The organism is Nitrospira sp. T9 (genome assembly GCF_052156535.1).
Taxonomy (GTDB): Bacteria; Nitrospirota; Nitrospiria; order Nitrospirales; family UBA8639; genus Nitrospira_E.
The window spans coordinates 172192-283179 of record NZ_JBQKUP010000035.1 but is presented as its reverse complement, the minus strand read 5'-3'; the positions used below and the strand labels follow the sequence as shown (position 1 = coordinate 283179).

Sequence of the window (110988 nt, the reverse complement as noted above, 5' to 3'; positions counted from 1 at the left end):
GCCACGACACCGACGTTTGGCTCGATTGTCGTAAACGGATAGTTCGATGCGGCCGCGTTTCCAGAGGTCAACGCGTTAAAAATCGTAGATTTGCCGACGTTGGGTAGACCGACGATGCCAATTTCCATAGGAGATGCAAGGTATCAAATTTGAACCCTGCAGATCCTTGAGCCAAAAGGCCTATACGTACCCGCTCATGCTCTCGTCGTAAAATTTCTCGAAAGGTGAATAATTTTTCTGCCGTTTCTCCGTACCCTACCTTTAAGTTGAAACAGAAAACTGTATACCGATCAATTCAGGCATGAAGGAAGCGGGATTTTCCGTTGATTTCAGAATAGCAAATTTTGAATGTGATCACTCCACTGTGTCCGAGGGGATGAATGTGTGTAGCGTTTTTTAAAATCCACCCTTAGGAAGACCGTATGACAATGGAGCTTGCAACCAGAAGAACCATGGAAAGGGGGGCTTGTGCAAAGAGGGGATGGGGGTCCTTTATACGTGGTAAGCCAACCAACTATTGCCGTGCAGGTTTGGCCATGAAGGTTCAGGGCAAATCTGGATTCGAATGGGGGTGTCCCTCAACACGGGTAACTCTCGAAATTGATGAGGAATTCAGGATCGGATCTTGCGGGTTTTCTCCTTTCCGCAACCGGGTACCCAATCGCCTGTTTTTTCTTGACTTAATTCGGTGGTTGAAGAAAAATTGATTAAGCTGTGCAGTCGTAGCGTATTGAGATGTGAGCAGGAGAACGAATGTGGAAAAGCCGCGTGGCAACATTGATTCATCATCGTCATGCATCAGAGGTTCAATTGCATTCATTATGAAATCCTAATGGTCCTGATAATATTGTCAGCCTCAAGATTGTGTGGGTTTCGCTGACTGGGGTGAGACCCCAATATCCATCTCAGGGAGGAGAGTTCATGCAGGAGGACAAGAATCAGATTGTGTCAGGCATTCTCAAGGCCAGGGCAGAATTGGAGCAGGTGTTGTATGACCTGGAGAAATTGCCGGTCGTCAGTGAAAGTGCTGTCCATTTTGCCGCACATGCACTGAATAACTTTCTCACCGTAGTAGGGGGGACAGTCGAATTGCTTCTATTAATGCTGGCGAAACATCCGGACGACCAGGTTCGCACCGGGCTTGAAGCGTTGAAGCATGCTACTCACTTGATGACGCACACCGTAAGCCAAATGGTGAATGCCGAGACAGGACGGGATGCGACGCTGCGTTTCGAAAAGGTGGAACTGCCGATCATGGCCCAGCGGTTCCGCATCTTTTATCAACGCATTGCGGATCAAAAACAGATTCAGTGTCTCTCGGTTGCCCCTGCGGATGTTCCTTCGGTGTGGACGGATCGTGTGGCGACGGCCGCCGCGCTGGATAACTTATTCTCGAATGCAGTGAAGTACTCATTCCCTGGGAAGCGGATCTGGGTCGAAGTGGAGCCTGAGCAGGATTGGGTTGTTTGCCGTGTCCGCGATGAAGGCCCGGGTCTGAGTCCGGTAGACCAGGCCAAACTCTTCCAACCCGGGGCACTACTCACTCCGAGGCCTACGGCAGGAGAGCTTTCAACAGGGTACGGCTTAGCGGTGGCCAAGGAACTGATCGAGAGGGTGGGAGGGCAGATTTGGTGTGAGAGCGTGGTTGGCCAGGGGGCCTGTTTCTCTTTTCGTCTTCCACAATACCGGGAAACGGTGCATGGATCGGGGATGACCCAGTCAGATCCGCAAGAGGGAAAGGAACGCAGGGGTTGATCCGAATGCCGGAGCTGGTTGTGGCGCTCATAGCATGAGTTCACTTCACGGCTCCCGGTGGCGGCCCAGACAGGTGAAGGCTTGAGTTGGGAGTCAGCCTAGCTATGACATTTCGCAACAACGTCGCCGCGTTTCTTTGGGGCTTTTCGGCAATTTTCCTGGTGCTTGTTGCGGTTATGACATATGTGTTTATCCGCGGCGGGGCACCATTCGGCTATTCTCCCATCATTGTCACTGGGGCGATGGCGCTCTTGTGGATCGGTGCGGTGGGTTTCACCGTATATTCCACGAGCAAACATTGCCTTCGTGTCACCGTCCAATCAGATTCACATGTCTTCATTACATGGCGCTTCCCGTTCAGGAAGGAAGAAAGAATTGTGGCGTGTACCGACGTCGCTCCTGCAACAGTGGTCGAGTCAACTGACGATGAAGGTGCCCCATACTTCTACGCTCGCGTCCCGATTCAGGATGGAACGATGATAGATATCGCAGAGGGTCACCATCGGGCGTCCTGTGAAGCGACGTGTCTACGCTTTAACGCGATACTGGGGCAGCGCTCGACTGAAGCAACTGTGTGAGGGAATGGCGAGAAGGTCTTAAAGGTGTTCTCAGCAAGGCCCTAGAAGGAGAAAATCCTATGAAACCGAAACTATGCATCCTGTGTCCCCTTCTGACCCTAATCGCCTTGTCTCTTTGTTTGTCTCCCGCCTTTGCGGGTGTGGAAACGGCAAAGGCCGGACTCGGGCAATCGCAAGCGTCTGCCGTCAAATGGCAGGCGGACGCGGTTCTGGTCCAAATCATCACCGTCTCAGGAAATATGGACGGCACCGCGGAGAAATGGAGCTTTCTCTTCCATTCACCTCAGGCCAAAAAGAGTTACAAGGTAGACGTGAAGGGCAGCAAGATTGACCAAACGACTGAAGTGTCGCCGAGTTTCACCGATGCCGTGGCTGGAGACTTTATTGATAGTGTCCAGGCGATGGCAGAAGCGAAAAAGAAAGGACTCAAAGGGAAGCGCAGAGCCATGTTTACCCTCCATGTCATGCTTCAAGGCACCAAAAGCGAAGGCGCCTATTGGAATCTTGTTAGTGATCAGGCGGAAGGAAGAAGCACGCTCATCAACGCTAAAACAGGGAAGTTCTTCAGACACCAGCCACTGAAGTAGATGTGAATGAAGGCCTCAGGGCCTGACCATTTTTGGTTGTCGAGCAGATTGAAAGATCTCCAGATCCTTGCATTCCTAAAGCTAAAATTGGAAAAGGGATGGGTGAATTTTGATAAGGAATTTCGTTTTATCTCAGGATCGACTTTGAACTTGCCTCTGGCAAGATGTAAGAAAAGACATAGATGAGATGGAATTCAGCGTAGGTTTAATTTCTTGAGGTAGCTTCAAAAGCGATTGAATTTTTCGCTAGGATACTTGATCCTCTATACACCGTGCAGCTTCCCAAATAGCAGTTTTAAGTTCAATTAGCCACGTAATTCTTTCACCATCATTTTGAGGTTGATACTGTGTAATGATTTCCGCAAGATTTTTGCAGGCGGGATGGTTTTCTGCGAGCTTGCGGTGAACTTCAATACGCGTCTCCCGACGAATCCTGTTAACGCACCTAGCAAAGTCCTCCGGGTATTTGTTTTTTGTTGGGAAGTGTTGTTTATCAAGAAGGTCGTTAGCTTCATCAGCCAGGTCGCGGATGGGGCCAGAGACAGATAAAGGACGAAACTCTGACGGTATCATTGGTAGAGGAATGTTCCCAGGAGAAAAAACTGTTGCATGTTCAATGGACAACATTTGTTCCGAAAAACTTCCTTTGAGGACCCCTTTTTTCGAAATTGAGGCCCTACCCTCCCGAATATCTATCATTAAGTTGAGCGATCCTTTGGCAAACATCCAATCCCCGCGTGGTATATGAAGTTTGAGGCATTGTCCTTCAAGGGCATCCGCTTCATCCAACCACCTATAGCTTTCGTGGTAATGGGTCCCGTTACCTTCGCGCCCATGATAGTCGTAATAAGAGGCTATGGTTGCCCAGGAAATGTCGTTTTTTTTCATTAGACGATCCAATAAAATGAATCCGCGTGGCATCCTCCAGATCACCACTGGTTCATCGACTTTAAGAAATGGCATTTTCATCTCTAAGTCACTGCTGATTTTAGCCTGTCCCGAGTGACCAGCGAGATGTAGCACAGGACCTAAGGGGGGGTTAATTACGGCTGGTTGAGATGTAATGAACCGATAAAGTTCATTTTTCCCTTCAGGTGTCTCAACACAAAAACGGGTCGACCAACCCAGAAATTTAGGAACAAATTTGACATCAGATTCTGTGAAGGTAACCGGAATAAATTTAGAGTTCCGTCCACCATCATCAAAGATTTGTTGGGTGATCATTTGACCTTTCCAACTGACACCAAGTCCCCGCCCTGGAGATTCCTAACCAGTAGCTCGACGGTTGTATGTTTCCGTGCAAATGACAAGTACAAAGTCCGCACGCTCAATTTGGTTGTTCATCCAACGAGGCCATCCGTCTTCCGGGAATAATTCGTATTGGTCCAGATTGCAATCTACGCCGTTAGCTCGAAGATCATCTGAAAGTTGGAGGACACGCTTCTTATGTTCTGTCGAGTCGTGGCTATAGCTAATCAATACACGTGGTGAAACTGGCATCGGTTATACCGTGTGAAGGTTGTTAAGAAATGTTTTGGCGAAGATCATTTCAGCGAGGGAAAAATTGGTTCAAGTCTTACATTTAAATCATTGAAATGTTTCGTGGTCTATGGAAGCGAGTTGTTTTCGCGTCTTATATTTCAGTTCTAACGGTTTGCGGTTACGGCGAGACGGAATCCTAACGCATGCAAAAGTGCATCGAGGCTTCTGAATTCTGGATTGCCGCGTCCAGAGAGCATCTTATACAGGCTTTCACGATTGAGTTTGGACTTCTCGGCGAGTTTTGCCACGCCCCCTTGAGCTTCGGCTACATTCCTTAACGCCACTAAAAACAATTCAGGATCGTCTTCTTCCAGTGCCGCGTTCAAATATTCTTCGGCTTCACTCGCACCACGCAGGCTTTCAATCAGGCCTGGTTGATAGGCTTTGCTCTTTTTCATGGCCTCCTCCTGTATTCATTCCAATATCGCCTTGCGGTTTCGATGTCTTTGGCTTGGGTACTTTTGTCGGCACCACAGAGGAGCAAAACAATTGTGGCTTCTTCTTGTCCAAAGTAGACGCGATAGCCTGGGCCAAAATCGATACGCAGTTCTTTTACGCCTTCTCCTACTCCGTGACAGTCACCAAAATTTCCCGGGCTCATGCGGTCCAGGCGTACACGAGCTTTTGCCCGGGCCTTGATATCTCGAAGGGAACCAAGCCATTCATTGAATGGTTCTCGCCCCTCATCGGTGATAAAAATCCTAAGTTCTTTGGGTGTGGCATCCACAGGTTTAAATTGTAGCCTATAAGCTACAATTGGGCAAGTATTGGCTCGGGATGGAGGGGAAAAGTTCAATTGGTTATTGTCGGATAAACCAACCGTGACGCTTGATCCATTTTTCGAATTCAACGGCAAAAAACACGATTGTTGAAAGAATGATGCAGAGGCCTAATTGGTCCAGGGTTAAGGGCATCGTATGAAAGATGGGATTGAGGAAGGACACGTAGATCGTGGCCATCTGAAGGGCTCCCCGTTTGTCCCAATGCGATGCCGATGTTGGTCTGGTTCAACGCGGTGGCGTCATTCACCCCGTCGCCGGTCATCGCCACAAACTCTCCTCCGGCTTGCAGCGCTTTGACGATGGCAATTTTTTCGCGGGTGTAGTGCGGGTATAGAGGCGGGTATGCTCAAACAAGTGTGCCGCTTCTTCAGGGGAACGGTGTTCCAACTCCTGGCTGGTCAGCACTGTGGTGTCCTTATTGATAATGCCGACTCCTGACGCGTGGCATTGGCTTGTCCACATGAGAAGAAGATTGTAGGATGGTCTGAAATCTACCCTTGCGATATGGCGCAGGATTTTTCAAACTCAAGGCCGTCCATCGCTCCGGTTTATGGGGGGGGCATCTATGCACCCGGCACCCGAGGATCCTATTTCAGAAACACGAGAGGAGCCGCCCGCCGATATTCCCGGCAGCCGGCCACTCAGTCGTCGCGCCCTGCTGTGCCAAGCATTCACTGCCGGCGGACTGACGGCGGCTCAAGCTATCTTGAGCCCTTTGCGGGCAGAAGAGTCATCGGTGCCGACCGATCCGACCAGAGTACCCGGTACCCCGCCCACCCTGTACGGTCAGCGCTCGCCGTTCGAAAAGAGTGAGCGTGTGGTGAAGTCCTGGTGGGGGTCTTTTACCCCTCTGCAAGATCTTGAGGGCGTGGTCACTCCTGCTTCCTTACACTTCGAGCGTCACCACAATGGGGTGCCGTTGATCGATCCGTCGCATCATAAGCTCCTTGTTCATGGTCTGGTCGATCGGCCGTTGATTCTATCCATGGATGACCTGAAACGGTTTCCCTCCGTCTCGCGACTCGTTTTTATCGAATGTTCGGGAAATTCCGGACCTGAATGGCGGGCTCCGACCGGACAGACGGCCCAACAGACCCATGGGCTTACGAGTACAAGTGAATGGACGGGGGTGCGGCTGGAGACAGTCCTCAAAGAAGTCGGTATAAAACCGGAGGCGACCTGGATGTTGGCGGAAGGCAGTGACGCGGCGGTCATGACGCGTAGTCTGCCGGTGGCCGACATCGTGGAGGAGGGCCTTCTCTGTTATGCGCAAAACGGTGAGGCGCTTAGGCCGGAGCAAGGGTATCCGCTACGACTGGTCATTCCCGGTTGGGAAGGCAACACCTGTATTAAGTGGCTGCGTCGACTGAAGCTGGGAACGGCACCGTTCATGACAAGGGAGGAAACATCCCGGTATACCGATTTGATGCCCGACGGCAGCGCACGACAATTCACGATGGTCATGGAGGCCAAGTCCGTCATCACCACTCCTTCCGGTGGCCAAAAGGTCCGCCCCGGCTTTATTGAAGTGAGGGGTCTTGCTTGGAGTGGTCGCGGGTCGGTGATGAAGGCAGAGGTTAGCACGGACGGAGGACGTTCGTGGGAAGAGGCGCAGCTACAGGAACCGGTTCTTCCTAAATGTCACACCAGATTTCGGTTTTCCTGGCGCTGGGATGGAGAAGAGACAATCCTGCAAAGCCGCTGTATCGATGAAACCGGTTACGTGCAACCCGCACGTACAGCGTTGATCGCAGTCCGGGGAATGAACTCTGACTATCATAACAATGCGATTCAGAGCTGGAAGATCTCGCGGGAGGGGCACGTCACCAATGTTCAGGTTTAATTTAGTTGCGGCGGTTCTTGTGATCACGCTTGGCCTAGGATGGCAGAAGGGGTTGGCTACGGCCGCTGAAGCGCACTCGATCACGGGTTATGGATTCGGCCATGCGCCTTCCGACCGTGAACTGCAAGGCTGGAATATTGATGTCCGCCCGACCGGTGCCGGCCTTCCCGCCGGCCAGGGAACGGTGAGCCAGGGCGATACTGTGTTTGCCGGGAAGTGCGCATCCTGTCATGGGATGACCGGCCGGGAAGGGCCGATGGATCGCCTCGTCGGTGGACAGGGCACGCTTGCCAGTCGACAACCGATCAAGACGATCGGCAGTTATTGGCCCTATGCTACCACGCTCTATGACTATATTCGTCGCGCGATGCCGTTCAACGCGCCACAATCCCTCACGAATGACGAAGTGTATGCAGTCGTGGCCTGGTTGCTGTATCAAAACAACATCATCTCGACCGGGACGGTGTTGGATGCCGGGACACTGCCCGCTGTTCACATGCCGAACCGCAACGGGTTTGTGCCGGATCCCAGACCGGATGTGTCCAGGTAATCTTCGTTCGTAATCACTTCAGAACGTGTCCCGTGCATTCTGTCCATCGTCTTTGTTTGCAACGGCTCCGAAGAACAGCTGCGGCCCGTCCGGATGCCCACCTTCCTAAGCAGATACTTCATTAGAAAATTGATAATTTGGGTTAGCGGGTTGTTGGGCCAGCCAGCCGTGACGCCGGACCTATTTTTCGTGCTCAACGGAAAAAATGATGGTTGAAAGACCTATATGCAGTTTTGATGTCGAAAATGGGGTGTATCAGGATTCGAAGAGATTGCGGACCAGACCGCTCTGCCGGATGATGGAACGGAGCGTTCAAACTGCAAGTATTGGATGATCCGGAACCGGCACTGTGACTGTTCCTGCGTCAGTGCGGCACTGCATGATGATGTGGCTTCCCCGTCGGCGAACTTCCGCAAATCTTTGTTTTTCGAGTATTTTACTTCTTTCCCAGAGAGAACCCGCAGCTTACCCATGCGCGGCTTCGAATCGCGGTACATACACTTCGGTGTGAAGACGACGCCCGATCTCGTCAGGGTCCGCGCATTCGAGGAACATTTCTACTGCTTCCTTTAAATTGGCTGTCGCTTCTTCCACGGAGGTTCCTTGGCTGGCCACATCCAACTTAGGACAAAGCGCCACGTACAGATCGCCCTCTTTTTCGACAATCGCAGTATAGCTGCTTGTCCCCATTGATTGTCCTCCCCGTTATTTGAGACTAAATGACCACTAAAAATCTGGCCATCACGGTTTTATTATTTTTCGTATTTGGCCAGATCGTTCACATGGACGTGAATTTTCTCACAATAGACCACTACATTTCGCTTCTTAAATTTTTGATAGGAAAGTTGGTTAAGGCTAGGCCACGGATAAGACCATGTCAAGCGGAACTCATCCCCTATGCTCTTTTCAATGTGAACTAATGTACTGGTAGGATGACGAAACAAGTTCCAGGTTATGGCAAGGAGATCAAATCCGTCTAACCCATTTTTCGAGTTCCACGGCAAAAAACACGATTGTTGAAAGGATGAGGCAGAGGCCGAGTTGGTCCAGGGTTAAGGGCATGGTATGGAAGATGGGATTGAGGATAGGCACGTAGATGGTGGCCATCTGAAGGGCAAACGTGAGGAGGACGGCTCCCAATAACCAGAGATTGCTCAACGGCCCTCGCTGGAGAAATGAATCCTGCTCTGCTCGAATGGCTAGCACATGTCCCATCTGGGACAGGGTCAGTACGGTGAACACCATGGTTTGCCATTGTTCTTGATTAGCCTTATAGGCCCACATTTCGATGGCCAGCGACACGCCGCCCATGAGCAGGCCTACCCACAAGATATGTTGCCAGAGGCCACCGGCAAAGATGCTTTCATTCGGTGGGCGGGGTGGGCGCTGCATGATGTGGCGTTCTTCAGGTTCCATGGCGAGAGCGAGGCCTGGTAAGCCGTCGGTGACGAGATTGATCCATAAGATCTGGATCGGGAGCAGGGGAATCGGCAGGCCGAATAAGGGTGCCAGGAAAATCGTCCAGATTTCTCCGGAATTGCTTGTCATCGTATATTTCACAAATTTGCGGATGTTGTCATAAATCCGGCGTCCGTCCCGGACAGCGGTGACAATAGTCGCAAAGTTATCATCTAACAAAATCATGTCGGAGGCTTCCCGGGCCACGTCGGTGCCGGTTTTCCCCATCGCAATGCCGATGTTGGCCTGGTTCAATGCGGGGGCGTCATTCACCCCGTCACCGGTCATCGCGACAAACTCTCCTCTGTTTTGCAAGGCTTTGACGATGGCAATTTTTTGCGTGGGTGTAATGCGGGCATAGACCCGGGTATGCTCAACCAGTTGCGCCAGTTCTTTAGGAGAACGGTGTTCCAGTTCCTGGCCGGTCAGCACCTTGGTGTCCTTATTGATAATGCCAACGCGTGAGGCAATGGCTTGGGCGGTGCCGGGGTGATCGCCGGTGATCATGACGGGGGTGATACCTGCCGATTGGCAGAGGGCGACCGCCTTCGCGGCTTCTTCCCGTGGCGGATCCATCATGCCGGCAAATCCGAGGAAGATGAGTTCGCGTTCGACAGTCGAGGAAGTCATTTCCGTGGGTGCTTGATCCCATTGCCGATAGGCCACCCCCAACACCCGCAAGCCTTCATTGGCCATCTGTTCGGCCTGCTCTAATAGACTGCCGATGTCTAGTGACACAGGGTTGGTCTGTGTGAGCATGGATTGGCAAAGCGGAAGAAGTTTTTCCGGCGATCCTTTGGTAAAAGAGATGGTGCCCGTCGGCATGCGATGCATTGTCGTCATGCATTGGCGATCTGAGTCGAAGGGGATTTCTTCTATGCGGGGATTTGTGGCCTCTAATGTGCCTTTGTCGTACCCGGCCTCAACGGCCGCCAGATACAAGGCCACTTCCGTGGGATCACCCAAGGTCTGGCCTTCGGTCTGTGCGTTTGCATCGTTGTTGAGCGCCAACCCCAGAAAAAACAGATGAATGGGATTGTGGAGGTCGGCGTCGCTGTCGGGTTGTCTGCCCGCAGATGGGCGCAGGATGTTCCCGGCCACCGATATCTGCTCCACACGCATGGAGTTTTGTGTGAGCGTGCCTGTTTTATCGGAGCAAATATAGGTGACGGAGCCTAAGGTTTCCACAGCGGGCAGTCGCCGGATCAACGCCTGCTTTCGCGCCATTTTTCGTGCGCCCAAGGCCAGCGAAATGGTGACGACGGCTGGTAAGGCTTCAGGAATCGCGGCCACGGCCAGACTCACGGCCGTCAGGAACATGAGCACCGGCGGCTCACCCCGCCAGACGCCCACAGCAAATAACACGACACAGATTCCTAGAACGGCCATCGCCAAGCGTCGTCCAAACACCGCCAGGCGTTGTTGCAAGGGCGTTTTGATGTCTTCGTCCTTATGCAGGAGCGACGCGATTTGTCCTAGCTCGGTCTTGAGGCCGGTGCCAATGACGATCCCTGTGCCGCGCCCATATGTCAGGAGCGTGCCTTTATAGGCCATATTGCGCCGATCACCCAGGGGCAGCTTCAAGTCCTCAAGCGGGTCGGTCTGTTTGTCTACCGGAACGCTCTCGCCTGTGAGCGCGGATTCATCCGTTTTGAGTTGAACGGCTTCGACTAATCGAAGATCGGCAGGGATGAGATCTCCGGCTTCCAGCAGAACGATGTCGCCCGGTACTACATCGAGCGTGGAGAGCGAGGCGACCTGTTGCTCACGTCGAACGCGCGTGGTCGGTGTGGCGAGCTTTTTGATGGCTTGCATGGCGCGGTCCGCCCGATATTCCTGCACAAATCCAATGATACCGTTGAGCACCACGATGATGACAATCGCCAGTGCATCCAGTCGCTCCCCCAACATGCCCGAGACAATGGCGGCCCCAATAAGCACCAGGATCATAAAATCGGTGAATTGATCAACGAAGATTCGCGCGAGACTGCGCTGGCGGTGTTCGGGAATGGTGTTTTGGCCATGCTGTTGCAATCGGCGGCGGGCCTCCCCGGTATTCAGCCCGTTGTGAGGATCGACATCCAGCCGTTGACTCACATCCGGGAAAGAAAGAGTATGCCAGACCGTGTCGCTTGGCGATGCGCGAGGGGTCTCCGCTCTATTGTTGGGGGTGTTGGTCATCTTGGCTGGAATGTGTCTTCAGAAGTGTTTGGAACATTGGTGAGTATGTGCGGCGTCATAACTTTAATTTCATCAATTACAAATGGGACGAATAATTGACCAGATTAGTCGTGGTCATCCTGAGACCATGGCGAAGGATCTGTGTCCAGATTGACGATCCCATGCCTTTGCCAGATCCTTCGTTCCACTCAGGATGACATAGCCTTATAGGATGGGTGTTTCTTATTGATCATTCAGCGCATTTAGCAAGTCGTGCCTGGCCGGTGAAACTTATAAGTTATCCCTCTTTAATTTGATACATCTCGTGGCATGCCAGGCATCTGGTCGTGATAGTCGACAGGCGTTGAAGAATGTCCTGTGATGTCGTGTCCCCGGTGATCGCGTCCGCCAATTCGTCAAAATCACGATGTACGGACATTCCAAGCTGTTTGAGGGGAAGAGGAAGTTTAAGCATGAGCGAGGGATTGTCGTCTACGGCCATCTTCATTCCGGCCGAACGGGCAGCCGCTGCAGCCTGAGCATGTCCTTGGGTCTGGTCAGGATCGCTCAGGCCCGTCACGACGCCATGCACGGCCTGAAGGAGTTGCCGCATTTCCGTCAGGATAAAGTCACGTTCGGTTGGAGCAAGATGTACAACAGTTCGGCCATCGGCTGAAGGGGTGGTCGACCCTTGAATGAAAAACCAGCCCAGCAAGGCGGCGCTGACTATCCAGAGCATGAGAGTAATCCGGCAAAGATTTTTTGAGGAAAATGGTGAAGATGACAATTGGAGTCTCCTTAATTTTTCAATAACCTGTGGACATCTGCCTCGCTGCGTTCAGGAATGAATGGACTTCATTTAGGGAATCAACTGGGGCATTATTCTACATGACTAATGATTTTGACTGTACCTCTTTTCCCCAATGTTCCAGGTCACTGCTTTGGACCTGTTCAAGATTGTTGAGGTTTTGCTAGTTATATCTATCATTTCAAGTTCTCACAAAATAAGGCATATCTCTTGCCAAATGTATTATCAGTGAGTACTAGCGACAGGGATACATTCAGGCGAATTGATGGGAGGCCGATGATCCAAATCCGTATACATGGCAGAGGAGGGCAGGGCGTGGTGACTGCTGCGGAGCTGCTTGCGCTAGCGGCATTCCGGGATGGGAAGGAAGCTCAGGCCTTTCCCAGTTTTGGATCTGAACGGACCGGTGCGCCGGTAACCGCATTCTGCCGGATTGATTCTCACCCCATACGCAGTCGGGAGCCGGTCTATCATCCGGATGTCCTGCTCATACAGGACTCCACACTGCTGCATCAGGTGAATGTCTTTGCCGGGTTGGCGTTGTCAGCCTTTGTTCTCATTAATTCTACACGAGATGTCGACGCGCTTCATCTTACGGACTTTGTTGCCCAACATCCCGGAACGCAGATGCATACGCTTCCGGCATCCGATCTGGCCATGAAGCATCTGGGGCGACCGTTTGCCAATATCGGGATGGTGGCTGGTTATGCGGCCCTGACCGGGGAAGTCAGCAAAGCTTCCGTAAATCAGGCGATCACAGAAAAGTTTCCGGGAAGGATTGGAGAATTGAACGGGGCGGTGGCCGGAGAGGTGTATGATTATGTTGCGGCAAATCTGGCCAAGGTGTAATTCAATCGAGGAATCAACAGACGACCATGAAACATCATATTGAAGGATCTCAAGCCGTGGCCCATGCCGTCGCCTTATGTCGGCCTGAAGTGATGGCCTGTTATCCGATCTCTCCTCAAACCCATATTGTCGAAACCCTTTCACGTAAGGTGAAAGCCGGAGAAATCGGCAATTGCCAATTCCTGAATGTCGAATCGGAATTCGGCGCCTTAAGCGTGCTGATCGGCTCCTCGGCCATGGGCGCGCGAACCTACACCGCGACGACAAGCCAGGGTCTTTTGTTTATGGCCGAGGCCGTCTATAACGCGGCGGGATTGGGCCTTCCCATTGTCATGACCATTGCCAATCGCGCCCTCGGCGCGCCGATTAATATTTGGAACGATCATTCGGATAGCATGTCCATGCGGGATGCCGGCTGGATTCAATTGTTTGCGGAAGATAATCAAGAAGCCGTCGATCTTCATATTCAAGCGTTTCGCCTGGCTGAGGAACTCAGTTGTCCGGTGATGGTCTGCATGGATGGCTATATCCTCACCCATGCCTATGAGGTGGTGGACCTTCCCACGCAAGAGCAGGTGGATGCCTTCCTGCCGGCGTTTGAACCTGTTCAAGTGTTAGATCCGCAAGACCCGGTGTCCATTGGCGCAATGGTCGGACCGGAAGCCTATGCCGAGGTGCGTTATCTCGCGCATGACAAGCATTTGCGAGCGTTAGAGGCGATCCCACGACTCTCTCGGGCTTTTGAGGATATTTTTCAGCGTCGGTCTGGTGGACTGTTGAAGGCCTATCACACGGATGGGGCGGAAACCATTCTGGTGGCACTGGGATCGGTGAACGGTACCATTAAAGACGCGGTGGATGATTTGCGGAAAGAAGGATGGCCGGTCGGTTCTATTGCGCTCTGTGCATTTCGTCCCTTCCCCTCCCATGCTCTTCGCCACGTTGTTCAGGATGCCAAGCGGATCATTGTTTTTGAAAAAGACCTGGCGGTGGGAAAGGGTGGCATCGTGTCCAGCGATGTGAAGATGGCACTGCGGGGATTACCAACTATCGTGGATACCGTGATCGCCGGACTCGGAGGTCGCCCGATTCCGAAAGCCTCGGTCATCGATACGGTGAAGCAAGCATGCCTGGAGGGTTTGGAGGAACCGCATTTCCTCGATCTGAATTGGGACGCCATTAATCGGGAATTGACCAGACAGCAGGCGCAGCGGCGTTCGGGGCCCACCGCAGAAAATATTCTCCGGGAAATCGGTGTTCCCGGCGCATCGCCCATTTAATTTTTAGTCGTGAGGCCGGTATGTCTTATCAACGAGTGAAATTTTATCAAACGGGAACCTTCACGGTTGGCAACCGGTTACTGGATGAATCCGATCGCACGGTGCAAGCCGGGATGGATCGAACGAATTCACTCAATTCCGGCCATCGCGCCTGCCAGGGATGCGGTGAAGCGCTGGGCGCCCGCTATGCCCTTGATGCGGTAATGCGCGCCACGCATCAGCAGATGGTTGCGGTGAATGCCACCGGCTGTTTGGAGGTCTTTTCCAGTCCCTATCCGGAAAGTGCCTGGCAGATTCCCTGGCTGCATTCGTTGTTCGGGAATGCACCGGCGGTGGCGAGCGGCGTGGCGGCAGCCCTGCGGGCCAAAGGCAGGACGGATATCCGAGTCATCGCCCAGGGTGGAGATGGTGCGACGGTTGATATCGGGTTCGGGTGTTTGTCGGGAATGTTCGAACGCAATGATGACGTGTTGTATGTCTGTTACGACAACGAGGCCTACATGAACACGGGAGTGCAGCGTTCGGGATCCACCCCGCCACGAGCCTGGACCAATACCACGCAGGCCGTGGGAACCGACCCCGGCAACCCCATGGGCATTGGAAAAAACCTGCCACGCATTGCGATGGCCCACGGTATTCCCTATGTGGCCACGGCCTCGGTGGCCGATCTCCATGATCTGGAAGCCAAAGTGACGAAGGCGATGAACTTCAGGGGCGCACGGTATATTCATATCCATGTGCCCTGTCCGCTAGGCTGGAAGTCCGATCCTGCGCATACGATCAAGGTCGCCCGCCTGGCGGTGGAAAGTGGCCTTTTCCCCTTGATTGAAGCCGAAGGGGGAGAAGTGACCGATCGAACACCTATTAGAAAACAAGTCCCTGTCGAGCAATACCTCGAACTCCAAGGTCGGTTCAAACATCTTTTGCATCCACGGGACGAGTGTGCTCTTGACGCGATTCAGGCGATGGCGGATGCAAATATTCACCGGTATCAGCTACTTCCTGTAAAGGCATGATGATGGAACAGAAACCCTTTGCCATTACCTTGAACCCCGCTTCAAGTCTGGCCAATCATACGGGCAACTGGCGGACGATGCGTCCGATCTATGTTGATCACCTTCCGCCCTGCAATCAAGGCTGCCCGGCTGGCGAAAATATTCAAGGCTGGTTGTATGAGGCGGAGGAAGGGAAATATGAACAGGCCTGGCGAAAAATTATGGAAGAGAATCCTTTTCCGGCAATTCATGGTCGAGTGTGTTATCACCCGTGTGAAACCGCCTGTAATCGGGGCCAGCTCGATGAGCCCGTGAGCATTCATGCCGTTGAGCGATTTTTAGGCGATTACGCAATTGAGCAGGGTTGGCAGGTGGAGGCGGGCGTGGCAACCGGAAAGCGGGTCCTGGTAGTCGGCGCGGGCCCGAGCGGTCTTTCTGCTGCGTATCATCTCGCCCGTTTGGGACATGCTGTGACAATCATTGAAGCGGGGCCGAAGCCGGGAGGCATGATGCGGTTCGGGATTCCGCAATACCGTCTGCCACGGAATGTCCTTGACGCCGAAATTGCAAGAATTGTCGCCATGGGCGTTTCGATCCATCTGAATCAAAAAGTCGATCATTTAGAAACGACCATCAAAGAGGGCGGATTCGATGCCGTGTTTCTGGCCATTGGGGCTCATCTGAGTAAGCGGGTTGATATTCCCGGCCGGGATGCCGGCCGGATGATCGATGTCTTGGGATTTCTTAAAGGAATGGATGGCCAGACTGTTCCCAAGATCGGTCGGCGGGTCGTCGTCTATGGTGGAGGTGATACGGCTATTGATGCTGCGCGAACCGCCAAGCGCCTGGGTGCCGATGAAACGATCCTGATTTATCGGCGTGATCGCGGGCATATGCCCGCCCATGATTTTGAAGTGGAAGAAGCCTTGGAGGAGGGGGTGCTGACCCGATGGCTGCATACCATCAGACAAGTGGACAATACGACGTTGACCGTTGAAGAGATGACGCTGGATGAGCAGGGGCGCCCGCAACCCACCGGGCGGATTGAGACCTTGGAAGCCGACACGGTTATTTTGGCGGTGGGCCAGGAAGTGGATACCGGGTTTTTAGAGAATGTGCCGGGATTAAATATTTCGTCCGATGGGGTGATTCAAGTCGATGCCTCAATGATGACCGGGCGTGCGGGAGTGTTTGCCGGGGGAGATATGGTTCCTGCAGAGCGTACGGTGACGGTGGCCACGGGCCATGGGAAAAAAGCGGCACGGCATATTGATGCGTATCTCCGCGGAAGTGAGTACCGGAAATCATCGCCCAATACCGTTGCGACGTATGACCGGCTCAATACCTGGTATTACACCGATGCGGATAAGAATCGGCAGCCCTACCTGGATCTGGCCAGGCGTCGCGCCAGCTTTGAAGAAGTGGTTGGCGGGTTGGATACGGACACGGCGTTGCTCGAAGCCCGACGCTGTCTCTCTTGCGGAAATTGCTTTGAGTGCGATACCTGTTATGGCGTGTGTCCGGACAATGCCATTATCAAATTGGGTCCCGGTCAACGGTACGAAGTGAATTATGACTATTGCAAGGGATGTGGGGTGTGCGCGGAAGAATGTCCCTGCGGCGCCATTGATATGGTTAAGGAAGTCAGATAGGAACAGAATAATTGTGCACACACCGGAGTTTGATAGTTGGAACAGGTGTGAGGAGTTATTTGACAGCAATACACACGGCACAAAGGATGTGTCACACCCGGGAGACGATGTATGAAATACCTATTAGCAGTTGATGGATCGGATCAATCGGTCGATGCGATACGTGCGTTTGAAGCGCTGAGCCCGGCGGAGAGCCTGATGGTATTACATGTGGTGAATGTGCCGGGTATCCCCTATCCGTCCATCGGGGCGGGGATCGCGAAAGATTTGAGGTTGGCGGTGGACAAAGCGATGAGGGAAGAAGGAGAACGGATCATTGAGCAGGCATTGTCCCTCCTGCCTCTTCATCCGGGATCAGTCATGAGACGACTGGAAATGGGTACTCCTGCCGAGGTCATTCTTACCATGGTCAAGGAAAAGGGAATCGATCTCGTGGTATTGGGCGCCAGGGGTATTGGTCAGATTCGAGAGCAAATGTTGGGGAGCGTTTCGCATCGTGTGATGACGCATGCGTCGTGTTCGACTCTGATCATTAAGAAGCCCACTCGCAAGATCCAGCAAGTATTAATTCCTGTTGAAAGTCAGGAAGACGGCGAAATTGTCGTGCGGTTTTTGAAAAAGAAGCCCTTCCGGGAGCCGATCACTGCGACCGTTCTGCATGTCATTCCGTTTTCAGAACCGGTCTGGCCGGTGGGTGCGATGATTTCTCCGGAATTTCGAAAAGAGATGATCGCCTATGGGGAGAAATTTACGAACGGGCTCAGCGCGGAATTGAAGCAGATGGGGCATGAGGCCAAAGGGGTTGTCGTGGTCGGGGCACCCTCACCCACGATCATTGAGGAAGCGAACAAATATGCTGCTGATGTGATCCTGATGCGGACACATAGCCGATCCGGCGTGAGTCGCTTTCTTTTGGGAAGCGTCTCCCATTCCGTGGTGCATCACACTGAGTCTTCAATTTTGTTTGTGCGTGAATGATCCGGTTTACAGGATCAATCTGGACAAATAATCCGTTTCCGAGGTTGTATGCATAAAACCTGGTACCTTTTTGGTGCAATTGCGATAGGCGTGTTAGTTTTTCTCTATCTGGTGTTTTGGTGTCCCAGCCCCTGCCAGTAAGGGCAATCTCGATTTCATTCGCACGTCCTCCTGCATCCGCTGGCAACACATTTTTTGTCGATTGTGCAACCCTGTCCGGCTGCACTCCCTGAAGAGGTCGATCTGGTCCCTTTGGAATGGTAGACTGAAAACTGGCTCCCCGGTCCCGCCAAATTTTTCGGCCTGTTCAGGCCACATTCCTGAAGAATCTGCTGGGGATATTAAGTTCTTTTAAATATTTGTGTATTTGGGGTATTCCGGCCCAACATATGAGGGTGCTGGAGGAATATTAGAAGGCCGTATTAGTTGGTGGTGCCTTCGAGGCGCTCAGAAGCTGACAGGCGACAAAAAACTAGATTGTCCGTTATAATAGAATAAAGGTATAAAAAAGAGGGGTATTTCCTCTTTTGTTAAAAGGATATCAATATATGATTAATAAAACGGATAGGAAGAAGGTCTCACTGCTTCTGGGGTTAGTCTTGACCCTTAATGTGGTGTGTGCCAACAGTCTTGGGGCTAGTCCGTCTGTTCATCAGATTCCGCATCTGATCATTCCCATCCTGGGGACATCTCTCAACAAACAATTCAGGCCGGTGGGCATGGTGAGCCAGGTGGTGATTGATGTCTATGAGCGGCAGGATCATAACGGCCTTCAAATCCAATTCCATACCGAACCAGGAAATTTTTCCTTATTTGCCCGTCAGTCGATCCATGCGGCCATCACTCGGGCGCTGGCTGCTGCCCATCTTCCGTCTGAATCCTGGACTGTCCTCCTGAAATTTCCCTATACCGGTCTCACGGTATATGGGGAAAGCCTTTCGGCCATGGTGGGCCTGAGCGTGGTGTCCATGATCAAGGGAGATCATCTCCTGGAAGGTCGGGCCCTCACCGGAACGATCACGGAAAGAGGATCGATCGGAGCGGTGGGAGGGCTTCAACTCAAAATCCTAGCTGCCTACGAAAATCACTTTGAGCGTGTGTTGGTTCCCAGCGAGTATGATGTACGGGATGGAGATTGGCGTACCCCGTTTTTGATGCAGGTCTCCCCTGTTGGGACGGTCGATGAAGCCTACTTTGGGCTGACCGGGCATCATTTGGCGACCCTTCCTTAAGACCTCCCTTTCAGTTTTCCTGCAGTTGCCGGGTACGATGGATTCCGGCATCCTTCCCAGGTTCTTTGCGGCAAACCTCAAGGAAATACCCCCACAATTAAGGAAATATTCTTAAATTGCGCCAACAGGCCAAAACCCTATCGGTTGAATTGTTCCTTCCGCTTGCGAATTCCCTTCAGCAATTCTTTATGGGAATTATGACATCGCCGGAGGAAGGTTTTCTTTGGTCAGTGTTAAAAAATGTGTTGCGCAGGAGATGCAAGGATCATAACTGCGAATCAGTTCTTCGCATTTCATCGCGGTTTCCTGATCGTTGAGGTGAAGGATGCCTGGCAGGAGGTTTCGAAGATCGTCCTCCATGCGGCGTTGATTTTGGGAGGTTGGCGGCACAATCCTGGCGAGGTGAACGGTTCCATCAGCCTTGACCTCATAACGATGGTATAAAAGGCCTCGCGGGGCTTCGGTCGCGGCCATACCGGTTCCGGCGCGGAGTGTCACTGGAACGTCTGGAGCAGGTGGCCGCTCATACTGGTCAATGAGTCGAAGGGCTTCGTCAAAGGCATAGAGCACTTCCACCGATCGCGCCACGATACCCATGGACGCGCGGTTGAACGGGAGGACTAATCCCGTGCTCTGTAAGACGTCTTTGGCTAACAACGAAAGCTGGTGCTGGTTGAGAGCGAGCCGGGCTAACGGCCCTGTGAGATAAGATTGTCCATTCAACGTGCAGTGGAGGGCATTGGAATAGGGTACTTGTTCTTCATGGAAATGGTGTTCAAACTCCGATGCGGCCATGCGGTGCCCTCGATTGGTGACGACGTCGCCTTCATTCATCGGATATTCAGAAGGTCCCCGGAGGGCGAGGAAGGTATAGGCCTGTTCGGGATCTTGAAATTCAAACCCGCTCACCCACCGAAGCGTTTCCGTAGCGGCATCTCTGGCCCAAAGGAATTCGTCCTTCAGCCCATGTAAGGCATTCCTTGTCGGCACTTGAGAGAATCCGCCAATCTTCACCGAAACCGGATGCACCGATCGTCCCCCTAACAGCGTTAACAGATCATTGCCCGCCTTCTTCATTCGAAGCCCTCGCTTCACAAGATCGGGGTGTGAACGGGCCATCTCAAGCCCGCTGTCGAATCCTAAGAAATCCGGGCCCTGGAGCATATAAATGTGCAGAACATGACTTTCGATCCATTCCCCGCAATACAGGAGTCGACGTAAATCGCGAAGGCTTTGTGGCATCTCCACACCGAAGATTTGTTCCAGCGCATGGACCGCACTCATTTGATACGCCACAGGACAGATACCGCAAATACGGGCCACGATATCGGGCACTTCGGTGACGTGACGTCCCTGGAGGAAGGCTTCAAAAAAACGAGGAGGCTCAAAAATCCGGAGTTGCACATCCCGGACCTGACCATCCTGGACAGTGATATGAAGGGCTCCTTCCCCTTCTACCCTGGCCATCATGTCGATTTTGATGGTTCTTGATTTATCAGGATTCCCAGGCATCACTTTCCTTTTGGAACGGCTGAACCGATCCGTTGATTCCTCGAAAACGGCGAACCATGTCCAGAGGAATGAGTTGCAGGTGCTCATGAAATTGTTTGGCCAGAGATCCGGTGTTTGGGGGCACTCCGGGAATCACTGAATCCTGTTCGGCCGGGCCAAAGCACCCATAACACTCCCGGCCCATAGCGGGGCAGATGGCCCCGCACCCGGTACGCGTCACCGGTCCAAGGCAGGGCAGTCCCTTCGCGACCAGGACGCAGACATGTCCCTGGCGTTTACAGTCCAGGCATACACTGTGCGCGGGAATGCTGGGAGTGACGCCTCTCAGCAAATCGGTGAGCACTCGAAGGAGTTGTGGCTTATCAATCGGGCATCCCCACAATTCATAGTCCACCTTGACGTGTTCGGAAATAGGAGTCGATGTGCTTAGGCTGTGGATGTATTCTGGGCTGGGATATACCGTTCGCTTGAAGGCTTCCACATCGCCCCAGTTCCGAAGAGCCTGAATGCCGCCGGAAGTCGCACAGGCACCGATGGTGATCAAGGTGGTTGTCTGTTGCCGGAGATCGAGAACTCGAGAAAGATCTTCAGGACAGGTAATGGAGCCTTCAACGAAGGTAATATCATACGGGCCAGGCTGCATATTGCTGGAGGCTTCGGGAAAATAGGCGATGTCGAAGGCCTCTCCCAACGCCAGTAAATCGTCCTCCATATTCAGGATGCTTAACTGGCATCCGTCACAAGAAGCAAACTTCACCACCGCAATCCGGGGGCGAGGCCTGGTTGAAGGATGCTGAGTTGCGGCGGTTGTTTCGTTCATATTCATCACCGGCTATTAAACAGGCAAAATCCCATTTTTGAACACCCACAGCAGAGAAAGTTGTTTATTCTTTTTCTGCGTCATTCCAGACTTTTTTCATCGGGAATCCATTTATTCTCGTTCCCCTCCTTTGTAAGGAGGGGCGAGGGGAGGTAGAGTTTCCCAGGCTGAAAGATGTTCTCCTATTGCGACTGATTTTCCCTTTGACAATTCTACCTCACCTCAATCCTCCCCTTACAAAGGGGAGGAAATCTGGTTTTGAGTTTCTCCTACACACCTACTTTTCCGAAATACGGCACCACACGATCTAATCGCATCACGGGCCCGTCTTTACAGACAAAAAACGGCCCAAGCTGACAATGTCCGCAGAGTCCGATGCCGCATTCCATATGCCGCTCCAACGACACATACATGGTGTAAGGGCGCAGACCATGATGGGATAAAGTATTACAGGCAATCCGCATCATGATCTCCGGTCCACACATCATGACCAGTGTGTTGTCGGGATCCAACTGCAGTTGATCAAACAATTCGGTGACCACGCCCACATGACTATGCCAGGTCTTGCCGGGTTCATCGCTGGTGAGCAGCACCTGCGTGCGAGGCTCATGCCGCCAGGCATCGAAGCGTTCCCGGTAAAGCAAGTCGTGGGGGGTTTTTACCCCGTGGAGGATGGTCATGGCGCCATACTCCTCCCGCCTGCGGAACATATATTCAATGGCTCCGACAACTGGGGCGCACCCCAACCCGCCGGTGACGATAACCACGTCCTTGCCTTGCGCTTCCTTCATAGGCCATCCAATTCCGAAGGGCCCACGAACACCCACACTCTCACCCACTTGCATCGCGCCCAGTACCTGCGTGATCCGTCCCACCACACGAATGGTGTGGTCCAGAAATTCCGGCTCGCCAGGGTCTGAGACAATGGAAATGGCTACCTCGCCTACACCAAACACATAGAGCATGTTGAACTGCCCCGCCTCAAAGCGAAAAGACTCCCGATGAGCGGAATCTGTAAGTTGAAGGCGAAACGTCACGATATCCGTGGATTCCTGTTTTCTGTCCACGATCACAGCCGGATGAATGAGGTAGGGATTGTGTGGCATAGTAGACTTCAGCCCTCTTGAATAATCCTTCTTGGAAAAAGAGGGACTAAGGAAGATTTATCTGGTCTGGCCTGCTTTCATTTTAGGCCTTGTCATTCCTGACATCTGACATCACCCTTTTGGAAAAATAGCCAGAGGAAGCTTTTTCTCCGTCATTCCCGACATCTTTTATCGGGAATCCATCTCCCTTCCGTCATGCCCGACGTTTGTAATCGGGCATCTATCCTGGCTTCGTTTCCGATGGATCCCCGCTAACCACCTGCGGGGATGACAGAAGTATTTGGTATTCCAGATATCTTTTATCGTGAATCTCATTCCAGGAATATTTCATCATAACAAAATGAATCCATCGGATCTTCCCTCGTTTTGACCTTTTCCCAATAAAGGTAAAAATCAGTGTCGCCTTTCTCCTCAAAATGTGATGATGGGAGGCTCTATTTTTGTCAAAGCAAATTCAAAGCCAATGGGGAGGTCAATGTGATGGACAAAGTCAAAGGTTTTCCGATCAATTGAGCTGATTGCACCCTTGTCCTTGGTAAGCATCTCCTTGCTGAGTTTGACTTCATGACGGATTGAACAACGAATGTTTACGTTCAATCGATTCTATCTATAAAATCCCAAACAAATCCTGCACTGGAATTTGGCTTTCAAGGCGTTACGTATCATGGTGGCTTCCTCTTCATATCCTAAATTCATACACTGTCAGGGTTGATAGACGGTGGTATGCAAATTAATTTTAGGTAACTATCTCAAGCTATGCTAATCAAAGCCATATGGACTGCTCTTGAAAGATTTTATGCGCAGGATAGCGACCTCTTCAGAGGGAAGAAGGTAAGAGAGGAGTGCGTAAATCACAGGGTAGCTTTGCATATTCAGGAGGCACTCCTGATGAGCACCTGTGAAGCCCTCAATAATTTGAGACAGAAAATAAAATCGGGTCACGTAAAAGTAGACGTAGAGTATGATAAGGCGCTTGACGAAGAGAAAATCAACGATGGCAAACCATCACGTCCCGATCTGTTGATACATCATCGCGGCAATAATTTAGACAATTACGCATTTATCGAATTAAAAAAAAGTTATCGAACAAAGAGGGATATAGAAAAGTGTGAAGGCGCGAAAAAGTCTCCGTACGATTACAAAAATGTTCTGATAATTGATTTATTGGAAAAGTCGCCATGTGAAATGCGTATCATTGAAATACTGGCCGCAGGTGGAGAACCAAATAGGCATCCTTACCCTTCTAACGACGACCGAGAAAATACTGGTCGTTCTCACCAGCGTTGAAAAATATTCCAAACCTGAATCGGGCAACCGGGTTGTGGCTTGGAGAGGCCGTTCACTTTGTCAAAAAAGTCGAAGCGGCCGGCTATGAGGGTGATTTTGTCAGCCCCAAAGGGAGACTTTGGAGGCAAGACAATAGCCTCTCCCCTTTCTATTAAACGGATAACGTGATCCGTATCAAGCTGTGACCACCGATGGTTGCTCACTCCCCTCCTTCGCGACCACTCCGCGCAGTCGCCATCAATCGGGGATTGTAGCTGCACCTTACCATGGTGCCGGCCAACGTCTGTGACTTGTTGGCTTCATACGTATTGGGGTATTCTTCGGTCATGGCTATAACCTGGGAACAATTGGCCGAGCAGGCCATGAGTCTACCGACTGAATCGCGGGCGCGGTTAGCGGACCTTCTTGTGGAAAGCTTAGATGCCGATGAACTCGGGCAGATTGATCGCCTGTGGGTTGCAGAGGCAACGCGCAGGCGCGATGAAGTAAGAAGCGGGCACGTCGAGCCGATCCCTGGAGACGAAGCTCTTCAGAGGGTGCGAGACGACATTCCCCGATGAAATGGGATTTCCACCCCGAAGCCCTGGAGGAATATCGGGAGGCAGCTCTTTACTACGCCGAGCGTGATCCGGCGCTTGCTCTGAAATTCCTCGACACTGTTGAGGATGCAATTCGACGAATTATCGAATCTCCAGAACGGCATAGGATCCTCGATGAGGATGTCTGACGTTGTCTCACCCATGTCTTCCCCTATGCGGTTCTGTTTACCATAGAACCGGAGTCTATCCTCATTGTGGCTGCATGCTTTGTAGCCGCGAGCCGGGATACTAGAAGCGAAGAGTCCCGCCATCCTAACTAGCGACCGAACACTGATAATGCCTCCTGAAGTCAAGGAAAGAATGAACAGGGTGAGCGTTATGATCATTGGCAATTTTCGTTTCAAAGCGGTGCAGGTCCGAATGAACAAGTCATTTGGAGCAGACCCTGTCCAGCACAGAACATACAGATAACTTCATGCCCAAGAAAATACTGGTCGTTCTGACGAGTGTCGAAAAATCTCCTAATCTGAACCAGGCAATCGGGTTGTGGCTTGGAGAGTCGTGCGCTTTGTTAAAAAAGGCGAAGAGGCTGACTATGAGGTGGATTATGGCAGTCCCAAACGAGGCTATACGCCTAATGACCCACACAGTCTGGCGCAGGCAGATGCAACGATTGCCGGGGAAGGCAATGCAGTGAGCTGGTCATTGAATTGTTGATCTCTGACCAATTCTGAGATAGAGTTTTTCAATGACTCAATCACTTATTAGCTGTTCGCCTGATGTGATGGGGGGTACCCCGGTATTTGCTGGGACACGTGTACCCGTTCAAACTTTGCTGGACTATCTTGAAGCTGGCGAAACAATCAAGAACTTTCTTGAAGGATTTCCAACAGTTAGCCGAGTACAGGTCGTGGCCTTTCTTGAGGAGGCCAAAGATCGAATGGTTGCGGCTGTATTGTGAGGATACTCCTTGATGAATGTATTGACCGGCGATTGGCAAAAGATATTAAAGGGTATGAAGTTAAGACGGTCCCGCAAATGGGATGGGCGACTATCAAAAACGGTGAATTGCTGACTCTTGCCGAAGAAGAATTCGACGTCTTCCTACCGTAGATCGGAACCTTTCCTTTCAACAGAATCTTCCCCGTTTCAATCTGGCCGTCATGATCTTGCGGGCACGGAGTAACCGCTTAATGGACTTGCGTCCTTTGGTACCTAAGCTATTAGAATTATTGCCAATGGCAAAGAGGGGTGAAGTGCTTTGGGTCAGCAGTTAATTTTTTGTTGGCCAGGATAGTCACTCAAATTGCGTCCCTGGCTTGACCGTTTTGCTCAGAAGAAATTCCAATGAAATATTGCACCCCTAAGAAATTTGCTGTTCCTTTGAATCGTGCGGAGGTGGCTCAGTCGTGGAGTCAGCGGGGGTATTCGTGCGATGTGTTTGTCGATCCTCCCGGGCGGGAGTGGAATGATTTCGTTCATTCGACCAACGAGCTGGTCACCGTTGTGGAAGGAAAATTGCGAATGACCATTGAGGGTGAAGAGATTATCGCGGAACCCGGAGATGAGGTATTCATTCCGAAAGAAGCCTGTCATTCCGTAAAAAATATTTATCATGCGACGACCACATGGCTGTATGGATATGATTGAGAATTAAAATATGAGTTCCATCGGCTGAATACCGTTTGCGAGATGAGGCCCATCAATGAAAAGCACGCGACCAGGAAGGTGAGGACATTCTGCCGGGCACAGATCCTTCGCCGGCGGCTCAGGGTGACCATATGATTAAGGTTTACCCAAAACATTATTTGTTCGTCCAAGGTCTGTGGGGTGAAATTTAAGTTTTGACATTTCTCTCATATGTCTTGTTCCATGATCCGGCTTATCCGTCTGTCCGACTACACCTGGTGGATCTGAGTGTGTTCACTGGAAGTTCAAATCGGCAAGTCCGCAAAGGCCTGAGGAGGCAATCACCGATTGGTTAGGTATCGAGGAATTTTATAGGTGGATGGAGAAGCTCAGAGTGGGATATCGTATGTCGAATATGGGATTCCTTCTTTGTTCATTGGTGTTGATGAGGTTGGAATGATCCGGTGCTCGTCAACGTAGCCATCCTAAAGGCTGCATGAGCGGGCTGTGAAATGTAGAGATCATGGTCATCTCAAAAGGCTGGTGTCGGGAATCCCCTTTATTGGCAAAATGTTCAGGTCCCGATTTTGAGGGCTTTTTCCGGTTTGAGGTTTGGTCCGCAGGGAGTGTTGAATAATAATAATTTTCAAGGGCATATTAACCCACAGGCACGTTGCATATGAGAGGCCTCGGGGCTGTTCAAAAAAGTTGTCCAGCCCTGTACTGAGGCTTCTCGATGGGAAGGCCGCAGTCATTTTTGCGCGCAGAGCGTACTACTAGTACGTGAGCACGGAAAAATGGCGAGAACGCCGTTGGCGGCATTTTTCAACAGCCCCAAGCAGTATTCATTCATTTCACACAACAATAGGAGAAAAATATGGCGAGTGTCGGTTATCACGAACCCATTGAGGAATTATCCGATGAAACGCGCGACATGCATCGAGCCATCGTTTCGTTGATGGAAGAACTGGAGGCTGTTGATTGGTACAATCAGCGCGCGAATGCGTGCAAAGACGCGGACCTCAAAGCCATTCTTGCGCACAATCGAGACGAGGAGAAGGAGCATGCGGCGATGGTGCTTGAATGGATTCGACGCAAGGATCCTACATTTTCGAAGCATTTGAAGGACTTTCTGTTTACGGAGAAACCCATCGCGCATAAGTAGCCGAGCGATGTCGATTACACGGACCTCTGCCAGGGTTCAATGACGTTTGGCTTATTCGGTTGGCTGGCAGAGGGCGTGGACTTCTTCGGTGAGGTCAATGCCCACCGGACACCAGGTAATGCAGCGCCCGCAACCGACGCATCCCGACATGCCGAATTGGTCGATCCATGACCCTAATTTGTGAGTCAGCCACATGCGGTAGCGGTCTTTGGTGGTGGGCCGGAAGTTTTTCCCGTGGATGTAGCCGTGATCCGACGTGAAACACGAATCCCAGACTCGAGCATGTTCCGATTGTTGGTGGTCCAGGGACGGAGTTTCCTCTACCCCATGACAAAAACAGGTAGGACAAACCATCGTACAGTTGGTGCAGGCCAGGCATCGTGTGGCGACCTCGTCCCATCTGGGGTGATCGTGAGCCTCATATAAGCCATGTGGTAACGAAGCATGGGGAAGGGTTCTCGTCTGGCTGGCTGCGCAGGCGGCTATCCGTTCATCGTCCTGCTGAATCCGGGCTTCAGGCGCCACACTGCACGCAAGGTGTTCCAATACTTCCAGTCCTGCGGGGCTCCCGGCTTGAATCAGAAAGTCTTCATCCGCTTCGGTCAGGCTGAGATCGTACCCTTCTTGGGCTTTTGGTCCGGTCCCCATTGATGCACAAAAGCACGTTTCCAGCGCCCTCGTGCAGTTGACGGCGATGAGGAGGAGATTGTTTCGTCTCTGTTGGTAGTAGTGATCAGGATAGGAACCATTCAGGAAAATCTGATCTTGAATGCCGAGTCCTGCAAGATCGCACGCTCGTATTCCCAGCACGGCGGTTCGTGGTATCTCAGGAACGGTCTCTTTGACTGAAAATGTTTTTCCGTTGCGGTCCAGGACTAACAGGGTTTCTCGTGGAGTAAACACCAGTGGCTTGAGAGATTGTGGGCCGTGAACGATATTAAAATACCGGGGATTGGAGTCTGGTTCCAGTCGATACCTTCCTGGGCGTTGCTGGTCCTTCCACCCGATCGGGAGGTCTTCTCCACGGGTAATTTCGCCCCATTGAATCGAGCCGTTGGAGAGGACCGGCCCAAGGATCCGATAGCCAAGCTTCTGGAGAATGCGAATCAGATGAGAAAAATCCTGGCGGTGTAAGAGTCCTGGCGGAGAAGGTTTAAAAGATTCGTGGGTCATGATTGCCTTATAGCTTACAGACCAATGTGACCCCGGAGAATGTTGTAATCATACGCGGATTGGCCTGTGCGTCGCAGACCCGGATCATGTTGTTCCATTTGGTCAATGATGGCTGCAACCTCCTTTGTGTCCTGTTGCGCAGAGCAGAAATGCCGAGGACTTTGTCCTTTCAGACGCGGCGAAGGCTTTTCTGCCCATTCCAAATAGACGGTCTCAAGCCACGACGCGAGGATCTGTTGCTCTTCTTCTTTGGGGACAATGGTGGGGGGAGCGATGTAGCTGTCTGATAAGAGATCCACTTCAGGAGTCTGATGTTGAGGGGGAGAGGTGGTTTCCCCCTGGAAGTGCAGTAAGAAGCCAAAGGCTGCGGCCAGTTGGTGCTTGACGGTATCCAGCCGGTCTGCAGAATCGGTTTCGACAAATAATTGTGTGGGTGTCAATGTGAGGCGGGCGACGGGGGATGCTCCGGCACCGGATGGGTCCTGCGGTGGGAGCCATACCCACGTTAAGGTGTCGCTTTGTGAAGCCGTTGACGTCGGCTTGTCGGCGTTTTTTTGCAAAGGAGTGAATTGATCAATCCCACGAAGTCCGTTAGCCAGTGCGCGGAAGTCATGGTGTTCATACAGGGCGATGGCATAGAGAAATGTTTCGCCTTGGGTATTCTGATAGTCAATCTGTGAGTCAACGACCGTCCAGGCTCCCCGTCGCACTTTGGCGACACTCCACATGATCATATACCCGAAGTTCTTGGCGAATTCTGCCCATTCTGCAAGGGCAAAATTGCCCGTGCCAATCTCAATTTCCCGTCGCGTCTCATTGGTCAATTCGAAGACGGCTTTTCCCATGCTGGAGGAAAGGATGAGCGGGGGACCAGGCAGGCGAATGTCGGCCAATCCACGAAGAAGCCGGGTGAGCAGGACCTGTCCAACTTTGTAGGGTACCGGTCGAGTGTGGGGGAGAACATCAAATATCTGTTGGTCTCCCAACGATTGCAGACGGATTTGAGTAGCCTGATTCCCCTGATCCAGCGCTTGCACCTCGAGCAGATCCATATAGGAATGTCGCAAGGAATCCAGCCAGACTCGTTCCTCTTGCGGGACATGTTCCGTTACCAGGTCCCGAACCTGCTCGATGAGAGAAGCATGGCCGTCAGTCGGCAAATAATCGGCATAGATGAACCACCTGGCCAGTTCCTCTTCTTCCGGCAAGGGGGCCAATGGCGGAACCATGAGTGGATTGAAATAGGGCTGAAGGGCGTGGCTTAGGGCCAGTTGTCGCTGTATTTGAAAGTCCGGTTGGAGCGATTGTTGCTCCAATCGGGTTAACAGACTTCGAAGGCCTTCTTCCGATCCGGCTATAGGGTGGGAGTGATTGTCTGCCATCGTCACACGTTCAGGGTTTATGCTGGAGAAGATGTGGTCTTGTCATTGGCGAGCGATGGATGATGTCCTCCTTCGAATTTCGGACTTTTAATCGTGAGGACGGGATAGGGACTTTGTTCGAGTAACTTATAGGCTGTGCTGCCCAGGATCATCCGGGTCAGTCCTTTTCTGCCATGGCTCCCCATGATAATAAGATCTGCTTGCTGAATGGCACTGGTTTCCAGGATGCCATCCACGGTTGGCTTATCGAGTAACTCATATTGGGCGGATAGACCCTGTTCGGTCAGGACAGCGGTGAGGTCGGCCAAACGCTTTTCGACTTTATCCCGGTTGGTTTTTTCTTGAAGCGGATGAGTCAGGGTGAAGTCCAAACTGTAAGACAATGGTTCAATGGCATGGACCAGGGTTAGAGGCACATCAAACCATTTGGCGATTTGGACCGCGTATTCATAGGCATCCATGGAGCAATCGGAGAACTCTAAGGGCAGAACGATTTGGCGCGGGAGGATTTGCAAGGGATGCATCGCGGAGATATCCTCTGATTCCCGGTGAGGAATGGACAGAACCGGACATGGAGCTCGTTGAATCACCCGTTCCGCCACGCTCCCGAATAAAACTCGATTGAATCCCGTCCACCCGTGGGTTCCCATCATAATTAAATCGCATTTTTTCTCCCGTGCGACCTCGCAAATGCATTCAGAAGGGAGACCTGCCAGCAGTTCCATGGATGCTCTCGGAACCTGTTGCCGGGCCTCGGCCACGAGTGTGTCCAACTCTTCCCGAGCCACCTTGCGTTGTTCATCCAGGAATTGTTGGGCGACTCCGGCGTCGATATCCAGCCCCGGTTGCAGGGAATGGACATGAAGAATGGTCAGTTGCGCTTCAAAGACCTTTGCCCACTCCACCGCATATCGAAAGGCAGGAGTGGAACTTGGTGAAAAATCGGTAGGAAGCAGAATATGGGTGACGATCTTGACCATAACGGTATTAGCCTTTCGCCTTAGGGTGAAAGCCAGAGCGCACTCTCAGAAATTCTAATTGCTCGGGCACCCGACCACAACCCGTAGGGAATTCAGAGGTTGCCGCTTACACGGCGTCCACGGTCAGGAGGAGAATTTCCCCTTTCATCTCCTTATGGATCGAACATTGAAATTGGAATCGCCCCGAGTGGTTGAGCATCAAACGGATTGAGGCTTCCTGGCCGGGCTCAAGAAGGACGCCTTCTACGCCCTTTCCATAGGTGACGACGCCGTTGCTATCGACATGGGTCAGAGTATTCAGGAACATGTCGGATCCAAAATCATGGCGTACCGTATCTTTGTTTGTGATGTAGATAATTGTCTCTGTGTCCAGTTGAAGAGGCATTTGGGTGGTTTGAAACGTGTATCCCTCAATGGTCACGATCACTTCTTGTATGGGCTGCGCGCTGGGCGTGGACATACCTCCTAGGAGAAAGAATCCAATGGCCAGAACCCAAGCCCGGCGAAATAGGCATTTTCGAAGGTTGTGCATGTGTGGATGACCTCCCTTGCCTTGAAGTGACTGGTCTCACTCGACTTATTGCTACTGATCGTCTTGTCATTACAAAGTACCCGGGTTCCCCGCTTCAATTCAGAAGGGGGAACCCTCTTACTCATGAAACTTTTACAGCAATACTTTTCGGTTTTGCCCGGTCGCTTTTTGGTAAATGGACGTGCAACACCCCTTCCTTGAATTCCGCCGACACTTTCTCGGGATCGGCATCTTCGGGGATGGTGAAACTTCGGGAAAAACTCCCATAGGCCCGCTCGATCCGGTGATACTTTTTATCCTTCTCTTCCTTCTCATACTTTCGTTCACCGGAAAGGACTAACACATCGTTTTGTACACTGATTTTAATTTCATCCTTTTTGACCTCGGGAAGCTCGGCTTTGACCAGGTATTCTTTTGGGTCTTCCGTGATGTCTACCAGGGGAGCCCATTCGGCGACGCGCAACGCTTCTTGACGTTCCCCTTCTTTTCTGACCGGTGCCCGGCCAAACAAGGTTGAAAGCCGACCCTGTAACTCATCCAATTCTCGAAACGGATCCCAACGTGTGATGGCACTCATCTCATAACCTCCTTTTTACCCTGGAAGAAAAATATGGATCATACCTACATCTGATACACAGCAATGGGTATGCCAACAGTTTAAAAAGAAAGGCGGCGGAAATTTGAGAGAAAAGCTTCAAAAAACCCCTTGTTCTCTAGCCTTCGTGGCAAAGCGCCTCATTTAAAGCGATCAGATCTGTAGCAGATGTCATCAACAGGAAAGAGGAATCCGGTCCTTCTGCTCCTGAATGCTTACCGGACAATCAATACCGGACATGGGGTCTGGTGTAAGACGGAATGCGAAACGCTCCCCATCAAAAACCGGGAGAACCCTCCCCGGCTATGCATACCCATCATGATCAGGTCGGATTGGGAGGCGTGGCGTTGTTCCAGGATGGCATAGGCGGGATTGCCAATCCCGACATGCGCTTGACAGGCAAAGTTCATCCGGGTGAGCCGGTCCGTGATGGGTTTCATTCGTTCCCGGGCCTCCTCTATGGCATGGGCTTCCAGTCGGTCCGATTGTCCTACTGTGGTCGGCCATGACAATTGGGGTTGTGGCCAGACGGCAAACACCTCGACCTCTACCGGTTGTCGAAAAGGTTGGAGAGCCAAAAACTGTAACGCCGCGTCTGCGTCTTCTTGACCCTCAATGGGGAGAAGTATTTTTTTTAACTGAGTCATGGGAGTTTTGACGATCATGGTTGAACACGGCGCATGCATCAGGACCCCATGAGACACGCTCCCGAGAATCAGTTCTTTGACTGGGCCAAGACCCCTGGCTCCCAACACGATCAGGTTGCATTGTGCGGATCGTGCTGTTTCCACAATCACGTCGACCGGATGTCCAATTTGATGGACCCGCTGCACATGGGAGAAATCAGTAGGCAGGTGTTTCTGTGCCTCATCGAGAATTTTCTCCCCTTCTTTTCGCAATTGGTCTTTGATTTCTTCCTGGGCCTCGGTTCTGAGATCCGGCGTAATCATGGGGTAGTTGAAATCAGGAAGGTTGAGAGCATGAACCAGCGTCAATTCTTCAGGCGGCGTAAAATGTGCAAGAGTCTGAACAGAAGAGGTGGAACAGGATGAACCATCAACTGAAATCACAATTCTCATGGGATCTCCCTTTTCAATGTTGTTCTCCTTACGCTACCGCAATTGAAAGACAGCAAGAGGAATGCCACCGTGATACCCCGTAATCTTCATAGAGGCGTGCTTTTCCCTTATTTTCTCATGTGTAGTCTGGTACCAAGAGAAGGGATCGCGGTGATGAAAGTATTGAGGGTAGTAGGGCATCGCTGCTTTTCTAATGTGGCAACGTAGCATAGCTTGAGTTGGACCAGATGGTGCAAATTGCTACAGTAAAGATGCCTCTGATTGGTGAAAAAGGCTACAGATGGGGAACGGTTTTGGTCGCCTCTCGTCGTTATTCCGGTAGTGGATGGGGGTGCACACAGAAGGGAAGTATATCTAAACCAGGATGGGCTGAGGCTGTTATTTCTGATAAATCATGGTTTTCAGGTTACTGAGTTAAACAAGGAATATGGCAATGATCAACGATTCTCCAGCTGTCTTAGTCGTCGATGATGAACCCGAAATGCGGCAATTACTGCGGGATATTCTCGAGGAAGAGCACTATCGAGTTATGGTGGCTTCAGACGGTCACGACGCGCTTAACCGGATGGAAACGGAAAAATTTCCTGTGGTCGTCACGGATTTACGGATGAAAGGCATGGACGGGCTGGCATTGTTGGATCATGTCCTTCGAAAGCATCCGGAGTCCAATCTCATCATGATGACGGCATTTGGCACCGTTGAGTCAGCCGTTGATGCGATGAAGCAAGGGGCCTTCGACTATCTCACCAAACCCATCAAGAGCAATGAATTATCGGTGACGGTGGCGAAAGCCATGCGAGAGGCACTTCTTCGCCAGGAGGTCAAGCAATTACGGCAACAGGTCAGCCGGGAATTTTCCTTTGACCAGATTCTCGGGAAAAGTAAACCGATGAAAGAAATTTTTGATCTGATCCGGCGGGTGGCTGATTCACAGACGAATATTTTAATCACGGGAGAAAGTGGGACTGGAAAAGAACTTGTGGCTAAGGCCATTCATTTTAATAGTCAACGCAAGGCCGCGCCTTTTGTTCCGGTCAACTGTGCGGCAATTCCTGAACTGTTGTTGGAAAGCGAACTGTTTGGTCATGTGCGCGGCGCCTTTACGGATGCGAAGTCGGATAAACCCGGTTTATTTGAAGAGGCTCACAATGGCACGTTGTTTTTGGATGAAATCAGTGAAATGCCCATGATGCTTCAAGCCAAGTTGCTTCGTGCCGTGCAGGAGCGTGAAATCCGACGGGTAGGGGCCACTCGCTCCACGTCGATCAATGTCCGGTTGGTGGTCGCCACGAACGTGCATTTACGTGAGGAGGTGAAGGCCAAGCGGTTTCGGGAGGATTTGTATTATCGGTTGAATGTGATTGAACTCCACTTGCCTCCTCTTCGGGATCGCACAGAGGATCTGCCTATCCTGGTTCAGGGGTTGCTTCAAAAAAGTGGCACTGCGCAGCAAAAACACATTGAAAGTGTCGAAGAACCGGCCATGGCCCGGCTTATGGATTATCAGTGGCCGGGTAATGTGAGAGAGTTAGAAAATATTCTCGAGCGTGCGGCGACCCTGACGCAGGGGAAAAAGATTTGTTTGGATGATCTTCCCTCCAATATTCGGAGCATCCAAGGAGATGGACAACTCATCGGTGATGCTGCGGAGCGGTTACTTCCCCTTGAGCAATTAGAAAAGTCTTACATCCGGCGGGTGCTGGAAAAAATGGGTGGGAATAAATATCAAACGGCGCATGTGCTCGGCATTGATCGAAAGACGTTATATCGCAAGCTGGCTGAAATGGAGGAAGTCGTATGAAGTCACCAAGCGTCAGGATGATCGCGCTGAATGATGGTGCACTCCCCCATTCCGCTCCCGGAGGTCTCCCTCTTTCTCCGGGTTCAGCCTTGCGAGAGATGTTTCATGGGTCCTTCTCTCAACCATTCATTGAATCTTAGTCTCCTGTTTGTCAGATACACCCTTCCGGTCAATCGATGAGTCACGATCCACGAACCCCAGACCTTCATCAGGAAGTTTATGCACTCCGTCAGGAATTGGCAGAATTGCGAGCCGTCCAGGCCATGCATCAGGAAGCCAGTGACGGGTTGGAGGCGATTGAGCAGCAATTGGCAGGGATCATCCATTCGGCCATGGATGCCATTATCATCATCGATGACAATCAACGGATTGTCATCTTTAATGCGGCCGCTGAGGAAATTTTTCAGTGTTCGGCTCAAGAGGCACTGGGGAATACCCTCGACCGATTTATTCCGCCTCCGCTCCGGTCCGCCCATCGTGAACACATCCGCCGATTTGCTGAAACCGGAGCAACGTCCCGACGGATGGGGGCCAACATGGAAATTTCCGGACTGCGGGGGAATGGTGAGACTTTTCCTTTGGAAGCCTCGATTTCTCAAGCCGAACGAGGGGGGAAGCGATGGTTGACGGTGATTCTTCGGGATATTTCCCAGCGAAAGCAACATGAAGAGCGGTTATCCTACCTGGGGAGAATTCTTGAGGATTCTGTCAATGAGATCTATGTGTTTGATGACACGAGTCTGCGATTTACTCAAGTCAACAAAGGCGCGAGAGAAAATATCGGATACACTATGGAAGAATTGTGGGTCATGACACCGCTGGATTTGAAACCGGATCTGCCGAACGATCAGTTTCTTGAGCTGTTGGCCCTTCTTCGGACGGGCCAACGGGAACAAGTGGATTTTCGGACAACTCATCGGAGAAAAGATCGAACGACGTATCCGGTTGAAGTCCATCTTCAATATTTACGGGAGGAGAGGCGTCGGGTCTTCCTGGCGATTATCATGGATTTGACGGAACGAGTGGCGACCGAGCAGGAATTACAGGAGGCGCAACGGACCTTATCGACCCTCCTCACCAATCTGCCCGGCATGGTCTATCGATGTCAAAATGATCCAGGCTGGACCATGGAGTTCGTCAGCCCGAGTTGTCTAGACCTGACGGGATTTTCACCTGAACAATTTGTTGCCACCCGACAAATCTCGTATGGCGAACATGTCATGTTTCAAGAAGACCGTCAACTGGTGTGGCAGAATGTGCAGGAGGCGCTCATCAACCGTAAGCCGTTTCAGTTGAGTTATCGGATTCGCACACTGGATGGAACCGTCAAGTGGGTGTGGGAGCAGGGATGTGGGATCTTTTCAGAAACAGGCGAGATTGTCGGGATTGAAGGGTACGTAGTGGATATTACCCAACAACGCGCATTGGAGGATCAACTGCGAAAAACGGAACGATTGGCCGAGTTGGGCACGTTGGCATCGGGCATGGCCCATGAAATCGGGACGCCGATGAATGTGATATTAGGGAGAGCCGAGTTGTTAATGCGTAAAGCGCCGGATGAGCGTACCAAGCGGGGTTTGGAAACAATTGTGACTCAGGTGGAACGCATTACCAAAATTATGAATCAATTACTAAGCTTTGCCCGGAAACGTCCGGCTGTTCGGCAGCCTGTCAATTTAGAAACCGTGATGATCGATGTTCTGGATGTGCTGCAGGAGAGGTTGGGTAAACAGCATATTCAGGTGAGGAAAACCGTTGGCCCTCACTTGCCAAAGGTATTGGCGGATCCGGATCACATGAATCAGGTATTGTTAAATCTTATTTTGAATGCCTGCCAGGCGATGGCTGATGGAGGCACGCTGAGCTTGGCTCTTCACCCGACCGATGACACGGTGGATCTCACTGTGCAAGATACCGGCAGTGGGATTCCTCAGGAGCAGCTCGCCAAGATTTTCGATCCGTTTTTTTCCACCAAGGCCGTGGGGGAGGGGACCGGCTTGGGGCTCACCGTGGTCCATGGCATTCTCCAGGAGCATCAAGGTGCCATCCGTGTGACGAGTGTGCCAGGCCAAGGGACAACCTTTATCGTTTCCCTGCCCATTTATTCTGAAGAAGTCAGGCCTGAGGCGTAGGTCGACGAGGAATCGAAGATAATTTCTGCTGATTGCGCCAGTTTCCCTTTTCTCCTTGCTCCTGTCTTCTCATTCCTCACGATTCACCCTTCACAATTCCCATCACTTTCGTTCGTGTCCTTCCGGTTCGATGTGGACGACCACGTCCTCCAGCGATTCAAAATGATCAATGAGATGCTCTTCAATTCTGGTCGCGAGAGCATGGGCTTGTTCGACTGAGAGGGTTGGATCAACATGAACCGAGAGATCCATGAAGACATGATGGGTCAATCCGCGTGTTCTGATATCGTGACAATGCCGGACGCCTGGTACCGACATTACGGTTGTTTGGACTTCCTTTGGGTCCAATCGAACCGCGTCTGTGAACGAAGCCAGGACGTCTTTGAGCACGATGAACGCCGTCCAGGCGATCACGCCGGCAATCAAGACCGCAACCAAAGGATCAACGAAGGCATATCCGGCTTTCACAGCCAAGAGCCCTACCAATACTGAAAATGATGTCAGGACATCACTCGCCGTGTGATAGGAGTCCGCTGTGAGAATATCGCTTCTGAGTTCAGTGCCTTTCCGCCGTTCCCATTGAGCCACGAAGATATTGATCCCCATGGTCCCGATCATGATGAAAAAACTGATTCCGGTTACCTGAGGGTGCAGGTCCAAGGTCCATGACTGATAGGCTTTCCACAGGAGATAGAGACAGGTCATGACCAGAAAACCGCCAATGCTTCCGGCTGCCAGGGTTTCAAATTTTTTATGACCATAGGGATGATTGGCATCCGGAGGAGCCGTAGCCAGCCAGAGTCCAAGCAACCCAATCACATTCGAGAGACCATCAAAGGTGGAATGGAGGCCGTCAGCCTGCAGACCTAATGAATACGTCATCACGCCATAGCCCCACTTTGCGGCGGCGACAATTAGATTCAAAATGAGGATCCACCACAGGATCCGGCGAATTTCTCCAAGACGACTCATGTTTGGTGTAACAAAATCAAGAGGAAGTAGGCCTGAGTCTTCATGCGTGTGCGCGGGTTTTTCATTTACCCCGCTGGGCCGAAGAGTGTTCCGACTCCCGCGGTCAGCCCCATTGCCAGTGCACCCCAAAATGTGACGCGTAGGGCGCCCGTCATCACCGACGCACCGCCCGCGTGAGCGGCTAATCCTCCTAACCCCGCGAGAAACACCAGAGAGGTTCCAGTAACCACGGGAATCAAACTGGTTTCCGGGACGATGGTCGCGGTCACAAGAGGTAAGGCGGCTCCCATGGCAAAGCTTCCGGCAGATGCCAGGGCCGCCTGAATTGGACGTGCACTGAGATTTTCGGAAATGCCCAGTTCGTCGCGTGCATGCGCCCCGATGGCGTCGTGGGCCATGAGTTGTGTGGCGACCTGCCTTGCGAGTGCTGGATCGAGACCGCGCCCAACATAGAGAGCGGCGAGTTCCTTGTGTTCACCTGAAGGGTCCGAGAGAAGTTCCGTGTGCTCAAGAGCCAGATCGGCCTCTTCGGTATCTGCCTGTGATTGGACCGACACATACTCTCCGGCTGCCATTGACATGGCTCCCGCGACCAGGCCGGCTACCCCCGCGATCAAGACATCGCTATGAGTGGCATTTGCCGACGAAACTCCGAGTAGGAGGCTGGCTGTCGACACGATCCCGTCGTTGGCGCCTAAGACCGCTGCCCGGAGCCATCCGATGCGTTCAGTTCGGTGACGTTCCCTATGCCTTATTCGCATGTATCGAGTTTCCCATATACCCAGGGACTCACGGCCGAAGGGTTTCTTTGTAAAGGTTTTTCATCGCGGGAAACAAAAAGCTGAAAACCGCTCTTGGGCTCTCTATGCTGGAACTCCAGATGTTACTTCACCAAACGTTTACGGATTGACTGCAATTCTTTCTGGCGCGCTTTGGTCATGGTCGGGTAACTCATATTGAGACTCTTCAATGTTTCGACGATCACATGTGAAATGATAAGCCTGGCGTTCTTTTTGTCATCGGCAGGCACGACATACCAGGGCGCCATCTCTGTGCTTGTGGCACTTAAACAGGCCTCATAGGCCTGCATATACTCTTTCCAGTACTTTCGTTCCTTAATATCGGCCAGGCTGAACTTCCAGTTCTTTTCCGGTTCATCAATGCGTTGAAGGAACCGCTTTCGCTGCTCTTCCTCTGAAAGATGAAGGAAAAATTTTATGATTCGCGTGCCATTGCGGTAGAGATGGCTCTCCAGGTCTGCGATAGAACGATACCGATCTCGCCAAAGAGTCTTTTCATTAAGCAATTCGTCCGGCAGCCCCTGGCTCAACAGAATCTCCGGATGCACTCGCACGATGAGAACCTCCTCGTAATAGGAACGATTGAAGATACCGATGCGTCCGCGTTCAGGCAAAGATTGCGTGGTGCGCCACAGAAAATCGTGGTCCAGTTCCGTTGCGCTGGGGTGCTTGAAGCTGAACACCTGGCAACCTTGTGGATTCACTCCCGACATGACGTGCCGGATCGCGCCGTCCTTGCCTGCGGCGTCCATGGCCTGAAATATCAGCAGCAACGCATAGCGATTGTAGGCATAGTGGAGACGTTGAAGCGAGCTGAGTTCCTCCGTGTGTTCATTGAGTCGCTTCTTGTACTGGGACTTTGAAGTGTAAAGCTCCTTCACCCTGGTTGGCCACTTGGTGAGATTGACCGTTTTGCCTTCGGGCACCCGGAATTCTTTTGTATGTATGTTCATGGTGGTTCTTCCTTCATCGTTCGATGTGTGAGGTATCTGGCTGGCCTTCCCTGGCGGCTGGTGTGTCGGCCAGGGCCTCAAAACCGGAGATGACGTCGAACAGTTCCTCGTCGATGCTCCGCTGGCGCAACTGGTGAAAGCGTCGATTAAGGTCTGCCAGCAATTCGTCGATGTTCTTCTCGGCACGTTGCATGGCGGCCAGGCGGCTGGCGTTTTCGCCGGCCAGCGATTCGGCGCAGGCCCGGAAGAGTGAGATGAAGAGATATTCGTGGATGAGCGATCGCAGCGTGGCGGTTGCACTCCCGATGATTTCCGGTAGATTTCCGGTCGGCCAGGGGAGTGTGGCTAACTCGCTTCGCCAGGTTTCGTCCAACGGGAGTAGTCGTTGGGTGACCGGCGCATACCTCGTTCTTGACGTGGGGCTGTTGTAGAAGAGGTGGAGTTCGGCGGATTCCTCCAGATTCCCATGTGCTTCGCTTTCCAGGAGAATCTGTCCGACAAGCGGTGTGATGGCCTTGACTGAATTGGGGACGGGGAAAAATTCCACCAACTGCAGGCCTGCGTCTGTCAGACGCGCCTGCACACGTTCACCGACCGCCATGACTCTGGGTTGCCCGGGGAGAGCGGCCAATGTCTTGACGGCATAGTCCGCGATCACCTCGTTGAATTGGCCCACCAGTCCCTGATCCGACCCGAACACGACTGCCCCAAGCTGCCTTGCCGGAGTGTGCCTCTTGTGTGCTCCCATCAAGGGCATGGGCGGACCTTCCCGGAAACAGACGCGTAAGCCCAGCTCCACTGTGCGAGCGTAATCGGCCAATGCGTGCACCGATTGTTCATATTGTCCGATATTCGAGGCAGCCAGAGCCTTCATCGTGCGAACGACGGATTGCAGATCCCCGGCTCCGCGGATTTGCCGACGGAGGCTGACCATGGTGTCGCTCATGATTTCTCCTTGAATTCCGGCAGCAACTGAAAGCGCGTGAGGGTTTGGTGTGCGATGCGGATAATGGTTTCACGATCTTCATCCTGTAATTTTGCCGGGCCCTCCAAGCGTTTGCATACCTCAAAGGGAATATCCAGGGCTGCTTTGTGCAGGGCTTGTTCGGCTTTGGCCATGAGATCAAGCGGCACGCGATCAAAAAGATTTTCAGCCACGGCCAGGAGCAGGGTAATTTGGGCCGTGACGGACACCGGGACGAACTCCGGCTGTTTGAGGCAGGCGCGAATTCGCCTCCCGTGTTCAATGGTCCGGCGGGTATCGTCATCCAGTCTGGCCCCGAAGCGGGCGAAGGTTTCCAATTCTTCAAACTGTGCATAAGCCAACTTGAGATCGCCCGCCACGGCGCGATAGGCTGCCCGCTGGGCTTTGCCTCCCACCCGGGAAACGGATTTGCCGACATCGACGGCAGGCAATACCCCCAATTCGAACAGGGAGGGCGAGAGATAGATCTGCCCATCCGTGATGGAAATCAGGTTGGTTGGAATGTAGGCAGAAATGTTTTGTGCTTCGGTTTCGATGATGGGCAATGCTGTCAGGGAGCCGCCACCGAATTCTTGACGCACGTGTGTGGCGCGCTCCAGAAGCCGCGAGTGAATGTAAAAGATATCGCCCGGGAAGGCTTCCCGACCGGGCGGGCGGCGCAAGAGCAGGGACAGCTCCCGATATGCGCGCGCATGATGCGTCAGGTCATCATAGACAATCAGCACATCCCGACCCTGGTCCATGAAATATTCCGCAATGCTGGTTGCGGCATACGGGGCGATATAGGCCAGACCCGGGGGATCATTTCCTTCCGTTACGACGACGACGGTATACTCCATTGCGCCTTGTTCCCGCAGCGTGGCTACCACTTTCGCCACTCCTGACGCGCGTTGGCCGATGGCGCAATAGACGCACAACACATTCTGGTCGCGCTGGTTGAGAATGGTGTCGAGTGCAATCGCGGTCTTGCCCGTTTGACGGTCTCCGAGAATCAACTCCCGCTGACCCCTTCCAATGGGGATGAGGGCATCGATCACTTTGATGCCGGTTTGTAAGGGTACCGTGACGGGTGCGCGATTCATGATGGGCGGTGCCGGTCGTTCGATCGGGAGGCGTTCGCTGGAGATCACCGGCCCCTGATCATCCAGAGGCCGACCCAACGGATTGACGACCCGCCCAATCAATCCGTCGCACACCGGTACGTCCATGACGTGTCCCCTCCGCTCCACCTCATCTCCCGCTTGCAACTGCCAGTCTTCTCCCAGGAGCACGACGCCGATGTCGTCTTCATCGACGTTGAAGGCAATGCCATACACTTCGCCGGGAAACTTCAGTACCTCTTCAAAGCCCACGCCTGGAAGTCCGGACACTCTGGCAATGCCGGTGGAGACATTCATGATCCTGCCGACTTCATGTGCCGTCAGTCCTGGCGCGAAGCGTTCGCGAACCTCGCGCAATTCAGTAAACGTGGTATTCAGGAGACTGTGGAGATCTTCAGGTTCCATGGTGACGGGCTCAGGACTCAGAATGTGCAGTGGCCTTGATTGTCTGTTTTGGACGTGCCTTCAGAAGATCGTCGACGGTTTTTTTTAACGAGGAGAGATACTCTCCGATGCTCCAGGCCACCTTGTGACCGTTTGCCGTGAGCTCGATACCGCTTACCGTGTCCGGGGAGGTCTCAAATTGGACTTGGGGCTCACTGTCGAACACACTCGTGACCGCCCCTTCAATTGCGTGGCGCTGGGCCTCGGGCAGGTGGTACGTGCTGCGCACGATCGCTGAAGAGGTTCCGGTCCTGAAGGCCAGCTTCAGCGCATCTTTCTCGGAAGGATCCAAGTCCTGCAAACGGCGGATGAAGGCATCAGTCATTTGCTCTTCCAGGTTGATCGAAGCGAGGTCCGCTAATGCCTTTCGCGCGATGGCAAAGACTTCATCCCGTGTTCGGCGGGTGAGTTCTTCGCTCAGGTTCTGGTGCTCTCTTCCTAACGCTTCCTGCCACCTGATGCGCAAGGTGTCCGACTCGTTCCGTGCCCGGTCGATCAGTCGCTGACGCTCGGCTGTGGCCTCGTCGATCGCCCTGTCCAACAGGGCAACGCGCGCGCGCTCGAACTCCTCGTTCTTCCGTTTGAATTCGTCCTGTTCCTGACGGGCTTGGGCCTTTTTCGCGTCGGCGTCTGCAAGCTCAGTGGCGATCCGCTTCTCCCTTGCGTCAATGGCATCGAGGATGGGCTTGTACAGAAAACGCTTCAACAACCAGACCAGGATGAGAAAGTTGAGCGCCTGCGCGACAACGGTGAACCAGTCGATGGGCATCGTGTTACTTTCCCGCGGCCTGAGCGAGGACGTGGTTCCAGAAGGGATTGGCAAAAATCAGAATCATCGAAATGACGAAACAGTAAATGGCCGTGGACTCGATCATCGCCAGACCGACAAACAGCGTCCGGGTGATCGTGTTTGAGGCATCGGGCTGCTGAGCCAGGGAGGTCAACGCTGTGGAGACCGCCCGTCCTTCTCCCAGAGCCGGCCCAATGCAGCCGAGACCGGTGGTGATGCCGGCTGTGACAATCGATGCCACGGCGATAAGCGTCATGCTGTCCATAGTGTCTCCTTTGATGTTTGTGACTGAGGTGTCAATGTGCTGACCCGGGTTCAGGTGTCATCTGTCGTGTCCGTGTCGCGGCCGCAATATAGACCGTGGCCAGAATGCTGAAAATATAGGCTTGGACCATGCCGGTAAGCAGACCGAGCAGGCTCATGACGATCGGGAAGATGAAGGGCGTGATGGTCAGCAGAATGCCGACAATCATGGCTCCGCTCATCATGTTCCCGAACAGACGGATGGCCAGAGCCAGTGTGCGCGAGATTTCGCTGATCACGTTAAACGGCAGCATGATGAAGGTCGGTTGCAGGTATGACTTGAAATAACCGCCAAGGCCTTGCTCCCCGATGCCGAAAAGCGGGACAGCGACAAAGACACAGAGGGCAAGGGCCACCGTGGTCGAGAGGGAGCCCGTTGGCGCCTCGTAACCGGGAATGATGGTGCAGAGGTTGGCGGTGGCAACGAACAGAAAGATCGTTCCCAGAAAACTAAGATACTTGTGCGGGTGACTCAGCCCCACCTCTTCGATTTGTTTTTCGATGGCCGTGACGATGATTTCCAGAAGATTCTGCCAGCGGGAACGTTGCAAGCCGGTAGAAAGGTTGCGCGTAATCATTGTTGAGCCGACGGTCAACAAGAGCATCAATCCCCATGTCACCATAATGGTGGCATTCAGTTTGATGAACCCGTAGTGCCAGAAAATAATGTCGTCCGGGCTAAGGCGCATGGCCGGCCTCCCGTGGCAGAGATGGCGGGTCTTCCATTGAGCCGGTTATTCGGGTCACAATCGGACGCGCGATGGTAAATCCCACGAGGCCTGCCAGCAGCCTCTCCCAATGGCCATCCGAGACCACATACAAACCGGCCAGGGTGAGCCCGGTACGCAGCAACAGGCTGCCAAAGAACCAGAGGGCGGGCCGCGTGGATGTCACGCCTTTCCGAACCGTCCACCACAGGCCCCCGAAAAACATGGCTCCAAGCAAAAGGCCCGTTATCAGCGCCGAGGCTACACTGAAGATGTCATTCATCGTGATTCTCCTGTTCCGCTTGAATTTCCTTATCTTCCCTGGTGACCCAATGCCAGGCATTGACACAGCCGATGAACAGGCCGATAAAGAGCAATGTGAGCGTCCATGAATGCGGTCCGGGGTAATGTTTGTCCAGCCAGAGTCCGATGGCCGCGCCGAGCAAGGTCGGAATCGCGACGGACCAGCCCACCAGTCCCATCATGCCCAACCCAAACCAGACGGTTTGCGTTCGGTGGCGTTGTGCTTTGAGTTTGCGTGTCGCTTTTGTGCCAACCTTTCTGGCTAAGATCGTCTCCTCAGGTGAGAGTTTCTCAGACATGACGGAAATCCGCCAATCGGCGCATAAAGCTACTTTCCAACTTGACCATCACCGAGCGGAGGCTTTGCTCCTGTTCGTCCAGAGTCAGAAATTCACGTTCCACCGTCTCACGCAATTTCCGGAGGTCGGTTCCGGCAATCGCGTTGCGCACGGAGACCATCACATCAGGTCCGCTTTTGACCAGTACTCCTTCATCAATGGCAATGTATTGCTCATTTTCTGTGGCGGTCTCATAGGTCAGAATCCCCGGCTCGAGGGCCGCCACGCAGTCCAGCCGTTGCGGCAAAAGGCCAAACGAGCCTTCCCGTGTTTCCGCGACGAGACGTGCCACCGACTTTTGCACGGTGAAAATACGGAACGGCAGAAGAATTTTCAGGGTCATGAGCATCGGCGGCATATTCGAGTACTGGTTTCGGTCTCCCCGGTCATTTCGATGACCGGGGGGACTGTGTAGTGTTTGTGGCGACGGTGTCCGATTCCTGTTCGTCTGGAAATCCGGATTTTCCCGCCTTGGCTTTTTCCTTCGCTTCCTCAACCTCTCCAATCATGTACAGGGCATGTTCAGGATAATCCTTAAATTCGTCCTGCAGGATCCGTTCACAACCGTCCAGGGCATCTTTCCGGCTGACGAGTTTCCCCTTGAGTCCTGAAAATTGTTCCGTGGTAAAAAACGGCTGGGTGAGAAATCGCTCAAGCCGTCTGGCCCGCGCGACCACGTTGCGGTCCTCCGGGGATAATTGCTCCAGGCCAAGCATGGCGATGATATCCTTGAGTTCCGCATATTGTGCGAGCGTCCGCCGGACTTCCTGCGCGATGCGGTAATGCCGTTCCCCAATCGTGCCAGGGGTGGCCATTTTAGAACTGGACTGCAGGGGGTCAATGGCGGGGTAGAGTCCCTCACTGGCTCGTTTGCGCGAAAGCACGATGGATGCCGAAAGATGAGAGAACGTGTGTACCGCCGCCGGATCGGTAAAATCATCCGCGGGAACATAGACCGCTTGAATCGAGGTGATGGCGCCGGTATCGGTGTTAGCGATGCGTTCCTCCAATCGGGCCAGTTCGGTGCCCATTGTGGGCTGATAGCCAAGCCGGGAAGGCATCTGCCCCATCAATCCTGAAACCTCAGAGCCAGCCTGGATGAAACGGAAAATGTTATCGATGAGGAGGAGGACGTCCCGATGCTCGTCGTCACGGAAATACTCCGCCATGGTCAGTGCCGCGTGGCCTACTCGGAACCGGCTGCCCGGTGGTTCGTTCATCTGCCCGAACACCATGACCATATTCGGCAGCACACCGGCTTCCTTCATTTCGCGGTAGAGTTCTTCACCTTCCCGACAGCGTTCGCCTATCCCGCAAAAAATACTGACGCCCCGGTGTTGCCCGATCATGTTGTGAATCATCTCGGTGAGCAAAACGGTCTTTCCCACGCCTGCTCCGCCAAATAGACCGCCTTTGCCTCCGCGCTCAAGCGGCATCAGCACATCAATCACCTTAATGCCGGTCTCGAAGATCTCAGATTGGGTGGAGCGTCGCGCTAAGGCCGGCGGGGCTTGATGGACGGTGCGAAAATGGATCTCTGATGGTGCAAGCTTGCGGTCGATGACGTTGCCGAACACGTCGAACATGCGGGAGAGAATGCCCTTGCCGACCGGTGCCATGAGCGGCCCCCCGGTGTCTTCCACGGCCATGCCACGCGCGAGGCCTTGCGTGGGCGTGAGCGCAATACCGCGCACCCGATGGGTGTCGAGTTGAGCCAACACCTCGATGGCGATTCGGCCTTCCCGGCCCGCGCGCAATAACGAATAGATGGGTGGTAAATGGTGATCGAACCGGACATCCACGACACTGCCACGCACTGAGACGACTGTACCGGAGTTGGGGGGACTGGTCTTCATGTTCACCTCATGCCTCTTTGGATGTCCGGTAGCCCGGAGTCAGGGCGTCGGTTGAGCGGTCTTGTGTCGGTGATCAACCCGGGTTTCCTTTCTCTTGCAGAGGATGCCGGGCGGTGACATACGGCCTTTTATTCAACCTCTGCTCGCATGCATGAGTCAACGTCTCCGCTGATAGCCAAGTGAAAAGGATCCGGTTATCTACCAAATCCGCAGACAATGTTCAGTCATTGTACGATTGAAGAGAGCCTGGATCCACCATGCTCCCTACAATCATCCGGTTTCAGATTTCACCAAGCCGAATAGGGGCACCCCGATCATCCATTTCTGTTTGTCACGTCACCATCCTATGGTTTTTCTCCCCTTCGCCGGCTTTTATGAGGGCTTTTCGGGTCATGACCGGTCCGATAAATTCGAAGATGATCGTGGAGCCGATTGCAATCGGAAGAATCACTTCCTTGAGGTCGGGCAGGTGTTGACTGGCTAATAATGCCATGCCCAACGCGACTCCGGCTTGCGGCCAGAGTGCCATGCCCATCCATTGTCGAATGAGGGGAGATGCCCCGCTGACGAGTCCCCCCCCCCAGGACCCGATCACCCGGCCTGTGAGTCGCAGTATGATGTAGGCAACGCCCAGCAGGCTTGTTGCTTGTAAGGCATGCAGGTCCAATGAGGCCCCGGCCAGGATAAAAAAGAGGATCATGAACGGCCACTCAATTCCTTCAATGGCGGTAAAGGGCCGTCGGTGGTGAACGGATAAATTGGCCACGGTAGCTCCTAAGACCATACCCGCTAGAATAAAAGAAACATGCAAGAAAACGGCAAGGCCTCCACACAGCAGGACGAGCCCTAACGCCTCGGCTTGAGTGGGCTCCCCTTGCTTGATGCGTCCGGTTAAATAGGCCATGGGAATCCCCAGCACTAGTCCCAGCAGCATGGCTCCGGCGATTTCCCATACTCCCAGCAGGAGCATGTCCCACCCGGTTCCCTGTCCGGAAAACGTTTGAGCAATAGCCAGGAGAACGCTAAAGATCAGGAGGCCCCAGACGTCGTCAATGGCCACGACACTTTCCAATGTCTTGGCAAATTCCCCTTTCGCCCGAATCTCCCGGATGACATCTATGGTGGCAGCAGGATCGGTCGCCAGGGCAATACCCGCCAGGATGAGTGCAATTTCTATCTGGACGCCAAAGGCCAGAAGTCCAATGAAGACGGTCGTGGCGGTTGCGAGGACTGCTCCAATCGAGATCCACAAAACGACGGTTCCCCTTTTTTGTAGAGACGAACCGGTCATATGATGTCCAAGAAGGAACCCCACCATGGTTAAGGCGATGTTAGTCACGAGAGAAAACCAGTCTTCCCGGAAGTCCGGCAAGAGATCGAGTCCGGATGGACCGATGGCAAACCCGGCAAGCAGTAACAAGGTGACTCTTGGGATAAACGTTCGGCGTCCCAACAGATCGGTGAGCAGCCCTAACAGGAATAAGGCGCCAAGCGTAATCAGTATTTTAGGGATGTCGTCCATCAGCTTTTCTCAAGAAACGCTCAAAGTGGTTGGTGTCGGCGTTGATAAGGAACCGACCTAAAGAAGAACCGGTTACTTCCAATCCAAGAATGATTCCTTTCTGCCTGAATGACCGGGGCCATCACATTAATGTCTTGGGTAAGAAATTCGAATGCGTCCGACCACCTGATGTGATGAGTGACGGGGTTAAGACCACTCCGCTGAAAACGACAGACCCTGCCAGGCATGAGTGTGGAAAAGGGATAAGCACTGCTCTCGAAAACGTTAACTGGGGAAGTGGGGATGGAGGGAAACGTGAGGAGGGAGGTTGACTGACGTCCATAAGGCATAAATGAGGAAAGGGAGAGGAGACAGGAGGAACCCCTAGGGCTGGAACCGCTGTCCCGGGCAACAGGAAGCCCTTGGTGTCTGAAGGGGATTGAGGGTGTCGTCGGCAATTATTTTCTTTTTCTTGAAACGGACGAGGGTTTGGTGCGCTTCTTTTTCGGTTCCGTTTTGACCGGTTTGGATACCGCATCAACATCGGTGAAGGGCTGTCGTTGATGATAAGGATGCGGGACGCAAAGCACTGGACATGTCACGGTGCGAACCACTTTTTCGGCCGTACTGCCAAAAAAAATCCTGGTAATATCGCCCGTTTGGCCCCCATAACTGCCCATGACCACAAGGTCGACCTGTTCTGTTCGTGTCATACGGGCAATTTCTATAAAAGGGTTCCCTTCGCTGAGTACACGCGTAATTTTTAGCCCTTTGGTTTCAGGCAACGTCAACAGGCCCCGCGCCAGAAGACGAGCCTGGTGATGTAATCGTTTTTTTTGGACTTTCTCCTCTGAGGGCAGCGCGAGCCCGAGAGCGTTCAGGGCATCAAGGGACTTGGTGTCGATGACATGAAGAAGTATGACCTCTGAATGAAAACTTCGTGCCAGACGAAGACCAACTAGAAACGCCTCTCGTGAGGATGGAGCAAAATCGACGGGTATCAGAATTTTTTGAAACAAACCGTCACCCATGTTGTTGACCTCATGATGTGGTTGTCATAGCGTAGATATTTACGATAATGCATGAGAACTCAGCAAAGAAAATGCCAGACCATGTTCTTTTCCTGAGAGGAGGGTTTGAGCGAGAGTTAGACGTGACAAAACGTTGGCTCCTGGTCAACTAATTTTATTCGTCTCCTGAAAAAAGCGGAAAAAAGCTACACCATACTGAAGGAAAATAGTCCCAAAAAAGGGCATGTGGAAATAGCGTGAAAGGTTATGACGTTTTCTTTTCATGTAAATTTCAAACTTCCGGCCAGAAAAATATTGGTCAAATACTTTTCCGCTTGGCAGGATTCCTGCGAGTGGAAGAGTGTGTCGTCATGAAGAATGGACTTGTGTGAAGTGTTCTGTGTGAATGAGATTGAGGAGATGAGCCAATGAAAATCCTGTGTGCGGTTGATGAATCGGAGTTTTCTCTCTGGGCCCTGGAATGTATAGGCAAGCTGTTTCGACATTCGGTAAGCGAGTTGGTGTTGTTGCATGCGGTTGATCCACGGATCTTGAAAGGTGGTGGGGGGAAGCGACCGAAAAAGCATGAGTCAGGAACCAAAGATATTTCTCAAAAACTGGAGGCAGCGGGTCAGAAGGTCTTGACGGGTTGTGCGCACCGAATCGATTTGGCATTAAGCCAGGCCACGACAAAGCCCTTCGCGGCGATTAAGACGGCCTTGGTGAAAGGGCATGTGGCTGATTCAATTATCAGCTATTCCGAGCGGAGCCGGCCTGACTTGGTGGTTGTGGGATCACGCGGAATGAACGATCTCCCGGGATATCTGCTTGGAAGTATTTCCAGGACGATTCTGACTCATGGTCCCTGCTCCGTCCTGACGGTCAAGAGTCCGCTCGACGTGCCGGCTTCCGTCCTACTTGCCTTGGATGGGTCCAAGGCATCCAAGTTTGCGGCAAACAAGGTGAAAGAATGGTTGTCTCCCGAAGAGGTGACCCTTCACCTGGTGTCGGTTGTGCCCGATATCTTGACGGATGCGTCCAAGAAGATATTCCCGAAATCACGGCTGAAGACCCTGGTGGCACCTCTTCGGCAGCATGCTCAGGAATGCCTTGAGCAATATCGAGAATTGTTTCTTAAGGAAGGGTTCCAAGTGGTGGGAGAACGTCTTCAGGGGAATCCACGGGAGAAAATTGTTGAGTCGGTTCCAGCCTGTCACTCCAAATTGGTGGTCATGGGATCCAAGGGGCTTACGGGTGTGGAACGATTTACCATGGGAAGTGTCTCGGAATGGGTGAGCGCGTATGCGCCTTCGTCCGTGCTGGTCGTCCGGCATTAACCTCAATCGCATGAATGCCGAATGTTTTGCCGGCTTTCATCGATGACCATCTGATGAAGCTCGGACTTGACACGACATAAAGAACACAAAGGAGGGATATTGTTGAACACAGGAAAGACAGGTCATTCGCATGTGAGGTCGGTGAAACCAGGAGGGTCGTGGGTCGTAGGGCTGATGGGATTCATATTCATCGGATGGCTGATGGCCACCGGAGCCTATGGGGAGCATCTGGATGTGTCCGGTGGCCTCACCGGCACCTCCCCGGATTGTCATGGGGCATTCCTCGGAAAACAGGTTCCGGAAGAGACGCTGGTCCGGATGTTTGCCGCACATGCCCTATGGCTCGCCGATCATCAAGACCCGAAAGGGATGCAGGCCGATTTATGCGGGGCCGATCTGGCCGGGGTTGATTTTCGGGAAAAGGATTTGAGCGGGGCCAACTTTCAAGGGGCCGACCTGACGCGTGCCGTGTTCACCACGGCCAAGTTAGTCCATGTAAACATTCAAAAAGCTAACCTCACCGAAGCCTCTTTCTACTCGGTTGATATGCGCGGAGCCAATGTCTCAGGTGCCAGGGCCCGGTTGGCGGATTTTCGAAAAGCCGATTTGACCCAGGCCAATTTCACGGGGGCCGATTTGCGAGAAGCGAATCTCGCAGAGTCTCGTTTCCGCCTGGGTGTTTTACGAGGCGCTGATTTGGAGGAGGCCAATCTGGTCAGGGCGGATTTCGAAATGGCCAATTTGGCGGAGGCGTCTCTTATTCGAGCCGATGGTCGAGAAGCCAATTTTCACCGAGCCTTACTCGCCAATGTCAAACTTTTGGATGCGGATTTAAACCGAAGCAACTTGCAAGAAGCCGATCTTCGCTCGGCCGATTTGTCCGGGGCGGATTTGGGATTAGCCAATCTGAATGAGGCTGTGCTGACGCAGGCCAATCTCCGTGAAGCGAATTTGGACAGGGCCGTTCTGTTTCAGGCCAATCTCGAAGGAGCCAATTGCGCCGGGGCAAGTTTTCAGAATGCCGACTTGCTTGAGGCGAATTTAGCGAATAGCAATCTTTTGCGGGCGACATTGGATGAAGCCTATCTCGCGAAGGCGAATTTGCAGGGGGCAAATCTGGAAGGCGCCGATGTCTCCTGGGCGAATCTGGTTGAAGCGGATCTTTCGCAGAGCAATCTGGAATTTGCCGTGCTGTTCCGTACCAATCTGCAAGAGGCCAAACTGGATGGGGCGAGGTTTTACGGGGCCGATCTTCGGGGAGCGAATCTCGAAAAAGCCTCTTTGCAGGGCACGCGTTTGGAGGGTGTGGCCATTCGGTATGCCCAAGGTTTAAACCAGGCACAACTGAATCAGTCTTGTGTCGATGCACGAACCCGGTTGCCGGAAGGATTGCTGGGACCGTCTCCATGCCTGCGCTGAGCACGAAAATTTGGACCTCGCAAAACGGTGAAGGGGGTTCAACAAATAGGCTCAATGTCTCATTCACAGGTTTAGAGTGTGAACCCATGGAACCAGACACGGAGTGTCGGAATGTTCACCGTATTTGACCCAGGAGGCATGCGGGTCCCCTATGTGCCGGGTTCGTTCCGGCAGAGAAATGTCGAGAAAATCTCGAAGGCCCCTGCCGCCGGCCAGGGGAAGGTCGGGCAGGAAAATCCTCCTTCGGTTTCTCAGAAGAATGCCGGGCCATCTTCCCTGCAGGCCCGCTTGTATGAACAGGTTGAATCGTTCACGCAATCTTCTCGAGCAAAGATTTTTGCCAGGGACATCATGTCTTCCCCTGTCGTCACGCTTCCTGTGACGTCCTCACTTGCCCAAGCCTGGGATGTGGTTCTTTCCAGGCGATTTCGACACATCCCTATTCTCGACGCAAAGGACATCGTGGTCGGGATATTGTCCGATCGGGATCTGTTACGGGGAACCATGGAGTCGGTTCTTTCAGGGACCACGGGGCCTAAGAAACAAGCCGGAGGTTCTATCCACAGTCTGATCAGTCGCCCTGTCCTGGTCGCGTCCCCGGAAGCCGAGCTTCGCGCACTTGCGAGGGTGTTGTTGGAGGAACGCATTGGCGCATTGCCGATTGTGTCTGAAGCCGCGGGCTTAGTGGGCATGATTACCAGAAGTGATATTCTGCGTGCCCTGGTCGCCCATCCTGACTTTGACCACTGGGTATAAACGAAAGAGATTCTCGGCCCACTGATGAGGAAGCAGACAATCCTCTCTTATCCTTTTGCCGAGTTAAAGGAGGAAACGCATGCTTAACCAAGGAGAGAAACTGTTAATCGTCCATCGCCGACTATTTGAAAAAGATACGCCCCGGTTTTTTGTGGGCGAGGTGCTGATCTATGAAGCCGGGATCGTCAAGGTGAAAGGGTATACGTTTGTAAAAGATATGTTTAGCGGAAACATGCAAAAGAAGTCCGATCTTCGCACAAAGGTCATGTCGATTGTCTCAGGGACCCTCATTGTGTATCAATTGCCGGTGACGGCTCTCTTGGATTCGATGAGATTTAGTCTGGATCAGGATGGAGGGTTGGTGCTCACGGATGAGGGAGGATTTTTGATGGATGTGTCGGAATCCCTCTATAAACACGAAACGCATCAATAACAACACGTCCTTGGTTTTTCCTCCGTCAAGGCTCGCCTCCTTCCTTCTTTTTTTGTCTAAGCGTTGGGTCCCTTATGGCTAGCCCATGGTCTATGCAAGGGAGTGTTGAATAATAAAGATTTTTAAAGATAAATTTGCCTAGGATTAGATTACTCATCAAAGGCTCCGGGTCGGTTCAAAAAAGCATGCCCTGAGTCTTCCCGAAGGGTCCGTCCAGTCCTGTCCTGAGGCCTCTCGAAGGAAAGGCCGCAGCCGTTTTTACCCACGGAGCGTACGTTTAGTACGTGAGCACGGAATAATGGCGAGAACGCCGCTGGCGGCTTTTTTCAACAGACCCATGCTAGGATTTGCATGGGTGCGATTCTCTGCCCTTTAGGGAAAGAATGGCCAATACGAAAAGAGTCAGCGGGAAGAAAGCGTCGTGAATGTTCAGGAGGGATTGGCGACCCCGTCAAAGGTGCTACGGAATTGGTCGGGGGTCATGTTTAAAATTTCGGCATACTGTGTAACGGTTTCCATATTTGTTAAATCTTCCGGTTCTAAACGGGCCATATAGGCACGGGCAATCTTATAGGATTCCGAATCCACGTCGACCATGCGTACGCGGGTGCGGCCGGTGGCGGAGTCCACGATGTCTGTAAACGGCAGGGGGGTAAAGCGTCCGTTCACGATGGACACCATGGCGCCATTTCCTCCATCCAGAAGAAATTGGGCAGCGCAATACCCCAAGTCCCGTGTGTATTCCATGTCGAACGGAATCGGGTCGGCGCAACGAAGCTCATAGCCGATGTTTTTGGACACGATGGTGATCTTGATGTCAGAGTGTTTCAGCTTTTGAGTGACGGTTTCCTTCAAGACCTTTCCGATATCCAGTTCAGCCAGTCGGATATTGCCATGTTCATCTCGTTCAACTCCGCCTAAGAGGGCGAGGTCGTCCTGATCCAAAAACTCCGACAGTCCTTCAGCCAACACCGCCACGCCGTCCGAGCGGCCCTGGGCCAGACGTTTGGTCATGGCTCCCACCAGAATGTTGGTTAAGTGGCCAAGCTTGAGCGTGGACCCCTTGAATTCCTCAGGAATCAGGGTGAGGGTCGCTCCTGCTGCTTTACCGATGCCTAAGGCCAGGTGTCCGGCCTTACGTCCCATGGTGACCACGAAATACCAACGGGATGTGGTATGGGCGTCAATCATGAGATTTTTGACCAGTTCGACTCCCATGTGCCGGGCCGTTTGAAACCCGAAGGTCGGCATGCCATGGGGAAGGCACAAATCGTTATCAATGGTTTTTGGCACGTGAACAACGTGTAATCGTCCACTGGCCAGTTCTGCCAGTTTTAATGCGGAAAAGGCCGTATCATCCCCGCCAATGGTTATAAGGCCGGTTACATCCAATTTTTGCAGGGAGGTCAACGTGGTTGATAAGTCTTGAGGTCGTTTGGTCGGATTGGCTCGAGATGTGCCCAATAACGAGCCACCACGAAAGTGCAAGTGGCTGACCGTTTCGCGGGTGAGAGGTTTTGTGTGGGAAAGGTCGCTCCTCATCAACCATTGGAATCCATCTTCAATCCCAAGTACCTCTACCCCACAGAGACGACTTCGAATCGTGGCGGCCTCAATGACACTATTAATGCCGGGAGCAGGTCCGCCCCCGACTAGAATGGCGAATTTAGGAATTGGGGAATCCATGGTGTCGGTTCTCGCGCTAAAGATTATAGGAGACTTATCATAGGGAGAGGCCGTTAGGGTAATCAAGCCGGAGCGTGTGAAGGTGGTTCACGAATCAAGAGCACGGAACAGGGGGAGTGGTGAATAGTCGCATGAGACACACTCCCGTGTGCCAGTCGTTGAACCGGGGAACGACCGGGAGTACCCATGAGGACTATTTGGGGTTGAAGACGGGAGATCTGTCGTTGAATGACTGAGGAAGGAGCCCCTGGTTCGACGATACTCTCTACGGAATACCCCAGGCTTGAGATTTTGTCCGAGACGTCTTTCGTTAAACGGGCTCCTCCATTCTGGAGCTCCTTTTTCCAGGAGTCAGGTAGGAGTGCGCGGACCGGGAGAAGGGGCTGGGCAAAGGGGATGACCTGCAGCACGGAGACATGAGGAGTGCCTCCAAAAGGCTTCTGGGATAAAAACTCAATGGCCCATTCGGCATCAAGAGGATGTTCGATGAGAAGAAGAATGTTATTGAACGGGACAACAGGAGCCTTGACGAGAAATACGTGGCACAAGGCGTGGGTTGCGATCCGGTGCGAGACGCTTCCGATCAGGTGTTCTTTAATGGTTCCCAGCCCGCGCGACCCCATGATGATGAGGTCCACCGATTCGTGCTCCGCCATCGAGAGAATGACCGAAGCGGGAATCCCAATTTCAAGGTGTTGAGAGACCTTCCCGCATTCCGGTGGCAAAAGGGAAGCGGCCTTTTCGAGGACTCGAGCGCCTTCTTCCCGCAACACCTTTTCTGCGGCCCCGGAAAAATCATGACCGACACTCATTCCTGTACCTGGATAGGCGAGTTGGGGTATGGAAATGGTGTGGAGCAGCAGTACGCGTTCTGGAAGAGATAAAGCCTGTACGCTTCGAACAGCCTCCTCCGCCTGTGACGAATCATCCACAGGAATCAAAATCGTTTTGGATTTCACTGGCGCGGTTGGAGTTTTCATGTGCCCTTGGTTTTATTGGGACCTCACCAGTCTGCTGGATGAGGCTCCATGTCATCTGGTAGAAGCATCTGTAGTCGTATCCTGGCATGGTTTAGGTGACGGTTTCATGCCGGGGAGTTGGATCATCAAGTTGAAACTCGGCTTCTTTAGGATCTGTGGGATGAGGGATCCGCCTGTTCATGAACTGTTTGATTAGAGTGTGAAAGCGGATGCTCAGATTTTTTGAGTGGGCATGTATTAATTCCCAACGCTTGCCACGCCGGACAGTATCCTATAATGCCGGTCAACAAGGCGATAAGGCCGACAATCATGAGAATGAGATCCCCCCACCCCGGTAGGAAAGAAAATCCTGATAAGGCAAGCAGGAGAAACCCAACCCCGACGCGAATTACTCGTTCATGGTGTCCGATGTTACGATACTTTTTCATATCACACCTCTTCAGATGGGGAAAGCCAATTTAGTACGTCACTTAGTCTAAGTCTCCACTGGCGACCCGCACTGCGCCCAGTACCTGATTGGCGTTGAAAGGACGTCCGATAATTTGAATGGCACCCAGTTGACTGGCTTCTGGAGCGAGGCTTTGATTCGATTGCCCTCCCAATACCACTACCTTTCCTGAGAATCCCTTTTCGCGGAGTTGACGTAGAATCTCCAGACCGCTCGGCTGGGTCAAATATAAATCCACCACGACCAGAGAAGGGTTATGGCATAATACGGATTCAATGATATTTTCCCCCTCATCCAGCAAAAGAAAAGGGTCGCCTTTTTCGGTTAAGGTCTGCTGTAAGTTTTTTCGCAAGATGGGGTCGATGGTGGCAATGAGTAACATACAAGAGATATCCGTTATGGAAATATTGTACAATCTGAAAACTTCAAAACCTGTGCCAAAATGCCAGAAAAAGATGGCTTTGATTTGTTAGGAAAGAAAATCTTTCAACATGAAAAAGTGGCGCAAAAATCCTCATTTCAGCTTTGGGGAGGTGTTGCGCTTGGCCTCAGTTTCACGAGGTTAAGGGGCTGAATTTTATGGGTATTTCATTTTAAAAATGTGTAATGTTCATTTCATTCCATTGACGACAACAACGAAAATCATGCTGGGGTAGGGAAGTAGGTTGGTCTGATGGGCTGTCATCGTCAAACGTGTCGTCGTATTATTCAAAAGGAGTCGTAAGTTAATGAGGGCGTTATTAGTGTTCGTTTGCTTCTTGGGATGTTCGGGAACCGGATGGGCCAAAGACATTGAATTGGTCGCCCTGGGGGTGAGAGGTGGCATGAACTTTAAAGATGCCGGTTTACAGCCTGGCGAAAAGGAAGATTTTGAACAATTTGACGTCTTTGGCATCATGGGGCTTCCCTGGAGGTGGGAAGGTACGTCCGGGTGGGAGGTGCGTTCTCAAGTTTGGGGTACTGCTGGTGCGTTAAGGGGAGCCGGGGACCTTGGTTTTATCACCACGCTCACACCTGGTTTAGCTTTAAAAATTCCAAGTTGGTGGTTGATTATTGATGGCGGAGTCGGAGGAGCGCTCATCAGCAAGTGGAAGTTTGGCCGCCAAGATATCGGTGGTCCGTTTCAATTCATTGCACACGTTGGCGTGGGTGTTCAGCTTCCCAAAAACATGGTTGTGGGCTGGCGATTCCATCACATGTCTGATGCGACAATTTATGGAAAGAGTCGTGGCGTAGACTTGCACATGCTTGAACTGAGTTACGCTTTCTGAAAATGTTCATGGTCTTCGCATATGGCTCTTTTAGCGAGCATTGGTGAAGAGAACGACGTCTGGCCCCTTTCCATATTCATGACGTCCTCCCTGTCTTGACGTTTTCTAGAGATGGAAGAATAGTGGTCGGCAAGGCACTGCCTTCTTGGGACCGAAACAGCCTTCAATGTGACCGACTTTCGAGGAGGCTGTGGCCTGCTCGATGCTTGAAAAATTAACTCCCCCGGCTGCTAGCCTCCATAGACATTAATCAAATGGTTATCAATCAGGTGATTCAATAAGTCTGTGCGGGAGATCATGCCCAGAAGCTTGCCATCACGAACGACGGGAATCCGGATAATCTGATGCTTGATCATGTGTTTAACGATTTCCTCTGCTGTTGCGGTTTCTTCAACCGTCACCGGGTTTATGGTCATGACGTCTTCGGCCTTTAGCCCGTGCAAATCCTTCCCAGCGACCAGGGCTTTCAATACATCAAATTCGGTGACCATCCCCACCAGTTGATTGCCCGGTTCAATGACCGGTACTCCGCTAAACGTGCCGGAATGGATGAGGATCGAGAGATCACGAGCACTATACTGACGGGTGACCGCCACCATACGAGTTTGCATAAGATCACGGGCCTTAATGTGAAGATTCGGTGTAGCCATGAAACCTCCTAATAGATGAATAGAAATTCCTTATGGGGCGATCCCTTATAGGACCATATGGACGTGTATATTAAATCTCGCACAGTGGTTCTAGCAAAAGATCGGGCTGTTCGATTTCCGGGTTCTCCTCGCTATTCTCTATGACCACATATTTTCTCTGCAATTTTTAAATGGATCGGACGCGAACGATGACTATACAAAATGGCGAGACCTGAGGTCTCATGCCCAGAAGTTTTTCTACCATGATAAAAGGATAGGTAGAAATTCAGGGGAAGGGCCGGTAAACAAAGCAGGGCTCATCCGGCACGGTCTAAGTCTGTAAGGGCATTCAGTAGGCCGGTAACCATGATTCCTGACTGATTTATTGGAAAGCCGACTTTGGTGTTTTGAAGGTTTAACGGGATCTGGCAGAGGAGAAATGGTTTGCCTGAAAACCCGCACTCCTTGAGAAAAGTGAGACTAAATTTTCAAAAAAGATGTCCATGTGAGTGGATACCCCATTTTATAGGGATGTCGCCCTCCTAAGCCGAGGAATATACATGTCTGGTATCATTCAGCCATTCGAACCAGGAACTTTGCAAGCCAAGGTGCAAGCTAGAACCGCCCACGCCATGTGCCGAGGCGCGATTCATACGATTCCCACCCGTTTCGAGTTAGTGGAACATGCCGGGGTTAATTTTCTCATACGAATTGTCTCCAATCTGGCCAGGAAGGTGCAGGCAAACAGTGATCAACGGTATCCTTCCAAGGCTGCCAACATGGATCAGGACCCCTTTCTGCCTTACGATCAGGATCTGTTTGTGGCGGACATTTCCGATACCCATGTGTGTTTATTGAATAAATTTAATGTTCTGGATCATCACATCCTCATGGTGACGCGATCGTTTCAGGAACAGGAATCCTTCCTTACGCTGAGTGATATCCAAGCCGTGTTATTGTGTTTGACCGAATTCGAAGGATTGGCCTTTTATAACGCGGGGGAAGCCGCTGGCGCGAGTCAACGACATAAGCATTTGCAAATGGTCCCTCTTCCCTTGACGGCTGAAGTGTCTCATCTTCCCATTGAACCTCTTTTGGAAACAGCCAGATTCGGGGGGCGGATTGGGAGGGCTCTGGGGCTCCATTTTTCCCATGTTTTGGTCCGGATGAATCCGGAATGGATTGCTTCTCCTTTGAAAGGGGCACAAGAGTTGCTCAGGCAATATCTGCATATGTTGCAGACTCTCGGCCTGGCGGATGGTGGAACGGGAGAGGAAACCAGGAGCCCCCGTCCTTACAATTTACTGATCACACGACAGTGGATGTTATTGGTTCCACGGTCTACCGAGTGTTTTGAGAGCATTTCCGTAAATGCCCTGGGGTTTGCCGGAGGCTTTTTGGTGAAAAATCAGGCGCAGTTTGATCGATTGAAAACGTGTGGACCAATGACCACACTTCGTCATGTGGCCTTGTGTTAGGGGAATTTTTCCATGTTTCCCTCCTGCACTTCCATGAGTATACTGAAAGCCGAGTTTGTGGTGATGTGAGTGTCTGTTGTTTCTAATACTCAAATCGAGAGGAAAGAAAACACTATGGATCTTCAAATTGACAGTCGAAATGTGACAATGACCCCACGGTGGAAAACGGAGATTGAAAGTCGGATGGCCGATCTCCAGGCCGGCCATGAGGACCTGATCCACGGGCGGGTGACGCTCACAAAAAACGCCCATCATAAAAAATCTCAAAATGTGGCCGAAGCCCTGGTGGTTGTCACGATGCCTGGCCGTCATACTCTGACGGCGAGAAAAGAGGAAAAGACGTTCGAAGAGGCTATCCGTGCGGCGTTCTTTGCCATGGCCATCGAGGTGAAGAAGTTTCGGGAAAAACGGGCCTCCAAAGAAATACGGGTCCCCCCTATTCCGTTACGCGGAGTGATCTCTAAATTGTTTCCCAAGGAAGGATATGGTTTTCTTCTCCAGGACGGAGGAGGCGAGGTCTACTTTCACAAAAATGCGGTACACGGAATGAAATTCGAGGAGCTTGAGGATGGGGTGGAGGTTTCCTTCAACGTGGAAGATGGGGAGAAGGGGCCACAGGCAACCACGGTTAATCCGCTTCCCAGTGTCCCGGGAGCCGTCGATAAAGCGGCCTTTTCCTAAAGCGGCTTGACCAAGAAAGACAGTGATTTCAGAAGAATTTTTCCCCTTTTGAGGGAAATCCTGGTGTTTGGCAGTGGCAGGAAATTTCTCCTCCTTGGAAATGGATGTGTGGATTTTTGGGCATTGAATCAGAATCGGTAAATGATATTCACGCACGTATAGTGTGATCGTGTTGGGCTCCCCGCCAATTCCGCAGAGGGATATTTGGCAAAAAATACGATCCGGCTTGGAGGGCTTGGGCGACTGAAAGTCCGACATCCGCTGTTCAGGCGATCACATGCAACCGGACTTCTTTCACCGAGTGCTGGTTCCCGATCTGTCCAACGCGGCTAGGAGTCTGTCGGACTTAGGGGATCGAAAGCGAAAAAGCGGCTGAGCGAGGCCAGATTTTGACGGTTTCGCTGGCCCATAGTAGGACTATGGGCCAAGAAAGCGGTGAAATATGGACCGCTGAGACACTTTTGCAGCCGATTCTTCCTAAGTCCGACAGGCTCCTAGGCCGTTTCAGAACCAACTTCTTCAATAGAAGAGTCTTTCACATGAGGTGCCCGATTGAGGGTTCTCACCGTCCGACGACAGAGGACCTATCTGCTTCCGGGTCGAGAGCAGCCATCAGGTAGCCGGATCACACCAAAGCCCGACGCCGTGTGGTGCCGTCAGGCTTTGGTGTTTATCTGCCGGGCGGCCTTAAGGCGTACGCTTTTGTAATATCGGGCTTCGAGGACTTTGTAAAATCGGGCTTAGGGGCTCCTGTCTATTCACGGTCGGATTTTGTGTTTCCGGTCTTTCAATATTCGTGGAACATCCCGGTGAGATCTGTCCAATAACACAATCTCGTGAGGGATTTACCGTCTGAGTGTCAATCCTTCGTTCGAGCAAATCATTGGGGTTTAGGAAAAATATCATTAAGAAGTGATCCAGTGAGGCCGCCTCACCGGAAGTCACACCTCCGGCTCCGGGACCCAGCACATACCCTTTGACCAATAACTTTTGCACAGCTGCTGCACAATCTAATCCTCTATTGATTTCCACATCGGCGGTCGATGAAATATTATCAACCACAAAAGTATTTGTTGCACTCTCGACGCAATCCAAAAGAACAACATTCCGATCGAAAAATGGGATCTTCTGGGCCTCAGATACTCCCCCGGTTAGATAAACTATCGTCAGACCTCCAAGTAACAGTGCTATTCGAAAAATGTTTTTGTCTGGTGAAATGTGCCTCATTTGGGTCCTCCGTCTGTGTAATTTTAAGAGCTATGCCGAGACCATTCCTTAACCTTTTTCACTTCCTTCCTGTGATTGGGGATTGTTCTTTTTCGTCGTTCAGCCCTCGTTCCGGCTAGTGGATGTGTTGCGAAATCAACATCCGTTTCATACGTGGATAACGTTTGAATAAAATCGGAGCCCCTCCTTTGATGAAGTTGAACAAAAAAATGGCCCTTGAGGCTTTTATCATCCTCAAAGGCCCTCCATTGCCTTAGCCCAATGTGCTCAACCACCTATCAACTGATCCTATGATAGGCGAGGTGAATTTTTTACCACAATTTGAATGAGAATGTCTCACCCCTTGTGGGAGTGGTGAATAATAATATCTAAGGGCAAATTGACCCACAGGCACATTGCATATTAGAGGCCTCGGGGCTTTTCAAGAAAGTTTGTCCAGTCCTGCCCTGAGTCATGCCGAAGGGAAGGCCGCAGTCATTTTTTCGCGCAGAGCGTACTTCTAGTACGTGAGCACGGAAAAATGGCGAGAACGCCGCTGGCGGCTTTTTTCAACAGCCCCCTTGTGGGCTGCGGGGTGTTGGACTCGACAGCCTCAGTGGCAGGCCACAGAGAAATCTGACCTGAGTCTGAAATGCCGGCCTGAAATTCCCCGGGGTATCCGGATCGGTCGTGTTAATGACAAAAGTTGAGAAAAACTCTCAGGTTGCTTGGGAGAAGAATGCGCAGAAGGTCAGGAGAGCAATCATTTAACAGATGTCTCCGGTTTGCTGAGGGGGGAGTTTCAGGGTATCGGGTTCCTTCCAGATCAAGCTTTAACGAAAGAAATTTCAAGATGTCTTTTAAGGCCACAATGCCGACGAGACGATGGTCAGCCAGGACGATGAGCGGGCTGTTTCCGGTCCGGTTCACGGTATCGGGAGCAATGGTGCTGTGATCATTCAACGGAATGAGAGGGTCATTTCGCCTGCGCACATGTCACCAGGATGTCGAGATCGCCAATTGTGTCTTTTCTCCGGCGATAGCTGCCGGCAATAATGGCGTCTTTTACTCCCTTCGCGCGTTTCAGATAGTCGAGGATCGGCTCCGCCAACTCTTCGGCCGTACTGATTTTTATCCGCTGCTCCGTGCCTGAGCGTTTGTCGGTCTCTGCGAGAATTTTTCCCTCGGTTTTTGGCCCAAATCCGTGAAGCTCCCGGATTTTTCCGGATTGGGCGGCCTTGGCCAGTCCCTTCAAATCCTGGATGCCGAGTGTGTCGTAGAGTATTTTCACGCGCTTGGGGCCAAGAGTGGGAATTTTAGCCAAGTCGGCCAGTTGTCCCGGTAGTCTGGAACTGACCTGGTCAAGAAGGGAAAGATGACCCGTTTCCACAATCTCTTGGATCTTGGCTACTAATCTTTGCCGATACCAGTGAGATTGGAAAGATCGGTGCCTTCCGCTAACATTGGGGTCACACTGTGTGGTAGCCCTTCGATGGTCTGCCGGCTCTTTGATAGGCTCGAATCCTGAAGGGATTGGCGCCTTGAATTTCCAGAAGCTCTCCAAGCCGGCTGAATATTTCGGCAATCTCGGTGTTATGCACTGACATGGAAGAATGGTCTTGAAATTTTCGATTGTCTAATGATAGATGCTCTCTCCTATGGTATCAGTTTTACTAATGGTGTTTCTGGCACAATAGTACCTCCGACGGGTACCCAACTCCATGCGAGTTGCGAGGCCTTGAGGTAAAAACCTTAGAACAGTCGTTGTGTTGATGATGTGTGAGGCGGTTGAAAATTGATTGACAACATGACCGTCTCTTTCTTTTTATCCAGAAGGTAATATGACCAGAGATGGTTTTTGCGAAGCAGCCTTCACGGAACTCCAACGAATTGAACGCGGGGAGGCCAAGTTTGAATTAGTCGCCGGTGATATTTTAGAGGGCAGGGTTGATTGTCAGACGAGTGATGGATGGAAGATCGTGGTCTTTGTGATGGCGACGTGTGGGATTATGTGCGAGCGATGACTCCTCCTACCAAGCAGCATTTTGAGATTTGGCCTGAATAGGGAAAAGAGGATTCTGAAGGGTTTGGAAAATTCGCGCCTACCATCCGTCTTCAGCTCAACTCAAGACCACAGGGGGGTTTTTGTGCTGATCCGATGTCTGGTCCTGGACGGATACCTCGAAAAAGACTTGCCAGGATTTGGTGTGGCGCCGTTCGATGAGGCTCGTGAATCCTGCCTGATTCTGTTTCCTTAACGTGGCTTCTTTTTTAATCCTTGTACCATTGTTTGCAGGGCAAGTGCATTGATCGGGGCATATCCGTCCTGGTCATTGTCGAAATAGCAGTAGACGTTCTTTCCTGATTGTGCCCACGTGTGACATTTGTTAGCCCAAAGGCGAAGCGTTCGGGAATGATACTTTCCTTGATAGGCCTCGCCGGGGCCATGAAGCCGGATATACACCAAATCCGTGGTGCCGATCTCCGGTGCCCAGCGCCCGGCTAGATGATACAGGCAAAAGGCCGCATGATATTTTGTGAGGAGGTCGTAGACGGGTTGCGCGAACCAGCTTTCGTCACGGAATTCAAATGCATACCGGAATGTTTTCGGTAGGGCCTTCAAAAATTCTTCCAGCCTGAGTGTGTTTATCCTCCAACGCGGCGGCAACTGAAACAGAATCGGTCCCAGTTTGTTGCTCAGTTGGTTAACCGTGTTAAAAAAAGGTTGGAGGGTCTGCCCTGGATCTTTAAGGTTTTTCATATGTGTGATATACCGGCTGCCTTTACACGTGAACAAGAAGTTCTTGGGTATTTCGGTTTTCCACTCTGTCACTGTGTGAGGAGCTGGAAGATGATAAAACGTGTTGTTGATTTCAACAGTGCTGAAGTGGCGGGCATAAAATCGGAGAAACTCTTCACTGGCCATGCCTGACGGATAAAAGGGGCCCACCCAATGTGGATAATGCCAGCCTGAAGTCCCAATGTAGATTTTCCCGATGTTCTTCATAGGGGGTAATCATGTCATGCTGAAATGACACGTACAGGGCATCTGTTCAGGTTTATAAGGTTTCTTATCCCTTTTCAAGATCTAGTCATCGGGGTGTTCCAGGGCCCTACAGGGGCCAAGAACCGTCATGATGATAATCCCCTGTCGAAGATCTGCTTTATTGCGTAAACGAAGCCGGCTGGCGGTCCGGCGTTTCGGAGTGGTCGTGGGTCTGAATTTCTGTATGGGCTGTTTTGGTGACGATGGAGAAAGGTTCGTGATGTCGGGTGTCTCAGGGGCACCTTGGTTTGCGGAGTCATCTTCTGAAAGAAAGAGATCCTTCAGATCTCTGAGAGCGATGTCTCTCCGTATTCGTTCGTTCAGCCATCGAATGGCAAGAGCGATCAACGACAGAATGAGAAAAATAGCGAATGAAATAAATGCTTCCAAGCTCATCATCACCTCATTATTTGGAAGGTCCCGGCGGTTCCTCCTCCGTGCCGGCAATGGCTCCTCGCATGGCCGTATCGGCTTGAACATTTTTCATCCGGTAATAGTCCATGATCCCTAAATTTCCCTGACGAAAGGCTTCGGACATAGCCTTGGGAACCTCTGCTTCCGCCTCGACGACACGGGCGCGCATTTCCTGTTCCAAGGCGACCGCCATGGCCCGCCGTTCTTCCGCTTTGGCTTGAGCAATCTGCTTATCCGCATTTGCCTGATCGATTTGCAGCTTTGCGCCGATATTTTCTCCCACATCGACATCGGCAATATCGATGGACAAAATTTCGAACGCCGTCCCGGCATCCAGGCCCCTTCCCAATATATTCTTGGAAATATGGTCCGGGTTCTCCAGGACATCCTTATGTGTGGCGGAGGAGCCAATGGTGCTCACCATCCCTTCTCCCACCCGCGCAATTACCGTTTCTTCACCGGCTCCGCCGACCAACCGGTCAATATTGGCTCGAACGGTGACTCGTGAGACGGCGATGAGCTGGATGCCGTCCTTGGCCACTGCGGTGATACGGGGAGTTTCGATGACTTTTGGAAGGACCGACATTTTGACGGCCTCAAGGACATCACGGCCGGCCAGGTCAATGGCGGCGGCGCGTTTAAAGGTCATGGGGATATTGGCCTTGTCGGCTGAGATCATGGCATTGACGACTTTGACCACATTGCCTCCGGCCAGAAAGTGAGCTTCCAGATCGTCCACGGGAATATCGAGTCCTGCCTTGACCCCGCTGATTCTGGCATTGATTACGGTGACCGGGGGAACCCGGCGCAACCGCATACCGACCAGTGTAAAGAGTCCAACGTAGGCGTTTGAGGCCCATGCCGCGATCCAAAGGGGAATGGGAATGACATACAGAAAACCAAATAGAAGTACCAGAACCAAGACGAGGAGCCCAAGGGAACCGAATGCCTGAGTTTCAATTTCCATTATCTGGAGTCCTTTTCTGATTGGGGTGGTGCGAGTCGAACCACCACACGATTGCCGTCGATGCGCACGACTTCAAGAGGTTGACCGGCATCAATAAAAGTTCCGTCGGATACCACATCCACCCGCTCTCTATCAAAGCGAGCAATGCCGGAAGGGTGCAGGTCGGACATGGCAATTCCCTGCTTGCCCAACCAACGATGATCTGCCTCCGGACTCGATTCATATCCCTCTTGAGCCTGCAGGTTGGTTTCCAGAATCAATCGCCTTCCATATGGAAGGCGTGGGAAATAGCGGAGCAGAATGAGGGTGGCGATGATAGCCACCAGAATTGAAAAGGCCACTTGACCAAGGGCGGAAAGCATGGAATCCCATGTGGCACCGGTTCCGATGAGGCTCAGTCCCAATCCTCCCATAAGCGCCATGATTCCTAAGATTCCAGCAATGCCAAAGCCGGGGATGACAAAAATTTCCAGCCCGACCAATATCAGGCCGAGTCCAACTAAGAGAAATTCTTCTAATCCTGCGAGTTGGACAAGCCCATGTCCCCAAAAAAAGAGGGCAAGACTGATGAGCCCGAGGGCGCCAGGAACCCCAAAGCCTGGCATCCGCATTTCCAGCATAATTCCCAGAATCCCAACGGTCATCAATAGGGAGCTGACCACGGGATGGGTGAGGAACCGCACCAGGGACTCAGCCCAAGTTTCTGACGCGTAGCGGATGTCAGCATCAGCGAGGTTCACAGATTCTAGCACAGCCTCCAGCGAATTGGCTTGGAAGTCTGCGATGTCGGCCTGTAACGCTTCTTTGGTGGTGAGGGTCAACAATTTACCTTTCCCAATCAGGTCTGGAACTACCACATCCGCATCGACCATTGCTTCGGCGACGAGCGGTGGACGATTCCGTTGCTCAGCGGTTGCCCGGAACTCTTTGCGCATATACGAAACGGTTTTTTCTTCAACGGGTTGAGCCGGCGAACCTGGGAGACCGATCTGCACGGGTGTGGCGGCACCGATGGTGCCGCCGTCTGCCATCGCAATTTTTTCGGAGGCCAGGCTGATAAGCGCCCCGGCGGAGATGGCTCGTTTGTTAATGAACGCGACGGTGAGAACTTTGGAGTTCAGGAGCGCATCACGAATCAGCACGGCCGCATCCACCCGACCGCCAAAGGTATTAATCTCTAATATGACGGCTTTGGCTCCAGCGGCGGTGGCTTCGTCTAATACCCGTTGCACAAATGGCGCAAGGCCTAGATCGATGACCCCCTCAATGGGAGCCACAAAAACGATAGGCTTCGGCGTGACGGCCTGGCTTACACCGAAAACCAGGAAAACAGACAGATAAACTGCCAGCGCGGAAAGAATATGGTGGAATCGTATTTGTGCCAGCATTAATCAGAACCCTCTCATTCTATCCTACCTTTTTTGACGGGACTCAAGCGATGGCATGTCTAGGGAGCTGCTTGAGTCGCGGGAATATTGTGATTTCGGTTCATTAGACATCTCTGACCTTATCGAATCATTAAAATCCAATGTGGAAGAGTTTTGAGGAAGGATAATATGAGTCATAATAATTCATTTTGAATGGACCTTATAACTTATACGGAGGTGTTTCATGAAATTTTCATACACGCTTAACGGGGCATTGGCTCTGACCTTCATCGCGGGAGTGGCCTACGGCCAAGAAAACATGGTCGCAGGTGCGAGTGATATGGAAATGCAAGTTGTCGATAAGAATTGTTGGGTAGAGTTATATGAGGATACTGATTTTGATGTTGACGATCCCCATGTCCGTGTAGCGGGACCTTTCCAGTCAGCCACGTTAGAGGATGTGGCTGGTCAGAATTGGAATAATGAAATCGAGAGTTTGATTGTAGGACCAAATGCCATGGTTTACGCCTATGAGGATCCGGATTTTTCCGGAACCGAAGTAGCGTTTGTCGCCAATCAACGAAACGGTGATTTAGCGGATTTAGACATGTCTGACGATATCGAATCATTAAAAATCAACTGTGGAAAAGAGTAAGTGAGTGTTGTAAATCTCCCCGTCCTTAAGAGTATCAAATTGTAAAGGGGGCACTTCAAAGGTTTTCATGGCATTGGTTATCAGTGTACAAACTAGAGGTCTCGGGTGAGAAAGATGGTGGCGATCCGTCCCTGGAAGGGCTCCGGCATAAACGCATTTTCCGTTACGGAGTGCTAAACAGAAATCGCGTCATCTGACTGCCACAATGCTCAGGAGATCATCTTTTCGAGTCACATTGATCATGACATCTGATTCTGTTCGTGTAAATTCCAGATCTGCCGAAACATTTCCTATCCGAAGATTTTTAATCTGGATGGCCGGTAAAAACTCGGGAAGAGAGGGATGAGTGAATCGGATTTCCCGATCGGTACCGTGAAAGGAAATGCCGAGACAGGCCTGTAACAATAAAAAGACGGCTCCTGCCGCCCATGCTTGAGGAGCGCAGGCGACCGGGTAGAGGATTGGACCCTCTCCAGGTTTTCGAGGAAACCCGCAAATCAACTCAGGGAGTCGATGAAGGTCCACCTGAATACTCAAATCAAAAAGTCCTCCTAAGAGCCGTTCGACACCTTGTGTCAAACCATAGCGACTCATTCCTAAGGCAATGAGAGCGTTGTCGTGTGGCCAGATCGATCCATTATGATAGGCCATGGGGTTATATCGGATTTCAGTGGTCGGGATTGTCCGGATTCCCCAACCAGAAAAAAAATCCTCCTCTAATAATCCTTTCGCGATGCGTTCGGCTCGATCCTGTGTGGCAATTTCAGTAAAGAGCGTATGCCCGGCGTTGGTAGATCGAATGGCACAGGGTTGTTTGTTTCTATCAAGGGCGAGGATGTACGTGCCTAATTCGTCTGACCAAAATTGCAAATTGAATTGGTGGCGGAGTGTTTGAGCTTCCCGTAACAGTGATTCTGCCCGATCATGGTAATTAAGAAGTCTCGCTAAATGAGACGCCGCCCGTTTTGCCGCATACACATATCCTTGAACCTCACAGAGGGCAATCGGTCCCTCGGCGATGGTGCCGTCTGCATGGAACACCGCATCATTGGAATCCTTCCAGCCTTGCTGAGCGAGGCCGTTGGGGGTTTGCCGAACATACTCCACGAATCCGTCCTTGTCTGGATCTCCATATTCATCAATCCATGCCAACGCCCGTTCCAGGTGAGGCCAGAGCGAGACGATAAAATCTTTGTCTCCCGTTCGATCGAAATATGCTCCGGCCAAGAGCACAAAAAGCGGGGTCGAATCGACGCTTCCATAATACTGCTCGAAGGGAATTTCCTTGAGGGCCGCCATTTCGCCCTTTCGGGTTTCATGCAAAATTTTACCCGGTTGTGCATCTTGATCCGGAATAATATCCGTGGCTTGGGTGGAAGCCAAAAAGGTCAATACCCCTCGCGCGAGATCCGGATTAATCCATAAACATTCCAGCGCCGTAATAATGCCATCTCTCCCAAAAGCGGTGCTAAACCATGGCACACCCGCATAGGGATAGGCACCCTGGGGAAGATCAGTGGTCATCATGCAGATGTCATCGAGAGACCGATTCAGCCAGTCATTGAATTGTTCATTCCCGCTGTAAATCTTACAGTACTGTGCCTTGGCCGTTTGCAAAGCATGGGCGGCATGGACTCGAGCCGTGGAAAAATTCATTGGCTCCGGCACCTGACCCTCCACGGAACAGGCAACATTGATATGAAAAGATTTTTCTTCATGCGGAGCAAGGGATACCTCAAAAACCATCGACTTGGTGGAGGCTGTTGTTGGCGAAGGATCGACGGTAAGATACGTGATCCTTTTGATGTGATCCAACCCCTGATATTCAAAAACGACAGCTTTGCTTTTCAGGAGCGTCGTGGTCAACACCCCTCGCTGAGGACGTAGTTCCCCTCGTACTTCAAAGATATCCGCAAAGTCCGCCTCAAATTGGATCGAAAAACTCAGGACTAACGGATTTAATGAATAATTGGTGAACTGAAACTGTTCATAACACCGAGCTTGCCAGAGAAGCTTTGTTCGAGAAATATGGAGGGTGCCCCGAGAGAGGAACGTCAGATCATTTTGATAACGATCAGGATTAGTCAGATCCACAGCAAGTAAGGCATTGTCTTCCTTGATGGTGGAGCTGAGAAGAAAAGGATAGGATTCTTCAAGATTAAATTCGAATTTGGAAAGAAACCGAGTTCCCTCATGATACAGTCCCTGTTCGCCCAACCCAATGCGTTGAATATCACCGTACCGATTAAAAATGCCGAACGTTTCTCCATGCTTTAAGACATGCGTTCGGGCATCGGCAAGGGCGGATGTCGCCAGAATATAATGCTCATCTCCTATCCGGATGATTTTCTTCTCCATTGGATCTCCTTTGACCCTGGGAAGGGAAATTGATCAATTTCATAGCCTTAGTATTAAAAGGTGGATATTCAGAGAAATGCCTATGAATGAAGCATTTCAGGAATTTCCATTAGGTTTTCGAAATGGTTGATTCACGAACATAGGGGCATCCCTCGTGAATAAATGAGATGATTCCAAACATACTTGATTACCTATCTGCATGCCAAGATAGTGCCTGGGGAGTTTATGATGTGGTCTCAAATCCTTCAAGAAAGTAGGAATTGTCATAACCTCGGCGGTTGCTTACTGCCGGAAAATTTTTTTTCGTTATCAGGTGCTGAGGCAATGGACCTGCCTACGTCACTTTACTCCCCCTGCACTAAAATGAAGAAGGGAGTCATGAATAATTCCTTCAGGCTCTGCGTTGTTTTTTTATTACGCTGCCTCCAATTGAGGTCCCAGGCGAATGAGTGAGGAGTAGAGATCAAGATATTTTTTCGCTGAATTGTTTATATAACGGCGAGATCAGGGATATCCAATCGGCCATGCAAGGTGGTCAACGTTTTATGTTTGATCTGTTGGAAAAGGAGAAAATGCAGGTCCTCCGTATGGAAATGAATGATATCGAATTGATGGGAGTCTCGATGAACCAGTTCCAGCATCGTAACATGATGGGCCAGGGGATCAATGCAATGGCGATCAAGCCGGAGAGCCCTCTGACAGGGTGCAACCAAATACGCCGTGGTCACCGAATCTCCACTCGCAAACAACGTCACTTGATGGCCTTGCCGCACCAGTTCGTCAGTTAGATACGAGACGACCCGTTCCGTTCCTCCATAAAGTTTCGGGGGCACACTTTCATATAAGGGAGCGACCTGCGCTATTCGCATACCAACATCCCTCTTTCACATTGAAAGAAAATGACATATCCGTATTTCTATAGACATGAGAGCCTTTGGAACGTATATCCTTTTCTCGATTTTCTTCAGTGTATGGAGAAACCAGGATTTTCTCTGCGGCGGAAAATTCACGAAATTTAAAAACATTTCTTGAGATTTTTCCTCCGGCCCAATTCGGGAATTTTACCTCCAGGTTTGTGAGCGTCCCCTCACATAAGATTAACGACAAAACTTGAAACGTTTGGGCCACTCAAAGAAATTGTCACAATGTTGGGGAATAAATAATTTCTCCCTAAACAAAGTCAAGTAGTATGGTGCAAGCACATGTTTCCATTTCGATAAGACAAAGAAAGCATTTAATGCCATAGTGGTGTCACTTTCTCTTTGCGCACAATAAGCACTTTTCACCGGATCTTTTTTTGGCGAATTAAGCCAGCCCTCGCCTCTGGTCATCCCACTCATGCTTGCCCGCCCATATCCTGACTTCCTTTTATTCCTGTTTGTTCCCAGATGAGTTTTACATCACTGTCCTCCACAATCGGATCTCGTCGAGCAGTTCCTTCAATTGATGTGCTCTGAGGGAATACTCTGAAGATATGGGTCCCCGGTCGTTTCCCAACGATTGATCAGATAGGTTTGCCCTTCTCTTTCTTGCCTCCAAAGCAGAGGTGGGCAACTCAAACAGACATTTTTCAAGCTTGGTTAATCAACATGTACCTATCATTAAAGTCCCCAAAATGCCTATTTTTGAGCTTCAATTCCGGGTGTGTCTCAAATGGCGCCTTCATTGAATATGAGGCAAAAAGGAAATTTCTCGAATAAACGCTACGCTCTTTCCCGTCCCAGGCAGCGAATGACTTTAAAATGTTTTAAGGACAACGAATGGCTGGTAATACTCATAGCTGTTCTTTTGTGATGAAGATTCTTCAGCCAAAGTATATAATTTTGAGAAGTTACACGATGACCTCATAAAAAAGCGTAAACCTGTGATCTGAATGACCTCGGATCATGAATGCCGCAGTGCGAGACGAAACATGCCAAAAAAAATCTTTGTGGTTGATGATGAAGAGGCTTCTCGTGAAGGGTTGGCAATCCTTTTGGCCAAATGGGGCTATGAAGTGGAACAAGCTGGGGATGGGAAGGAAGCTCTGACTAAAATCCCTCACTTGCATCCTGATGTGGTCATTACCGATTTGGTTATGCCTGGATTTAATGGACTCGAGCTCATTCAGTTTCTTCAGAAAGAATTAATATTCAGTCCGGTCATCGTCCTGACTGGTCATGGGACCATTGAGACGGCTGTTTCGGCTATCAAGCAGGGTGCGTACGATTATTTGACTAAACCCCTGGACGTGGCCAGGCTTCGCATTATGGTGGAAAAAGCATTGGAAAGAGGAGAGACCCATCGAGAAATGGTTCTGTTGCGTAAACGACTGAAAGGGTTGTGGGGACTGGGTAAATTGGTGGGTAAGAGTAAGCCCATGCAGGAAATTTACAGTCTCATTGAACTGGCAGCCCCGACGCCGGCGAGGGTCCTCATTCTCGGGGAGAGTGGCACAGGAAAGGAATTGGTTGCGCAAAGTCTCCACGAACTATCCGATCGAAGTAAAGGGCCCTTCATTCCGGTAAATTGTTCGGCCATCCCTGAAACCCTTCTGGAGAGCGAAATTTTCGGGCATGAAAAAGGTGCTTTTACAGGGGCCTTGGATAGAAAACCGGGATGTTTCGAACTGGCACATGGCGGGACACTTTTTCTGGATGAAGTGGCCGAAATGAGTCCTTCCATTCAAGCCAAATTTCTGAGGATCCTTCAAGATTCTTCAGTCAAAAGGATTGGCGGAACAGTTCCCATCCAGGTGGATGTTCGTGTCGTAGCGGCGACGAATAAGGATCCCATGAAGGCCATTCAGGATGGATTATTGCGCGAAGATCTTTATTATCGCTTGAATGTGTGTATCATCCATCTCCCGCCTCTCCGGGAAAGAAAAGACGATATTCCTTTATTGGCGAAGGCCTTAATTGAAGAATTTAATGTCAATTATTCGAGGACCGTCCAGTCAATGAATGATGAAGCCTTAGAGCGCTTAATGAATCATACCTGGCCCGGAAATGTCCGTGAATTGCGAAATGCCGTTGAACGGGCCGTGATGTCGTGTACGGCTGATGTGATTACGACTGCCCATCTTCCCGAATTTGCCAAAAAAGCGGACAGTGAAAGTCCAGGGGAAAAGGAAGGCGCGGTGCGACTGCCCATGGGATCGACAATCGAAGATGCTGAACGCCAACTTATCATTCAGACCTTAAAACATCATCAAAACAATAAGACACGGGCAGCAGAGATTCTTGGTGTCAGTTTGAAAACCCTTCACAATAAGCTTCACCGGTACGGATTACACGATGCGATTGAACGTTAAGGGAAAGGAAGCGTTAGGCGTTACAGTCCTTACCCTGGTGGTGGTGGTTGGTAGTACATTTCTCAATCTTTCTCAGTTAAGCAGTGTCATCGTCCAGGAAACCTCGGAGCAGGTTTCTCTCATTAAACGACAAATTTTTGAGTACAGTAAACGGGTGGTGCTGAATGCTCAGTCACCCGATATCCATCCTGTTGTCTTGCTGTCCACTAATCAGGAACTCAAAAAATTTCTTGAAGCCAGCGTGGGGTACTCGCCTCATCTCCTCTATGCCCTCATTGTTGATCCTCAAGGGAGAACCCTTTTACATTCCGAAGGCGCTAAAACTGAGCGCCCGCATCCGACCAGGCCCAAACTCGAAGACCTTCTTTCCCTGGGACCCATTGACCGGTTCACCGTGCTTTATCAGGAAGGATCCATTTTTGACAGTACACTTCCCATAACCTGGGAGAACGTCCCCATCGGCAAAGTCATTGTCGGAATCCATACCAGTCTGCTTCGTGAAAGAATGACCTCTTCTTTGAAAACCAGTGTTGTGTTTGCTTTGGTGGCTTTGCCAATTGCCTGGTTGTTAACCATGGGCCTGGCGACGTTGACCCTGCGTCCTATCCATGCCCTGGCTGAGCAAATGGAGCAACTTCGTCAAGGACGTTTTGATGTGTTAACGGATTTAAGCCGGACCGATGAATTTCGAGAATTGGCCTCGCAGCTTCAGTTGTTGGGGCAACAACTGAAATCGGATCGTCTCAAAACCCTGAGTGAGGAGACGCACCTTCAAGGAGTGATCGAACATTTGGAAGATGGGGTGATTGTCGTTGATGATCAAGGGAAAACCCTATTTCTCAATCAAGCCATGGAATTCATGGTGGATATCCCTGGGCCTCATCTAGGACATCGCTTGGAGTCGTTGGGAGAATCCTTTACCCCGCTGATTCGATTGGTTAACCAAACGTTGGCGGAAAAGAAAGACTTGAAGGCCGTCCCCTGCTCTTTGCCCAGAAAAGGAGAATTTAAGTCGTTTTATATTTCGGTGATCTATTTAAGATCCTCCCCACGTTTTCATGGAGCGATGATTTTATGCAGAGATATAGAATCCATGAAAACTCTCCAATCGTTGGTTCAATATGCTGCCCAGCTCACGACTTTGGGGCAACTGACTTCAGGACTCGCCCATGAGGTCAAAAATCCTTTGAACGCAATGGTTATTCATCTTGAAATTTTAAAGGAAGAAGCCAAAGGCCTCAATGGAGACTTCCAAAAAAGTTTGGAGGTCCTGGAAGGGGAAGTCCATCGTTTGGATCGTGTCGTACTTGGTTTTTTGAAATTCATGCGTCCGCAAGAGCTGGAACTTTCCTCCGTGAATGTCAATCGGTTGCTCCAGAGGGAGTTGAGCCTGTTAGAAAGAGAATGGGGAAATAAGGGCATTCGCTTTGTCCTGGATTGTGAGTCGGATCTGCCAGCCATTTCCGCAGATCCTGATCTCTTAAGTCAGGTTTTTCTCAACATTATCTTGAATGCTTGTCAAGCCATGGAAGAACAAGGCGGGGATATTCGGGTTGCCACGTCTACCCAGCAAGATAATGAAATACGGATTTCCATCAGCGACCAAGGTCCTGGTATTCCTCCTGAAATGCAAGAAAAAATTTTTCAATTATATTACACTACCAAACATCATGGAAGCGGTCTGGGTCTTTCGTTGGTCTATCGCTTTATTCAATTGCATGAAGGAGTTATTGATGTTCAAACGGAAATGGGAAAAGGCACCACCTTTAGTATCCGATTACCAAGAAAAATCTGAAGTGACATTTCCGTTGTCATGTTCTCAGCAGAGGGCCTTCATGGGTGGTCGTCAATTTCTAATGTTGGGAATGACTGTGATCTGTAGTGGATGCTCATTTGATGGTGTTATACCAGGAACGGATCGTTGGTATCCTAATCAGATCACACAAAGGATAGAGGCCCTTTCCCCGGCATTCATTCATCTTTCCTCCAATTCATCTCCTATGAAGCCGGTTTCTGTGAACGATCCCACGCCGTCTAAGGATATCCCTGGGAAAAATGAAATACCATCCGATATGCCTCAACAACAGGTCCCGCCTTCTCAAGAGCAAAAACCGGCCATCCTTGTCCCCGAGATTCCTAATAAAGATAATCGTCAGGAAATTGTGACCTACAAGACTCAAATAGATGAGACGCAAAATTTGTTGCGTACCATTAATGAAAGCCAACTGTCCAAGGAACAGCACGATACCTACGTTTCTATTAATAGTTTTCTGGAAAAAGCCCAAGAGGCTTTTTCACAAAATGATCTGTCAATGGCATTGAATTTATCGGAAAAAGCCCATACCTTGACCAAGGAAATTGTCAATAATTCCACAAAACCTTAGGGAGAAATGATATTGAAAATTCACGAGGAAGAAGTACAAGATTGGTAGTGGAACCTTGGGAATGAAGAAAAGATCATTTTTTTATGGGGATAAGAATGATGCCCCATCAATTGGTGTCGAATGGCTAAAAAAAACGTTTTAATTGTCGAAGATGATATGAATAGTCGTGAGGGCCTCAAGGCCATGCTTGGAATGTATGGATATAATGCCGATACCTCCAAGGACGGGTTACAAGCCATTAAGAAAATAAAGGAAAAATTCTTTGAAGTGGCCGTTATCGATATCAACCTTCCCCCTGTGTTGAACGTGGAAATCAATGGGTGGGATTTAATCCGAATTTTTCGATCCTATAACCCAAGTATCGACATCATTGTCGTCAGCGGAGAAAAAGGCATTCAATCCCGGGCTCAACATTTCAATCTGGTCGGATGCTTGGAAAAGCCCATTCGGCCATCCCATCTTAAATCTCTCATGGAGGCACTAGGCTGATTCAATCTGGTTGAAATCTAAATAGTTTTGCGAATTTGCTTCCCTTTTCTCCAGTTTCCTCTGTTCTAATCCTTTCCAAATATCCTCGATCCCTCCCCTCTAAGCGGGACCTTGCCCAATATCATTATCTTTTCCATTTTTCATGGGTTTGTAAAAAATTCACCATTTTTTGTAATTTTTTCCCGATCCGAAGATTTATCTCATGATTTTCTCTCGTGTGCCTGATATTTCGAACGGCTGAAATAATCTGATTTGGCAATGAATTAACCTGAAAAAAATGGCTCAAATTGTTCTGGCCTGAAGTTTGCGCCTAGAAGAAGAATAGCTTTCCAGATCTTCAACAGGGAATAACGGAGAACTCAATTATTACCCAATAACGTAAGGAGGATCCTATGAAAACCTTTTCTTATTTCATCGTGGGGTTTTTCATTTTCGTTTGTGGCGTACCGTTTGCCCAAGCTGCGGAAAAAATGGGGGTGGCAGAGAATACAGAAAGGGAAATTTTGTCTATGACCATGTTGAGCGGAGAAGTTAAAGACGTACAAGGAGATTGGTGCGTCGTACAAGATTCTGAAGGGACTGAATGGAAAATCCAAGTTGACAACTATACGGAAACTATAGGGAATGTACTCCCTGGTGTCACGATTGCCGCCTTGATAGAACCGGACGGTCATGCCAAAGAAGTGAAAGTGATACCGGAGTAAGAATTGAAATTCCCGGAATCGGTTAAAGCTCAGAGAGGTGGGGTCTGCAAGGTCTCTCCTTTTTTGAAATTATCCGATTATCGTGAAGAACAAATAGCAGGAGGGTGTCATGTATAGAAAAAACTCTAGAAAAACCCAACACCATTTTTCTGTGAGAAAAGGGTTTGTTCTAATGGTCGTGATTGGAATTTTGGGTTTGAATGCTTCAATGAGTATGGGATTAATTTCCGAGGACAGGAAGGATGTCATTCAAGGACACGCAGAAAGAGGGCAAATTATTATTGAAGGAAAAGTCACGAGGGTGCAGGGTGAATTTATAGGAAAAGATTTTTCTCAAATGAAGGATCAGCGGTACCTAGTGGAGACGCCGGTTGGAAGAGAATGGGACCTTCATTTTGAAGAAAAAACACTGAAAATAGGGGACATATTTTTAGGGGATCAGGTCAGGGCAAGTATTGGCAAAGATGGTTCGCTTCACACCGTCCAAAAAATTGAGCAGAGTAAGGCGAATCCCAAACACGCAATGGTTCGTCGGAGTATCAAAGGGATGCTCGAAAAAAGGAATGGGAATTTTTTGTATGTGAAACAGGGGAACCACACAGAAATAGTGCATCTTGATACCAAGAGTGTTCTTGAAGGAAACATTCGAGAGGGGAGCAAAATTGTTGCGCAGTTGGGAGAGGCTGGATATGGGATCAAGATTCAGGAATTGAAAGGAGAGTCCGAAACAAATTCTAACTAAGGCGATATCGGTCCAGGTATCCTTGTTGAAAACTATGCCTGATTGGAGGACGTGCATTGAGCTCGCGTTGCCGAAGCCCAATTAAATGGCATCCTTCGAAAATGGAAAATTTTAATAAAACTTTTTTCGGGTATAAATCAACTTTCTGTAGCTGAATCGAATTGTTGTTTTGTCAGAATAAAAATAAATAATAGATATAAAGGAGATACGCGATGACCAACGAGTTACTTTTGAACATATTCAATCGAGATTATTCTGTGACGACAAGGGAAACAATATCTCAGAAAGCATCAGGAGGAAAAATTGTCATGATTGTTGATGATGATAAAGATTTTCGATTGCTTTTGCGTGACCGCTTGGTCCGATTAGGACTGACATGTGTTGAAGCAGAAAATGGGGAGGTTGCCAAAATTCAACTCAATAAAAGGCATGTCGATTTGGTGATTACTGATTATCGCATGCCCAAGATGAATGGGTTAGAATTAATTGATTGGCTGCAGCACACTCACAGATATGTTCCCATAATTTTGGTGTCAGGGGATTTAAGTGTGCCCATCCGAAACAAAGCTAAAAATGTAGGGGTTTATGCCATTATGGAAAAACCATGTTCTCTCTCTGAACTATCGTCAAAAGTTCAAGAAATTTTCAACGAATTTTGAAAAAAGTCGGCACTAGATCCTAATAAATTTAGAACAATACATTCAGTGATCTTTTTCCCAACAAAAGCCAATTAAAAGGAAGGGATATCTCGAATTTTGGGTTGGTAAGGGACCCAAAAAATTCTGTTTCTCTTCGATGAAATCATTGAAATTTTAATCCCCGTTCTTGTGGGAATTCCCTCTAACCCAATTCCTGGTTGATGGTGGTCCATGGGAGTTTCAGACAAAAAGCCATCAGGTTGGAAATTGTCTAAGAAGCTGTAAAGGGAGTTTATTTTTCAAGACCATTCACCTCCGGGGTAGAATCTCGGACTCGTCGGGAGATTGTAAACGCAATATAGGAAGTCAGAAATAGAACCATTCCCATCCCCAGTAGGGTCCAAAATTCTCCGAACTGTTCCGTCACCCAACCAAAGGTGGTCATTCCCCCAATGGCAGCGAGCATGGCCAATGTTCCATACAGGGCCAGGACTCGTCCGATAAGTTGTGGTGGAGAAATTTCCTGGATTATTCCCCATTCAATAGGGGTTAAGACCCCACTTCCCATTCCAATAAGGACGACGACCAGGAGGCTGAGGGATAACTCCGATACCCCGGTGAATCCCCAAAGAGCGAATGCAGTGAATAGGCTGGTGGTCACCAGCAGGCGAATGCGTTGCCAAGGTGCTCCCAGGGCGACTTTAGCAAGGAATACGGAGGCCAAAAATAGGCCCACACCCACTCCGGAAGTGATATAACCGACCTCCACCGGACCCAGTTTCAACATATTCCTGCCGAGGACCGGCAATAACGTATGAAAGGCACTGATGACGAAGCTATACAATCCAGCTGTCAAAATAAGCAGACGGATGACAGGCTGACGGAAGAAAGTAAATTGAACGCCTTCTTGTAAATCTTTGACATAGCTGCTGATGGAATTTTTCAGGGTTGCCTCTGGGAATGGCGCTTCGTGTGGCACTTCCGGAATGGAAATACATACAAGGCATATGGCCGACCCGATATACGTCAGGACATTGAGGCAGAGAACGTTCTGGGAATTTAATAGGGCGATCCCCAGTCCGCTTAACAGGGGGCCGAAAATCACTCCCAAACTCATGGTGCTCTGCAGTAAAGCATTGGCAGCCGTTAAAGCCGATTTTTTCACGATGAATGGAATGGTGGCGAATAAGGCCGGTGCAAATAGGGAAGTCGCAACGGCATTACAAAATACCAAGATATACAAATATTCAACCGTGAAGGCCTCATGGGAGACCAAACAGGGAATGAGGCCGATCAGCATGGCTCGTATGAGGTCGGTGCTGATAAGAATAATTTTTTTGGGAAATCGATCAATAAATACCCCTATGAAGGGACCGAGTAAAATCGGAGGGAGCGTTTGCAAGATTCCAATGACTGTGGTCTGGAGAGCGGAACCGGTCACCGCATAGACAAACCATAACAATGCCAGTTTGGTCACCCCATCCCCGATTTGAGAAATAAGCTGACTCCACCAAAGGAGTCCAAAATTCCTTTGAAATAAAAGGGGGGGACTAGTGGCGAAAGCTAGAGGTTGAGGAATGTCGGAATCGGAAGAAGATAGAGAAAGATTGGACATGATGTGACGATTGGGTCCCTTCAATCATTCCCTGCCTCGAGACGAACCTTTAGAGTATTGACTGCGATGACGCCAGGAATTTCACGGGCCGCTTGTGCCCCCTCCAAGACAATCACCTGAAATCGGGTCCGCCCGCTCAGAGAAACCACCCCCCGAATCGTCATGATTTCAAAATCGGCTTCCCGCAGCGTTTGGCTATGGGCAAACCGTTGTTTCACCAATTCAGTCAGGCGAGTGTCCATTTTGGCCTGTATGGCGGCGCGCAAAGAGGGGCGAACTTCGATGTGATTGATAATATCTTTCCCCTTGATCAGATGAGTGGTTATGGCTGTGACTATGGTCTTTTCATCCTCCACAGAAACTTCCCCTCTCAACTCCACCGTTTTTTCCTGGATCTGGCAATCAATATCGTATGGAAAGAGGCGAGGATCCTCCATAAATGCCAGTTTTAATGACAAGTTCTGGGATTGGACAATGTTGTCTTTGTCTGATGGTTTCTGCGGTGCTTTCTCGGAAGATTCCAGTTTCGGGGTGGGTTTCGCTTGATGATCTTGGACTTGGAGCACAAGAGTCTCGGCAGGAACAAAGGAAGTCAATTCCAAGAAGGTTGATGACCCGAATACCTGGCTCCAGGCAATTAGCGTTACAGCCAGACTCATGACTAAAAGGTCACGAGAGTGATGTTTCATCCTAAACTTCTCCTTCTCATGGAATAGCCCGTGAATTTATTCTGTGTATTTTTTTTGACCATGGTGGTGCGCGAGACCCACGTTTTGGGGAAATACTCGGTATTTTATCAGAGGAATATGGTGAGATATCCAATATCCACGGGTGGTTCTTCCTCATTGATCTATGGATGGAGAGTGGCTTGGAACAGGAAATTCTGACAGGACTCCATACACTTTTCGGATCATCATCATGGGCAGAAAGTTCCATTTTCTTCCATGGGAAAAGCCACTCTCCCTGAAAGGATGAGCGATTCAATAAAATAACGACCATGCCTGTCATCAAAAATACGAAACCAATCATCGAAATGCCAGCCATTGATCCAAAGTTATCAGCCACCCCTCCAAAGGCCACCATGCCTCCGCTGGCCATGGCCATGCTCGCAGTATTGATTAAGGTAAACACTCGTCCCATTAAATGGTTGGGGGTTGTTTCTTGGATGATCGACCAGGCAATAGGCGTGAAGGCAGCCGTACTGGCCCCAATAAGTGTGACAAGAATAAAACCCCATACGACGGAGTGTGAATGAGCGAGAAATTGCAATGCACCTCCTCCCGCGACCATTGAAAGGGCTATGAGAAAGATCCGATTATTTTGCCCCAGATTCTTCACGCAACTCAGGCCAAATGAGGTAGCCAGCATTCCTGCCCCCATAGCAGACCACAGCCACCCCAACCATCGAGGATCGGCTTCAATGTGATCGTTGACGAAAAGTGGAAGCACATAGATAAAGGCGCTGGCTCCCAACGTATAAAAGACTGTAGTGATGAGGAGAGCGCGAAGTATGGGGTTTTCTCTAAAGACAAATTGCATTCCGACAGCCAAGTCCTGCCTAACTTTCGACGCTACATTTGGCATTCTGGGAGCGGTCGTCAATAAATGGCCTTTGATTGGCAATAGACACAAGGCGGATAACAAAAACGTTGCTGCATCTACATAGAGAACATTCTGGGTGCCCAGCCATGCGATCAAGACTCCGCATATGGCCGGCCCGATAAGTATGCCCACATTTGTCGTTGATTGAAGTAGGGAATTGGCGGACATGAGTTCGGAGGGTTTGACCAGAAGGGGAAGCGATGCAGCCAAGGCCGGCCCAAAAGCCGTAGAGAAGATGGCTGTGAAAAATACCAAAATAAACAGCACTTCCAAGGTCAGGGCATCAAAAAGATACAAGACAGGAATGAGAACAATTAAAAGAGCTCGAATGATATCAAGGATTACCATCACGGGTTTTTTAGGTAATCGATCTAAATACACACCCACGATGGGGCTCAGGACCAGCGGGGGGATCGTTTGCAACAATCCGATGATCGTCATTTTTAGGGCTGATCCCGTCAGTTGGTACACAAACCATAAAAGAGCCACTTTGGTTAATCCGTCTCCAATTTGTGAGACCGCCTGTGAGGCCCACAGCATACGGAAGTTTCTATTTCTAAATAGATCCCATCTATTGGGCGAGAGGTGACAATGATTGGAAGCAGCCATGGTTTTCCTGGTCTCACATGAAAGGGTTTCTAAAATCCCGGTCAAAATTATGAGGCTAAAAATTCATAACCGTTTCACGACTGGTAAATGAAGGTTGGTAAGTCTCCTCCGATATGTTCAACAGGTTTTCATAGGCCCTTAGGTAATCTTGAACCATTCGTTTAACGGTAAACCGTTGTTCAAAGGCCAGTCGGCAAGGTTGACGGTCAAGGGAGGAAATGCAGGGGACGGCTTTGATCATGTGTTCCATGGTGTCGCAGATGAATCCGGTATGCCCGTCATCGATGATTTCGGGGACGGAACCTCGCCGATAGGCTAGAACGGGGGTGCCGCACGCCAACGCTTCGATAAAGACCAAGCCGAAAGGTTCCGGCCAATCAAACGGTGCAACCAAAGCATAGGCATTGCCGATTAAGTCATTTTTTTCGGCATCCGTGACTTCACCCACGTATTCCACCAAGGGATCCGATATAAGCGGTTTAATGACGGCACGAAAATATTCCTGGTCAACCGGATCGACTTTCGCGGCTATTTTTAGAGGCATGCCCACACGCTTGGCAATTTCAATGGCATGATCGGGTCGTTTCTCGGGAGTTAACCGCCCAACAAAGATAAGGTAAGACCCTGACTGAGCATGAAAGCTATACAGGTCTTCGGGTAAACCATGGTGGATGGTTTGTTGCCAATTTGCCCAGGGTAGGGGATTCCGTTGAGCATTCGAAATAGAAATAAGCGGGCAATCTAAAAATTCTGCAAATATAGGTTTCAATTCGGGAAGGTCAAGGCGGCCATGCAGTGTGGTGAGGACCGGAGTCCCACAACGCCGCGCTAAGGGAAAGGCTAGGAAATCCAAATGAGAATGGAAGAGGTCAAATTGGGTGGCAGAGGAAAATGTTTTTTCCAACATCATCGTGAAGGGAGCCTGGGGATTGGAAACCCCATTAGTTTTTCGAAGGCCTTCCCGACACATTGATTTGAGATGAGCGCTGGTTTGAGAATCACCGGAAGCAAACAGGGTGACTTCATGCCCCTGACGAACAAGTTCTTCGGTTAAATATGAAACAATCCGTTCGGTTCCTCCATATTGTTTGGGTGGAACACTTTCAGCCAAGGGAGCCAGTTGGGCGATTCTCATTGGAAACTCCTTTCTAGGAAATGACAAAAATTAAAAAATCGGGGGAACATTTTTATTTGTATTCGTCTTAAAGCAAACCTGATGCCGGGAAAATTTTTAAATACATGCCCAGATAAGTGATTGATTGTTTGGCATTTTTTTTTGGTATGAAATGAAAATTCCAAAGAAACGTGAAATCAGATCAAAATAGAAAATGTAAAAACTACCAAAGGCGTGTAAGGGTTACACGAATGAGATAAAAGAAATAATTTGTGGAATTGGAACGAAAAGGTTTTCGCCAATAGAGAAATTAGTTGTTGGTAGATTGGTGCGTGCCAGGAAGCGTTGAGAAGGAAAGAACACAGAGAAGGAATAGATTCCCCATACCAAACAGGGTATTTAGACAAACAAGATGAATTTTTGAATGAGAAGGTGATGAGAAACAGCGTGACAAAATGGAGCGTCTTTCATCGTCCCAATTCCAACTTCGGGTAAGATGAATGTGAGTAGGGAATGATGGAAATCGGTACCTGAGCATTCTACATCGCATTCACGATAGTAAATCGCGGCGAGTTGAAGCTGCTTGTCCTGTCATGGGTTAGAACCAGGGAAGGCACATCGAATGCAATAATCCTTACATGATTTTTGTTTCAGTCTTCATATCTGTAGGATTTACTCGAGTAGCTGTAGTTTTTACTTCAATTGAGTCCTCTTGAATATTTCTTGGAGAGGATTCCTTCACGGCAGATCTTCGCAATCCAATGAAAAATAAGAAATAATTTACATGTAGCTGAAGGAGTGGGTTTTGGGCCCACCTTTTGCTTTGAAGTAAATTAATAGTAGGTCAGTAAACCTTAAAAAAAGAGAGAAAGGAGGGCGTGATGACTATAGCGGGAATGTCGGCAACAGGGTATTCAACGGTTGGAGATATCGTACCAACTCATATGTCGATCTATCATGCTCAATCAGAGGGAAATACTGCCATTATGGATATTCTTTCCAGCCACGCGGTAGTGGCTCCTGTGGTCGACGACGATGGGCATCTGGTGGGGTTCCTTGGAGAGTCAGAAATCTTGTATTCCGGGAAAGACATTAATCAAGTAAAAGTTGAAGACATCATGACAGAAGATCGGACTTCAACGGTAACGGAAATGACACCCATCTCTACGGTCGTCACACTATTTCAGGACGATGAATTACAGATAGTACCAATCACGAGAGAGGGACGAGTCATTGGTTCCCTGTCTCGACATGATCTTATTCGAGCCTTAACAGGAGCCGGATTGGGCGTAGAAAAATGAGTTGGTAGGATTGACCGAAGGATATGAAAAGTATGTGTAAAACGGCATGTAAAATTATGATTTTCATTAATTAACTCAAAAGGAGAGGACTATGAAATCCCCACAATCCAGTTTTAAAAATTTTAGAATTATGGCTTGTTTCGTCGGCGTCTGTTTAGTGATGCCAGCGGCTGTTCTACCTGCCGCTGATGGATTTTCCCAATCTGCCCCTGAGGAAATGGTTCGAAAAAATCTTGAGCCTTTTGCAGGAGCTTACAAAGAAGTGTCTGAGCTGAGTAGCACATATGCACAGCGGATTATTCAATCCGAGCCGGATCAGGCTGACGTATTGCAGGAGGAAGCCAACCAAAAAATGACTCAGGCTGTCACGAATCATGGGCTTTCTGTTGAAGACTATAATTTCATTTTTCACACGATCCAAAGTGAGCCTGACCTTCAGGAGGAATTTATGATTGCACTGCAACGAGCTCAGTGAACAATTGTCATTTACCCATCAATGCCTCGATCATGCAACAGGATGAGGTCTGTAGAAGGGCGGTATGATCGGGGAAGCACAGAGGAAAAACCATGATGATAAATTTTTTCAAGTTGACCATACTTAGTTTTATTCTCACGACAGGATTCCTCGTGGGGTGTTCCGATTCATCCACCGATAAAAGTCATCCCGAGTCCATGAGTGAACACCCCGGATTTATGGCCAATGTAGACGGGGCTGTTCATGCCGAAATATCGGGAGATGGAATTGTGACCTACCTACCACCGAAGGAACGGGATCCCGTGACCGGAAATCGTCCCGGTTACTATATGCTTTTTAACAATCTACCCACAGATGTTATGGAAAGAAGAGAATTGGTCATCATATTTCGAATACCTGATGGAGCCCAGCCTGGCCATTATAACCTGATGACACCCGATCCTCTCAAGGTGGGACAGCATTTTGATGTGCAGGTAGAAGCGGTAGAACAAGGGCAATCCATTCCCTATCAAACGAATACGGAGGGAACGATTACTTTGGATAATTTCACTCCTGACCGCATATCTCCAGAAGCCAGTAGGATTAAAGGCACCTTTCAATTTGTTGCAGAGAATACTGTTGGAGAAAAGGTTTCAGTAAATGGGGCATTCGATTTTCCCTCGAAACAGAACATCGTATCTGTGAATGCAAGGTCTTCGGTTAAGGAAGAGCTAAGGACCTGAAGGAAAGATAAGGAATTACCCTGGCAGGCATTTCAAAATTTTCAATTTGTTTTTTCCGGTCATCAGAGAACGATGCGGCGGAAAGTGGGACCTTCTAGTATAAAAATTAAAGATGGGTGAAGTGCGGCTCGAAGGATATTCGAAGCATCCAATCACTTTGGCCAGAACAGACATGTAGAGCTTCTTGGCCTGGTGGGAGAGACCATTGTTGGTAGGCTCTAACGGCTGCTGAGTCTTTCGGAGATTCTGTTTTTCGTCTTTAGGAAGTGACAGGTGTATGTCTTTCCCCCTTGGATAAAAACATTGGTCAGGTGTCAAACGAAACCAAGACGCTTAAACGAAATTAAGACGCTTAATTGTTTAGTAAACTCTCCAATTGTTGTCGAACAATTGGTTCCCGCAATTTTTTTAAGGCAATGGTTTCGATCTGCCGGATCCGTTCTCGAGTGACCCCTAAGGTTTGTCCGATTTCTTCCAATGTGGATTCTTCGTCGTATCCAATACCAAACCGCATGCGAAGAATGCGTTCTTCACGCGGGTTCAGCGCTTTAAGGAGGCGGGAGATGGCAGCCTTCGAGCTGTATTCCTCCGAAATCTTTAACGGCGAAGGCGCTTCGTGATCCTCAAGAATATCTCCGAGTGTGCCCTCACCCTGTTCATCCATCGGGGAGTCCAGGGAAACGGGATCATAGGAGCCCTCCAAGATTCCTTGCACTTTGGCAATCGGTAGCCCGGTGTTTTCCGCCAGTTCTTGAAGAGTGGGCGTTCGTCTCAATCGTTGAGTAAGATGCTGTGAGGTCTTCTTGATTTTTTGGGTAATCTCATAGATATGTACTGGCCTTCGAATAGTATTCCCTTTTTCGGCAATGGCTCTGGTGATGCCCTGTCGAATCCACCATGTGGCATAGGTGCTAAACTTATAGCCACGTGCATAATCAAATTTATCGACCGCTCTCATCAACCCAATGTTGCCCTCTTGGATTAAATCCAAAAAATGTAATCCGCGGTTCGTGTAGTGCTTGGCCACACTCACGACTAATCGCAGATTGGCTTCAACCATTTTGGCTTTTGCCTGATGAACCTGGGCGACGGTCTGTTCAAGGATTTCACATGAATGCAAAAATTCCAGGTGCGGCATCAAAATAAGAGACGTTTCGATCTCCCGAATACGTGCCAGAGCGTTTCTGGAGGCATTCCCGGGTTGTTTGCTGCCGCTGGTTTCCAGGACCCGTTGGTGAGTGAGAATTTCTTCTTTAATCTTTTGAATTCCCTGAATCAGGGCTTCCTGTACGTCGGGGCGCAAGTTCAGGGCATCTATTCTTTTTATCAATTGTTGAATAGGTTTTTTAAAGGAGGCAGAAGTACGGAAATTATCTGGTGCGGAATCATGCCTGGCCAGACGTTGCGCAAAATGGGACAGAAATGGTTTGGCTAACCGGGCGATCGCATCAAGATGCTTGAGGGTCTTGTGAAAATTTTGTCCTGCCTCGTGTCGGGTTTCGGATGCGGGGGTTTCGCCTTCTGGACCAGTTGCGGAACTCATGATGACCAGATCACTGACACGGAGGTTTCCGTTGTGCAATTGATCTCGAAGCGCAAGGAGACGAACAAGGATGACGGGTAAACTGAAAAGGGTCACGACTAAGTTATTGGTCCCCTCTTTGATCTGTTGAGCAAGCTGGAACTCGGTATCTCGTGTCAACAGCGGAACCCGACCAATGTCTTTCAAAAAGAGAGGAATCGTCATGTTGGCGGTGACGGGGTCTTCCTGATATTGATGGGTGGGTTCCATGAATTCGTCAGGATAGGAGTCTGCTATCTTATTGCCGGTCTTTCGGACCCCTTCCTCAAAAGGTGAGCGATAAGACTGAAGTGAGGCTGATGATTCCAGAGAAGTACCGGAGGAATGCATCAGGCCATCCTGCTGGAGGGAGTAATTTTTCAAGACCCGTTTTTTCTTTCCCGAGCGTTGTAAGGGTTGATGTAATAATTCACTTGATGCCATGGTGATCCCGCTTTCTCTTGCGCACAATAATTACTCGCAACCGGATCGGTCTTGGCGCAGGATGCAAATTCTTCACACTGGTCATTCCACTCATTCTTCACGCCCATATCCGAAAATCCTTTTATTCCGGTCTCTTTTCCAGTTTGGATTCAGGGTTGTGCTCCACAACCGGATCCCGTCGAACATTTCCTTCAATTGACGTGCCCTGAGGCAAACTGGAGTTCCTTTTTCCCACTGGTCATTTTTCATTCCGCGGGCTTTGAGAATGGTCGTATCTACCGTTTCTCCGCAGTTGAGGCACCTCAATACTTCCAGATGGTGAAACTGCCCGTCGAGATTATAAATGCTATCTCGTACTAATAGCCCTTTACACCGTTGGCATTTCATCATCTCTGCAGCCATCTGTTCAGTTGTCATGAAATTATTTCCTCCCTTTGGAAGCATTAACTTGCACCTTGACCCCATGCTAGTTATGATAAGTAACTAGTTACAAAAGTAAAGTAGGTACTAAAAAGTAACCATGAAATTGCCTCCCAGTTCCTTCGGATGTCCGTTGGATTCTCTTCTTCGTGTTCTTGCCGGACCGTGGACGATTTACATCCTCTGCCGCCTGCATAACAATGGTGAAACCCGTTTTGGCCAGCTCAAGCGCCAAATGCCGGGTATTTCCTCAAAAATGTTGACGGAGCGATTGCGATCGTTGGAGAAGGCTGAAATTATCTTTCGTCACCAAGCCCCGACCATTCCTCCCCAGGTGACTTATGGGCTCACGACAGAAGGCCGGGAACTCACCACGATTCTTGATCAAATTAATACATTGGCCGGACGATGGCAGGATCTCGAGACCAAAAAGACCGCAAACACCAACATTCAGGGGAAAGACACAAAAGATAGAAAAGCGGTAGCTCAATATTCCAGGATTCCTCCCTCCCAAAAAGGAAAAACTGAACGGAAAAATTAGGTGAACATGGTTTTCGCCAAAGATTGTTTTGGTCTTGGCATTCAACGGGACATGGGAATTTCCCACGGGAATGTGAGACAACTCTTCGTTAAATCAGTCTGAAAGTCATTTGCCCAGTAATCCTCCTCACCCAATCAATTGCTGGAAGGATTGCGTTATATCGTCCGGGGCTTTGACTGTCGTGGAAAGGTGATCTACCGCCAATGGAGGGAATGCATGTTCGGCCAGACTCGAACAGCTTTCGCGGGAAATTTTCCTGAGCTGAGGATTCTCCCGGACGAAAAAGGACTGCAGCCGATTAAGTCGAAAGGGAGAGAAATGAAGGAATCTGGATAGGAAGGTACTTCTCTTGTTTTAACAATCCCGCCAACTTCGGTTTTTGAAGTGTAAAGTCCGCTCCCGATTTCGGAAATGAACGCTAGCCGGTTTAACTTTTTTCAACTCGGACAAAGTGAAAGTTAATTCCGCCGCTGATGCCCTGGTTGTCGGGGTCAGACGGTTCATAGGTTGCCACGGAAAAATTTTCTGTGGGCAACGCGTCCTGCAGAGCCAGGCCGAAATCCTCCAGGGTGGTCACCTCGACAGAATTGATTTCCTTGATAAGTGCCCGGGGTTTTATGCCGGCAAGGGCCGCAGGTTTTCCCCCGATCACCTCAAAGACGACCACGCCTTTTGCGCGCTCTAAGCCCAGAAAATCCCGTATTTCTTCGTCCACTTCTCCGACGATGATGCCGAAGTCTTCTCCCAATTTTATGGCCTGTTCTTTGGTCATGGCCTGAGGAGCGGTTTCAGCATGAAGCAGATAGGGGGTTCCCAACGAGAAAGCCAAGATCATGCTCACCATCGCCCCCTGGCCAATGTGAGCAAGTAGTCCGCCGAGCCGGTGGATTCTATGTTGGATAGTCGGACGAATCATGTTCATCATTCCCTCCCTTTTAGCGGGCAGATTCCTGCAGAAATTGATTTACCCAAAATACATGAATTTTCCTTCTTGGTCGAATTCATGAAGGGCGATGTTTTTAGGCACACTAATCACCGGCATCCATTGGGATGTTGCGTCAGTCTCCGCCTGAATAACGGGATCATCCTGGCTGCCAAGCACTGTCCGCTATAGAATCCGGCCAGGATCATGCCCATGAGAAAGTACTGAAAGTTAAGTTCTCCGAAAATTTCTGCCATCGGCAATTCCCTTTCCTGTTTTCATGAGACCAAATCGAATCGATACAAATAAGGTGTTTAGACCAGGACCTCTTCTTGCTTAGCTGGCACGCGACTCTTTTCCACTTGACGGGTTTTCAGAAGAGTGAGATCAACGACATGGCCGCAATTGAGGCATCTTCCCATTTCAATTTCTAAAAATTGTCCGTCTACGTTAAAAATACTGTCTCTCACCATGAATCCTTTGCAGCGTTCGCATTCTCCCATTTTGTCACCTTCAGTTAAATTATAACCATTTTTACCACGGCCTTCTTGTAAGTTAAGATAAGTAACTAGTTACTAAAGTAAAGTAGTTACTTAAAAGTGCCTTTGCAAGGCATTTGAAAGTATTTCGGATGGTTCAAGGGTACTCTCTGGTGGGATGGGTCTGGACTGATGGCAACACGCCTGAAAAATTAGGTACTATTGGACACCAGCCCCATGAAATATCTGGCTGTATCAGGTTAAAGGACCTTTTGAGTTTCGCTGGGGGAAAGAGCGATCGGTGTTCCAACGCCCTGTTTGCTATTAACCCTATAATGTGCTCCCGGAAAGAATGTCGATGTCCAAAAATATTTTTGTGATCGGGCTGGATGAGTTTAACCTGGCCCTGCTCAAGCCGATCGGGTTGAACAAATCCTATGAATTTCATTCCCTGCTATCGGTTCAGGAGGTGAAGAGGCGGGAACACTACGATCCCGATGAATTGCTTGGAACAGCCGAAAAAAAGCTGAAACAGTTTACGGGGACCATTGATGGGATCGTGGGATATTGGGATTTCCCCACGACCTGCCTCGTCCCGTTTCTGAATCAGAAGATGAGGTTGCCGGGTCCGACCTTTGAGAGTGTCTTGAAATGTGAACACAAGTATTGGAGCCGGGTGGAGCAACAGCAGGTACTCACGGATATCCCGAAGTTCTGTGCGGTCAACCCGTTTGAGACCAATCCACGGTCCATGGTCGATTTGGCTTTTCCATATTGGATGAAGCCGGTTAAAGCGTTTGCCTCGCAATTGGGATTCCGTATTCATAATGACAAGGAATTTGTGAAAGCCATTGAGATCATTCAGCAAAAAATTTCCCATTTTGCCGAGCCCTTCAATTATTTTCTCGACCAGGTTGTTTTGCCTCTATCTGTTGCGGGTATTGGTGGGGACTGGTGTATCGCTGAATCCATTGTTTCAGGACGGCAATGCACGCTTGAAGGATATGTGTATCAGGGGGAAGTCGAGGTCTATGGTGTGATTGATTCCATCAGGGAGTCCAATCGCTCCACATTTGCCCGATACCAATATCCCTCGCAATTGCCCAAACGTATACAAAACCGAATGGTGCACGTCGCTCAAAAAATTATGACACATCTAAAGTATGACCAGGCTCCCTTCAACATGGAGTTCTTTTACGATGAACCCCATGACCGTACCTGGCTGCTGGAAATCAATCCTCGTATCTCTCAATCGCATTGCGATGTTTTTCGAAAAGTCGACGGCGCATCTCATCATGAGGTCATGATTGATCTGGCACTTGGTAAGAGACCTGAATTTCCGCATAGGCAGGGGGAGTGGGGGTGTGCGGGGAAAATTTTTCTTCGGGCTCATGAAGATGCGGTCCTGAAGCATGTTCCGGGTGAAAAAGAGATTCAACTGGTGAAAGAGCGGTTTCCCGGGACCCTCGTCAATATTCATGTAAAGGAAGGGATGCGACTGTCAGAGTTGCCCAACCAGGAAAGCTATAGTTATGAATTAGGCTATGTCTGTCTGGGGGCAGCGAATGAGCATGAGCTCCTGGAGCGTTCTCGAACATGTCAGGAATATTTGAAATTCGAATATTCTCCCTCTTAGGTTGGAGGCACAACCGCCTCCTTTGATCCTCCATGACTGTCGCGTTGAAAACCGTCACGTCCTTCCTCTGTCAAATTCGTGAGATTGAAAACACCTGGATTCCCATGCCGGATGGGGTTCGCCTGGCGGCGCGCATCTGGCTGCCGGAGAGTGCCGAGGAGAAACCGGTGCCCGGGATTTTGGAATATATCCCCTATCGGAAACGTGATGGGACGGCTTATCGCGATTCCATTACCCATCCGTATTTTGCTGGCCATGGCTATGCTTGCGTGCGCGTGGATTTGCGGGGAAGCGGGGACTCCGAAGGGGTGTTGACCGACGAGTATTTGGAGCAGGAACAGCTGGATGGCATAGAAGTAATCCGATGGATCGCTCAACAACCATGGTGCACGGGGGCTGTAGGCATGATGGGAATTTCCTGGGGCGGATTCAATGGGTTGCAGATTGCTGCTTATCGCCCGCCGGAACTGAAAGCCATTATTACCGTATGTTCCACCGATGATCGCTATGCCGATGACATTCATCATATGGGCGGGTGTCTTTTGGGAGATAATTTGTCCTGGGCGTCTACGATGTTCGCCTATAATGCCTGCCCACCCGATCCGGTAGTGGCCGGAGAACGGTGGAGAGAACTCTGGATGGAGCGGCTCAAGGGGAGCGGCCTCTGGCTGGAGACCTGGCTGCGACATCAGCGGCGCGATGACTACTGGAAGCAGGGATCGATTTGTGAAGATTTTTCGGCGATCACCTGTCCGGTGATGGCCGTCAGCGGGTGGGCGGACGGATATTCCAATGCGGTGTTTCGGCTGTTAGCTGGTCTGAAAGTTCCGCGAAGAGGCCTGATTGGTCCATGGAGCCACAAATATCCCCATTTGGGAATACCGGGTCCTGCCATCGGATTCCTTCAGGAGTCCTTACGCTGGTGGGATCAATGGCTGAAAGAGATTGAAACGGGCATGATGGAGGAGCCGATGCTGCGGGTTTGGATGCAGGAAAGCGTTCCTCCCACGACCTATTATGATGAGCGACCTGGACGCTGGATTGGCGAGCCTACCTGGCCTTCCCCTTCCATTCTTCCTCGAAAATATCCTCTGGCGGTTGGGAGAATAGGAGAGCCTGATGAGCCTGTTCCGGAGAATCCTCTCAGGATTCAGTCTCCGCTGAGTGTGGGATTATTCGCCGGAAAATGGTGTTCCTATGCGGCTGGCCCAGACTTGGCCCATGATCAACGGGAAGAAGATGGGGGGGCTCTGGTGTTTGACAGTGCCTTTCTTGAAGAGACCATAGAGATCCTGGGGGCGCCTGTGGTAGAGCTTGATCTGCAGGCCAATACACCCATTGCTATGGTGGCCGTGCGTCTGTCCGATGTGGCAGAGGATGATAGGGCGACCCGGGTGACCTACGGGTTGCTCAATCTGACGCATCGAAACAGCAGTGAACATCCCGAGTACGTGAAGCCGGAGGAACGGTATCGGGTTCGGGTGCAGCTCAACCACGTCGCACAAGTTTTTCCGAAAGGGCACCGTCTGCGCCTCTCGCTATCCACATCGTACTGGCCTCTGGCCTGGCCACCTCCCGAACCTGTCCGGCTCACCATCTATACCGGGGCCAGTAGTGTGTCTTTACCCATACGGCAGTCGGAAAAATTGGATGCACAACTTCCTGCCTTTGAAGTCCCGGAAGGTGCTCGGCCTCTTGCGAAGACCCTAATCGAACCGGAACATCACAATTGGCGAGTCATTCGGGATTTGGCAAAGGATAAATCGACCTTGGAAGTCATCAACGACAAAGGCGTTTACCGTCTGGATGATATTGACCTGGAGGTACAAAACAAAACGGTCGAAACGTATACCTATCAGGCGGATGATTTCTCATCCGTGAAAGGGGAGACCTGGTGTGTCCGTGGGTTCAAACGGAAAGACTGGGCAGTCAAGACTATCACCCGCACTATCCTCACTTCTTCTCCCACCCACTTTCATCTTCTCGCCGACCTGGATGCCTACGAAGGGGATAAGCGCGTCTACTGCCAAAGCTGGGATACCACCATTCCCCGCGATTTTATTTAGGTGAGTACGTCGGCGGTGCTAATACGCTTAGGTGCCCCTACTGTACCGGAGGCAAGCGAAGCCGATTAAGGGTCTGTTGAAAAAAGCCGCCAGCGGCGTTCTCGCCATTTTTCCGTGCTCACGTACTACGCGTACGCTCCGCGCGTAAAAACGGCTGCGGCCTTCCCTTCGGCATGACTCAGGGCAGGACTGGACGGACTTTTTTGAACAGACCCACCAGGGAAAAATTGAATGAGCTGGTGGGAATCGCGTCCAATATCACTCGCCATGATCTCTTATAGGGCCGGCCGGAGTTGAGCTAAGGCGCAGAGTTTCTTGTAGAATAGAAGATGGCCATGGGCTATCGCATGTGTCGCTGTATTCCAGGTCCGATTGATGGAGAGGGAGAAACCCCTATCTCCCGGCGACCTTGGGGCTCAGGCAATCGGCTTCGACGATAAATTCGACTTCGGATAGTATTCGGAAAACGATTCCACCTCCCCGGGATACCGGGGCCAGAGCCGGAAGGATGGACAGAGATGAGATTGACAGAATTCTGGGGGTATCCGGGTAAGTTTATTTCATAGAAGATGAAAAAAATATTGTGGAGGGTCATTTATGGAAGAAATCATTCATCATACTGATTACATCAATTGGGCCGAAATTCGGGGATTTCCTGGTCCGGCCGACGGAAAAATGTTGCGTGATGATCCATCGACGGGAGCCAGAGCCATGCTCGTACGAATTCCACCTGGAGGCGAGATTATCCCCCACGGGCATCGCGGGATCGTCCAACATTATATCCTGCAGGGGCAGTATGAATCGGATGGCAAGCTTTTTGGCCAGGGCTGTTATCGAATGATACCTGCGCACATTGATATCCCTCCGATGACTACGGAGAATGGAGTGACAATCTTAATGATATACGATCCCGTCGCCTAATGAGTCTGAATGGCTCCTCCTGGACAAGTCTGGAAATAGATGACCGATCCCTTTGTCAACGTGAGTTGACACTCCTGAGAAGGGCAACCATCCTAAGTCGGTCCTGTTGTGGTGCACAGTCCCAATGCGTGCTAATCCTGCATCAGCAATGGAGATGTTTTGAATGTCAGAATGTCATATTCCCTATGGTCCATTGCGTCACTCATTCGAGTGAAAAAAAGATCCGCTGTCCGGGCTGAAAGGGAGGCATCATCTACAAAAAAAACCGGAATGGTCTGTGAGAGACTGGTGCAGATAGGAATGACCCTGAGTGGAACAGCGGAAGTCCAAGCGATTCACCCGAATGAAGTTCGAATGGGCCGGTCATTCTCCTCGCACAAACGGTTACCGTTCTTCTCGCATGTGGACCTTTTCTAAAAATGCCTCAAGTTCGGAATTAGCGTAAATGCCATAGGCATCGACGATGGTTCCTCGCAGACCGTCATGGGTTTCGACGGCATACACCACCGACTCATCATCGGGATCACTGACCCCTTCAAACCGATGATGCTCACGAATTGTGAGTTCTTCCGGTTTGAACGTGTTTCCGCTTTCGACTGCACAAAAGGCATGGTGAAGAAAGGCAAAATTGGTGGTATAGCCCCGGCTCCTTAATCCCTTTAACGCCTCGGTCATTGTCATATATTCAGGATGCGACATGGTGTTTATGGCTCCTTTCTCTTTGAGTGGGTACGTGAGAGAGTGGCAACCCCGTTCGTGGTTAACTTTTTCGGATAATGCCGGAAGTTCGAATACCGAAGCCCATCATCCGCTTCGAGGAAAACTGCCGAGCCCAACGATGACCGAATGGAACCGATGAGGCGAATCCCGGCGGGAATTTACGGATCATAGTAAAGGACAAGACCTCACGTTCTTACAGAACTCTTATCTAAAGTCTGTTCCATTTCCAGAATTTTGACCGTGGTTTTGAGGACGGCATCGGGATTCAGGGAGATGCTGTCGATGCCCTGCTCCACGAGGAACTGCGCAAACTCGGGATAGTCACTGGGGGCCTGACCGCAGATGCCGATCTTCCGCCCTTTGGTTTTCGCGGCCTTTATGACCTGGGCAATGAATGTTTTGACTGCGGGGTTACGCTCATCAAAGACATGGGCCACGATTTCTGAATCCCGGTCCACGCCCAGCACCAACTGTGTCAAATCATTTGAGCCGATGGAAAACCCATCGAAGATCCCGGCAAATTCTTCCGCTAGAATCACGTTACTCGGAATTTCGCACATCACATAGACTTCCAGGTCCTTGTCGCCACGTTTCAGTCCCTGCTTGGCCATTTCCTCGAGAACCTTTTTGCCTTCCTCAACGGTCCGGCAAAAGGGAATCATCAGCTTCACGTTGGTGAGCCCCATCTCCTCCCTGACTTTTTTCATGGCCTGACATTCTAAGGCAAAGCCGTCCCGGTAACGGGGATCGTAGTAGCGGGACGCGCCACGAAATCCGAGCATGGGGTTCTCCTCTGTCGGTTCATAAGCCCTGCCGCCAATTAAATTCGCATATTCATTCGACTTAAAGTCGCTCATGCGGACAATGACGTCTTTGGGGTAAAAGGCTGCCCCGATCATGCCGACCCCTTGAGCGAGTTTGTCGATGAAGTATTGTTTTTTGTCGGGATACGCAGTGGTGAGACGATCAATCTCAGCTTTCACGCCGGCATCCTTTATTTGGCTATACTCCAGCAACGCCAAGGGATGGATTTTTATGAAGGTGCTGATAATAAATTCTTGGCGAGCCAACCCGACGCCGTCATTGGGAATACCGGAAAGCGAAAAGGCTTCCTCAGGATTTCCGATATTCATCATGACTTTGGTGCGGGCATGACCCAAATTTTTCAGAGAAACCCGCTCGACATCAAATGGGAGCCGGCCTTCATAGACGAACCCGGTGTCACCTTCCGCACAAGACACCGTCACCGATTGCTCGTTCTTGAGGGCGTCGGTCGCCCGCTCTGCCCCGACGATGGCCGGAAGACCGAGTTCCCGACTGACGATCGCCGCATGGCAGGTCCGTCCTCCTCGATTGGTTACGATGGCCGACGCTTTTTTCATGATCGGTTCCCAGTCAGGATCGGTTTTGTCCGTAACCAACACGTCTCCTTCTCGAAAGTCCTGAAGGTGTTGGACATGGGTGATTACCCGAACCGGGCCCTGACCGATTTTCTCTCCCACGCTCCGGCCTTGAATGAGAACCTGTCCCCGCTTGGTCAGGTGATAGGTTTCCATCACATCGGGATCTTTTCTGGACTGAACCGTTTCGGGCCGGGCTTGAACAATAAACAGCTCACCCGTCTGTCCGTCTTTGGCCCATTCGATGTCCATGGGACAGGCTCGGCCTTTCTTTCCGCTGTAATGGTCTTCAATGAGGCAACCCCATCGGGCCAACGTCAGAATTTCCTCATCGTTCATGGCAAAACGGTTTCGGTCATCAGGGGAGACCGGCACGTTTTTGACCATCTTGCTCCCTCCGATATCATAAATCAGTTTGAATTCCTTGCTTCCCGCAATTTTATGAAGAATCGGCTGAAACCCCTGCTTGAGGGTGGGCTTAAAGACATAATACTCATCAGGATTAACGGCGCCTTGCACGACATTTTCCCCAAGCCCATAGGAGGCGTTAATCAGAACAACATCGGGGAATCCCGTTTCCGTATCAATCGTGAAGAGCACGCCTGCGGAGGCCAGATCGGAACGCACCATTTGTTGCACCCCGATAGACAGGGCGATTTGGAGATGGTCGAACCCCTTATCGACTCGATAGGAAATAGCCCGGTCGGTGAACAACGACGCAAAGCATCGCTTGCAGGTTTCAAGGAGCGCCTGATGGCCCTGAACATTGAGATAGGTTTCTTGTTGTCCGGCAAAACTGGCATCTGGTAAATCCTCCGCTGTCGCACTGCTTCGTACGGCGACGTCGGCTCCTTCGGTTGATTGGGTACTCAGTCGGTCATAGGCCTCTTCGATGGCCTGTTCCAATGCTGGAGGAAGGGTGGCCCCAATAATCGCCTGCCGGATTTGTCGCCCTCGTTGACGGAGGTTGGACATATCCCCGGTATCCAGATCGCCCAGGATCTGTTTGATTTTGGTGTCGAGCCCGGCCTCACGAAGCACATAGCGATAGGCCTCAGCCGTGATGGCGAAACCGTTGGGAATCCTGACCCCCTGGGGAGTGAGCTCGCGGTACATTTCGCCAAGAGAGGCATTTTTGCCTCCCACTCGACTGATATCCTGTAAGCCAATTTCTTCAAACCAGAGGATGTAGGATTGAGGTGGTGAGGCAGGAGGTTTCATACCAATGACGTTCCTTTTTTATATTTCAAAACCAGTAAAACGGCATGGTTACTTAATACACATCGTAAGGGTCGAAGGCGGTCATTGCCGTACCGGGTGCCTGACGACCGGAAAGCGAAAGTTTTTTCCCGCAATTGGGACAGGTGAATTGTTCAACCTTCGTTTCGTTTGAATAGTGGCTGCTGGCCATCACCTGAGGGGGCCATGTGCAGTGACAGAGTTGAAAGCCCAGGGATTGCCCCATGGCCGCATGACCAACCTGGATCGTCCGTTCCGCTTCTTCAATCTTTTGTTGGATGGCTTTTCGTGGTTCGCCTGCCGGCAGTTGATCGTTCGCGGAATGGATGAGGGCAATCGCCTCCTTTAAGGTGGTCAACCCTTTCGTGAAGGCTTCCAAGACCTTGAGAAGACTCTGTTCTCGTTGAGCGTGATCCATAACAAATTCCCCTTGTGTTAATGAATGATGCCAATGCGACGTCCTGGTTGTAGTCGTTTGAGATGGTCGGGCCCTTATCCCTTAATACAGATTAACGGGCGCATTTTCGCTACCTTACGGGCCAAGTGCGCCTGTTCAGCCGCATCGACCACGGCGGTGACGTCTTTATAGGCACCCGGCGCTTCTTCGGCGACCCCCCGCGCGGATGGACTTCTGATCAGGATTCCCTGAGCCGCTAATTCTTGAATCACCCTCTGACCTTTCCATTGGCGGGTGGCTTGATGCCGACTCATACTGCGTCCTGCTCCATGGCAGGCGGACCCATAGGCCAGATCCATGCCCTCTTTCGTTCCGACCAGAAGATAGGAGGCTGTTCCCATGGTTCCACCGATAAGGACCGGTTGACCAAAGGCTTGAAAGTCAGGAGGGATGGCGGCATGTCCCGGACCGAACGCACGCGTGGCCCCTTTCCGATGGACAAAGACGCGCCGACTCCGGCCGCCGATCTGATGCTCCTCCATTTTGCAGGTATTGTGTGACACATCGTAGAGCAGCGGGAGGGACGTCTGAGGAAAGATTTCCGAGAAGGCTTGACGCACTAAATGCGTGACGATTTCCCGGTTGGCTAAGGCACAATTGATCGCCGCCCGCATCGCCCCTAAATATTCCTGGCCCAAGGGTGAGTCGATCGGGGCACAGGCCAATTCGCGGTCCGGCAACGTAATGCCATACTGGCTTGCCGCCACCACCATTTTCTTGAGGTATTCGGTGCCGATTTGATGCCCAAGCCCTCGAGATCCGCAATGAATGCTGACCAGAATATCCCCGACATGGATACCCAGTTTTTCCGACATGGGATCGTGATAGGTTTCCACGACCTCCTGAATTTCCAAATAATGATTCCCGGATCCTAACGTGCCCATTTCGTCCTGCTGGCGCTTCTTGGCCTGATCAGATACGTAGGCGGGTTTTGCCCCGGTCATGCAGCCGTGCTCTTCAATGTGCGATAAATCTTTCGCTGTCCCATAGCCTCGTTGGACCGCCCATTGGGCACCGCCGGCAAGCATGTCATCCATTTCCTTGGGGTTCAGATGCAATCGACCGGTACTCCCCACGCCTGCGGGCACCTGTGCAAATAAGAGGTTCGCCAGTTTTTCTTTGACGGGAGTAATATCGTCCGCACGTAAACCCGTATAGAGGGCTCGTACGCCGCAGGAAATATCAAATCCCACACCGCCGGCAGACACCACCCCTCCCTGTTGAGGGTCGAAGGCCGCCACTCCGCCTATAGGAAACCCGTAGCCCCAGTGAGCATCGGGCATGGCAAACGAGGCTTGGACAATTCCCGGGAGTGTGGACACATTCACGACCTGTTCATACACCTTCATGTCCATGTCGCGAATGAGTGACTCATCCGCGTAAATAATTCCCGGCACGCGCATCGTTCCCTTTTGAGGAATATGCCACTCATATGCCGACACACGGGACAAGAGATTCAGGTCCATACGGTTTGCCGCAAAAAAGAAGAGTGGATCAATCGGTGCCCTGACATAGTCGGCTCACCATGCATGCGATTTTTCACTCACAACATTAGACATCCACAACACATTGGGCAACCCATCCGTTTCCCTCAATCTGCCGGACAGATAACTCGGTATAGGTCGCCCCTTTGATTTCTACGGCTGGTTCATGTTTCATACGGTCGACTGGTTCCCCGCGCGCAATGGCTGTAAGGTGATGATCCGTGATCGTGACGTTAAACCGGCAAAAAACCATGTGGCCGCATGCCATTTCATAGATGAGGGCATTCAGCCAATCGACCAGTAATAATTCATCATCCGGCGCGTCGCAGGTGAAATGCCGCTCCATCTGAGGATCGACCTGTTGGGGATCCGTCACCACAGCCGTCAGAGCTAAGGCCGCCTGTTCAAAGGCTTGGGGCTTGGTGATTCCGAAACCACGAATCCCCATATCCGCCTCATGGGGAAAATGTTCCCACCCTCTTGAAGCCTCAAGGCCGTTCATGTGTGTCATGACCCGGTTGTCATCCGGAGCATATAGCGAGGGATCTGTGCCCAGGTTGACGGTACCATGTCTCAGCCGGATCCTTCCGTGGCCCTTGCCCTGAGCCCATTCGACCGCGCTCAGGGCAGACTTGCCGAATGGGTCAGCAGGGCAAGGAGCAGAAAGCCATCGGCCTTTTGTTTCTGGCTAATCCAGCATGAAAGATATGTTGGCGTTGATGCGATATTTGGTGATCTTGTTATTTTCCACTTTGGCTTCCATATCCTTGATGTAAATCGATTTAATGCCATGCACACTTTTGGCTGCTTTGGTCACGGCGTACGAAGCCGCATCCTCCCAGCTCTTGTCTGATTCTGCTAACACTTCGATCACTTTTAACATGTCTGACATGGCTGAACCTCCTTCTGAATGTGAAAATGAATGATAAACCACTGGCCTGGAGACAGTGGTTGAGCTGTTATCCGTGCCTCTCTGTTGAAGGATGAAGTTTGGCGATGGGATTAAAGGGGGCAAGGAATCTGATATATCGCAAGACGTCCCAGCGCTCATCTTCCGTCAGACGCGCCGACCACCCATGCATAGGAGAAAAGACGGCTCCAAAGGTGATCACATTCATTAATTCCCAATCGGTTTTTGATCGGGATTCCAACGAGTGAAAATTCGCGGGCTGGACCAACAGGAATTGGGTGTCAGGTCCATCGCCGGATCCTTTGGGCCCATGGCAGTTCATGCAATGTTTTTCATAAAGGATTTTCCCGTTTTGCGGATTTCCCGGAACTTCCTGACTGAACGCCAGTATGGGCCAGGCCATGATGAGGATGAAACTGAGAAACCCAAGGTATTTGTGTGGTTGATGCATGATGTCCTCCTGCTCGCTTATCTGTGGGGATGTTCATCTATGGACGATCAGAGTCTTCATCCTCATGGCTCCTGAATAAATTCCAGATATGACAGCAGTTGCCAGATTCGGCCTCGAACTTGATCGGCCCACTCCGTTTCAATCGAGACCTCATCATCTGGTATCCGGAACCAAATCCCGAAGACCGGCATCTCGCGTGTGCCATGGGCCGGAACCTGGCGTCGTCCATCAATGGTGCGATACGCATGCCAAAAGGGGAATGTCCCGCCATGGTTGGCTGATAACCTGGTCAGATTCGCCGGCTTGGGCTTCAAAGATTCAGAAAGAGGACCGTCCCCCTTGGCCTGGGTTCCATGACAGGATACGCAGAATTTTTGAAAGAGCTGCCTCCCTCCGGCTATGACATCCTGCTCCTGAGCCCATCCCGAACTCATTCCCATCCACAGGATCAGCAAGGCGAGGCTTCCATTCCGCAGGAGAAGGCTAAGCAAATGATTCATGGAGTATCCTTTTGGTGTGAAACATTCAGGCAACCTCTTGAGCATGTTTGGGGGAGGATTTGTATTGGGAGATTTTGCGATTGGATAGGGTTTGCGAATCAAAGATTTCCCCACAATTTAAACATCGCCATTCATAAATCCAAACAGTCTTATAAATATTTTCCATATTCAGACAGGTATCCATGACCATTAACCCATGGCAGCGGGAACATTCCATCATGTCACCTCCTGGTATAAGTTTATTCTTAATGTATGTTCCTAAAGCAATGAATGTATTAACCTCTCTCTCGAACCATGCCGTCTCAGATCGTGAGCGAGGGCGAACATTGATTCGATAATAAAGAGGATCTATCAAACCTTATGCCAAACCCGGAATATGGATTCAGAACGGAAAGAATGTTGAGGAATTTGGGCAGGGAAAGGGTGCCCAATCCCATTGAGAATGGGCGAAACCATAAATAACCAGCGATGAAACATTGAACCGGAAAAACAGTTAACCTGGCGTAGCACGGCGAAGAAAAGTTCGGGGAAAGAAGCAAATTTCAGTGGAACTGCCTGGGTACTGTGGCATCTTTCCCCAGGGCTTTCGACCCGTTGGTCCCAGTCTTCCTCACCGGGGATAGATTCGACACACGAAAAATATATCTCCGGAACAGGCTATCGAAGAGGACGTATGGAGTGGGATTCCCGTCAACACCGGATGCTTGTTAGCGATCATGCCGATCATGCCGATCAGGGCGAGTGACCGGTTCGATGATGCCGCAGGCATCCCGGGGGCCACCGGCACAACCCGCAACGAATTCATTCTCGCCCACCAGGTCACAATAGAGGTCCGGGTTGGTATGGATGATGAAAGAACTTCCTGCGTCGGCTCCCACACCCTCATCAAAAATGCTGAGCCGCCCTTCTGAGAGGGTAATACGGCTCGTGGTGGTATGCATGACACCGATCCCGTTGCGGACTTCAATATTCACGAGGTCTCCCATATGAAACGGGTGATTGAAATGAGGGCTGTCCGGTGCGTTGGGATTGGCGGTGTCCCTGTAGAGGTCAACGGCACCTGGATCATGATGGCCTTTGGCCGCGCTACATGGTTTGCATGCAGCGGCTTCATGAATATGGACCGCATGTTTGCCATCCGACAATCCCTTCACAACCATCGAAACTTCCACTTCCTTGATGCCTTCTTCGGTGAAACGTTCTTTCAGGGTCGCTCTTCCTTGAATAGCGGCATCGGTACAACCGGCGATTTCGGCCGTGGCCTTCTCGACTCCCTTGTTGAAAAGCCTCTTGGCATCCGCATCTGAGTGACCGAATCCAACCATCGCAAGGCAGATAACGAACCCCCCGAACAGGAATGAAGACTTCATGACACACCTCCCTGGGAAGAAAATAGAATGGTCCATCTGAGAATGTTCCCAGACGAATGGGAAATTAAAGAGGTTAGCCTAACTTAAGGGCACTATGGCTTGAACTAGGGTATGCCCTAGGAAATAAAAAAAATTACCCTAGTAAGAGGCTCATGACTCACCCTTCATGACGGTTAGGACATGTCGCGCCTCGGTCATCCTCGTGGTCTGGTAAGCGGGGACCCAAATCGCAAACTGAAAAAGATGAATACCCGATGCCATGCGTCGCAGGATGAGTCAATGAGGGGCAGCGACAGAAAGGTCTGTACCTTTTGAGCCAAAATGCCTATAGTTGAAGTTTTGGCGAGGTGTTTCAAAATTTACCCCTAGGGGGAAAACTTCCCTGGCTATTGGAAAAAACTATTGCAATCCCAAAGACCTCCCGAAAAACCGAAGAGGAAAATTGCTTTCCCCAAAATGGGCTCCCCTCGGAGTTTTGTCACGGAGCAATCCAAAGTTTCACGATCACATCCTCAGATTTCATCCCCATTCAAGATCATCCCTGATTCTTATAAATTTCCCGGCCCTCAGCTAGCTTTTCCATCGTTGGATTTGAGGCAGTAAAGGATTTACTAACATCTGAAATAAGCCTAAATTGATGGATGGTGAACCTCACCCATCATTCTTTCGACCATTTTTAAGGGGCCGGAACGTCACCAATGGATTTGCCCATGAATGCAATCATCGTCCCAATTGGCAAAATCTTTGGAAAGAAATCGTGTCACAACTGGATTCCTGGTTGGATAGGCATGACGAGAATTTAGTGAGGGTGGATGTCCGATAAAAACCCTCGGGCATTAGCTGAGACAGGCAAGGCAAGTCTTGCTATCCGCCTTCGCGCAAAGTGAGAAGCAAAGGCATGAGTCCAAAGAACAAACCAGCTACAGGGAGTCATCCTTTACGTCGAAAAGCTGTGACAGGGCTGTTGACCACCCGCGAGCAGGTAAAAAAGATGACGCTGGAGGAGGTCCAGCACCTCGTGCATGAACTCCAGGTCCATCAAATCGAACTGGAAATGCAAAACGAAGAGTTGCGTCAGGCCCAACGAGAGCTTGAGGTGACACGTAATCGGTATGCTGCATTGTTTGATTTTTCAACGATGGGATATGTGACCCTTGATGATGGCCATAATTGCATTCTGGAGGCCAATTTGACTTTTTGCCATTTGGTGGGTGTGTCACGGGTAGATATCCTCAATAAGAAGTTAGAACAATATGTCATCCCGGATGATCAACGGGCGTTTAAACGGTATTTGGATTTTCTGAGGCAGACCCCGGGCACGCACTGTTCCGATCTTCTCACTCTGCAGCATTCCAACAATCCCCGTCAGGTCCGATTAGAAGGCTGTCTGGAGACCAAGGAACCTTCAAGTATGACAAGGGTGTTTCGAATCGCGGTCCAGGATGTCACGATACAAGAGCAAGTCGAATGCGCGCAGGATGAGCAAAGGGCCTTGATGGCGGTCGTGATGGGCGGGGTTATGGATGCCATCGTGACCATCGATGAAAGTCAACGAATTGTCCTGTTTAATAAAGCGGCGGAAAACATGTTTGGTTGTCCTGCCTCAAGCGCCCTTGGACAACCGATAGACCGGTTTATCCCGGAGCGATTTCGTGCAGTCCATCAGGAACATTTTCAACAATTTGGCCGGAACCCGAAGCCCTTCCGTCAGATGGGTGCGGCAAGGGAGATTTTCGGACTCCGGACCAGCGGAGAGGAATTTCCTATCGAAGCGACCATTTCACAAGTGCAGGTTAAAGAACAAGGCAAGAAGCTCTTCACCGTCGTGCTACGAGACGTCACCGAACGTCGACACGCTCAGGAGATGCTGAAAAAAGACCAGCAATTTATTACAGCCATTTTGGATACTGCCGGTGCTTTGGTGGTTGTCATGAATCGCCAGGGGCAGATCATCCGGTTTAATCGCGCCTGTGAAAGGCTGACGGGGTATGCATTTGAGGAAGTCCGCCATAGGCTCATTTGGGATATACTCCAACCGTCCATGGTGGGGGTGGAGGAGGTGAAGGAATATTTTCAGGCCATTCTCCATGACCAGGCCCCGACTTTTCAGGAAAATTATTGGGTCACAAAGGAAAATATTCGGCGGTGGATTGCGTGGTCTTATGCGGTGCTCAAGGACGACCAGGGTAGGGTGGACTTTGTGATTGTGACAGGGATTAATCTCACGGGACAACGGAACGCGCAAAGAGCGTTGAAAAACGAACAGCGGTTCATTGCCAATGTGTTAAATACGACAGGAGCCCTGGTGATCATCCTGGACCCCCAATGGAGGATTCTTCGCATGAATCGTGCTTCTGAGCAGACGGTCAGGCACGCGTTTCAAGACTTGAAGGGACAGCCATTCTGGAATCTCCTGACAACTTCAGAGGAAGACAGAGAAGGAGCCAGACAGGTGCTCGAGTCTTACAAAACAGGCCGGTTCTCTTGCACTTTTGAATCCGCCATTCTGGATAAGGCACGTCAGCTTTGTTGGATTCAGTGGAACACGACCGCCAGCTACAAAAAAAACGGAGGTGTGGAATATTTTATTGTGACCGGCACCGATATCACCCGGCGCAGGCAAGCCGAACAGCTGCTTCAACAGAGCAAAGAGCAGCTTCAGGCGATTCTTGATCATAGTCCGGTCTCCATATGGCTCAAAGATCTTGAAGGCCGGTATCTGAAGGTCAATCGGCAGTTCGAAAAGAATGCGGGTCTGTCTGAGAAGGAGATTTTGGGCAAAACCGATATGCAAATTTTTTCCTCCGAACGGGCTTCGCGGTTTTGGGAAATTGATCAAATCATTCTTCAAACCCGGCAGGCCTATGAATCCGATGAAATATCGGATCGTTCGGATGGAATACACACCGAACATGTGTTTAAATTTTTGTTGACGACTCCCAAAGGAAAGCCCTATGCGCTCTGTGGAATTGCCACGGATATTACACAAAGAAAACAAGCGGAAACCATTCTTCAGGAAGCCTCTCAGCGCCTGGAAATTCAACAGCAGGAGCTTCGCTCACTGGCTGCCCAACTCCTGACTGCGCAGGAAGAGGAGCGGCGGCGTATATCCCGTGATCTGCACGATGATGTCAATCAACGGCTCGCGCTGATGAGTTTGAAACTGCAATCAGCACAAAATGATCTTCCGGATATTCATCCTGTCTCGCAAAAGCTTCATGAGCTCTATGCCAATGTCGGGGATCTGTCCGATGATATCCGGCGTTTAGCCTACCAATATCATCCGTCAATCCTGGATGATCTTGGATTGAGCTCAGCTCTTCGCTCGTTGTGCGAAGACTTTGAGAAGTGGGAAGGGATCTCGGTCACGTGTGAGTTGCCTGAAGGAGCATCAAGAATTTCCCAAGCGGTGGGCACATGTCTGTACCGTGTGGCACAGGAGAGCCTGCGAAATGTGGTAAGACATGCTCAGGCTTCGGCAGTCCATCTCGTTTTGGGGCAAGGACAGGACATTACTCTCTCAATTCGCGACAATGGAAAAGGATTTGAGGTGGAGGGGCTTCCTTCTCGAGGTTTGGGATTTGTCAGCATGAGAGAACGGGTTCGTCTGATGGGTGGAACCCTGTTGGTGGAGAGTCAGCCTGGCCATGGCACTACCGTAATGGTCTCAATTCCTGAAAGCTCCCAAACGTGAATGCGTCTTCACCCTTCTGTTATATCCCTCTGGTGGGTAGCCTGGCGACATCTGGGGAAGACGTCAGGGGCCAAACGGGAAGATCAAAATCATGAGAGATGCCCGATGACCAATGTTGGCCATGAGCAATGATCGCTGTCATCCTGAGTGCAACGAAGGATCTGGCTGAGCCGGGGAAAGGTTCGCTGTGGGCACAGATTCTTCGCCCTGGGCTCAGAAAGACAATCCTCACACACCGTTTTCCGGCATCCCCGCAAGTCGTCAGCGTGGATTCATCCGATACGCAGGCAAGATGGATTCCCGATAACGAATGTCGGGAGTGACGTCCGGAGGAAGATTTTGGATACACGCTGTTTGATGAGAGGTCCCAACGAATTCCTATGCGAATATACAAAAAACAGAACGACAGATGGCATCGGCTATGGTGACCCGACCTCGTATACTATTAGCCGACGACCATGTATTGGTTCTGGAGGGTTTGGCCAAGCTGGTTACGGAGGACTGTGAACTTGTCGGGAAAGTGGAGGATGGGCGGGCCCTTCTTCAGGTTGCTCCGAAGTTGGAGCCGGATGTGATTGTCTTAGACATTTCCATGCCAAAATTGAATGGACTGGATGCCGCCCGTCAACTGAAGAAATTACTTCCTTCGGTTAAGCTGATTTTTCTGACCATGCATGCGGATCCTCTGTATGCGAAGGAAGCCTTTCAAATCGGAGCCTCCGGTTTTCTCTTGAAACGTTCTGCTGCTTCAGAGTTGATGCAAGCCATCCACGCCGTGATGAAAGGGCAGTACTATGTGACCCCGGCCATTGCCAAGGATTTTCTGAGTACCATCACTCAAACGAGTCCGGTTCCCCAGCTCGAGAAAAAATCCTTGACGCCCCGGCAGCGGGAAGTTCTTCAACTCATTGCCGAGGGGCACAGCACCAAAGAGATCGCGACGATATTACATGTGTGTCCTAAAACGGTTGAATTTCATCGAACTCAGATTATCCGGGGGTTAAACCTGCATAGCACGGCGGAATTAACGAGGTATGCCATCGCGCATGGCCTCATCGCCCCTGAGGAATAACCCGTTGTTCATATTGCCTCCTGGTCTCCTTCATTACCTGATCTGACTGTGCGCACCGTTTGGTAGCTATTCGATAGGCTCTGAGTCAAGAGTGTGTCACGTGAAACGATGGGGGAAGGGACTGGGAGATTTTCCTTCGAGAACTAGGGATTTGCCTAGTGGTGCCTGGGCTTCCCTTGTATACAATACGGCAGCCTGAAGGGTGCGACCCATTGTCTGGAAACGTCTAGATGGCCGTTCCTGTCCCTCATTTTCATGATCTTTCATGTGGCGAAGGGGCCTTGACGAATCTTCCCCGTATTGTGTTGGCGGACGATCATCCCATGGTGCTGGAGGGGGTGGCCAGGCTTGTGGAGGATTTTGGCGAGGTCGTGGGGAAAGTGGAGGATGGACGATCGCTGCTTGAAGTCGCTTCACATCTGAACCCGGATGTGGTGATCATGGATATTTCGATGCCGAGTCTAAACGGGCTGGAATCGGCCCGCCATCTCCAAAAACTTATTCCCCGTTGTAAAATCATTTTCCTGACGATGCATGCGGATTCCGCCTATATTACCGCGGCATTTGAGGCTGGAGCATCTGGATATCTCTTGAAACGGTCTGCCGGTTCAGAACTTCAATTGGCGGTCAAGACGGTGTTGGCAGGCGGCCGGTATGTCACGCCTCTTGCTCTTCGGAGAGAGGTCTCGCTTTATGATCTCGTTGGAGGGGGGGAATCGTTGTTTAAGCTGCTCACTCCTCGTCAACGGGAAGTCTTGCAGTTGATCGCCGAAGGCCATTCCACCAAAGCCATTGCCACCCTTCTCAATATTTCCACCAAAACGGTGGAATTTCATAAAGCCAAGGTCATGGAAACCTTAGGGATGCATACGATTCCAGAGTTGACCCAGTTTGCGGTGGCTTCCGGCCTGGTTGAGAAGTAGACGATTCCGATCATCTCTCCTCACTTCATCCTAGGATGATTTCCCGAAAGGACTAGGGGTTTCCCTAGTTTTTTTTATTGAAGTCGATCGGTATTTACACCCTCACCTTAGCGGCAAAATCCCCCATTACTCTGATGGTTTCATGGTTGAAACCGATGTGAAAGAGAGGCCCTCGGATGAACCACCTTTTTTCATCTTCTGCATTGGCAGAAGATCTGATGAACACCGCAGCCGTTCCTCTTCGACCCGGTCGTTTTGAGAAGGGTCTGGCTTTGCAATTTCTCTCCGGTCAATACAGCGGATGGCCGGTGGTCGATTCCACAAGAGAAATTCTGGGGGTCGTGACCGAACTCCGTCTGTTACAAGCCTGTTCACGCGTGAATTCCCTGGATGAACTCAGGGTCGAAGACACCATGACCACGCCGGTCTATGTGTTTGAGCAGGATCCGCTCGATGTTGTGATGAAGGGGATGGTTCACAGCCAAGTTCTGAGGATGCCTGTGGTTCGTGACCGGCAGCTTGTCGGAGTCATTTCCCGTGGAGATATCTTACGGCATAGCCTCCCGTTATCTTCGCCTTCCTCCCAATTCGTGTTTTCCTGTGCCTGGTGTGAACGGGTTCATGATCCCTCCGAGGGGCTGGTCGGAACAGATGACTGGCAAGTGTTGGATGCCTATTTGTCAAGGCATCAACTCACATTCTCCGATATCGAGCCTGCACAAACCTATTGCCCGTCCTGTCTGGAAATTCTTCAAGCGCTCCAACCCCCATCGCCGGGTACGTCGCGTGCCGGGACCGGGGCCCAGGCCCAAGTCCGTCCCTGTTTGTTGGTGGTCGATGATGATCCTTCCGTAGCCGGGTTGTTGGATCAAGCTCTTCAGGAATGGGGATATGAAGTGCTTGTTGCGAGAAATGGGCGGGAGGGCCTGGATCTATTGGACGGCCGTTGCGTGGATGGAATTTTACTGGATATGCACATGCCTATTATGGATGGGCGGACCATGTTGGATGAACTACGCTGGTTGGGACATCAGATGCCGGTGGTCATGATGTCGGGCGCGTCGGAGGAATCATTGCTCCGGCGGATGTTGCAGGAAGGTGCTCAAGGATTTTTCCTTAAACCGTTTCATCTCGCTTCTGTTCAACAAGCCTGCCGTAAGATCTTTCAAAATGATGAGGACAAGGCTGAGGCCTCTTCTCGTTTCCATGTGGCCTGATGGAAGACGGGATTCCGATTGGGGCTGATGGATTTTCAAATAAGGTATTGGGCATTTTTCAGAAAGGGGGACCCATGAATGAACAGAAGGCCGGTCGTGTGAATGGAACCCTTAAAACCGGGAGGAAAGAAGTCTGCGCCCATCAACGCCTGGTAGACGAACAAGTCAACAAAAAAGGCGAGAAAACGGGGCACCTGGTCTGTCTGGAATGTGGTGAGGTTATTCATGATCGGGTGGAAGCCTGAAATCGACTGAGATATCTGTCATCTCCTGGTTCATGTGGAAAGAGGGAGAAGACCTATGATGCTCCTCGTGCTTCAGGACGCTGAAAGAGAGGGTGACGCGTTGTTGGTCGCTACTATTTACAGGCGGTTTTGAACAATTTGTTATGTCTTCGCCCATGAGCGTTCAATCCGGTTTGATCGTCGCAGGAATGAGTTCGTCAAAATTCTGCTCATCTGTCTTGAGATGATAAGGCGCTGAACTGATATCAAGGCAATACAAGGCGGAGGTTGATCCAATGAAAGATGTCTCGTTCGTGTCCAACAAACAGGGAGAAATGCAAAGTCTGCCAATTTCTGTCAATGAAAACCAGGAGATGAGGCATGATGGTTCTTCTGATTCGCTAGAGATCAAAATTGACAATCGCGCCCATGAGATTTCCCTGCGGGGAGGTGAGCCTCGTGGACCGAGTTTAGCCAGTTGGTTGATAGCCGCAAGAGAGGTTTTGTCCGAGGATTCTGAAGGGCCCCAATTGACTGCCTAAAGCCTGTTTGCCTGGCTCGACAGTTTATTCTGGTCCTCAACCCCAAGCTGGAATTCTGACGTTTTTAATCAAGAATCTTTTTTAATCTCTCCAGAAGCTGGGTCTCCGCTCACGAGGACATTTTCGCTATCGAT

The 110988-nt window shown here is 50.6% G+C and carries 115 protein-coding genes and 3 pseudogenes (1 of these 118 only partly in view); 51 read left to right on the top strand and 67 right to left on the bottom strand.

From position 1 onward, the window contains the following. Positions 1-128: the start of a redox-regulated ATPase YchF gene (ychF, locus tag ACTRXD_RS11765; protein WP_442431995.1), read on the bottom strand. It extends 943 nt beyond the left edge of the window; only the first 128 of its 1071 coding nucleotides appear in the window; it begins with the start codon at positions 126-128; the stop codon falls past the left edge of the window. 793 nt (positions 129-921) lie between these two features. On the opposite strand from ychF, the gene ACTRXD_RS11760 reads away from it, so the two are divergent. The 3 genes from ACTRXD_RS11760 (at position 922) to ACTRXD_RS11750 (ending at position 2920) form a co-directional block, all read left to right on the top strand. Then, entirely contained in the window at positions 922-1755 is an 834-nt protein-coding gene (locus ACTRXD_RS11760; RefSeq protein WP_442431994.1) for a sensor histidine kinase, read from the top strand. Between the two features lie 104 nt (positions 1756-1859). Next, positions 1860-2333: a hypothetical protein gene (locus ACTRXD_RS11755; protein WP_442431993.1), complete on the top strand. Its 474-nt coding sequence runs from the start codon at positions 1860-1862 to the stop codon at positions 2331-2333. 59 nt (positions 2334-2392) lie between these two features. Next, positions 2393-2920 (top strand): hypothetical protein, encoded by a 528-nt coding sequence (locus ACTRXD_RS11750; RefSeq protein ID WP_442431992.1) that lies wholly within the window; start codon positions 2393-2395, stop codon positions 2918-2920. 246 nt (positions 2921-3166) lie between these two features. On the opposite strand, the gene ACTRXD_RS11745 is transcribed toward ACTRXD_RS11750, so the two are convergent. From ACTRXD_RS11745 to ACTRXD_RS11725, 5 genes are all read right to left on the bottom strand, one after another. After that, a complete protein-coding gene (locus tag ACTRXD_RS11745) occupies positions 3167-4144 on the bottom strand; it encodes a hypothetical protein (protein ID WP_442431991.1) in 978 nt (325 codons plus the stop codon). A 42-nt stretch (positions 4145-4186) separates the two neighbouring features. Next, the gene (locus ACTRXD_RS11740) at positions 4187-4420 is read right to left on the bottom strand and encodes a toll/interleukin-1 receptor domain-containing protein (RefSeq protein ID WP_442431990.1); all 234 of its coding nucleotides are present in this window, start codon (positions 4418-4420) and stop codon (positions 4187-4189) included. A gap of 146 nt (positions 4421-4566) precedes the next feature. Further along, positions 4567-4860, bottom strand: coding sequence for an addiction module antidote protein (locus ACTRXD_RS11735; RefSeq protein WP_442431989.1), 294 nt, complete (start codon positions 4858-4860; stop codon positions 4567-4569). Continuing rightward, positions 4857-5189 (bottom strand): type II toxin-antitoxin system RelE/ParE family toxin, encoded by a 333-nt coding sequence (locus ACTRXD_RS11730; protein WP_442431988.1) that lies wholly within the window; start codon positions 5187-5189, stop codon positions 4857-4859. Before ACTRXD_RS11730 ends, ACTRXD_RS11735 begins: the two co-directional genes overlap by 4 nt. A 73-nt stretch (positions 5190-5262) precedes the next feature. Further along, positions 5263-5421 (bottom strand): cation transporting ATPase C-terminal domain-containing protein, encoded by a 159-nt coding sequence (locus tag ACTRXD_RS11725; RefSeq protein WP_442431987.1) that lies wholly within the window; start codon positions 5419-5421, stop codon positions 5263-5265. A gap of 16 nt (positions 5422-5437) precedes the next feature. Between ACTRXD_RS11725 and ACTRXD_RS11720 the strand changes: the two genes are divergently transcribed. The 3 genes from ACTRXD_RS11720 to ACTRXD_RS11710 all read left to right on the top strand — a co-directional run bounded on the left by ACTRXD_RS11720 (position 5438) and on the right by ACTRXD_RS11710 (position 7637). Next, positions 5438-5578 carry a hypothetical protein gene (locus ACTRXD_RS11720; RefSeq protein WP_442431986.1) on the top strand — a complete coding sequence of 47 codons (141 nt, stop codon included), beginning with the start codon at positions 5438-5440 and terminating at the stop codon, positions 5576-5578. A 231-nt stretch (positions 5579-5809) separates the two neighbouring features. Beyond that, complete coding sequence (gene soxC / locus ACTRXD_RS11715) at positions 5810-7087, top strand: sulfite dehydrogenase (RefSeq protein ID WP_442431985.1); 1278 nt, start codon at positions 5810-5812, stop codon at positions 7085-7087. Further along, positions 7074-7637 (top strand): c-type cytochrome, encoded by a 564-nt coding sequence (locus ACTRXD_RS11710; protein ID WP_442431984.1) that lies wholly within the window; start codon positions 7074-7076, stop codon positions 7635-7637. Before soxC ends, ACTRXD_RS11710 begins: the two co-directional genes overlap by 14 nt. Before the next feature lie 312 nt (positions 7638-7949). Here the strand turns inward: ACTRXD_RS11710 and ACTRXD_RS11705 are convergent, their stop codons facing one another. From ACTRXD_RS11705 to ACTRXD_RS11690, 4 genes are all read right to left on the bottom strand, one after another. Beyond that, entirely contained in the window at positions 7950-8072 is a 123-nt protein-coding gene (locus ACTRXD_RS11705) for a type II toxin-antitoxin system HicA family toxin (RefSeq protein WP_442432019.1), read from the bottom strand. A 30-nt stretch (positions 8073-8102) separates the two neighbouring features. Next, on the bottom strand, positions 8103-8327 hold the full coding sequence (locus ACTRXD_RS11700) for a type II toxin-antitoxin system HicB family antitoxin (RefSeq protein ID WP_442431983.1): 225 nt from the start codon (positions 8325-8327) through the stop codon (positions 8103-8105). 276 nt (positions 8328-8603) lie between these two features. Next, positions 8604-11276, bottom strand: coding sequence for a cation-translocating P-type ATPase (locus ACTRXD_RS11695; protein WP_442431982.1), 2673 nt, complete (start codon positions 11274-11276; stop codon positions 8604-8606). Between the two features lie 277 nt (positions 11277-11553). Then, positions 11554-12042, bottom strand: coding sequence for a hypothetical protein (locus ACTRXD_RS11690; RefSeq protein WP_442431981.1), 489 nt, complete (start codon positions 12040-12042; stop codon positions 11554-11556). Between the two features lie 297 nt (positions 12043-12339). Here ACTRXD_RS11690 and ACTRXD_RS11685 point away from each other — a divergent pair, with 297 nt between their 5' ends. The 6 genes from ACTRXD_RS11685 (at position 12340) to ACTRXD_RS11660 (ending at position 19049) form a co-directional block, all read left to right on the top strand. Then, positions 12340-12912 (top strand): 2-oxoacid:acceptor oxidoreductase family protein, encoded by a 573-nt coding sequence (locus ACTRXD_RS11685; RefSeq protein ID WP_442431980.1) that lies wholly within the window; start codon positions 12340-12342, stop codon positions 12910-12912. 26 nt (positions 12913-12938) lie between these two features. Continuing rightward, complete coding sequence (porA, locus tag ACTRXD_RS11680) at positions 12939-14192, top strand: pyruvate ferredoxin oxidoreductase (protein ID WP_442431979.1); 1254 nt, start codon at positions 12939-12941, stop codon at positions 14190-14192. A gap of 20 nt (positions 14193-14212) precedes the next feature. Beyond that, positions 14213-15208 carry a thiamine pyrophosphate-dependent enzyme gene (locus tag ACTRXD_RS11675; protein ID WP_442431978.1) on the top strand — a complete coding sequence of 332 codons (996 nt, stop codon included), beginning with the start codon at positions 14213-14215 and terminating at the stop codon, positions 15206-15208. After that, positions 15208-16839 carry an NAD(P)-binding protein gene (locus ACTRXD_RS11670; RefSeq protein WP_442432018.1) on the top strand — a complete coding sequence of 544 codons (1632 nt, stop codon included), beginning with the start codon at positions 15208-15210 and terminating at the stop codon, positions 16837-16839. Before ACTRXD_RS11675 ends, ACTRXD_RS11670 begins: the two co-directional genes overlap by 1 nt. 111 nt (positions 16840-16950) lie before the next feature. Continuing rightward, a complete protein-coding gene (locus ACTRXD_RS11665; RefSeq protein ID WP_442431977.1) occupies positions 16951-17817 on the top strand; it encodes a universal stress protein in 867 nt (288 codons plus the stop codon). Positions 17818-18365: 548 nt separating this feature from the next. Next, entirely contained in the window at positions 18366-19049 is a 684-nt protein-coding gene (locus tag ACTRXD_RS11660; protein WP_442431976.1) for a S16 family serine protease, read from the top strand. A gap of 195 nt (positions 19050-19244) precedes the next feature. On the opposite strand, the gene ACTRXD_RS11655 is transcribed toward ACTRXD_RS11660, so the two are convergent. The 3 genes from ACTRXD_RS11655 to ACTRXD_RS11645 all read right to left on the bottom strand — a co-directional run bounded on the left by ACTRXD_RS11655 (position 19245) and on the right by ACTRXD_RS11645 (position 22487). Then, complete coding sequence (locus ACTRXD_RS11655) at positions 19245-20561, bottom strand: Ni/Fe hydrogenase subunit alpha (protein WP_442431975.1); 1317 nt, start codon at positions 20559-20561, stop codon at positions 19245-19247. Beyond that, positions 20545-21381 (bottom strand): hypothetical protein, encoded by an 837-nt coding sequence (locus ACTRXD_RS11650; RefSeq protein ID WP_442431974.1) that lies wholly within the window; start codon positions 21379-21381, stop codon positions 20545-20547. The genes ACTRXD_RS11655 and ACTRXD_RS11650 overlap by 17 nt, the downstream gene beginning before the upstream one ends. Before the next feature lie 269 nt (positions 21382-21650). Further along, entirely contained in the window at positions 21651-22487 is an 837-nt protein-coding gene (locus tag ACTRXD_RS11645) for an FAD/NAD(P)-binding protein (RefSeq protein ID WP_442431973.1), read from the bottom strand. Between the two features lie 888 nt (positions 22488-23375). Between ACTRXD_RS11645 and ACTRXD_RS11640 the strand changes: the two genes are divergently transcribed. From ACTRXD_RS11640 to ACTRXD_RS11605, 8 genes and pseudogenes are all read left to right on the top strand, one after another. After that, positions 23376-23774, top strand: coding sequence for a hypothetical protein (locus tag ACTRXD_RS11640; RefSeq protein ID WP_442432021.1), 399 nt, complete (start codon positions 23376-23378; stop codon positions 23772-23774). Positions 23775-24100: 326 nt separating this feature from the next. Then, positions 24101-24334 carry an addiction module protein gene (locus ACTRXD_RS11635; RefSeq protein WP_442431972.1) on the top strand — a complete coding sequence of 78 codons (234 nt, stop codon included), beginning with the start codon at positions 24101-24103 and terminating at the stop codon, positions 24332-24334. Next, entirely contained in the window at positions 24331-24501 is a 171-nt protein-coding gene (locus ACTRXD_RS11630; protein ID WP_442431971.1) for a type II toxin-antitoxin system RelE/ParE family toxin, read from the top strand. The genes ACTRXD_RS11635 and ACTRXD_RS11630 overlap by 4 nt, the downstream gene beginning before the upstream one ends. Before the next feature lie 287 nt (positions 24502-24788). After that, a pseudogene (locus ACTRXD_RS11625) lies at positions 24789-24982 on the top strand (type 1 glutamine amidotransferase domain-containing protein); the annotation flags it as partial. 79 nt (positions 24983-25061) lie between these two features. Next, entirely contained in the window at positions 25062-25274 is a 213-nt protein-coding gene (locus tag ACTRXD_RS11620; protein WP_442431970.1) for a DUF433 domain-containing protein, read from the top strand. Further along, positions 25271-25590 (top strand): annotated as a pseudogene (locus tag ACTRXD_RS11615) (DUF5615 family PIN-like protein). The gene ACTRXD_RS11620 and the pseudogene ACTRXD_RS11615 overlap by 4 nt, the downstream one beginning before the upstream one ends. A 70-nt stretch (positions 25591-25660) precedes the next feature. Beyond that, positions 25661-25963 carry a cupin domain-containing protein gene (locus ACTRXD_RS11610; RefSeq protein ID WP_442431969.1) on the top strand — a complete coding sequence of 101 codons (303 nt, stop codon included), beginning with the start codon at positions 25661-25663 and terminating at the stop codon, positions 25961-25963. A gap of 856 nt (positions 25964-26819) precedes the next feature. After that, positions 26820-27107 (top strand): encapsulin-associated ferritin-like protein, encoded by a 288-nt coding sequence (locus ACTRXD_RS11605; protein ID WP_442431968.1) that lies wholly within the window; start codon positions 26820-26822, stop codon positions 27105-27107. A gap of 51 nt (positions 27108-27158) precedes the next feature. Here ACTRXD_RS11605 and ACTRXD_RS11600 read toward each other — a convergent pair whose 3' ends face one another. From ACTRXD_RS11600 to ACTRXD_RS11575, 6 genes are all read right to left on the bottom strand, one after another. Then, positions 27159-28280 (bottom strand): 4Fe-4S dicluster domain-containing protein, encoded by a 1122-nt coding sequence (locus tag ACTRXD_RS11600; RefSeq protein ID WP_442431967.1) that lies wholly within the window; start codon positions 28278-28280, stop codon positions 27159-27161. 14 nt (positions 28281-28294) lie between these two features. Further along, a complete protein-coding gene (locus tag ACTRXD_RS11595; RefSeq protein ID WP_442431966.1) occupies positions 28295-29662 on the bottom strand; it encodes a hypothetical protein in 1368 nt (455 codons plus the stop codon). A gap of 17 nt (positions 29663-29679) precedes the next feature. Further along, positions 29680-30642, bottom strand: a complete 963-nt coding sequence (locus ACTRXD_RS11590) for a universal stress protein (protein WP_442431965.1) — start codon at positions 30640-30642, stop codon at positions 29680-29682. 106 nt (positions 30643-30748) lie between these two features. Beyond that, entirely contained in the window at positions 30749-31174 is a 426-nt protein-coding gene (locus ACTRXD_RS11585; protein WP_442431964.1) for a cupredoxin domain-containing protein, read from the bottom strand. A 121-nt stretch (positions 31175-31295) separates the two neighbouring features. Continuing rightward, positions 31296-31751 (bottom strand): Hsp20/alpha crystallin family protein, encoded by a 456-nt coding sequence (locus ACTRXD_RS11580; protein WP_442431963.1) that lies wholly within the window; start codon positions 31749-31751, stop codon positions 31296-31298. A gap of 233 nt (positions 31752-31984) precedes the next feature. Beyond that, positions 31985-32848, bottom strand: a complete 864-nt coding sequence (locus tag ACTRXD_RS11575; protein WP_442431962.1) for a universal stress protein — start codon at positions 32846-32848, stop codon at positions 31985-31987. A gap of 433 nt (positions 32849-33281) precedes the next feature. Between ACTRXD_RS11575 and ACTRXD_RS11570 the strand changes: the two genes are divergently transcribed. Further along, the gene (locus ACTRXD_RS11570) at positions 33282-34649 is read left to right on the top strand and encodes a sigma-54-dependent transcriptional regulator (RefSeq protein ID WP_442431961.1); all 1368 of its coding nucleotides are present in this window, start codon (positions 33282-33284) and stop codon (positions 34647-34649) included. Between the two features lie 176 nt (positions 34650-34825). Beyond that, positions 34826-36781 carry a PAS domain-containing sensor histidine kinase gene (locus ACTRXD_RS11565; RefSeq protein WP_442431960.1) on the top strand — a complete coding sequence of 652 codons (1956 nt, stop codon included), beginning with the start codon at positions 34826-34828 and terminating at the stop codon, positions 36779-36781. A 102-nt stretch (positions 36782-36883) separates the two neighbouring features. Here ACTRXD_RS11565 and ACTRXD_RS11560 read toward each other — a convergent pair whose 3' ends face one another. The 14 genes from ACTRXD_RS11560 to ACTRXD_RS11495 all read right to left on the bottom strand — a co-directional run bounded on the left by ACTRXD_RS11560 (position 36884) and on the right by ACTRXD_RS11495 (position 48864). Beyond that, on the bottom strand, positions 36884-37753 hold the full coding sequence (locus ACTRXD_RS11560) for a cation diffusion facilitator family transporter (protein WP_442431959.1): 870 nt from the start codon (positions 37751-37753) through the stop codon (positions 36884-36886). A gap of 65 nt (positions 37754-37818) precedes the next feature. Beyond that, positions 37819-38514 (bottom strand): VIT1/CCC1 transporter family protein, encoded by a 696-nt coding sequence (locus tag ACTRXD_RS11555; RefSeq protein WP_442431958.1) that lies wholly within the window; start codon positions 38512-38514, stop codon positions 37819-37821. A gap of 122 nt (positions 38515-38636) precedes the next feature. Continuing rightward, complete coding sequence (locus ACTRXD_RS11550) at positions 38637-39506, bottom strand: ADP-polyphosphate phosphotransferase (protein ID WP_442431957.1); 870 nt, start codon at positions 39504-39506, stop codon at positions 38637-38639. A 13-nt stretch (positions 39507-39519) separates the two neighbouring features. Continuing rightward, complete coding sequence (locus ACTRXD_RS11545) at positions 39520-40452, bottom strand: F0F1 ATP synthase subunit gamma (protein ID WP_442431956.1); 933 nt, start codon at positions 40450-40452, stop codon at positions 39520-39522. Continuing rightward, positions 40449-41996 carry an alternate F1F0 ATPase, F1 subunit alpha gene (locus ACTRXD_RS11540; protein WP_442431955.1) on the bottom strand — a complete coding sequence of 516 codons (1548 nt, stop codon included), beginning with the start codon at positions 41994-41996 and terminating at the stop codon, positions 40449-40451. The genes ACTRXD_RS11545 and ACTRXD_RS11540 overlap by 4 nt, the downstream gene beginning before the upstream one ends. 10 nt (positions 41997-42006) lie before the next feature. Beyond that, complete coding sequence (locus ACTRXD_RS11535; protein ID WP_442431954.1) at positions 42007-42804, bottom strand: F0F1 ATP synthase subunit B family protein; 798 nt, start codon at positions 42802-42804, stop codon at positions 42007-42009. 4 nt (positions 42805-42808) lie between these two features. Then, a complete protein-coding gene (locus ACTRXD_RS11530) occupies positions 42809-43090 on the bottom strand; it encodes a F0F1 ATP synthase subunit C (protein ID WP_442431953.1) in 282 nt (93 codons plus the stop codon). A gap of 31 nt (positions 43091-43121) precedes the next feature. Further along, complete coding sequence (locus tag ACTRXD_RS11525) at positions 43122-43817, bottom strand: F0F1 ATP synthase subunit A (protein WP_442431952.1); 696 nt, start codon at positions 43815-43817, stop codon at positions 43122-43124. Next, positions 43807-44118: an N-ATPase subunit AtpR gene (locus ACTRXD_RS11520; protein ID WP_442431951.1), complete on the bottom strand. Its 312-nt coding sequence runs from the start codon at positions 44116-44118 to the stop codon at positions 43807-43809. Before ACTRXD_RS11520 ends, ACTRXD_RS11525 begins: the two co-directional genes overlap by 11 nt. Next, positions 44111-44437 carry an AtpZ/AtpI family protein gene (locus tag ACTRXD_RS11515; protein WP_442431950.1) on the bottom strand — a complete coding sequence of 109 codons (327 nt, stop codon included), beginning with the start codon at positions 44435-44437 and terminating at the stop codon, positions 44111-44113. Before ACTRXD_RS11515 ends, ACTRXD_RS11520 begins: the two co-directional genes overlap by 8 nt. After that, the gene (locus ACTRXD_RS11510) at positions 44430-44819 is read right to left on the bottom strand and encodes a F0F1 ATP synthase subunit epsilon (RefSeq protein ID WP_442431949.1); all 390 of its coding nucleotides are present in this window, start codon (positions 44817-44819) and stop codon (positions 44430-44432) included. The genes ACTRXD_RS11515 and ACTRXD_RS11510 overlap by 8 nt, the downstream gene beginning before the upstream one ends. Before the next feature lie 43 nt (positions 44820-44862). Next, the gene (gene atpD / locus ACTRXD_RS11505; RefSeq protein ID WP_442431948.1) at positions 44863-46332 is read right to left on the bottom strand and encodes a F0F1 ATP synthase subunit beta; all 1470 of its coding nucleotides are present in this window, start codon (positions 46330-46332) and stop codon (positions 44863-44865) included. Positions 46333-46663: 331 nt separating this feature from the next. Continuing rightward, positions 46664-47854 (bottom strand): cation:proton antiporter, encoded by a 1191-nt coding sequence (locus ACTRXD_RS11500; protein ID WP_442431947.1) that lies wholly within the window; start codon positions 47852-47854, stop codon positions 46664-46666. Between the two features lie 437 nt (positions 47855-48291). Continuing rightward, positions 48292-48864 carry a universal stress protein gene (locus ACTRXD_RS11495; protein WP_442431946.1) on the bottom strand — a complete coding sequence of 191 codons (573 nt, stop codon included), beginning with the start codon at positions 48862-48864 and terminating at the stop codon, positions 48292-48294. Positions 48865-49271: 407 nt separating this feature from the next. Between ACTRXD_RS11495 and ACTRXD_RS11490 the strand changes: the two genes are divergently transcribed. The 4 genes from ACTRXD_RS11490 (at position 49272) to ACTRXD_RS11475 (ending at position 52788) form a co-directional block, all read left to right on the top strand. Continuing rightward, entirely contained in the window at positions 49272-50180 is a 909-nt protein-coding gene (locus ACTRXD_RS11490; protein ID WP_442431945.1) for a universal stress protein, read from the top strand. 102 nt (positions 50181-50282) lie between these two features. After that, a complete protein-coding gene (locus ACTRXD_RS11485; RefSeq protein ID WP_442431944.1) occupies positions 50283-51599 on the top strand; it encodes a pentapeptide repeat-containing protein in 1317 nt (438 codons plus the stop codon). A 111-nt stretch (positions 51600-51710) separates the two neighbouring features. After that, positions 51711-52355 carry a CBS domain-containing protein gene (locus ACTRXD_RS11480; protein WP_442431943.1) on the top strand — a complete coding sequence of 215 codons (645 nt, stop codon included), beginning with the start codon at positions 51711-51713 and terminating at the stop codon, positions 52353-52355. A 79-nt stretch (positions 52356-52434) separates the two neighbouring features. Continuing rightward, on the top strand, positions 52435-52788 hold the full coding sequence (locus ACTRXD_RS11475; RefSeq protein WP_442431942.1) for a hypothetical protein: 354 nt from the start codon (positions 52435-52437) through the stop codon (positions 52786-52788). 429 nt (positions 52789-53217) lie between these two features. Here the strand turns inward: ACTRXD_RS11475 and pfp are convergent, their stop codons facing one another. From pfp to ACTRXD_RS11455, 4 genes are all read right to left on the bottom strand, one after another. Then, positions 53218-54474, bottom strand: a complete 1257-nt coding sequence (gene pfp, locus ACTRXD_RS11470) for a diphosphate--fructose-6-phosphate 1-phosphotransferase (RefSeq protein ID WP_442431941.1) — start codon at positions 54472-54474, stop codon at positions 53218-53220. Positions 54475-54536: 62 nt separating this feature from the next. Then, positions 54537-55454 (bottom strand): universal stress protein, encoded by a 918-nt coding sequence (locus ACTRXD_RS11465; protein ID WP_442431940.1) that lies wholly within the window; start codon positions 55452-55454, stop codon positions 54537-54539. Between the two features lie 146 nt (positions 55455-55600). Then, positions 55601-55882 (bottom strand): YgaP family membrane protein, encoded by a 282-nt coding sequence (locus ACTRXD_RS11460; protein WP_442431939.1) that lies wholly within the window; start codon positions 55880-55882, stop codon positions 55601-55603. Positions 55883-55924: 42 nt separating this feature from the next. Then, positions 55925-56284: a response regulator gene (locus ACTRXD_RS11455; RefSeq protein ID WP_442431938.1), complete on the bottom strand. Its 360-nt coding sequence runs from the start codon at positions 56282-56284 to the stop codon at positions 55925-55927. A 442-nt stretch (positions 56285-56726) separates the two neighbouring features. On the opposite strand from ACTRXD_RS11455, the gene ACTRXD_RS11450 reads away from it, so the two are divergent. Next, the gene (locus ACTRXD_RS11450; RefSeq protein WP_442431937.1) at positions 56727-57173 is read left to right on the top strand and encodes an acyloxyacyl hydrolase; all 447 of its coding nucleotides are present in this window, start codon (positions 56727-56729) and stop codon (positions 57171-57173) included. Positions 57174-57403: 230 nt separating this feature from the next. Here the strand turns inward: ACTRXD_RS11450 and ACTRXD_RS11445 are convergent, their stop codons facing one another. Next, a complete protein-coding gene (locus ACTRXD_RS11445) occupies positions 57404-57823 on the bottom strand; it encodes a CBS domain-containing protein (RefSeq protein WP_442431936.1) in 420 nt (139 codons plus the stop codon). Between the two features lie 539 nt (positions 57824-58362). Here ACTRXD_RS11445 and ACTRXD_RS11440 point away from each other — a divergent pair. Both ACTRXD_RS11440 and ACTRXD_RS11435 read left to right on the top strand, forming a co-directional pair. Beyond that, positions 58363-59280, top strand: coding sequence for an ATP adenylyltransferase family protein (locus ACTRXD_RS11440; RefSeq protein ID WP_442431935.1), 918 nt, complete (start codon positions 58363-58365; stop codon positions 59278-59280). Positions 59281-59394: 114 nt separating this feature from the next. Further along, positions 59395-59961 (top strand): cold shock domain-containing protein, encoded by a 567-nt coding sequence (locus ACTRXD_RS11435; protein WP_442431934.1) that lies wholly within the window; start codon positions 59395-59397, stop codon positions 59959-59961. 687 nt (positions 59962-60648) lie between these two features. Here the strand turns inward: ACTRXD_RS11435 and ACTRXD_RS11430 are convergent. The 4 genes from ACTRXD_RS11430 to ACTRXD_RS11415 all read right to left on the bottom strand — a co-directional run bounded on the left by ACTRXD_RS11430 (position 60649) and on the right by ACTRXD_RS11415 (position 62774). Then, on the bottom strand, positions 60649-61188 hold the full coding sequence (locus tag ACTRXD_RS11430) for a hypothetical protein (protein WP_442431933.1): 540 nt from the start codon (positions 61186-61188) through the stop codon (positions 60649-60651). A gap of 672 nt (positions 61189-61860) precedes the next feature. Then, entirely contained in the window at positions 61861-62160 is a 300-nt protein-coding gene (locus ACTRXD_RS11425) for a hypothetical protein (RefSeq protein WP_442431932.1), read from the bottom strand. Then, positions 62144-62557 carry a helix-hairpin-helix domain-containing protein gene (locus ACTRXD_RS11420; RefSeq protein ID WP_442431931.1) on the bottom strand — a complete coding sequence of 138 codons (414 nt, stop codon included), beginning with the start codon at positions 62555-62557 and terminating at the stop codon, positions 62144-62146. Before ACTRXD_RS11420 ends, ACTRXD_RS11425 begins: the two co-directional genes overlap by 17 nt. 79 nt (positions 62558-62636) lie before the next feature. Further along, the gene (locus tag ACTRXD_RS11415) at positions 62637-62774 is read right to left on the bottom strand and encodes a hypothetical protein (protein ID WP_442431930.1); all 138 of its coding nucleotides are present in this window, start codon (positions 62772-62774) and stop codon (positions 62637-62639) included. A 234-nt stretch (positions 62775-63008) separates the two neighbouring features. Between ACTRXD_RS11415 and ACTRXD_RS11410 the strand changes: the two genes are divergently transcribed. Further along, entirely contained in the window at positions 63009-63191 is a 183-nt protein-coding gene (locus tag ACTRXD_RS11410; protein WP_442431929.1) for a hypothetical protein, read from the top strand. A 230-nt stretch (positions 63192-63421) separates the two neighbouring features. On the opposite strand, the gene ACTRXD_RS11405 is transcribed toward ACTRXD_RS11410, so the two are convergent. The 4 genes from ACTRXD_RS11405 to ACTRXD_RS11390 all read right to left on the bottom strand — a co-directional run bounded on the left by ACTRXD_RS11405 (position 63422) and on the right by ACTRXD_RS11390 (position 66982). Then, positions 63422-64174, bottom strand: a complete 753-nt coding sequence (locus tag ACTRXD_RS11405; protein WP_442431928.1) for a DUF72 domain-containing protein — start codon at positions 64172-64174, stop codon at positions 63422-63424. Positions 64175-64255: 81 nt separating this feature from the next. After that, on the bottom strand, positions 64256-64612 hold the full coding sequence (locus ACTRXD_RS11400; RefSeq protein ID WP_442431927.1) for a hypothetical protein: 357 nt from the start codon (positions 64610-64612) through the stop codon (positions 64256-64258). A 7-nt stretch (positions 64613-64619) separates the two neighbouring features. Continuing rightward, positions 64620-65594, bottom strand: coding sequence for a flotillin-like protein FloA (gene floA / locus ACTRXD_RS11395; protein ID WP_312745292.1), 975 nt, complete (start codon positions 65592-65594; stop codon positions 64620-64622). Beyond that, positions 65594-66982 (bottom strand): NfeD family protein, encoded by a 1389-nt coding sequence (locus ACTRXD_RS11390; RefSeq protein WP_442431926.1) that lies wholly within the window; start codon positions 66980-66982, stop codon positions 65594-65596. Before ACTRXD_RS11390 ends, floA begins: the two co-directional genes overlap by 1 nt. Before the next feature lie 223 nt (positions 66983-67205). Here ACTRXD_RS11390 and ACTRXD_RS11385 point away from each other — a divergent pair, with 223 nt between their 5' ends. Then, positions 67206-67616: a hypothetical protein gene (locus ACTRXD_RS11385; RefSeq protein ID WP_442431925.1), complete on the top strand. Its 411-nt coding sequence runs from the start codon at positions 67206-67208 to the stop codon at positions 67614-67616. Positions 67617-67805: 189 nt separating this feature from the next. Here the strand turns inward: ACTRXD_RS11385 and ACTRXD_RS11380 are convergent, their stop codons facing one another. Both ACTRXD_RS11380 and ACTRXD_RS11375 read right to left on the bottom strand, forming a co-directional pair. Beyond that, positions 67806-69974 (bottom strand): amylo-alpha-1,6-glucosidase, encoded by a 2169-nt coding sequence (locus ACTRXD_RS11380; protein WP_442431924.1) that lies wholly within the window; start codon positions 69972-69974, stop codon positions 67806-67808. Positions 69975-70449: 475 nt separating this feature from the next. Then, positions 70450-70843: pseudogene (locus tag ACTRXD_RS11375) on the bottom strand (glycosyltransferase); the annotation flags it as partial. 1043 nt (positions 70844-71886) lie between these two features. On the opposite strand from ACTRXD_RS11375, the gene ACTRXD_RS11370 reads away from it, so the two are divergent. The 7 genes from ACTRXD_RS11370 to ACTRXD_RS11340 all read left to right on the top strand — a co-directional run bounded on the left by ACTRXD_RS11370 (position 71887) and on the right by ACTRXD_RS11340 (position 78244). Beyond that, positions 71887-73266, top strand: coding sequence for a sigma-54-dependent transcriptional regulator (locus ACTRXD_RS11370; RefSeq protein ID WP_442431923.1), 1380 nt, complete (start codon positions 71887-71889; stop codon positions 73264-73266). Continuing rightward, entirely contained in the window at positions 73250-75061 is a 1812-nt protein-coding gene (locus tag ACTRXD_RS11365; RefSeq protein WP_442431922.1) for an ATP-binding protein, read from the top strand. The genes ACTRXD_RS11370 and ACTRXD_RS11365 overlap by 17 nt, the downstream gene beginning before the upstream one ends. Positions 75062-75281: 220 nt before the next feature. Then, positions 75282-75650 (top strand): hypothetical protein, encoded by a 369-nt coding sequence (locus ACTRXD_RS11360; protein WP_442431921.1) that lies wholly within the window; start codon positions 75282-75284, stop codon positions 75648-75650. 120 nt (positions 75651-75770) lie between these two features. Next, entirely contained in the window at positions 75771-76139 is a 369-nt protein-coding gene (locus tag ACTRXD_RS11355; protein ID WP_442431920.1) for a response regulator, read from the top strand. A 392-nt stretch (positions 76140-76531) separates the two neighbouring features. Then, positions 76532-76843, top strand: coding sequence for a hypothetical protein (locus tag ACTRXD_RS11350; RefSeq protein WP_442431919.1), 312 nt, complete (start codon positions 76532-76534; stop codon positions 76841-76843). Positions 76844-76952: 109 nt separating this feature from the next. Then, entirely contained in the window at positions 76953-77585 is a 633-nt protein-coding gene (locus ACTRXD_RS11345) for a hypothetical protein (RefSeq protein ID WP_442431918.1), read from the top strand. Between the two features lie 212 nt (positions 77586-77797). Continuing rightward, positions 77798-78244 (top strand): response regulator, encoded by a 447-nt coding sequence (locus tag ACTRXD_RS11340; protein ID WP_442431917.1) that lies wholly within the window; start codon positions 77798-77800, stop codon positions 78242-78244. Positions 78245-78515: 271 nt separating this feature from the next. On the opposite strand, the gene ACTRXD_RS11335 is transcribed toward ACTRXD_RS11340, so the two are convergent. From ACTRXD_RS11335 to ACTRXD_RS11320, 4 genes are read right to left on the bottom strand one after another with little or no spacing between them, the layout of a single operon-like run. After that, a complete protein-coding gene (locus tag ACTRXD_RS11335; RefSeq protein WP_442431916.1) occupies positions 78516-79838 on the bottom strand; it encodes an MFS transporter in 1323 nt (440 codons plus the stop codon). 20 nt (positions 79839-79858) lie between these two features. Continuing rightward, positions 79859-80527 carry a BON domain-containing protein gene (locus tag ACTRXD_RS11330; RefSeq protein ID WP_442431915.1) on the bottom strand — a complete coding sequence of 223 codons (669 nt, stop codon included), beginning with the start codon at positions 80525-80527 and terminating at the stop codon, positions 79859-79861. A gap of 16 nt (positions 80528-80543) precedes the next feature. Then, positions 80544-82049 carry an MFS transporter gene (locus ACTRXD_RS11325; RefSeq protein ID WP_442431914.1) on the bottom strand — a complete coding sequence of 502 codons (1506 nt, stop codon included), beginning with the start codon at positions 82047-82049 and terminating at the stop codon, positions 80544-80546. A 55-nt stretch (positions 82050-82104) separates the two neighbouring features. Then, a complete protein-coding gene (locus ACTRXD_RS11320; protein WP_442431913.1) occupies positions 82105-83184 on the bottom strand; it encodes a glycosyltransferase family 4 protein in 1080 nt (359 codons plus the stop codon). 860 nt (positions 83185-84044) lie between these two features. Here ACTRXD_RS11320 and ACTRXD_RS11315 point away from each other — a divergent pair. The 3 genes from ACTRXD_RS11315 to ACTRXD_RS11305 all read left to right on the top strand — a co-directional run bounded on the left by ACTRXD_RS11315 (position 84045) and on the right by ACTRXD_RS11305 (position 85661). After that, positions 84045-84464, top strand: a complete 420-nt coding sequence (locus ACTRXD_RS11315; RefSeq protein ID WP_442431912.1) for a CBS domain-containing protein — start codon at positions 84045-84047, stop codon at positions 84462-84464. A 91-nt stretch (positions 84465-84555) separates the two neighbouring features. Continuing rightward, positions 84556-84939: a DUF4168 domain-containing protein gene (locus ACTRXD_RS11310; protein ID WP_312745333.1), complete on the top strand. Its 384-nt coding sequence runs from the start codon at positions 84556-84558 to the stop codon at positions 84937-84939. A 92-nt stretch (positions 84940-85031) separates the two neighbouring features. Next, positions 85032-85661, top strand: a complete 630-nt coding sequence (locus tag ACTRXD_RS11305) for a hypothetical protein (protein WP_442431911.1) — start codon at positions 85032-85034, stop codon at positions 85659-85661. Between the two features lie 352 nt (positions 85662-86013). Here ACTRXD_RS11305 and ACTRXD_RS11300 read toward each other — a convergent pair whose 3' ends face one another. Together ACTRXD_RS11300 and ACTRXD_RS11295 are read right to left on the bottom strand one after the other, a co-directional pair. Next, positions 86014-87666, bottom strand: coding sequence for an RNA polymerase sigma factor RpoD/SigA (locus ACTRXD_RS11300; RefSeq protein ID WP_442431910.1), 1653 nt, complete (start codon positions 87664-87666; stop codon positions 86014-86016). Between the two features lie 90 nt (positions 87667-87756). Next, positions 87757-88083 carry a hypothetical protein gene (locus ACTRXD_RS11295; protein WP_442431909.1) on the bottom strand — a complete coding sequence of 109 codons (327 nt, stop codon included), beginning with the start codon at positions 88081-88083 and terminating at the stop codon, positions 87757-87759. A gap of 103 nt (positions 88084-88186) precedes the next feature. Between ACTRXD_RS11295 and ACTRXD_RS11290 the strand changes: the two genes are divergently transcribed. After that, positions 88187-88627, top strand: coding sequence for a winged helix-turn-helix transcriptional regulator (locus ACTRXD_RS11290; protein ID WP_442431908.1), 441 nt, complete (start codon positions 88187-88189; stop codon positions 88625-88627). 427 nt (positions 88628-89054) lie between these two features. Here the strand turns inward: ACTRXD_RS11290 and ACTRXD_RS11285 are convergent, their stop codons facing one another. The 3 genes from ACTRXD_RS11285 to ACTRXD_RS11275 form a co-directional block, all read right to left on the bottom strand. Then, complete coding sequence (locus ACTRXD_RS11285; RefSeq protein WP_442431907.1) at positions 89055-89543, bottom strand: hypothetical protein; 489 nt, start codon at positions 89541-89543, stop codon at positions 89055-89057. A gap of 116 nt (positions 89544-89659) precedes the next feature. Further along, positions 89660-89806: a hypothetical protein gene (locus tag ACTRXD_RS11280; RefSeq protein ID WP_442431906.1), complete on the bottom strand. Its 147-nt coding sequence runs from the start codon at positions 89804-89806 to the stop codon at positions 89660-89662. Positions 89807-89863: 57 nt separating this feature from the next. Continuing rightward, positions 89864-90022 (bottom strand): hypothetical protein, encoded by a 159-nt coding sequence (locus ACTRXD_RS11275; protein WP_442431905.1) that lies wholly within the window; start codon positions 90020-90022, stop codon positions 89864-89866. Between the two features lie 364 nt (positions 90023-90386). Here ACTRXD_RS11275 and ACTRXD_RS11270 point away from each other — a divergent pair, with 364 nt between their 5' ends. From ACTRXD_RS11270 to ACTRXD_RS11260, 3 genes are all read left to right on the top strand, one after another. Further along, a complete protein-coding gene (locus ACTRXD_RS11270; RefSeq protein ID WP_442431904.1) occupies positions 90387-91664 on the top strand; it encodes an ATP-grasp domain-containing protein in 1278 nt (425 codons plus the stop codon). A 44-nt stretch (positions 91665-91708) separates the two neighbouring features. Beyond that, entirely contained in the window at positions 91709-93730 is a 2022-nt protein-coding gene (locus tag ACTRXD_RS11265) for a CocE/NonD family hydrolase (RefSeq protein WP_442432017.1), read from the top strand. Between the two features lie 597 nt (positions 93731-94327). Next, positions 94328-94651 (top strand): cupin domain-containing protein, encoded by a 324-nt coding sequence (locus ACTRXD_RS11260; RefSeq protein ID WP_442431903.1) that lies wholly within the window; start codon positions 94328-94330, stop codon positions 94649-94651. A 384-nt stretch (positions 94652-95035) separates the two neighbouring features. Here ACTRXD_RS11260 and ACTRXD_RS11255 read toward each other — a convergent pair whose 3' ends face one another. The 10 genes from ACTRXD_RS11255 to ACTRXD_RS11210 all read right to left on the bottom strand — a co-directional run bounded on the left by ACTRXD_RS11255 (position 95036) and on the right by ACTRXD_RS11210 (position 103182). Next, the gene (locus tag ACTRXD_RS11255; protein ID WP_442431902.1) at positions 95036-95350 is read right to left on the bottom strand and encodes a phosphoribosylpyrophosphate synthetase; all 315 of its coding nucleotides are present in this window, start codon (positions 95348-95350) and stop codon (positions 95036-95038) included. A 206-nt stretch (positions 95351-95556) separates the two neighbouring features. Further along, positions 95557-97992 (bottom strand): phosphoenolpyruvate synthase, encoded by a 2436-nt coding sequence (ppsA, locus tag ACTRXD_RS11250; RefSeq protein ID WP_442431901.1) that lies wholly within the window; start codon positions 97990-97992, stop codon positions 95557-95559. A 52-nt stretch (positions 97993-98044) separates the two neighbouring features. Next, complete coding sequence (locus ACTRXD_RS11245; RefSeq protein WP_442431900.1) at positions 98045-98428, bottom strand: hypothetical protein; 384 nt, start codon at positions 98426-98428, stop codon at positions 98045-98047. Between the two features lie 74 nt (positions 98429-98502). Continuing rightward, positions 98503-99933: an RtcB family protein gene (locus ACTRXD_RS11240; RefSeq protein ID WP_442431899.1), complete on the bottom strand. Its 1431-nt coding sequence runs from the start codon at positions 99931-99933 to the stop codon at positions 98503-98505. Between the two features lie 85 nt (positions 99934-100018). After that, positions 100019-100462: an archease gene (locus ACTRXD_RS11235; RefSeq protein ID WP_442431898.1), complete on the bottom strand. Its 444-nt coding sequence runs from the start codon at positions 100460-100462 to the stop codon at positions 100019-100021. Between the two features lie 177 nt (positions 100463-100639). Then, a complete protein-coding gene (locus tag ACTRXD_RS11230) occupies positions 100640-100843 on the bottom strand; it encodes a dodecin family protein (RefSeq protein ID WP_442431897.1) in 204 nt (67 codons plus the stop codon). A 67-nt stretch (positions 100844-100910) separates the two neighbouring features. Further along, a complete protein-coding gene (locus ACTRXD_RS11225; protein ID WP_442431896.1) occupies positions 100911-101312 on the bottom strand; it encodes a c-type cytochrome in 402 nt (133 codons plus the stop codon). 62 nt (positions 101313-101374) lie between these two features. Next, complete coding sequence (locus tag ACTRXD_RS11220) at positions 101375-101812, bottom strand: c-type cytochrome (protein WP_442431895.1); 438 nt, start codon at positions 101810-101812, stop codon at positions 101375-101377. Positions 101813-101837: 25 nt separating this feature from the next. After that, positions 101838-102032, bottom strand: coding sequence for a hypothetical protein (locus tag ACTRXD_RS11215; protein WP_442431894.1), 195 nt, complete (start codon positions 102030-102032; stop codon positions 101838-101840). 487 nt (positions 102033-102519) lie between these two features. Continuing rightward, a complete protein-coding gene (locus ACTRXD_RS11210; RefSeq protein WP_442431893.1) occupies positions 102520-103182 on the bottom strand; it encodes a superoxide dismutase family protein in 663 nt (220 codons plus the stop codon). A gap of 898 nt (positions 103183-104080) precedes the next feature. Here ACTRXD_RS11210 and ACTRXD_RS11205 point away from each other — a divergent pair. The 6 genes from ACTRXD_RS11205 to ACTRXD_RS11180 all read left to right on the top strand — a co-directional run bounded on the left by ACTRXD_RS11205 (position 104081) and on the right by ACTRXD_RS11180 (position 110333). After that, positions 104081-106876, top strand: coding sequence for a PAS domain S-box protein (locus ACTRXD_RS11205; RefSeq protein WP_442431892.1), 2796 nt, complete (start codon positions 104081-104083; stop codon positions 106874-106876). Positions 106877-107004: 128 nt separating this feature from the next. After that, positions 107005-107199: a hypothetical protein gene (locus ACTRXD_RS11200; protein WP_442431891.1), complete on the top strand. Its 195-nt coding sequence runs from the start codon at positions 107005-107007 to the stop codon at positions 107197-107199. Positions 107200-107297: 98 nt separating this feature from the next. Then, entirely contained in the window at positions 107298-107948 is a 651-nt protein-coding gene (locus tag ACTRXD_RS11195; protein WP_442431890.1) for a response regulator, read from the top strand. A 230-nt stretch (positions 107949-108178) separates the two neighbouring features. Next, positions 108179-108871: a response regulator gene (locus ACTRXD_RS11190; protein ID WP_442431889.1), complete on the top strand. Its 693-nt coding sequence runs from the start codon at positions 108179-108181 to the stop codon at positions 108869-108871. A gap of 176 nt (positions 108872-109047) precedes the next feature. Further along, entirely contained in the window at positions 109048-110088 is a 1041-nt protein-coding gene (locus ACTRXD_RS11185; RefSeq protein ID WP_442431888.1) for a response regulator, read from the top strand. A 74-nt stretch (positions 110089-110162) separates the two neighbouring features. Next, positions 110163-110333 carry a hypothetical protein gene (locus ACTRXD_RS11180; protein WP_442431887.1) on the top strand — a complete coding sequence of 57 codons (171 nt, stop codon included), beginning with the start codon at positions 110163-110165 and terminating at the stop codon, positions 110331-110333. The last annotated feature ends 655 nt before the right edge of the window (positions 110334-110988 follow it).

What these genes read in the sequence shown, in the direction of transcription:
- ACTRXD_RS11700 (WP_442431983.1), bottom strand. Translation starts at nt 8,327, where the DNA reads ATGGGGACAAGCAGCTATACTGCGATTGTCGAAAAAGAGGGCGATCTG.
- ACTRXD_RS11385 (WP_442431925.1), top strand. Translation starts at nt 67,206, where the DNA reads ATGAAATTTTCATACACGCTTAACGGGGCATTGGCTCTGACCTTCATC.
- ACTRXD_RS11545 (WP_442431956.1), bottom strand. Translation starts at nt 40,452, where the DNA reads ATGAGCGACACCATGGTCAGCCTCCGTCGGCAAATCCGCGGAGCCGGG.
- porA (WP_442431979.1), top strand. Translation starts at nt 12,939, where the DNA reads ATGAAACATCATATTGAAGGATCTCAAGCCGTGGCCCATGCCGTCGCC.
- ACTRXD_RS11455 (WP_442431938.1), bottom strand. Translation starts at nt 56,284, where the DNA reads ATGTTACTCATTGCCACCATCGACCCCATCTTGCGAAAAAACTTACAG.
- ACTRXD_RS11285 (WP_442431907.1), bottom strand. Translation starts at nt 89,543, where the DNA reads ATGATTCGTCCGACTATCCAACATAGAATCCACCGGCTCGGCGGACTA.
- ACTRXD_RS11450 (WP_442431937.1), top strand. Translation starts at nt 56,727, where the DNA reads ATGAACTTTAAAGATGCCGGTTTACAGCCTGGCGAAAAGGAAGATTTT.
- ACTRXD_RS11640 (WP_442432021.1), top strand. Translation starts at nt 23,376, where the DNA reads ATGAGCACCTGTGAAGCCCTCAATAATTTGAGACAGAAAATAAAATCG.
- ACTRXD_RS11480 (WP_442431943.1), top strand. Translation starts at nt 51,711, where the DNA reads ATGTTCACCGTATTTGACCCAGGAGGCATGCGGGTCCCCTATGTGCCG.
- ACTRXD_RS11390 (WP_442431926.1), bottom strand. Translation starts at nt 66,982, where the DNA reads ATGCTGGCACAAATACGATTCCACCATATTCTTTCCGCGCTGGCAGTT.
- ACTRXD_RS11675 (WP_442431978.1), top strand. Translation starts at nt 14,213, where the DNA reads ATGTCTTATCAACGAGTGAAATTTTATCAAACGGGAACCTTCACGGTT.
- ACTRXD_RS11305 (WP_442431911.1), top strand. Translation starts at nt 85,032, where the DNA reads ATGATGATAAATTTTTTCAAGTTGACCATACTTAGTTTTATTCTCACG.
- soxC (WP_442431985.1), top strand. Translation starts at nt 5,810, where the DNA reads ATGCACCCGGCACCCGAGGATCCTATTTCAGAAACACGAGAGGAGCCG.
- ACTRXD_RS11670 (WP_442432018.1), top strand. Translation starts at nt 15,208, where the DNA reads ATGATGGAACAGAAACCCTTTGCCATTACCTTGAACCCCGCTTCAAGT.
- ACTRXD_RS11755 (WP_442431993.1), top strand. Translation starts at nt 1,860, where the DNA reads ATGACATTTCGCAACAACGTCGCCGCGTTTCTTTGGGGCTTTTCGGCA.
- ACTRXD_RS11195 (WP_442431890.1), top strand. Translation starts at nt 107,298, where the DNA reads ATGGTGACCCGACCTCGTATACTATTAGCCGACGACCATGTATTGGTT.
- ACTRXD_RS11490 (WP_442431945.1), top strand. Translation starts at nt 49,272, where the DNA reads ATGAAAATCCTGTGTGCGGTTGATGAATCGGAGTTTTCTCTCTGGGCC.
- ACTRXD_RS11590 (WP_442431965.1), bottom strand. Translation starts at nt 30,642, where the DNA reads ATGGTCAAGATCGTCACCCATATTCTGCTTCCTACCGATTTTTCACCA.
- ACTRXD_RS11515 (WP_442431950.1), bottom strand. Translation starts at nt 44,437, where the DNA reads ATGTCTGAGAAACTCTCACCTGAGGAGACGATCTTAGCCAGAAAGGTT.
- ACTRXD_RS11340 (WP_442431917.1), top strand. Translation starts at nt 77,798, where the DNA reads ATGACCAACGAGTTACTTTTGAACATATTCAATCGAGATTATTCTGTG.
- ACTRXD_RS11630 (WP_442431971.1), top strand. Translation starts at nt 24,331, where the DNA reads ATGAAATGGGATTTCCACCCCGAAGCCCTGGAGGAATATCGGGAGGCA.
- ACTRXD_RS11190 (WP_442431889.1), top strand. Translation starts at nt 108,179, where the DNA reads ATGGCCGTTCCTGTCCCTCATTTTCATGATCTTTCATGTGGCGAAGGG.
- ACTRXD_RS11220 (WP_442431895.1), bottom strand. Translation starts at nt 101,812, where the DNA reads ATGAATCATTTGCTTAGCCTTCTCCTGCGGAATGGAAGCCTCGCCTTG.
- ACTRXD_RS11200 (WP_442431891.1), top strand. Translation starts at nt 107,005, where the DNA reads ATGATCGCTGTCATCCTGAGTGCAACGAAGGATCTGGCTGAGCCGGGG.
- ACTRXD_RS11435 (WP_442431934.1), top strand. Translation starts at nt 59,395, where the DNA reads ATGGATCTTCAAATTGACAGTCGAAATGTGACAATGACCCCACGGTGG.
- ACTRXD_RS11370 (WP_442431923.1), top strand. Translation starts at nt 71,887, where the DNA reads ATGCCAAAAAAAATCTTTGTGGTTGATGATGAAGAGGCTTCTCGTGAA.
- ACTRXD_RS11735 (WP_442431989.1), bottom strand. Translation starts at nt 4,860, where the DNA reads ATGAAAAAGAGCAAAGCCTATCAACCAGGCCTGATTGAAAGCCTGCGT.
- ACTRXD_RS11600 (WP_442431967.1), bottom strand. Translation starts at nt 28,280, where the DNA reads ATGACCCACGAATCTTTTAAACCTTCTCCGCCAGGACTCTTACACCGC.
- ACTRXD_RS11665 (WP_442431977.1), top strand. Translation starts at nt 16,951, where the DNA reads ATGAAATACCTATTAGCAGTTGATGGATCGGATCAATCGGTCGATGCG.
- ACTRXD_RS11410 (WP_442431929.1), top strand. Translation starts at nt 63,009, where the DNA reads ATGACCAGAGATGGTTTTTGCGAAGCAGCCTTCACGGAACTCCAACGA.
- ACTRXD_RS11330 (WP_442431915.1), bottom strand. Translation starts at nt 80,527, where the DNA reads ATGAAACATCACTCTCGTGACCTTTTAGTCATGAGTCTGGCTGTAACG.
- ppsA (WP_442431901.1), bottom strand. Translation starts at nt 97,992, where the DNA reads ATGAAACCTCCTGCCTCACCACCTCAATCCTACATCCTCTGGTTTGAA.
- ACTRXD_RS11205 (WP_442431892.1), top strand. Translation starts at nt 104,081, where the DNA reads ATGAGTCCAAAGAACAAACCAGCTACAGGGAGTCATCCTTTACGTCGA.
- floA (WP_312745292.1), bottom strand. Translation starts at nt 65,594, where the DNA reads ATGGAAATTGAAACTCAGGCATTCGGTTCCCTTGGGCTCCTCGTCTTG.
- ACTRXD_RS11655 (WP_442431975.1), bottom strand. Translation starts at nt 20,561, where the DNA reads ATGCCTGGGAATCCTGATAAATCAAGAACCATCAAAATCGACATGATG.
- ACTRXD_RS11325 (WP_442431914.1), bottom strand. Translation starts at nt 82,049, where the DNA reads ATGGCTGCTTCCAATCATTGTCACCTCTCGCCCAATAGATGGGATCTA.
- ACTRXD_RS11560 (WP_442431959.1), bottom strand. Translation starts at nt 37,753, where the DNA reads ATGAGTCGTCTTGGAGAAATTCGCCGGATCCTGTGGTGGATCCTCATT.
- ACTRXD_RS11570 (WP_442431961.1), top strand. Translation starts at nt 33,282, where the DNA reads ATGATCAACGATTCTCCAGCTGTCTTAGTCGTCGATGATGAACCCGAA.
- ACTRXD_RS11520 (WP_442431951.1), bottom strand. Translation starts at nt 44,118, where the DNA reads ATGAATGACATCTTCAGTGTAGCCTCGGCGCTGATAACGGGCCTTTTG.
- ACTRXD_RS11465 (WP_442431940.1), bottom strand. Translation starts at nt 55,454, where the DNA reads ATGAAAACTCCAACCGCGCCAGTGAAATCCAAAACGATTTTGATTCCT.
- ACTRXD_RS11550 (WP_442431957.1), bottom strand. Translation starts at nt 39,506, where the DNA reads ATGAACATACATACAAAAGAATTCCGGGTGCCCGAAGGCAAAACGGTC.
- ACTRXD_RS11405 (WP_442431928.1), bottom strand. Translation starts at nt 64,174, where the DNA reads ATGAAGAACATCGGGAAAATCTACATTGGGACTTCAGGCTGGCATTAT.
- ACTRXD_RS11740 (WP_442431990.1), bottom strand. Translation starts at nt 4,420, where the DNA reads ATGCCAGTTTCACCACGTGTATTGATTAGCTATAGCCACGACTCGACA.
- ACTRXD_RS11535 (WP_442431954.1), bottom strand. Translation starts at nt 42,804, where the DNA reads ATGCCCATCGACTGGTTCACCGTTGTCGCGCAGGCGCTCAACTTTCTC.
- ACTRXD_RS11230 (WP_442431897.1), bottom strand. Translation starts at nt 100,843, where the DNA reads ATGTCAGACATGTTAAAAGTGATCGAAGTGTTAGCAGAATCAGACAAG.
- ACTRXD_RS11185 (WP_442431888.1), top strand. Translation starts at nt 109,048, where the DNA reads ATGAACCACCTTTTTTCATCTTCTGCATTGGCAGAAGATCTGATGAAC.
- ACTRXD_RS11575 (WP_442431962.1), bottom strand. Translation starts at nt 32,848, where the DNA reads ATGAGAATTGTGATTTCAGTTGATGGTTCATCCTGTTCCACCTCTTCT.
- ACTRXD_RS11500 (WP_442431947.1), bottom strand. Translation starts at nt 47,854, where the DNA reads ATGGACGACATCCCTAAAATACTGATTACGCTTGGCGCCTTATTCCTG.
- ACTRXD_RS11280 (WP_442431906.1), bottom strand. Translation starts at nt 89,806, where the DNA reads ATGGCAGAAATTTTCGGAGAACTTAACTTTCAGTACTTTCTCATGGGC.
- ACTRXD_RS11400 (WP_442431927.1), bottom strand. Translation starts at nt 64,612, where the DNA reads ATGATGAGCTTGGAAGCATTTATTTCATTCGCTATTTTTCTCATTCTG.
- ACTRXD_RS11685 (WP_442431980.1), top strand. Translation starts at nt 12,340, where the DNA reads ATGATCCAAATCCGTATACATGGCAGAGGAGGGCAGGGCGTGGTGACT.
- ACTRXD_RS11540 (WP_442431955.1), bottom strand. Translation starts at nt 41,996, where the DNA reads ATGGAACCTGAAGATCTCCACAGTCTCCTGAATACCACGTTTACTGAA.
- ACTRXD_RS11605 (WP_442431968.1), top strand. Translation starts at nt 26,820, where the DNA reads ATGGCGAGTGTCGGTTATCACGAACCCATTGAGGAATTATCCGATGAA.
- ACTRXD_RS11440 (WP_442431935.1), top strand. Translation starts at nt 58,363, where the DNA reads ATGTCTGGTATCATTCAGCCATTCGAACCAGGAACTTTGCAAGCCAAG.
- ACTRXD_RS11225 (WP_442431896.1), bottom strand. Translation starts at nt 101,312, where the DNA reads ATGCATCAACCACACAAATACCTTGGGTTTCTCAGTTTCATCCTCATC.
- ACTRXD_RS11180 (WP_442431887.1), top strand. Translation starts at nt 110,163, where the DNA reads ATGAATGAACAGAAGGCCGGTCGTGTGAATGGAACCCTTAAAACCGGG.
- ACTRXD_RS11445 (WP_442431936.1), bottom strand. Translation starts at nt 57,823, where the DNA reads ATGGCTACACCGAATCTTCACATTAAGGCCCGTGATCTTATGCAAACT.
- ACTRXD_RS11430 (WP_442431933.1), bottom strand. Translation starts at nt 61,188, where the DNA reads ATGAGGCACATTTCACCAGACAAAAACATTTTTCGAATAGCACTGTTA.
- ACTRXD_RS11525 (WP_442431952.1), bottom strand. Translation starts at nt 43,817, where the DNA reads ATGCGCCTTAGCCCGGACGACATTATTTTCTGGCACTACGGGTTCATC.
- ACTRXD_RS11240 (WP_442431899.1), bottom strand. Translation starts at nt 99,933, where the DNA reads ATGGACCTGAATCTCTTGTCCCGTGTGTCGGCATATGAGTGGCATATT.
- ACTRXD_RS11255 (WP_442431902.1), bottom strand. Translation starts at nt 95,350, where the DNA reads ATGTCGCATCCTGAATATATGACAATGACCGAGGCGTTAAAGGGATTA.
- ACTRXD_RS11235 (WP_442431898.1), bottom strand. Translation starts at nt 100,462, where the DNA reads ATGACACACATGAACGGCCTTGAGGCTTCAAGAGGGTGGGAACATTTT.
- ACTRXD_RS11585 (WP_442431964.1), bottom strand. Translation starts at nt 31,174, where the DNA reads ATGCACAACCTTCGAAAATGCCTATTTCGCCGGGCTTGGGTTCTGGCC.
- ACTRXD_RS11350 (WP_442431919.1), top strand. Translation starts at nt 76,532, where the DNA reads ATGAAAACCTTTTCTTATTTCATCGTGGGGTTTTTCATTTTCGTTTGT.
- ACTRXD_RS11595 (WP_442431966.1), bottom strand. Translation starts at nt 29,662, where the DNA reads ATGGCAGACAATCACTCCCACCCTATAGCCGGATCGGAAGAAGGCCTT.
- ACTRXD_RS11415 (WP_442431930.1), bottom strand. Translation starts at nt 62,774, where the DNA reads ATGTCAGTGCATAACACCGAGATTGCCGAAATATTCAGCCGGCTTGGA.
- ACTRXD_RS11320 (WP_442431913.1), bottom strand. Translation starts at nt 83,184, where the DNA reads ATGAGAATCGCCCAACTGGCTCCCTTGGCTGAAAGTGTTCCACCCAAA.
- ACTRXD_RS11760 (WP_442431994.1), top strand. Translation starts at nt 922, where the DNA reads ATGCAGGAGGACAAGAATCAGATTGTGTCAGGCATTCTCAAGGCCAGG.
- ACTRXD_RS11750 (WP_442431992.1), top strand. Translation starts at nt 2,393, where the DNA reads ATGAAACCGAAACTATGCATCCTGTGTCCCCTTCTGACCCTAATCGCC.
- ACTRXD_RS11530 (WP_442431953.1), bottom strand. Translation starts at nt 43,090, where the DNA reads ATGGACAGCATGACGCTTATCGCCGTGGCATCGATTGTCACAGCCGGC.
- ACTRXD_RS11460 (WP_442431939.1), bottom strand. Translation starts at nt 55,882, where the DNA reads ATGAAAAAGTATCGTAACATCGGACACCATGAACGAGTAATTCGCGTC.
- ACTRXD_RS11310 (WP_312745333.1), top strand. Translation starts at nt 84,556, where the DNA reads ATGAAATCCCCACAATCCAGTTTTAAAAATTTTAGAATTATGGCTTGT.
- ACTRXD_RS11745 (WP_442431991.1), bottom strand. Translation starts at nt 4,144, where the DNA reads ATGATCACCCAACAAATCTTTGATGATGGTGGACGGAACTCTAAATTT.
- ACTRXD_RS11300 (WP_442431910.1), bottom strand. Translation starts at nt 87,666, where the DNA reads ATGGCATCAAGTGAATTATTACATCAACCCTTACAACGCTCGGGAAAG.
- ACTRXD_RS11635 (WP_442431972.1), top strand. Translation starts at nt 24,101, where the DNA reads ATGGCTATAACCTGGGAACAATTGGCCGAGCAGGCCATGAGTCTACCG.
- ACTRXD_RS11355 (WP_442431920.1), top strand. Translation starts at nt 75,771, where the DNA reads ATGGCTAAAAAAAACGTTTTAATTGTCGAAGATGATATGAATAGTCGT.
- ACTRXD_RS11210 (WP_442431893.1), bottom strand. Translation starts at nt 103,182, where the DNA reads ATGAAGTCTTCATTCCTGTTCGGGGGGTTCGTTATCTGCCTTGCGATG.
- ACTRXD_RS11315 (WP_442431912.1), top strand. Translation starts at nt 84,045, where the DNA reads ATGACTATAGCGGGAATGTCGGCAACAGGGTATTCAACGGTTGGAGAT.
- ACTRXD_RS11270 (WP_442431904.1), top strand. Translation starts at nt 90,387, where the DNA reads ATGTCCAAAAATATTTTTGTGATCGGGCTGGATGAGTTTAACCTGGCC.
- ACTRXD_RS11245 (WP_442431900.1), bottom strand. Translation starts at nt 98,428, where the DNA reads ATGGATCACGCTCAACGAGAACAGAGTCTTCTCAAGGTCTTGGAAGCC.
- ACTRXD_RS11380 (WP_442431924.1), bottom strand. Translation starts at nt 69,974, where the DNA reads ATGGAGAAGAAAATCATCCGGATAGGAGATGAGCATTATATTCTGGCG.
- ACTRXD_RS11645 (WP_442431973.1), bottom strand. Translation starts at nt 22,487, where the DNA reads ATGCCACACAATCCCTACCTCATTCATCCGGCTGTGATCGTGGACAGA.
- ACTRXD_RS11580 (WP_442431963.1), bottom strand. Translation starts at nt 31,751, where the DNA reads ATGAGTGCCATCACACGTTGGGATCCGTTTCGAGAATTGGATGAGTTA.
- ACTRXD_RS11365 (WP_442431922.1), top strand. Translation starts at nt 73,250, where the DNA reads ATGCGATTGAACGTTAAGGGAAAGGAAGCGTTAGGCGTTACAGTCCTT.
- ACTRXD_RS11295 (WP_442431909.1), bottom strand. Translation starts at nt 88,083, where the DNA reads ATGACAACTGAACAGATGGCTGCAGAGATGATGAAATGCCAACGGTGT.
- ACTRXD_RS11335 (WP_442431916.1), bottom strand. Translation starts at nt 79,838, where the DNA reads ATGTCCAATCTTTCTCTATCTTCTTCCGATTCCGACATTCCTCAACCT.
- ACTRXD_RS11610 (WP_442431969.1), top strand. Translation starts at nt 25,661, where the DNA reads ATGAAATATTGCACCCCTAAGAAATTTGCTGTTCCTTTGAATCGTGCG.
- ACTRXD_RS11215 (WP_442431894.1), bottom strand. Translation starts at nt 102,032, where the DNA reads ATGATGGAATGTTCCCGCTGCCATGGGTTAATGGTCATGGATACCTGT.
- ACTRXD_RS11695 (WP_442431982.1), bottom strand. Translation starts at nt 11,276, where the DNA reads ATGACCAACACCCCCAACAATAGAGCGGAGACCCCTCGCGCATCGCCA.
- ACTRXD_RS11260 (WP_442431903.1), top strand. Translation starts at nt 94,328, where the DNA reads ATGGAAGAAATCATTCATCATACTGATTACATCAATTGGGCCGAAATT.
- pfp (WP_442431941.1), bottom strand. Translation starts at nt 54,474, where the DNA reads ATGGATTCCCCAATTCCTAAATTCGCCATTCTAGTCGGGGGCGGACCT.
- ACTRXD_RS11660 (WP_442431976.1), top strand. Translation starts at nt 18,366, where the DNA reads ATGATTAATAAAACGGATAGGAAGAAGGTCTCACTGCTTCTGGGGTTA.
- ACTRXD_RS11725 (WP_442431987.1), bottom strand. Translation starts at nt 5,421, where the DNA reads ATGGCCACGATCTACGTGTCCTTCCTCAATCCCATCTTTCATACGATG.
- ACTRXD_RS11510 (WP_442431949.1), bottom strand. Translation starts at nt 44,819, where the DNA reads ATGACCCTGAAAATTCTTCTGCCGTTCCGTATTTTCACCGTGCAAAAG.
- ACTRXD_RS11565 (WP_442431960.1), top strand. Translation starts at nt 34,826, where the DNA reads ATGAGTCACGATCCACGAACCCCAGACCTTCATCAGGAAGTTTATGCA.
- ACTRXD_RS11620 (WP_442431970.1), top strand. Translation starts at nt 25,062, where the DNA reads ATGACTCAATCACTTATTAGCTGTTCGCCTGATGTGATGGGGGGTACC.
- ACTRXD_RS11290 (WP_442431908.1), top strand. Translation starts at nt 88,187, where the DNA reads ATGAAATTGCCTCCCAGTTCCTTCGGATGTCCGTTGGATTCTCTTCTT.
- ACTRXD_RS11345 (WP_442431918.1), top strand. Translation starts at nt 76,953, where the DNA reads ATGTATAGAAAAAACTCTAGAAAAACCCAACACCATTTTTCTGTGAGA.
- ACTRXD_RS11710 (WP_442431984.1), top strand. Translation starts at nt 7,074, where the DNA reads ATGTTCAGGTTTAATTTAGTTGCGGCGGTTCTTGTGATCACGCTTGGC.
- ACTRXD_RS11475 (WP_442431942.1), top strand. Translation starts at nt 52,435, where the DNA reads ATGCTTAACCAAGGAGAGAAACTGTTAATCGTCCATCGCCGACTATTT.
- ACTRXD_RS11495 (WP_442431946.1), bottom strand. Translation starts at nt 48,864, where the DNA reads ATGGGTGACGGTTTGTTTCAAAAAATTCTGATACCCGTCGATTTTGCT.
- ACTRXD_RS11650 (WP_442431974.1), bottom strand. Translation starts at nt 21,381, where the DNA reads ATGAACGAAACAACCGCCGCAACTCAGCATCCTTCAACCAGGCCTCGC.
- ACTRXD_RS11555 (WP_442431958.1), bottom strand. Translation starts at nt 38,514, where the DNA reads ATGCGAATAAGGCATAGGGAACGTCACCGAACTGAACGCATCGGATGG.
- atpD (WP_442431948.1), bottom strand. Translation starts at nt 46,332, where the DNA reads ATGAAGACCAGTCCCCCCAACTCCGGTACAGTCGTCTCAGTGCGTGGC.
- ACTRXD_RS11275 (WP_442431905.1), bottom strand. Translation starts at nt 90,022, where the DNA reads ATGGTGAGAGACAGTATTTTTAACGTAGACGGACAATTTTTAGAAATT.